This is a genomic window from Photobacterium sp. TY1-4 (assembly GCF_025398175.1).
Classification (GTDB): Bacteria; Pseudomonadota; Gammaproteobacteria; order Enterobacterales; family Vibrionaceae; genus Photobacterium.
The window spans coordinates 916,030-1,031,372 of the sequence record NZ_CP099734.1; the positions used below are offsets into that span (position 1 = coordinate 916,030).

Annotated in this window: 104 protein-coding genes, 1 riboswitch and 1 other annotated feature (2 of these 106 only partly in view); of the genes, 51 read left to right on the forward strand and 53 right to left on the reverse strand. The window is 54.3% G+C overall.

What is annotated here, in order from left to right; translation table 11 throughout:
- Together NH461_RS04540 and NH461_RS04545 are read right to left on the reverse strand one after the other, a co-directional pair.
- A protein-coding gene (locus NH461_RS04540; protein ID WP_261602071.1) for a regulatory protein ToxS crosses the window boundary here: on the reverse strand, window positions 1-140 show its 5' portion. The gene continues 412 nt to the left of window position 1, outside the view; 140 of the gene's 552 nt are visible here — the first part of the coding sequence; the start codon lies at window positions 138-140; the stop codon falls past the left edge of the window.
- Window positions 131-1,060, reverse strand: coding sequence for a transcriptional regulator (locus NH461_RS04545; RefSeq protein ID WP_261602072.1), 930 nt, complete (start codon window positions 1,058-1,060; stop codon window positions 131-133). Before NH461_RS04545 ends, NH461_RS04540 begins: the two co-directional genes overlap by 10 nt.
- A gap of 221 nt (window positions 1,061-1,281) precedes the next feature.
- Between NH461_RS04545 and htpG the strand changes: the two genes are divergently transcribed.
- The 5 genes from htpG (at window position 1,282) to NH461_RS04570 (ending at window position 7,330) form a co-directional block, all read left to right on the forward strand.
- Window positions 1,282-3,180 carry a molecular chaperone HtpG gene (htpG, locus tag NH461_RS04550; RefSeq protein ID WP_261602073.1) on the forward strand — a complete coding sequence of 633 codons (1,899 nt, stop codon included), beginning with the start codon at window positions 1,282-1,284 and terminating at the stop codon, window positions 3,178-3,180.
- Between the two features lie 184 nt (window positions 3,181-3,364).
- Window positions 3,365-4,009, forward strand: coding sequence for an adenylate kinase (adk, locus tag NH461_RS04555; protein ID WP_261602074.1), 645 nt, complete (start codon window positions 3,365-3,367; stop codon window positions 4,007-4,009).
- Between the two features lie 221 nt (window positions 4,010-4,230).
- The gene (gene hemH, locus NH461_RS04560; protein WP_261602075.1) at window positions 4,231-5,217 is read left to right on the forward strand and encodes a ferrochelatase; all 987 of its coding nucleotides are present in this window, start codon (window positions 4,231-4,233) and stop codon (window positions 5,215-5,217) included.
- A gap of 131 nt (window positions 5,218-5,348) precedes the next feature.
- Window positions 5,349-6,653 (forward strand): inosine/guanosine kinase, encoded by a 1,305-nt coding sequence (locus NH461_RS04565; RefSeq protein ID WP_261602076.1) that lies wholly within the window; start codon window positions 5,349-5,351, stop codon window positions 6,651-6,653.
- Window positions 6,654-6,790: 137 nt separating this feature from the next.
- Window positions 6,791-7,330: a porin family protein gene (locus tag NH461_RS04570; protein WP_261602077.1), complete on the forward strand. Its 540-nt coding sequence runs from the start codon at window positions 6,791-6,793 to the stop codon at window positions 7,328-7,330.
- Between the two features lie 70 nt (window positions 7,331-7,400).
- Here NH461_RS04570 and asnB read toward each other — a convergent pair whose 3' ends face one another.
- From asnB to nagB, 5 genes are all read right to left on the reverse strand, one after another.
- Window positions 7,401-9,077: an asparagine synthase B gene (asnB, locus tag NH461_RS04575; RefSeq protein WP_261602078.1), complete on the reverse strand. Its 1,677-nt coding sequence runs from the start codon at window positions 9,075-9,077 to the stop codon at window positions 7,401-7,403.
- Between the two features lie 273 nt (window positions 9,078-9,350).
- Complete coding sequence (locus tag NH461_RS04580; protein ID WP_261602079.1) at window positions 9,351-10,937, reverse strand: cation:proton antiporter family protein; 1,587 nt, start codon at window positions 10,935-10,937, stop codon at window positions 9,351-9,353.
- A gap of 202 nt (window positions 10,938-11,139) precedes the next feature.
- A complete protein-coding gene (locus tag NH461_RS04585) occupies window positions 11,140-12,357 on the reverse strand; it encodes an ROK family transcriptional regulator (protein ID WP_261602080.1) in 1,218 nt (405 codons plus the stop codon).
- A 3-nt stretch (window positions 12,358-12,360) separates the two neighbouring features.
- Window positions 12,361-13,497, reverse strand: coding sequence for an N-acetylglucosamine-6-phosphate deacetylase (gene nagA, locus NH461_RS04590; protein WP_261602081.1), 1,137 nt, complete (start codon window positions 13,495-13,497; stop codon window positions 12,361-12,363).
- 17 nt (window positions 13,498-13,514) lie between these two features.
- Window positions 13,515-14,315, reverse strand: coding sequence for a glucosamine-6-phosphate deaminase (nagB, locus tag NH461_RS04595; protein WP_261602082.1), 801 nt, complete (start codon window positions 14,313-14,315; stop codon window positions 13,515-13,517).
- A gap of 252 nt (window positions 14,316-14,567) precedes the next feature.
- Here nagB and nagE point away from each other — a divergent pair, with 252 nt between their 5' ends.
- Both nagE and glnS read left to right on the forward strand, forming a co-directional pair.
- Window positions 14,568-16,130 (forward strand): N-acetylglucosamine-specific PTS transporter subunit IIBC, encoded by a 1,563-nt coding sequence (gene nagE / locus NH461_RS04600; RefSeq protein WP_261602083.1) that lies wholly within the window; start codon window positions 14,568-14,570, stop codon window positions 16,128-16,130.
- 221 nt (window positions 16,131-16,351) lie between these two features.
- Window positions 16,352-18,016, forward strand: coding sequence for a glutamine--tRNA ligase (gene glnS / locus NH461_RS04605; RefSeq protein ID WP_261602084.1), 1,665 nt, complete (start codon window positions 16,352-16,354; stop codon window positions 18,014-18,016).
- Between the two features lie 102 nt (window positions 18,017-18,118).
- Here glnS and fur read toward each other — a convergent pair whose 3' ends face one another.
- Window positions 18,119-18,565 carry a ferric iron uptake transcriptional regulator gene (gene fur, locus NH461_RS04610; RefSeq protein ID WP_261602085.1) on the reverse strand — a complete coding sequence of 149 codons (447 nt, stop codon included), beginning with the start codon at window positions 18,563-18,565 and terminating at the stop codon, window positions 18,119-18,121.
- Window positions 18,566-18,763: 198 nt separating this feature from the next.
- Between fur and NH461_RS04615 the strand changes: the two genes are divergently transcribed.
- Entirely contained in the window at window positions 18,764-19,270 is a 507-nt protein-coding gene (locus NH461_RS04615) for a DUF4442 domain-containing protein (protein WP_261602086.1), read from the forward strand.
- Between the two features lie 106 nt (window positions 19,271-19,376).
- Here the strand turns inward: NH461_RS04615 and fldA are convergent, their stop codons facing one another.
- From fldA to NH461_RS04630, 3 genes are all read right to left on the reverse strand, one after another.
- On the reverse strand, window positions 19,377-19,904 hold the full coding sequence (gene fldA, locus NH461_RS04620) for a flavodoxin FldA (protein ID WP_261602087.1): 528 nt from the start codon (window positions 19,902-19,904) through the stop codon (window positions 19,377-19,379).
- Window positions 19,905-20,144: 240 nt separating this feature from the next.
- Window positions 20,145-20,366: a DUF2788 domain-containing protein gene (locus NH461_RS04625; RefSeq protein ID WP_261602088.1), complete on the reverse strand. Its 222-nt coding sequence runs from the start codon at window positions 20,364-20,366 to the stop codon at window positions 20,145-20,147.
- Between the two features lie 74 nt (window positions 20,367-20,440).
- Window positions 20,441-21,205 carry an alpha/beta fold hydrolase gene (locus tag NH461_RS04630; protein ID WP_261602089.1) on the reverse strand — a complete coding sequence of 255 codons (765 nt, stop codon included), beginning with the start codon at window positions 21,203-21,205 and terminating at the stop codon, window positions 20,441-20,443.
- A gap of 102 nt (window positions 21,206-21,307) precedes the next feature.
- Between NH461_RS04630 and seqA the strand changes: the two genes are divergently transcribed.
- Both seqA and pgm read left to right on the forward strand, forming a co-directional pair.
- The gene (gene seqA / locus NH461_RS04635; protein WP_261602833.1) at window positions 21,308-21,853 is read left to right on the forward strand and encodes a replication initiation negative regulator SeqA; all 546 of its coding nucleotides are present in this window, start codon (window positions 21,308-21,310) and stop codon (window positions 21,851-21,853) included.
- A gap of 35 nt (window positions 21,854-21,888) precedes the next feature.
- Window positions 21,889-23,535 carry a phosphoglucomutase (alpha-D-glucose-1,6-bisphosphate-dependent) gene (gene pgm, locus NH461_RS04640; RefSeq protein WP_261602090.1) on the forward strand — a complete coding sequence of 549 codons (1,647 nt, stop codon included), beginning with the start codon at window positions 21,889-21,891 and terminating at the stop codon, window positions 23,533-23,535.
- A 100-nt stretch (window positions 23,536-23,635) separates the two neighbouring features.
- On the opposite strand, the gene NH461_RS04645 is transcribed toward pgm, so the two are convergent.
- Window positions 23,636-24,442 (reverse strand): DUF1853 family protein, encoded by an 807-nt coding sequence (locus NH461_RS04645; RefSeq protein ID WP_261602091.1) that lies wholly within the window; start codon window positions 24,440-24,442, stop codon window positions 23,636-23,638.
- Between the two features lie 106 nt (window positions 24,443-24,548).
- Between NH461_RS04645 and NH461_RS04650 the strand changes: the two genes are divergently transcribed.
- Window positions 24,549-24,767, forward strand: coding sequence for a YbfA family protein (locus NH461_RS04650; RefSeq protein ID WP_261602092.1), 219 nt, complete (start codon window positions 24,549-24,551; stop codon window positions 24,765-24,767).
- A 129-nt stretch (window positions 24,768-24,896) separates the two neighbouring features.
- Window positions 24,897-25,652 (forward strand): Nif3-like dinuclear metal center hexameric protein, encoded by a 756-nt coding sequence (locus NH461_RS04655; protein WP_261602093.1) that lies wholly within the window; start codon window positions 24,897-24,899, stop codon window positions 25,650-25,652.
- A 93-nt stretch (window positions 25,653-25,745) separates the two neighbouring features.
- On the opposite strand, the gene NH461_RS04660 is transcribed toward NH461_RS04655, so the two are convergent.
- Entirely contained in the window at window positions 25,746-27,035 is a 1,290-nt protein-coding gene (locus NH461_RS04660; protein ID WP_261602094.1) for a citrate synthase, read from the reverse strand.
- 410 nt (window positions 27,036-27,445) lie between these two features.
- Between NH461_RS04660 and sdhC the strand changes: the two genes are divergently transcribed.
- The 8 genes from sdhC to sucD all read left to right on the forward strand — a co-directional run bounded on the left by sdhC (window position 27,446) and on the right by sucD (window position 37,008).
- On the forward strand, window positions 27,446-27,826 hold the full coding sequence (sdhC, locus tag NH461_RS04665) for a succinate dehydrogenase cytochrome b556 subunit (RefSeq protein ID WP_255389820.1): 381 nt from the start codon (window positions 27,446-27,448) through the stop codon (window positions 27,824-27,826).
- Window positions 27,820-28,167, forward strand: coding sequence for a succinate dehydrogenase, hydrophobic membrane anchor protein (gene sdhD / locus NH461_RS04670; RefSeq protein ID WP_261602095.1), 348 nt, complete (start codon window positions 27,820-27,822; stop codon window positions 28,165-28,167). The genes sdhC and sdhD overlap by 7 nt, the downstream gene beginning before the upstream one ends.
- Window positions 28,168-29,934, forward strand: a complete 1,767-nt coding sequence (gene sdhA, locus NH461_RS04675) for a succinate dehydrogenase flavoprotein subunit (RefSeq protein ID WP_261602096.1) — start codon at window positions 28,168-28,170, stop codon at window positions 29,932-29,934.
- Between the two features lie 14 nt (window positions 29,935-29,948).
- The gene (locus tag NH461_RS04680; protein ID WP_261602097.1) at window positions 29,949-30,662 is read left to right on the forward strand and encodes a succinate dehydrogenase iron-sulfur subunit; all 714 of its coding nucleotides are present in this window, start codon (window positions 29,949-29,951) and stop codon (window positions 30,660-30,662) included.
- 111 nt (window positions 30,663-30,773) lie between these two features.
- Window positions 30,774-33,587 (forward strand): 2-oxoglutarate dehydrogenase E1 component, encoded by a 2,814-nt coding sequence (gene sucA, locus NH461_RS04685; protein WP_261602098.1) that lies wholly within the window; start codon window positions 30,774-30,776, stop codon window positions 33,585-33,587.
- A 27-nt stretch (window positions 33,588-33,614) separates the two neighbouring features.
- Window positions 33,615-34,832, forward strand: coding sequence for a 2-oxoglutarate dehydrogenase complex dihydrolipoyllysine-residue succinyltransferase (gene odhB, locus NH461_RS04690; RefSeq protein ID WP_261602099.1), 1,218 nt, complete (start codon window positions 33,615-33,617; stop codon window positions 34,830-34,832).
- 137 nt (window positions 34,833-34,969) lie between these two features.
- Complete coding sequence (gene sucC / locus NH461_RS04695; protein WP_261602100.1) at window positions 34,970-36,136, forward strand: ADP-forming succinate--CoA ligase subunit beta; 1,167 nt, start codon at window positions 34,970-34,972, stop codon at window positions 36,134-36,136.
- The gene (gene sucD, locus NH461_RS04700) at window positions 36,136-37,008 is read left to right on the forward strand and encodes a succinate--CoA ligase subunit alpha (protein ID WP_261602101.1); all 873 of its coding nucleotides are present in this window, start codon (window positions 36,136-36,138) and stop codon (window positions 37,006-37,008) included. The genes sucC and sucD overlap by 1 nt, the downstream gene beginning before the upstream one ends.
- 139 nt (window positions 37,009-37,147) lie before the next feature.
- Here the strand turns inward: sucD and NH461_RS04705 are convergent, their stop codons facing one another.
- The 4 genes from NH461_RS04705 to NH461_RS04720 form a co-directional block, all read right to left on the reverse strand.
- The gene (locus tag NH461_RS04705) at window positions 37,148-37,819 is read right to left on the reverse strand and encodes a 3-oxoacid CoA-transferase subunit B (protein WP_261602102.1); all 672 of its coding nucleotides are present in this window, start codon (window positions 37,817-37,819) and stop codon (window positions 37,148-37,150) included.
- Between the two features lie 3 nt (window positions 37,820-37,822).
- A complete protein-coding gene (locus tag NH461_RS04710; RefSeq protein WP_261602103.1) occupies window positions 37,823-38,476 on the reverse strand; it encodes a CoA transferase subunit A in 654 nt (217 codons plus the stop codon).
- 205 nt (window positions 38,477-38,681) lie between these two features.
- Entirely contained in the window at window positions 38,682-39,575 is an 894-nt protein-coding gene (locus tag NH461_RS04715) for a LysR family transcriptional regulator (protein ID WP_261602104.1), read from the reverse strand.
- A 309-nt stretch (window positions 39,576-39,884) separates the two neighbouring features.
- Window positions 39,885-41,267 carry a short-chain fatty acid transporter gene (locus tag NH461_RS04720; protein ID WP_261602105.1) on the reverse strand — a complete coding sequence of 461 codons (1,383 nt, stop codon included), beginning with the start codon at window positions 41,265-41,267 and terminating at the stop codon, window positions 39,885-39,887.
- A gap of 185 nt (window positions 41,268-41,452) precedes the next feature.
- Between NH461_RS04720 and NH461_RS04725 the strand changes: the two genes are divergently transcribed.
- Complete coding sequence (locus NH461_RS04725) at window positions 41,453-41,788, forward strand: VF_A0006 family four-cysteine protein (protein ID WP_261602106.1); 336 nt, start codon at window positions 41,453-41,455, stop codon at window positions 41,786-41,788.
- A 37-nt stretch (window positions 41,789-41,825) separates the two neighbouring features.
- Here the strand turns inward: NH461_RS04725 and znuB are convergent, their stop codons facing one another.
- Both znuB and znuC read right to left on the reverse strand, forming a co-directional pair.
- Window positions 41,826-42,608 (reverse strand): zinc ABC transporter permease subunit ZnuB, encoded by a 783-nt coding sequence (gene znuB / locus NH461_RS04730; RefSeq protein WP_261602107.1) that lies wholly within the window; start codon window positions 42,606-42,608, stop codon window positions 41,826-41,828.
- 9 nt (window positions 42,609-42,617) lie between these two features.
- Window positions 42,618-43,379: a zinc ABC transporter ATP-binding protein ZnuC gene (gene znuC / locus NH461_RS04735; protein ID WP_261602108.1), complete on the reverse strand. Its 762-nt coding sequence runs from the start codon at window positions 43,377-43,379 to the stop codon at window positions 42,618-42,620.
- A gap of 92 nt (window positions 43,380-43,471) precedes the next feature.
- Here znuC and znuA point away from each other — a divergent pair, with 92 nt between their 5' ends.
- The 6 genes from znuA to NH461_RS04765 all read left to right on the forward strand — a co-directional run bounded on the left by znuA (window position 43,472) and on the right by NH461_RS04765 (window position 52,338).
- Window positions 43,472-44,365, forward strand: coding sequence for a zinc ABC transporter substrate-binding protein ZnuA (gene znuA, locus NH461_RS04740; RefSeq protein WP_261602109.1), 894 nt, complete (start codon window positions 43,472-43,474; stop codon window positions 44,363-44,365).
- 2 nt (window positions 44,366-44,367) lie between these two features.
- On the forward strand, window positions 44,368-45,768 hold the full coding sequence (gene mepM / locus NH461_RS04745) for a murein DD-endopeptidase MepM (RefSeq protein WP_261602110.1): 1,401 nt from the start codon (window positions 44,368-44,370) through the stop codon (window positions 45,766-45,768).
- Between the two features lie 200 nt (window positions 45,769-45,968).
- The gene (locus NH461_RS04750; protein WP_261602111.1) at window positions 45,969-49,376 is read left to right on the forward strand and encodes an ATP-binding protein; all 3,408 of its coding nucleotides are present in this window, start codon (window positions 45,969-45,971) and stop codon (window positions 49,374-49,376) included.
- Between the two features lie 219 nt (window positions 49,377-49,595).
- Window positions 49,596-49,826 carry a ferrous iron transport protein A gene (locus NH461_RS04755; RefSeq protein ID WP_261602112.1) on the forward strand — a complete coding sequence of 77 codons (231 nt, stop codon included), beginning with the start codon at window positions 49,596-49,598 and terminating at the stop codon, window positions 49,824-49,826.
- Window positions 49,823-52,099, forward strand: coding sequence for a Fe(2+) transporter permease subunit FeoB (feoB, locus tag NH461_RS04760; protein ID WP_261602113.1), 2,277 nt, complete (start codon window positions 49,823-49,825; stop codon window positions 52,097-52,099). Before NH461_RS04755 ends, feoB begins: the two co-directional genes overlap by 4 nt.
- A complete protein-coding gene (locus NH461_RS04765; RefSeq protein ID WP_261602114.1) occupies window positions 52,096-52,338 on the forward strand; it encodes a FeoC-like transcriptional regulator in 243 nt (80 codons plus the stop codon). The genes feoB and NH461_RS04765 overlap by 4 nt, the downstream gene beginning before the upstream one ends.
- A gap of 82 nt (window positions 52,339-52,420) precedes the next feature.
- Here the strand turns inward: NH461_RS04765 and NH461_RS04770 are convergent, their stop codons facing one another.
- Window positions 52,421-52,852: an HIT domain-containing protein gene (locus NH461_RS04770; RefSeq protein ID WP_261602115.1), complete on the reverse strand. Its 432-nt coding sequence runs from the start codon at window positions 52,850-52,852 to the stop codon at window positions 52,421-52,423.
- 193 nt (window positions 52,853-53,045) lie between these two features.
- Between NH461_RS04770 and NH461_RS04775 the strand changes: the two genes are divergently transcribed.
- Window positions 53,046-53,651: a DUF924 family protein gene (locus NH461_RS04775; RefSeq protein WP_261602834.1), complete on the forward strand. Its 606-nt coding sequence runs from the start codon at window positions 53,046-53,048 to the stop codon at window positions 53,649-53,651.
- 62 nt (window positions 53,652-53,713) lie between these two features.
- Here the strand turns inward: NH461_RS04775 and NH461_RS04780 are convergent, their stop codons facing one another.
- Entirely contained in the window at window positions 53,714-54,733 is a 1,020-nt protein-coding gene (locus tag NH461_RS04780; protein ID WP_261602116.1) for a GGDEF domain-containing protein, read from the reverse strand.
- Between the two features lie 287 nt (window positions 54,734-55,020).
- Window positions 55,021-56,751, reverse strand: a complete 1,731-nt coding sequence (gene argS, locus NH461_RS04785) for an arginine--tRNA ligase (RefSeq protein WP_261602117.1) — start codon at window positions 56,749-56,751, stop codon at window positions 55,021-55,023.
- A 433-nt stretch (window positions 56,752-57,184) separates the two neighbouring features.
- On the opposite strand from argS, the gene NH461_RS04790 reads away from it, so the two are divergent.
- Window positions 57,185-57,778: a VOC family protein gene (locus tag NH461_RS04790; protein ID WP_261602835.1), complete on the forward strand. Its 594-nt coding sequence runs from the start codon at window positions 57,185-57,187 to the stop codon at window positions 57,776-57,778.
- Between the two features lie 81 nt (window positions 57,779-57,859).
- Here NH461_RS04790 and purU read toward each other — a convergent pair whose 3' ends face one another.
- Complete coding sequence (gene purU / locus NH461_RS04795) at window positions 57,860-58,693, reverse strand: formyltetrahydrofolate deformylase (protein WP_261602118.1); 834 nt, start codon at window positions 58,691-58,693, stop codon at window positions 57,860-57,862.
- 202 nt (window positions 58,694-58,895) lie between these two features.
- On the opposite strand from purU, the gene NH461_RS04800 reads away from it, so the two are divergent.
- The 8 genes from NH461_RS04800 (at window position 58,896) to NH461_RS04835 (ending at window position 68,164) form a co-directional block, all read left to right on the forward strand.
- Window positions 58,896-59,387, forward strand: a complete 492-nt coding sequence (locus tag NH461_RS04800; protein ID WP_261602119.1) for a group I truncated hemoglobin — start codon at window positions 58,896-58,898, stop codon at window positions 59,385-59,387.
- Window positions 59,388-59,497: 110 nt separating this feature from the next.
- Window positions 59,498-61,456, forward strand: a complete 1,959-nt coding sequence (locus NH461_RS04805; RefSeq protein ID WP_261602120.1) for an ATP-dependent DNA helicase — start codon at window positions 59,498-59,500, stop codon at window positions 61,454-61,456.
- On the forward strand, window positions 61,457-62,158 hold the full coding sequence (gene tsaB / locus NH461_RS04810; RefSeq protein ID WP_261602121.1) for a tRNA (adenosine(37)-N6)-threonylcarbamoyltransferase complex dimerization subunit type 1 TsaB: 702 nt from the start codon (window positions 61,457-61,459) through the stop codon (window positions 62,156-62,158).
- A 153-nt stretch (window positions 62,159-62,311) separates the two neighbouring features.
- Complete coding sequence (locus tag NH461_RS04815; RefSeq protein ID WP_261602122.1) at window positions 62,312-62,602, forward strand: hypothetical protein; 291 nt, start codon at window positions 62,312-62,314, stop codon at window positions 62,600-62,602.
- Between the two features lie 141 nt (window positions 62,603-62,743).
- The gene (locus NH461_RS04820) at window positions 62,744-63,649 is read left to right on the forward strand and encodes an alpha/beta fold hydrolase (RefSeq protein WP_261602123.1); all 906 of its coding nucleotides are present in this window, start codon (window positions 62,744-62,746) and stop codon (window positions 63,647-63,649) included.
- 122 nt (window positions 63,650-63,771) lie between these two features.
- On the forward strand, window positions 63,772-65,457 hold the full coding sequence (gene fadD / locus NH461_RS04825) for a long-chain-fatty-acid--CoA ligase FadD (protein WP_261602124.1): 1,686 nt from the start codon (window positions 63,772-63,774) through the stop codon (window positions 65,455-65,457).
- 87 nt (window positions 65,458-65,544) lie between these two features.
- Entirely contained in the window at window positions 65,545-66,666 is a 1,122-nt protein-coding gene (rnd, locus tag NH461_RS04830; RefSeq protein ID WP_261602125.1) for a ribonuclease D, read from the forward strand.
- 160 nt (window positions 66,667-66,826) lie between these two features.
- The gene (locus tag NH461_RS04835; RefSeq protein WP_261600266.1) at window positions 66,827-68,164 is read left to right on the forward strand and encodes an IS4 family transposase; all 1,338 of its coding nucleotides are present in this window, start codon (window positions 66,827-66,829) and stop codon (window positions 68,162-68,164) included.
- Window positions 68,165-68,193: 29 nt separating this feature from the next.
- On the opposite strand, the gene minE is transcribed toward NH461_RS04835, so the two are convergent.
- The 3 genes from minE to minC are packed head-to-tail and all read right to left on the reverse strand — an operon-like array spanning window position 68,194 to window position 69,960.
- On the reverse strand, window positions 68,194-68,457 hold the full coding sequence (gene minE / locus NH461_RS04840) for a cell division topological specificity factor MinE (protein ID WP_261602126.1): 264 nt from the start codon (window positions 68,455-68,457) through the stop codon (window positions 68,194-68,196).
- A gap of 6 nt (window positions 68,458-68,463) precedes the next feature.
- A complete protein-coding gene (gene minD, locus NH461_RS04845) occupies window positions 68,464-69,276 on the reverse strand; it encodes a septum site-determining protein MinD (protein WP_261602127.1) in 813 nt (270 codons plus the stop codon).
- A gap of 21 nt (window positions 69,277-69,297) precedes the next feature.
- Window positions 69,298-69,960: a septum site-determining protein MinC gene (gene minC, locus NH461_RS04850; protein ID WP_261602128.1), complete on the reverse strand. Its 663-nt coding sequence runs from the start codon at window positions 69,958-69,960 to the stop codon at window positions 69,298-69,300.
- 222 nt (window positions 69,961-70,182) lie between these two features.
- Here minC and NH461_RS04855 point away from each other — a divergent pair, with 222 nt between their 5' ends.
- Both NH461_RS04855 and NH461_RS04860 read left to right on the forward strand, forming a co-directional pair.
- Window positions 70,183-70,464, forward strand: coding sequence for a YcgL domain-containing protein (locus NH461_RS04855; RefSeq protein ID WP_261602129.1), 282 nt, complete (start codon window positions 70,183-70,185; stop codon window positions 70,462-70,464).
- 2 nt (window positions 70,465-70,466) lie between these two features.
- Entirely contained in the window at window positions 70,467-71,444 is a 978-nt protein-coding gene (locus NH461_RS04860; protein ID WP_261602130.1) for a lytic transglycosylase domain-containing protein, read from the forward strand.
- Window positions 71,445-71,666: 222 nt separating this feature from the next.
- On the opposite strand, the gene NH461_RS04865 is transcribed toward NH461_RS04860, so the two are convergent.
- Window positions 71,667-72,062 carry an H-NS family nucleoid-associated regulatory protein gene (locus NH461_RS04865; RefSeq protein WP_261602131.1) on the reverse strand — a complete coding sequence of 132 codons (396 nt, stop codon included), beginning with the start codon at window positions 72,060-72,062 and terminating at the stop codon, window positions 71,667-71,669.
- A gap of 369 nt (window positions 72,063-72,431) precedes the next feature.
- Window positions 72,432-72,615, forward strand: a riboswitch (Lysine riboswitch).
- A gap of 98 nt (window positions 72,616-72,713) precedes the next feature.
- Between NH461_RS04865 and NH461_RS04870 the strand changes: the two genes are divergently transcribed.
- Both NH461_RS04870 and NH461_RS04875 read left to right on the forward strand, forming a co-directional pair.
- Window positions 72,714-74,315 carry a Na+/H+ antiporter NhaC family protein gene (locus NH461_RS04870; RefSeq protein WP_261602132.1) on the forward strand — a complete coding sequence of 534 codons (1,602 nt, stop codon included), beginning with the start codon at window positions 72,714-72,716 and terminating at the stop codon, window positions 74,313-74,315.
- A 136-nt stretch (window positions 74,316-74,451) separates the two neighbouring features.
- On the forward strand, window positions 74,452-75,030 hold the full coding sequence (locus NH461_RS04875) for a thymidine kinase (RefSeq protein WP_261602133.1): 579 nt from the start codon (window positions 74,452-74,454) through the stop codon (window positions 75,028-75,030).
- 133 nt (window positions 75,031-75,163) lie between these two features.
- Here the strand turns inward: NH461_RS04875 and hisIE are convergent, their stop codons facing one another.
- The 13 genes from hisIE to NH461_RS04940 form a co-directional block, all read right to left on the reverse strand.
- Window positions 75,164-75,790 carry a bifunctional phosphoribosyl-AMP cyclohydrolase/phosphoribosyl-ATP diphosphatase HisIE gene (gene hisIE, locus NH461_RS04880; RefSeq protein ID WP_261602134.1) on the reverse strand — a complete coding sequence of 209 codons (627 nt, stop codon included), beginning with the start codon at window positions 75,788-75,790 and terminating at the stop codon, window positions 75,164-75,166.
- Entirely contained in the window at window positions 75,787-76,560 is a 774-nt protein-coding gene (hisF, locus tag NH461_RS04885) for an imidazole glycerol phosphate synthase subunit HisF (protein ID WP_261602135.1), read from the reverse strand. Before hisF ends, hisIE begins: the two co-directional genes overlap by 4 nt.
- 18 nt (window positions 76,561-76,578) lie before the next feature.
- Window positions 76,579-77,313, reverse strand: coding sequence for a 1-(5-phosphoribosyl)-5-[(5-phosphoribosylamino)methylideneamino]imidazole-4-carboxamide isomerase (gene hisA / locus NH461_RS04890; protein WP_261602136.1), 735 nt, complete (start codon window positions 77,311-77,313; stop codon window positions 76,579-76,581).
- Window positions 77,314-77,348: 35 nt separating this feature from the next.
- A complete protein-coding gene (gene hisH, locus NH461_RS04895) occupies window positions 77,349-77,987 on the reverse strand; it encodes an imidazole glycerol phosphate synthase subunit HisH (protein ID WP_261602137.1) in 639 nt (212 codons plus the stop codon).
- Complete coding sequence (gene hisB / locus NH461_RS04900) at window positions 77,987-79,057, reverse strand: bifunctional histidinol-phosphatase/imidazoleglycerol-phosphate dehydratase HisB (protein ID WP_410000093.1); 1,071 nt, start codon at window positions 79,055-79,057, stop codon at window positions 77,987-77,989. The genes hisH and hisB overlap by 1 nt, the downstream gene beginning before the upstream one ends.
- A gap of 27 nt (window positions 79,058-79,084) precedes the next feature.
- Window positions 79,085-80,131, reverse strand: coding sequence for a histidinol-phosphate transaminase (hisC, locus tag NH461_RS04905; protein WP_261602837.1), 1,047 nt, complete (start codon window positions 80,129-80,131; stop codon window positions 79,085-79,087).
- 8 nt (window positions 80,132-80,139) lie between these two features.
- Window positions 80,140-81,465 (reverse strand): histidinol dehydrogenase, encoded by a 1,326-nt coding sequence (gene hisD, locus NH461_RS04910; RefSeq protein WP_261602138.1) that lies wholly within the window; start codon window positions 81,463-81,465, stop codon window positions 80,140-80,142.
- Window positions 81,466-81,469: 4 nt separating this feature from the next.
- Window positions 81,470-82,366, reverse strand: coding sequence for an ATP phosphoribosyltransferase (gene hisG / locus NH461_RS04915; RefSeq protein WP_261602139.1), 897 nt, complete (start codon window positions 82,364-82,366; stop codon window positions 81,470-81,472).
- Window positions 82,367-82,405: 39 nt separating this feature from the next.
- Window positions 82,406-82,544: a sequence feature (His leader region), on the reverse strand.
- A gap of 369 nt (window positions 82,545-82,913) precedes the next feature.
- The gene (locus NH461_RS04920; protein WP_261602140.1) at window positions 82,914-83,096 is read right to left on the reverse strand and encodes a hypothetical protein; all 183 of its coding nucleotides are present in this window, start codon (window positions 83,094-83,096) and stop codon (window positions 82,914-82,916) included.
- A gap of 248 nt (window positions 83,097-83,344) precedes the next feature.
- Complete coding sequence (locus NH461_RS04925; protein ID WP_261602141.1) at window positions 83,345-83,866, reverse strand: YchJ family metal-binding protein; 522 nt, start codon at window positions 83,864-83,866, stop codon at window positions 83,345-83,347.
- A gap of 3 nt (window positions 83,867-83,869) precedes the next feature.
- The gene (locus NH461_RS04930; RefSeq protein ID WP_261602142.1) at window positions 83,870-85,096 is read right to left on the reverse strand and encodes an EAL and HDOD domain-containing protein; all 1,227 of its coding nucleotides are present in this window, start codon (window positions 85,094-85,096) and stop codon (window positions 83,870-83,872) included.
- A gap of 350 nt (window positions 85,097-85,446) precedes the next feature.
- The gene (gene lpxH / locus NH461_RS04935) at window positions 85,447-86,178 is read right to left on the reverse strand and encodes a UDP-2,3-diacylglucosamine diphosphatase (protein ID WP_261602143.1); all 732 of its coding nucleotides are present in this window, start codon (window positions 86,176-86,178) and stop codon (window positions 85,447-85,449) included.
- 42 nt (window positions 86,179-86,220) lie between these two features.
- A complete protein-coding gene (locus NH461_RS04940; RefSeq protein WP_261602144.1) occupies window positions 86,221-86,718 on the reverse strand; it encodes a peptidylprolyl isomerase in 498 nt (165 codons plus the stop codon).
- 420 nt (window positions 86,719-87,138) lie between these two features.
- Between NH461_RS04940 and cysS the strand changes: the two genes are divergently transcribed.
- Both cysS and glpQ read left to right on the forward strand, forming a co-directional pair.
- Window positions 87,139-88,521: a cysteine--tRNA ligase gene (cysS, locus tag NH461_RS04945; protein ID WP_261602145.1), complete on the forward strand. Its 1,383-nt coding sequence runs from the start codon at window positions 87,139-87,141 to the stop codon at window positions 88,519-88,521.
- Between the two features lie 255 nt (window positions 88,522-88,776).
- Window positions 88,777-89,865: a glycerophosphodiester phosphodiesterase gene (glpQ, locus tag NH461_RS04950; protein WP_261602146.1), complete on the forward strand. Its 1,089-nt coding sequence runs from the start codon at window positions 88,777-88,779 to the stop codon at window positions 89,863-89,865.
- A gap of 99 nt (window positions 89,866-89,964) precedes the next feature.
- Here glpQ and NH461_RS04955 read toward each other — a convergent pair whose 3' ends face one another.
- Complete coding sequence (locus NH461_RS04955) at window positions 89,965-90,810, reverse strand: ion transporter (protein WP_261602147.1); 846 nt, start codon at window positions 90,808-90,810, stop codon at window positions 89,965-89,967.
- An 83-nt stretch (window positions 90,811-90,893) separates the two neighbouring features.
- Window positions 90,894-91,535: a YchE family NAAT transporter gene (locus NH461_RS04960; RefSeq protein ID WP_261602148.1), complete on the reverse strand. Its 642-nt coding sequence runs from the start codon at window positions 91,533-91,535 to the stop codon at window positions 90,894-90,896.
- Window positions 91,536-92,134: 599 nt separating this feature from the next.
- Here NH461_RS04960 and adhE point away from each other — a divergent pair.
- The gene (gene adhE / locus NH461_RS04965; RefSeq protein WP_261602149.1) at window positions 92,135-94,834 is read left to right on the forward strand and encodes a bifunctional acetaldehyde-CoA/alcohol dehydrogenase; all 2,700 of its coding nucleotides are present in this window, start codon (window positions 92,135-92,137) and stop codon (window positions 94,832-94,834) included.
- Between the two features lie 163 nt (window positions 94,835-94,997).
- Here adhE and NH461_RS04970 read toward each other — a convergent pair whose 3' ends face one another.
- The 10 genes from NH461_RS04970 to NH461_RS05015 all read right to left on the reverse strand — a co-directional run bounded on the left by NH461_RS04970 (window position 94,998) and on the right by NH461_RS05015 (window position 105,667).
- Entirely contained in the window at window positions 94,998-95,684 is a 687-nt protein-coding gene (locus NH461_RS04970; protein ID WP_261602150.1) for an SDR family oxidoreductase, read from the reverse strand.
- Between the two features lie 333 nt (window positions 95,685-96,017).
- On the reverse strand, window positions 96,018-96,527 hold the full coding sequence (locus NH461_RS04975) for a VC2046/SO_2500 family protein (protein ID WP_261602838.1): 510 nt from the start codon (window positions 96,525-96,527) through the stop codon (window positions 96,018-96,020).
- Between the two features lie 116 nt (window positions 96,528-96,643).
- Window positions 96,644-97,795, reverse strand: a complete 1,152-nt coding sequence (locus tag NH461_RS04980; protein ID WP_261602151.1) for a MalY/PatB family protein — start codon at window positions 97,793-97,795, stop codon at window positions 96,644-96,646.
- 137 nt (window positions 97,796-97,932) lie between these two features.
- Window positions 97,933-99,270, reverse strand: coding sequence for an IS4 family transposase (locus NH461_RS04985; protein ID WP_261600266.1), 1,338 nt, complete (start codon window positions 99,268-99,270; stop codon window positions 97,933-97,935).
- A 117-nt stretch (window positions 99,271-99,387) separates the two neighbouring features.
- Window positions 99,388-100,371: an alpha-L-glutamate ligase-like protein gene (locus NH461_RS04990; RefSeq protein WP_261602152.1), complete on the reverse strand. Its 984-nt coding sequence runs from the start codon at window positions 100,369-100,371 to the stop codon at window positions 99,388-99,390.
- 3 nt (window positions 100,372-100,374) lie between these two features.
- Window positions 100,375-101,883, reverse strand: coding sequence for an inactive transglutaminase family protein (locus NH461_RS04995; protein WP_261602153.1), 1,509 nt, complete (start codon window positions 101,881-101,883; stop codon window positions 100,375-100,377).
- A gap of 9 nt (window positions 101,884-101,892) precedes the next feature.
- Window positions 101,893-102,666 carry an ATP-dependent zinc protease gene (locus tag NH461_RS05000; RefSeq protein WP_261602154.1) on the reverse strand — a complete coding sequence of 258 codons (774 nt, stop codon included), beginning with the start codon at window positions 102,664-102,666 and terminating at the stop codon, window positions 101,893-101,895.
- 246 nt (window positions 102,667-102,912) lie between these two features.
- Window positions 102,913-103,887 carry a tRNA 5-methoxyuridine(34)/uridine 5-oxyacetic acid(34) synthase CmoB gene (gene cmoB, locus NH461_RS05005; protein WP_261602155.1) on the reverse strand — a complete coding sequence of 325 codons (975 nt, stop codon included), beginning with the start codon at window positions 103,885-103,887 and terminating at the stop codon, window positions 102,913-102,915.
- 15 nt (window positions 103,888-103,902) lie between these two features.
- Complete coding sequence (gene cmoA, locus NH461_RS05010; protein ID WP_261602156.1) at window positions 103,903-104,631, reverse strand: carboxy-S-adenosyl-L-methionine synthase CmoA; 729 nt, start codon at window positions 104,629-104,631, stop codon at window positions 103,903-103,905.
- A 151-nt stretch (window positions 104,632-104,782) separates the two neighbouring features.
- Window positions 104,783-105,667, reverse strand: coding sequence for a DUF72 domain-containing protein (locus tag NH461_RS05015; RefSeq protein ID WP_261602157.1), 885 nt, complete (start codon window positions 105,665-105,667; stop codon window positions 104,783-104,785).
- 358 nt (window positions 105,668-106,025) lie between these two features.
- On the opposite strand from NH461_RS05015, the gene aspS reads away from it, so the two are divergent.
- On the forward strand, window positions 106,026-107,807 hold the full coding sequence (aspS, locus tag NH461_RS05020) for an aspartate--tRNA ligase (protein ID WP_261602158.1): 1,782 nt from the start codon (window positions 106,026-106,028) through the stop codon (window positions 107,805-107,807).
- Window positions 107,808-108,004: 197 nt separating this feature from the next.
- Window positions 108,005-108,748 (forward strand): YebC/PmpR family DNA-binding transcriptional regulator, encoded by a 744-nt coding sequence (locus NH461_RS05025; protein WP_261602159.1) that lies wholly within the window; start codon window positions 108,005-108,007, stop codon window positions 108,746-108,748.
- 90 nt (window positions 108,749-108,838) lie between these two features.
- Here the strand turns inward: NH461_RS05025 and NH461_RS05030 are convergent, their stop codons facing one another.
- Entirely contained in the window at window positions 108,839-109,705 is an 867-nt protein-coding gene (locus NH461_RS05030) for a hypothetical protein (RefSeq protein WP_261602160.1), read from the reverse strand.
- A 413-nt stretch (window positions 109,706-110,118) separates the two neighbouring features.
- On the opposite strand from NH461_RS05030, the gene NH461_RS05035 reads away from it, so the two are divergent.
- The 5 genes from NH461_RS05035 to ruvB form a co-directional block, all read left to right on the forward strand.
- Window positions 110,119-111,726: a transcriptional regulator gene (locus NH461_RS05035; RefSeq protein ID WP_261602161.1), complete on the forward strand. Its 1,608-nt coding sequence runs from the start codon at window positions 110,119-110,121 to the stop codon at window positions 111,724-111,726.
- A gap of 238 nt (window positions 111,727-111,964) precedes the next feature.
- Complete coding sequence (ruvC, locus tag NH461_RS05040; protein ID WP_261602162.1) at window positions 111,965-112,486, forward strand: crossover junction endodeoxyribonuclease RuvC; 522 nt, start codon at window positions 111,965-111,967, stop codon at window positions 112,484-112,486.
- Between the two features lie 163 nt (window positions 112,487-112,649).
- Complete coding sequence (locus tag NH461_RS05045; protein WP_261602163.1) at window positions 112,650-114,113, forward strand: methyl-accepting chemotaxis protein; 1,464 nt, start codon at window positions 112,650-112,652, stop codon at window positions 114,111-114,113.
- A 95-nt stretch (window positions 114,114-114,208) separates the two neighbouring features.
- Entirely contained in the window at window positions 114,209-114,829 is a 621-nt protein-coding gene (gene ruvA / locus NH461_RS05050) for a Holliday junction branch migration protein RuvA (RefSeq protein WP_261602164.1), read from the forward strand.
- Window positions 114,830-114,869: 40 nt separating this feature from the next.
- Window positions 114,870-115,343, forward strand: partial view of a Holliday junction branch migration DNA helicase RuvB gene (gene ruvB, locus NH461_RS05055; protein ID WP_261602165.1) — the start only. The gene runs 540 nt beyond the window's last position; 474 of the gene's 1,014 nt are visible here — the first part of the coding sequence; the start codon lies at window positions 114,870-114,872; its stop codon lies beyond the right edge, outside the window.

The window sequence follows — 115,343 nt, forward strand, 5'->3', positions numbered from 1 at the left end:
ATCAGGAGTTGCTGCTGCTTATAGTCACTGGCCAGGTAGAGCCAGGCACTCAGCAGGACCGACAGGGCCAGCAGGAGAAACGCCCAGTAACGTCGCAAGAAGCGAAGCAGCAAGCTGCGGGTTGAATTAGTTACTGGCATAGCTGGGTATTATCCTCTTGGCTGGTGTGTAAGCGAAGCGTCACGTTTTCTTGGGCCATGCTCGGGGGATGAATGTAGTTCAGCCATAACTGGTTGCCCTGACCCCCGGTTGCAATCACTTCGATCGGATGCGCCGCGTCCGGGTGGTAGTCGAGATAAGTTTTTACGCACGCCGTGATCATCGGCTGCCACGACGCCAGATCCGGATGTTGACTTGGGGTCAGGATCTGAATGTTGTTGACCGTAAACCAGGGCGTGAAGGCGTCGGACTTCGGCGGCGCTGCATGATTGACCAGTAGTGGCAGAATGCAGGCGAGCGACAGCAGCGCCAGACTCAGCAGGGCCCACTTGGGCCGGGATGAGGAAGCGAGCGTCTGCGGCGGAGGCTCTGGCAATACGTCTGCCGCAAGACCGGAAGCACTGCGTTCGAAGTGGGCGTTCGCGACCGCATCAGACACTTGGGACACGGCCGATACGCTGTCTGCGGTTTTGGCTCCGGCCTCAGTCGTGTCAGCCGGTGGGGATTCCGGTTGCCCGTCGGCGACGGGCACAGGCTCTGCCTGAGCGGAGGCTTCTTCGAAGTCACGGACGCTGGCGATCATCTGGTAGCCGCGTTTCGGCACCGTCTTAATAAAACCAGGCGATTTGGTGGAATCTTTGAGCGCTTTGCGCAGAGTGGAAATTGCCTGGGTCAGACTGGAGTCATCGACTTCAAACCCCTGTTCCCGCCAGACAAAATCATGGAGTCGGGTACGCGAGATGATGGCGCCCGGCTCTGCAATCAGCAGGCTCAGCGCGCGGCTCTCATTGCTGCCGAGGCGGATCAGCTCGTGATCTTCCCACTGATCGGTGAGGCTGTTGTCACAAGGGTCAAAAAGAAATCGCTGACCAATCAAATGTTTATTTGAGGTGTTATTCATGGGTATTGCCGAAGGGAACAATTCGGCTGTAGGTATACCATGTTCTGACTGAATCTTCTCTGAATATAAAAAGATAAAAATCAGGCTGAAAAAACCTAAAGCCGCGTGATTTGGGGCGGTTTGCGAGAAAAAATACTTGAGACGGTTGAATTGCCGAATTCTGCCCCTATGTATGTAGAGAATTGTATTGATTACGTCATATCAAGAGTTTCGGAGTTGAAATGAGCGAGCAAACTATCCATAAAAATAAGGAGACACGCGGCTTCCAATCAGAAGTGAAGCAGCTGCTCCATCTGATGATCCACTCACTGTATTCGAACAAAGAAATCTTTTTGCGTGAGTTGATTTCCAACGCATCAGATGCCGCCGATAAACTGCGTTTCCGCGCATTGTCGCAACCTGATTTATATGAGAACGATGCCGAGCTGGGCGTGAAGCTGTCTTTCAACGCAGAGGCCGGCACGCTGACGATTCATGATAATGGGATCGGGATGACCCGGGATGACGTGGTCGAGCATCTGGGCACCATTGCCAAGTCCGGTACCAAAGATTTCTTCGCCAAGCTGAGCGAAGAGCAGTCGAAAGACTCGCAGCTGATCGGCCAGTTCGGGGTCGGCTTCTATTCTTCTTTTATTGTTGCTGATCGTGTGACGGTGAACACCCGTGCGGCTGGTGCGGCGGCGGATCAGGCCGTGCGCTGGGAATCGAGCGGTGAAGGGGATTACTCGGTTGAAGATATCGAAAAAGCCAGCCGGGGGACGGAAATCATCCTGCACCTGCGTGATGATGAGAAAGAGTTCCTGAGCGAGTATCGCCTGCGTGACATCATCGGGAAGTACTCCGACCATATCGGTATCCCGGTCTTCATCCAGACCACCGAACATGATGAGGAAGGCAAGGAAACCGGCACCAAGTGGGAGCAGATCAACAAGGCGCAGGCGCTGTGGACCCGGAACAAGTCGGACGTTACCGACGAAGAGTACCAGGAGTTCTACAAGCATGTGTCGCATGATTTTGCCGAGCCGCTGACCTGGAGCCATAACCGTGTTGAAGGCAAGCAAGACTACACCAGCTTGCTGTATATCCCGTCGAAGGCACCGTGGGATATGAATAACCGTGAAAGCAAACACGGCCTGAAACTCTATGTTCAGCGCGTGTTTATCATGGATGATGCCCAGCAGTTTATGCCGACTTACTTGCGTTTCATGCGTGGCCTGATCGACTCGAATGATCTGCCGCTGAATGTATCGCGTGAAATTCTGCAGGATAACAAAATCACCCAGGCGCTGCGCAAAGCGTGTACCAAACGTGCCCTGACCATGATGGAGCGTTTGGCCAACAACGACAGTGAGAAATACCAGACGCTGTGGAATGAGTTTGGCCAGGTCCTGAAAGAAGGCCCGGCGGAAGATTTTGCCAACCGAGAGAAAATTGCCGGCTTGCTGCGTTTTAGCTCAACGCACACCGACAGTGCAGCGCAGACGGTCTCGCTGGCCGATTATGTGTCGCGCATGAAAGAAGGACAGGAGAAGATCTACTTCCTGACCGCAGACAGCTTTAGCGCTGCCAAGAACAGCCCGCATTTGGAGCAATTCCGGACCAAGGGGCTGGAAGTGCTGCTGATGCATGATCGCATCGATGAGTGGCTGATGGGCCACCTGCCGGAGTTTGACGGCAAGTCGTTCCAGGCGATCACCAAGGCGGATCTGGATCTGTCCAAGTTTGAAGACGAAGCAGAGAAAGAGAAGCAGAAAGAGACCGAAGCCGAGTTCAAGTCTGTGGTTGAGCGGACCAAAACCTACCTGGGCGATCGGGTGAAAGATGTACGCACCACGTTTAAGCTGACGGATACCCCGGCGGTGGTGGTGACGGACGAGCACGAGATGGGCACCCAAATGGCCAAGCTGCTGGCTGCAGCCGGTCACGACGCGCCGGAAGTGAAGTATATCTTGGAGCTGAACCCAAATCATGCCCTGGTCAATAAGATGGCGGATGAGGCCGACGAAGAAGTCTTTGGCCGCTGGGTAGAAATGCTGCTGGGCCAGGCGATGCTGGCAGAGCGCGGAGCGATGGACGATCCGTCACAGTTCCTGGCTGCCGTGAACAAGCTGCTGGGCTAAGTCGAAGATCGGCTCGGATCCGCAGGCGACGAAGGTCGAATCGATTCCGATACCGGCTTCAAATAGTATTCTGATAACGTATGTAATCCGGGCCCGGTCTTTGTACCGGGCTTGCGACTGCAGGCTAATCAGTGTATTTTGCTTTTTTTTTCGAAAAACTCCATTTACGTAAAGGGGATTTAAGATGCGCATCATTCTTCTGGGCGCTCCAGGTGCAGGTAAAGGTACTCAGGCACAATTCATCATGGAGAAATTTGGGATTCCGCAAATTTCTACCGGTGACATGCTCCGTGCTGCCATCAAAGCTGGTACTGAGCTAGGCCAAAAAGCCAAATCAGTCATTGATGCTGGACAGCTGGTGTCTGACGATATCATCCTTGGTCTGGTAAAAGAGCGTATTGCTGAAGACGATTGTGCAAAAGGCTTCCTGCTGGACGGTTTCCCACGCACGATCCCTCAGGCTGACGGCCTGAAAGAAGTCGGCGTAGATATCGACTACGTGATTGAGTTTGACGTGGCGGATGACGTGATTGTTGACCGTATGGCGGGTCGTCGTGCGCACCTGCCTTCCGGCCGGACTTACCATGTGGTTTACAACCCGCCAAAGGTTGAAGGTAAAGACGACGTAACCGGTGAAGATCTGGTGGTTCGTGATGACGACAAAGAAGAAACCGTTCGTGCACGTCTGGGCGTTTACCATGACCAAACAGCACCGCTGATTGCTTACTACGGTAAAGAAGCTGAAGCGGGCAAGACGCAGTACATCAAGATTGATGGGACTCAGCCTGTTGCTGAAGTCAGCGCTGAGCTGGAAAAAGCGCTGTCTTAATCTGACAACGCATGCCAAGCTTTGATAAACGGGTTAGCTTTCGGGCTAACCCGTTTTTCGTCATGGGCTGAAAAACATATTTTTCAGTGATCTGGCAGGGATTTAGCCGGGTATAAGATGCATGTTTTCAGAAAGCTGATAGAGTTGTCGCGTCGGCTTTGATCCCGAGCCGGAGGCTGAGGTCTGGCTCGAGGTGGGATTTCAATATCGCGAAGGAAAATATGAGCAATAAAAAGAACCTATCCGAGAACGCATTTGGTGTCTTACTGGTGAATCTGGGGACACCGGACGGAGCATCCCCCGCTGCTGTGAAGCGATTTTTGTCTGAATTTTTGCATGATCCGCGGGTGGTGGATATGAGCCGCTGGTTGTGGTGCCCGATCCTGCACGGGGCGATATTACCCATTCGCTCACCGAAGGTGGCCAAGTTGTACCAGTCCGTCTGGATGGACGAGGGATCGCCGCTATTGGTTTACTCCCGCCGCCAGCAGCAGCAACTGGCAGCGCAGTTGGATGTTCCGGTTGAGCTGGGGATGACTTACGGCAATCCGAGTATCGAGTCCGGATTGGATCGTCTGAAGCAGCAAGGCTGCGAGAAAGTGCTGGTCTTGCCGTTGTATCCGCAATATTCACGCACCACGACGGCTGCGGTTTTTGACAAAGTGGCGAAAGTGCTGAAATCGCAGGCGGCGATTCCGGAGCTGCGGTTTGTGAATCACTATTATGACCACCCGGCCTATATTACAGCGCTGGCGGAGTCTGCCACCACGTACTGGGAAACCCATGGGAAGCCGGATTACCTGCTGTGCTCGTATCATGGGATCCCGAAACGCTATGCTGATCATGGCGATCCTTATCCGGACCATTGCCAGGGCACGACGGCACGCCTGGCAGAGCAGCTTGAGATGCCACGCGAACAGATGAGCATGAGCTACCAGTCGATTTTTGGTCGCGAGGAATGGCTGAAGCCGTACACGGAACAAACGATCAAAGACTTGGCCCTCAAAGGTGTGAAACGGCTGGATGTGATGTGCCCGGCGTTCTCGGTCGATTGTCTGGAAACGCTGGAAGAGATCGCCGAGCAGTGCAAGGAAACCTTCCTTGAAGCTGGCGGCGAAGCGTTCCATTTGATCCCGTGTCTGAATGATAATACGCCACATATCGACATGATGGCGCAACTGGTCGAATTACATACCCAGGGCTGGTAGCCGGTTATTTTCAGCGCGGTTCTGAACCTAAAAAGGTGTTGAAGCTCTCAAAATCGATGAGAGCTTTTTCTTTTCTGAACTATATTCTGTGATAGAATTCGCACAATTTTTTTAACTGACAGCTCACAGACATGAAATTTCCAGGCCAACGCAAATCCAAGCACTATTTTCCCGTCCATGCGCGTGATCCGCTTCTGAGTCAAGCCAAGCAAGAAAAGCGGCTCACACGCACTCACGTTGTGGGAATTGATCAAACGCTGGTGGATATTGAGGCCTGTGTCGATGATGCTTTCCTGGAACGCTATGAGCTGAGCAAAGGCCATTCGTTGGTGATCACCGACGAGAAAGCCGAAGCTTTGTATCAGGAGCTGAAAGATCATGAACTGGTCAGCCATGAGTTTGCCGGCGGAACGATTGGTAATACGCTGCATAACTATTCCGTTTTGGCGGATGATAAGTCGGTACTGCTGGGCGTGATGAGTAAAGATATCGAAATTGGTAGCTATGCCTATCGGTATCTGTGTAATACCTCCAGCCGGATGGACATGAACTACCTGCAGCCGGTCACTGGCCCGATTGGCCGTTGTTTTGCCCTGATCACCGCCGATGGCGAGCGGACCTTTGCGATTAACGAAGGCCGGATGAACCAGCTGAGCCCGGAGAGCATTCCGGAGTCGGTCTTTGAACGCGCATCAGCATTGGTGCTGACGGCGTACCTGGTTCGTTGTAAAGATGGCGATCCGATGCCGGAAGCAACCATGCGGGCGATCGAATACGCCAAGAAGTATGATGTGCCGGTGGTGCTGACGCTGGGCACCAAATTCGTGATCGAAGATGATCCGCAGTGGTGGCGGGACTTCCTGCGCGACCATGTGACCGTGGTGGCGATGAACGAAGATGAAGCGGAAGCGCTGACCGGCGAAACTGATCCGCTGATGGCTTCTGAGAAAACCCTGGAGTGGGTTGATTTAGTACTGTGTACGGCAGGACCGATTGGCTTGTACACGGCCGGATATACCGATGAGTCAGCCAAACGCGAAACTAGCTTGCCGCTGTTGCCGGGAGAAATTCCTGAGTTTAATCGTTACGAATTCAGCCGTCCGATGCTCAAAGTTGACTGTGAAACGCCGCTCAAGGTTTATTCGCATATTGCCCCTTATATGGGCGGGCCGGAGCGGATCAAAAATACCAATGGTGCCGGGGATGGCGCGCTGTCAGCTTTACTGCATGATATGGCTGCCAATCGCTACCATAAAGAAAATGTGCCAAAATCGAGCAAGCACAGACATAACTTCCTGACCTATTCATCATTTTCTCAGGTCTGCCTGTACTCAAACCGAGTGAGTTACGAAGTTCTGGCACAACATTCTCCGCGCCTGTCGCGCGGATTGCCGGAGCGTGAAGACAGCCTGGAAGAGGCATACTGGGAGCGTTAATCGCGAGCAGAGACAACGACAACGGGGCCAATCATTGATTGGCCCCGTTGTTATTTGTGTTTACAAAATAATATTCGCTGAGAGCGCGCCTTACTTCTATGCTTTATTGGCATGCATAAGACAAAAAGGAGATAGAAATGAATAAGAATGCAGTGGTCCTGGCACTCTTTTCTGCTCTGTCGGCTCCGGCTGCCTGGGCGAATAATGTTGACCTGTCACAAGGAACACAGGAATTCGGTTTACAAGGTAGTTTGGATCTCGATTACGTCGATGACTACCTGTTCCTGCTCAATACCTCTTACGGCTATTTTATCCGTGAAGACTGGGAAATTGGTGGGGTGCTGGATGTCAACATGAGTGACAGCACACAGCAGTTCCAGCTTGGTTTTTTTACCGAGTATAACTTTACCAACAGCAGCAATTGGGTGCCTTATTTAGGGGCTGCTTTTCAGCTCGCAAACCTCAGCGGCAGTGACGGGGATTTTGAGTTTGATGTTGAAGATGCCACCGCATTAAACGTGAAACTTGCAGGTGGTCTGAAATACTTTATTAATCCGCATGTGGCGATCAGCGCCGAAGTGAATTACAACATTGCAACGGATGACATTAATGTCACCAAAGACGGGGTTGAAGACAGTTTCACCCGGTTTGTGTTTGGTACGCGGTTCTACTTTTAATCCGGCTGAAATTTCGAATAAAAAAACCGCCATCCGGCGGTTTTTTTGTGGGATATCACTCCCGGAGTGATTAGGCTTGCTTTGAGTATGCGTCGTTGTGCACGGCAGCAACCGCGCGGCCGGATGGATCAGCACTGTTCTTGAAGCTCTCATCCCATTCAATGGCCTTGGCACTGGAGCAGGCAATGGATGGGCCACCCGGAACACATTTGGCCGCATCTTCCAGCGGGAACAGCTCTTCGAAGATCTCGCGGTACATGTAGCCTTCCTTAGTGGTTGGCGTGTTGTACGGGAAGCGGAACTTCGCTGTCTCCAGTTGTTGTTCGGTCACTTTTGCCTCAGCAACTTCCTTTAGCGAGTCAATCCAGCTGTAGCCGACGCCATCCGAGAATTGCTCTTTCTGGCGCCAGGCGACGGATTCCGGCAGGTGATGGCCGAAGCATTCACGAATAATGTGTTTTTCCATCTTGCCGTTGCCGCACATCTTATCCTGAGGGTTCACGCGCATGGCAACTTCCAGGAACTCTTTGTCCAGGAAAGGAACACGTGCTTCAATGCCCCAGGCGGCCATCGACTTGTTGGCACGGGCACAGTCAAACATGTTCAGCGCCAGCAGTTTGCGGACGGTTTCTTCGTGGAACTCTTGTGCATTTGGCGCTTTATGGAAGTACAGGTAGCCCCCGAAGACTTCGTCTGCCCCCTCGCCGGAAAGCACCATTTTGATCCCCATTGCACGGATTTTACGTGACATCAGGTACATCGGCGTTGAGGCACGAATGGTGGTCACATCATAGGTTTCGATGTGGTAAATCACGTCGCGGATCGCATCCAAGCCTTCTTGGACAGTATACGTCAGTTCGTGGTGAACGGTACCGATATGGTCTGCAACTTCCTTGGCCGCCTTGAGATCCGGTGCACCTTGCAGGCCAATGGCAAAGGAGTGCAAGGTTGGCCACCAGGCTTCAGATTGCTCATCATCTTCAATCCGGCGCGCGGCAAATTTCTTGGTGATGGCTGAAATCACAGACGAGTCCAGGCCGCCGGACAGCAGAACACCGTAAGGCACATCGGTCATCAGCTGGCGTTTCACCGCGCTTTCCAGCGCGTTGGTCAGCGCAACTTTGTCAGTTTCGGCATCGGCAACGCTGTCAAAGCTCATCCAGTCACGCTTGTAGTAACGAACCGGCTCACCATGTTTGCTCCACAGGAAGTGGCCCGGAGGAAACTCGCTGATGGTTTTGCAGACCGGAACCAGCGACTTCATTTCAGAGGCAACATAGTAGTTCCCGTGCTCGTCGTAGCCATGATACAGCGGGATAATCCCGATGTGGTCGCGACCGATCAGGTACGCATCTTCCTGCTCATCATACAGAATGAAACCGAAGATCCCGTTGAGGTAGTCCAGCAGCTCCGGGCCTTTCTCCTTGTACAGCGCCAGAATGATTTCACAGTCGGATTCGGTCTGGAACGGGTAATCCGGGGCGAATTCGGCCTGCAACTCTTTGTGGTTGTAGATTTCACCATTCACCGCCAGCGCTTGTGTTCGATCCAGATTGTACAGGGGTTGCTCACCGCTGTTGAGGTCGACAATCGCCAGGCGCTCGTGCACCAGGATGGCTTTGTCTGAAGAATAGATCCCGGACCAGTCCGGGCCGCGGTGGCGCATTTTTTTCGACATTTCCAACGCGGTTTCGCGCAACGCCGCTGCATCACTTTTTATATCGAGGATACCGAATACTGAACACATACTGCTGACTCCGACTTAATTTGCTATCCATAATCTTTCAGGGAAGGGGCGGCAGTCGCACTGCGCATTTCCCTGTTGCTGATTGTTAAAATTGCGTATTCGGTAATAAATTGCAACCGATAATCCGTATTCAATCAAACAAAAGCCTTGTTGGTGAATATTTTCTAAAAATAATTATATTTAGTGAATTTTATCTATATCGGGTCGGTTTTTTGAACGAAAAAACGAACGGCGGCCGAAGCCGCCGTTGAAGGTGGGGGTCGCATCAGCCGATCAGCGACGCGGAATTTGAGGCGAGAGATGCTCGCAGACATGGCGGGCAAATCCGCTGCCGGCTTCGTTGTAAATATTGAAGGCAGCATCGACGCCCAGCTCGTGCAGGGTCTGCTCGTCGTCACTGTATTTGGCGATGGCGGCAATCTTGCCCTGGTATTTCCGCTCCCGGATTTGCTCCAGGGCGAAAGAGTTGGCCTGGCTGTGCGGCATCGAGAGCAGGATCAGCTCGGTGCTGTGACGGGAAATGACCCGAGCCCAGAAATCCGGGTCCGTTGCATCGCCATGGATCACATGACGGCCGGCTTCCTGGTGCAACTTCACCGAGTCTTCCCGGGTTTCAATCCCGACTACCTGCTCGCCGAAGCGGTTGACCAGCTCATCATAGGCGCCGGTGCCGATGCGACCCATCCCCAGGATCATGATTTTCTTATCGCCGAGGTCAATCAGGCGATCGGTCGGATTGAGTTTCTCCGGTTCAAACTCTTTCAGCCATTTGGATGCGTCTTTATACAGGCGATGGCCGGCGCTGTTCAGTGGGGCGGCAATCAGGAAAGATATCGACACGGCAATGGCAATCGCCACCAGGAAGCTGCCCGGCAGCAGTCCCATGTTATAGGCCAGTCCACCGACAATCAGCCCAAACTCACTGTAGTTAAACAGGGTCAGGGTCCCCAGCAGGGAAGTGCGCACCCGGAACCGGAACAGGTTGAAGACGCCGTAGTACAGAAGTCCTTTGAGTGGCAGCAACAGCATCAGCAACATCGCCATCAGGAAGCCGTCCAGGGTCGGCTCTTCCGACAGGCCGATATTGAGGAAAAAGCAGACCAGCAACAACTCTTTGAGGTTGAACAGGGATTTCGACATCTCAGAGGCTTTCGGATGCGCAGCCAGCATCATGCCCATGATCAGTGCACCGAGGTCGGCTTTCATGCCGACTGCATCAAACAGTCCGGCACCGGCCACCAGGGCCAGGAATACGCCGTACAGGACCAGCATTTCGCCGTGGCCGGCGCGGTCGAGCACCTTGAACAGGGAAGGGCGCAGCAGAGGCAGAGCGAACAGGGCCAGGGCGGCAATATCCGGGACCTTGCCGGTCGAGACGGTCAGGAACACCACGGCAAAAATGTCCTGCATGACCAGGATCCCGATGGCCAGGGTTCCGTAAGTGGCGTTGAGCTCGCCTTTTTCCTGGAGGGCTTTGATTGCGAACACGGTACTGGAAAATGACAGAGCAAAAGCCAGCAGCGCCAGTTGCGTGAGATCCAGCTCGCTGAGCATGCCCAGCCCCAGCTGTTTCAGTGCCAGCAGCGCCAGGGTAAACAAGGCTGTTGTCAGCAGGTTGTGCAGGGTTGCACCACCCCAAATTTCTTTCGCCAGCAGGGTTTTGATGTCGAGTTTCAGGCCGATCGAAAACAGTAAGAGCGTGACCCCCAGATCGGCCAGGGTCGAGAGGACTGCGGTTGACTGGTAACCCGTGGTGTTCAGGGCGAAGCCGGCAACCAGAAAACCGACCAGCGGGGGGAGCTTACATCTGAGTGCGAGGTAGCCGGCCAGAAAGGCGGCAATGATGTAGATGAGTTCCATAGAAAGACTGATGATCCTAAGTTATTGTTCTTACGATAACCCATCACGATCCGGTCGGGGTGATGGCGGTGTGCGATGTTATTTTTGCGGCGCAATATAGCATAAGGGGCATGTGCCTGTCCGGAACATGCCCCTGATAAATTGTTACGATTTAATTGCTTATCGAATGAGGAAAGATGCTGTGTTCGGCTGGAAGGGGGGGTTAATCTTCCAGCAACCGCTGCAGCAAGACGCCGTTGAGCATGGCGCGCTTAATCATGGAAAACGCCCCGATGGTCGGCTGGCCATACAGCTCAGAGGCGACGATCGGCAGGTCTTTATGGAAGGTGGACAGCGACTGGGTTTCGATACAGCGGCGGATCGCCGGGAAGATAATATCCTTGGCGCCCGTGATCTGACCGGCAATCACAACCTTTTGCGGGTTGAATAAATTCACCGTCATCGCCAGTGCTTTTCCGAGCTGGTTGCCGACTTTGATCAGCGCCTGGCTGGCCAGCTCATCCCCTTTATTGGCGGCTTCGCAAATCGCCGGCATGGTGACGTCTTCCAGCTCCTGCAAGCTGCTCGGATAACCCTGCTTCAACAGGCTTTGCACATGCGAAATAATGGCCGGATCAGAGGCAACGGTTTCCAGGCAGCCAAAGTTGCCGCATTGGCATTTATCCCCCAAAGGGTCGATCTGAATATGGCCAATTTCGCCGACATTGCGGTTTTGGCCGAGGAAGACCTGGCCATTGACGATGATCCCGGAGCCGGTACCGTGATGGACACTGACTAAGATAGAGTCGCTGCAATCCCGGCTGGCACCGAAATAGTGTTCTGCCAGGGCCAGACCGCGAATATCGTTGCCGACGAAACAGGAGACTCCGAATGTTTCACGAATGAGTGCCGCCAGCGGGAAAGGCTGGGCAACCTCAATATGCGGCATGTATTCAACGACACCGTTTTCCGGGTCAATCAGGCCCGGCAGAGTGATCCCAAAGGCGACCAGTTCACGCATCACGCCCTGGTTGTCGGCGATAAATTGGCGGATGTGGCCAATCAGCCCGTCAGTAAGCGTCTGTTGATCGGGATAAACAAACGGATGGGCTGCACTGGCAATATGCTTACCGCTCAGGTCGAAAATCGTCAGTTCGATGTAGTCCCGACCCAGGCGAATGGCAATGGCGTGAAACGGTGCCGATTCCGTTGTCAGGGAAATGGCACGTCGGCCACCGGTGGAAGCTTGTTGCGCGACCTCTTTGATGAGGCCGCGCTCGAGTAACTGGCGGGTAATTTTTGTCACACTCGCAGGGGCCAACTGACTGACGTCAGCAACCTGAATCCGAGAAATAGGGCCTTGCAAGTCAATGAGTCGGTAAACAGCTGCGCTATTGAGCTGCTTTACCAGATCTACATTACCAATTTGTCCGCCTGTCATAGTTTAGTTCTGCTCGTAATTGCCGTTAACAACAGTCGCCTGAACGTGGAAGTCGCGGTCAAAAACAGCCAGGTTAGCCACCATGCCTTTTTTAACAGCCCCCAGTTGCTTGTCCACACCAATGGCGCGGGCAGGGTACAGAGTGGCCATGCGTACAGCTTCGTCCAGAGCGATTCCTGCATGCTCAACACTGTTTTGAATTGCTTCAATCATGGTCAGTGCCGAGCCGCCAAGTGTGCCATTTTCATCAACGCACTTGCCATCCCGGTAATATACTTTCTTACCGACAAAAATAAAGTGATCAATGTCTGCTCCTGCAGGCGCGGTTGCATCGGTAACCAGAACCAGCTTGTCCCCTTTCAGGCGATGTGCCATGCGGATATTGGCATAATCGACATGGAAGCCATCGGCGATGATCCCGGTATACACCTCCGGTGTATCGTAGATGGCGCCGACCATACCCGGCTCACGGCCGGCAATCGGGCTCATGGCGTTGAACAGGTGGGTGGCAAACGTGATCCCGGCTTCAAATCCCTGGCGGGCCTCAACATAGGTGGCATTAGTATGGCCGGCAGAGACGATGATCCCGGCATCGGCCAGTTGCCGAATATGGTCGTGATCGTTGCGTTCCGGCGCCAGGGTAACCTTGGTGATGATGTCGGCGTTGTCGCACAGAGTCCGGATCATGGCATCGTCGGAGCGGCGAATGTGATCGACACTGTGGATGCCTTTTTTCATCACGTTCAGGTAAGGCCCTTCCAGGTGCAGGCCGAGCGAGTGATTCTGGTACTGGCTGTGATAGTCGCGCGCGGCTTTGATGGCGGCTTTCATATCGTCATCAGACGAGGTGATCAGCGTCGGCAGAAAGCTGGTGCAGCCGGACTTCAGGTTCGCGCGGTGCATGGTGTGGATGGTGTCGGCGTTGATCTCGTCATTAAGCATGACACCGCCACAGCCGTTCAGTTGCAGGTCAATAAAGCCTGGCGCGAGGTTGGCACCCGCTAAATCGCGGACCTCAATCCCGTCAGGCAGTTCGGTTTCCGGGCAAACAGCATGAATGTTCACGCCGTCAATGATAACGGCGTGGTGATTCAGCACATCGCTTCCGGTGAAAATACGGCAGTTGGTAAGCGCGTACATGAACAATTCCTTACGGGTTATAGGTGTTTGATATTGTCAGCTTCCAGTTCCTGGAAGTATTTCACGGTTTTGACTTTCAGTTCCTGCGTGGATGGCTCATCGCAGACAATCAGCGATTTCGGATGCAGTTGCAGGGCGGAAACCGTCCATAGGTGGTTGACTGAGCCTTCAACGGCCGCTTCGAGCGCCTGGGCTTTGGCATGGCCGGTCACCAGGATCATGATTTCAGCAGCGTCGAGCAGGGTGCCGACCCCGATGGTCAGGGCGTATTTCGGAACCTGCTTGATGTCGCCTTCAAAGAAACGGGAGTTGGCGATGCGCGTATCTTCGGTCAGGGTTTTGATCCGAGTCCGTGAAGACAGAGAAGAAGCCGGCTCATTAAAGGCAATATGACCGTCATTCCCAACGCCGCCCATGAACAGGTGAATTTTGCCGTAGGACTTAATTTTCGCCTCGTAACGTTGGCATTCTGCCTCGTGATCTAGGGTGTTGCCGTTCAGCAAATTGATGTTTTCTTCTTGAATATCAATATGGTTAAAGAAGTTATTATACATGAAGCTACGGTATGACTCCGGATGGTCGGCCGGGATCCCGATATACTCATCCATGTTGAAGGTCACCACGTGCTTGAAACTTACTTCTCCGGCTTTATAAAGCTCAATCAAGCGCTTATATGTCGCCAGTGGTGTTCCGCCCGTCGGCAGACCCAGAACAAAGGGACGTTCAGCTGTAGGTTGAAATTTATTAATACGATCAGCGATATAGCGCGCTGACCACAGACCAACATCTTTCGCATCTTGCAGTGGGATTAGTCTCACGGTGACACCTCATTCCAGTAGAAAACACAATAAAATCGTAGCGGATTCATCCTTTGTTTTGAATGATAAAATAAGTTTTATGATCGGGCTAGCAAAATCGCTCTGTCATGGCCTGAGCTGGTGATAGTGATCACAATTGTTGAGGTTTTAATTTGCGGGTCAAAATTAATCTCTTACACTGCTGATAACTTAATCGGGTAGCTAAAATAAGTTATCCCTATCGCATCTGAGAAAACCACAGGGGGAATCAAGGTGAATATTCTTGGATATATGCAAAAACTGGGTAAAGCGTTAATGCTTCCCATTGCTGTACTTCCGGTCGCCGGGCTGTTACTGCGCTTGGGACAAGCGGATGTGTTCGATATTCCATTTATGGCGCAAGCGGGTGGCGCAATCTTCGGTCAGTTGCCGTTACTCTTCGGGATCGGCATCGCGATTGGTTTGTCTAAAGATGGTGCCGGTGCGGCGGGCCTGGCTGGTGCTGTGGCTTACTTCGTCTTGGATGTTACTGCTAAAACGATTGATCCTTCTATTAATATGTCGTTCTTCGGCGGCATTATTGCAGGTATTATTGCCGGCCATTCTTATAATCGTTTCCATATGACCAGCCTGCCACCGTGGTTGGGTTTCTTTGCCGGGAAGCGCTTGGTTCCTATCATGTCCGGTCTGTTTGCCTTGGTGTTCGGTGCTGTTGCCGGTGAAGTTTGGCCGCATATTCAAGCCGGTTTGGACGCGTTGGCACATGCGGTATCCAGCTCTGGTGCGATTGGTCAGTTCGTTTACGGTGTGTTGAACCGTGGCTTGATCCCTGTTGGTCTTCACCATGTTCTGAACTCATACTTCTGGTTTGGTATGGGAAGCTGTCAGGTGATCAATGTCGAGCCGGTTGCCATCTTGAATGGTGCAACTCAGCTGTGTGTTGACCCGGCGCTGGCGAAGCAACTGGTCGTTGGTCAATCACATGTCTTTGAGTTTAAAAACTCAGTGACTCCGGAAGTGACTGCTGTTGTGAAGGGCATTACTGAAACCGTGAACACTGGTGATCTGAACCGCTTCTTCGCAGGCGACAAATCTGCCGGCGTATTTATGAACGGCTTCTTCCCAATCATGATGTGGGGTCTGCCGGGCGCGGCGCTGGCGATGATCCTGGCTGCACCGAAGCAAAAACGCAGCCAAGTGATGGGTGCACTGGGTTCTGTGGCATTCTGCTCTTTCCTGACAGGGATCACTGAGCCGCTGGAGTTCATGTTTGTCTTCCTGGCACCGGCACTGTATGCGCTGCATGCGGTCTTCACCGGTCTGTCTCTGGTGGTCGCCAACATGTTCGGGACGCTGCACGGCTTTACCTTCTCTGCGGGTCTGATCGACTTTGCCCTGAACTGGGGTCTGGCAACGAAGCCGCTGGTGCTACTGATGATCGGCATCGGTTTCTTCTTCCTGTACTTTGTGACCTTCAGTGTGGCTATCCGTGCCTTCAATCTGAAATCACCAGGCCGTGAAGATGACGACAGTGAAGAAACTGAAGCTGTAACGGGATCTCAGGAAACCGGTGAGCTGGCGAAGCAATACCTCAAAGCGCTGGGTGGCCACGGCAACCTGGAAAACATCGATGCCTGTATTACCCGCCTGCGCCTGACGCTGAAAGACAGCAGCCTGGCGGATGAGAAAACGCTGAAGGCGCTGGGTGCGATGGGTGTTGTGAAGCTAGGGACGAATAACCTGCAGGTGATTCTGGGCCCGCTGGCTGAAATTGTGGCAGGGGAGATGAAGAAAATCCCGGCTTCGGAAGACCTTTCTTCTGTGAAATTGCCTTAAGTTTTTGCTTTCCTTCGCGACTGAGGATGACTCATCGCCAGAAGGGAGCCCGGGACTTGGCGGTAACCTAATGGGTTGCCTGGCAATATCCTCCAAGAAACCCCGCAATAGCGGGGTTTTTTTATCCATATCGACAAACAATGCATACTATTTGTTGAGTCGTGACCCATATTTATGGATCATAGAGAATCCAAATCCTGTAAGCACACGAGGTGTCTTTGATGAGTGAGTCTGAAGCTCGTCCAACTAACTTTATCCGCCAGATCATCGATGCGGATCTAGCCAGTGGCAAACATACAAGCGTTCATACCCGATTCCCGCCGGAGCCGAATGGCTACTTGCATATCGGTCATGCGAAATCCATCTGCTTGAACTTCGGCATTGCTCAAGACTATCAGGGTCAATGTAATCTTCGTTTTGATGATACCAACCCTGAAAAAGAAGACATCGAATACGTTGAGTCGATTAAGAACGATGTTCACTGGTTGGGCTTTGAGTGGGACGGTGAGATTTGTTATTCATCGAACTACTTCGACCAGCTACACGGGTATGCGATTGAATTGATTAATAAAGGTTTAGCCTATGTTGATGAGCTGAGCCCTGAACAAATCCGCGAGCTCCGTGGAACACTGACCGAGCCTGGGAAACCAAGCCCGTACCGTGATCGTCCGGTTGAAGAAAGCCTGGCGCTGTTCGAGTCCATGAAAAATGGCGAAGTGGAAGAAGGCAAGATGTGCCTGCGTGCCAAGATCGACATGGCGTCACCATTTATGGTGATGCGCGATCCGGTGTTGTACCGGGTCCGTTTCGCGACACACCACCAAACCGGTGACAAGTGGTGCATCTATCCGATGTACGATTTCACGCATTGTATTTCCGATGCGCTGGAAGGGATCACACACTCGATTTGTACCCTGGAGTTCATGGATAACCGCCGTCTGTATGACTGGGTTCTGGACAATATCACCATTGACTGTCGCCCGCACCAGTATGAGTTCAGCCGCCTGAACCTTGAATATACGGTGATGTCGAAGCGTAAACTGAATCAGCTGGTGACCGAAAAACTGGTTTCCGGTTGGGATGATCCGCGGATGCCGACGATTTCTGGTCTGCGCCGCCGTGGTTTCACATCTGCTTCTATCCGTGAGTTCTGTAAGCGTATTGGTGTGACCAAGCAGGACAACACCATTGAGATGAGCTCGCTGGAGTCCTGTATCCGTGACGACTTGAACGAGAATGCACCACGTGCGATGGCTGTGCTGGACCCGATCAAAGTGGTTATCGAGAACTTTGACGGTGCCACGGAACTGCTGGAAGTTGCCAACCATCCGAACAAACCGGAAATGGGCAGCCGCCAGGTGCCGTTCAGCCGCGAAGTCTACATCGAGCGTGAAGATTTCCGTGAAGAAGGGAATAAAAAGTACAAGCGTCTGGTGCTGGGCAAAGAAGTCCGCCTGCGCGGGGCGTACGTCATCAAAGCTGAGCGTATCGAGAAAGACGAAGACGGCAACATTACCACCATTTTCTGTACATATGATCCAGACACCTTGGGTCAAAACCCGGCTGATGGCCGTAAAGTGAAAGGGGTGATTCACTGGGTTTCTGCCGAGGCAGGTGTTCCTGCGGAGTTCCGTCTGTATGATCGCCTGTTCACCATCCCGAACCCGGGTGCAGCGGAAGACTTCCTGGCGGTGATTAACCCTGAATCACTGACGTTGAAGCAGGGCTTTGTTGAGCCGTCACTGGTGGAAGCTGAAGCTGAGAAAGCATTCCAGTTTGAACGGACCGGTTACTTCTGTGCTGACAGTAAAGATTCGAGCCAAGAGCACCTGGTGTTCAACCGTACGGTCGGTCTGCGCGATACCTGGGCCAAGATTGGCGACTAAGGTGCGCGAAGCTGCTTAAAAAAACCAGCCGGATGGCTGGTTTTTTTATGGTTTCAGAGCCCGGGCAGAGCAGGCAGCTGTTGCCTTTGCCCGGAAGCGAGATTATTTGCGATCGTGCAGCTTCGGATTTTCGTTGCAGTCCCCTTCCATGCAGTGACCGTATAGGTACAGGCTATGGTTGGTGAGTTTGACGTTGAAGCTGGCTGCAATGTCTTTCTGGCGCTCTTCAATGAGATCATCTGAAAACTCAATGACTTTACCGCAATCCAGGCAGACCAGGTGATCATGGTGGTGTTGGGTGGCCAGCTCAAAGACGGATTTACCGCCCTCGAAGTGATGGCGGGTGACAATGCCGGCATCATCAAATTGGTTCAGAACGCGGTAAACTGTTGCCAGGCCAATTTCTTCACCGATATCAATCAGTTTCTTGTATAAATCTTCGGCACTAATGTGCTGGCATTCCGGGCTCTGCAACACTTCCAGAATTTTGAGACGCGGTAGCGTGACTTTTAAGCCTGCTTGCTTAAGTGCAGTATTGTTATCTGACATTCGAGTTTCCTATTGGCTAGCCGCAGCAAAAAACGGTGCGGTAGTCGTTCTCATTTATATTCATTATAAGGGACCATTAGGCAACAATAAACCTTAAAAAAAGAAGGGCTCTTCACAAGCGCGGACTTTTCCTTGGTTGCAAGTGTGTTAAAAAGATGTATATTAATCTCATCCTACCAGTTGGCAGAGGTGACATTCGTGAAAGCACTCTTCTATCACCCCAATATTGTAAAGTTTGCCCTGAATCTGTGGCCGCCTTTCTGGGGTGCCGGGATCAAAATTCTCGAGATTTCTGACGATTACCGTCGCGTGACGGTTCGGCTGAAATTGCGCTGGTGGAATAAAAATGCCAACCGGACCCAATATGGCGGCAGTATTTTCTCGCTGACGGACCCGATTTATGCGCTGATGCTGATGGGGATTCTGGGCAAAGAGTATTACGTTTGGGACAAGCAGGCTGAAATCAATTTTATTAAACCCGGTAATACAGATTTGACGGCTGAGTTTGTGATTTCAGACGAGCGGGTCCAGGAAATTCGCCAGGCGACGCAATCCGGGGAGAAATATTTCCCGGAGTTTGTCGTGAACGTGAATAATGCGCGGGGAGAGATGGTCTCTCAAATTCGTCGCGTGCTCTACATCCGTAAAAAGCCGCAATACCGGGAAGTTTCGGTGGCCTCTACACCTTGCTCGCAGGAGTCCTGAATCTGCCGAACGGCCTGCTTGAGCCATAAAAAACGCGCCGTTCGGCGCGTTTTTAGCAAAGGTTTTTCGCTCAAGTTTTTAGCAAAAGACTTTAGCGGCGGGCGTGTTAGTCAGCCAGCTCAGCCAGGCACATTTCTTCGTAGATCTGATGAACCCATTTCTCAACGCGCTCGTCAGTCAGCTCCGGCTGGCGGTCTTCGTCAATGCACAGGCCGACGAAGTGATTGTCATCCACCAGGGCTTTGGATGCTTCGAACTCAAAACCTTCGGTCGGGAAGTGACCGACAACCGTTGCGCCTTTCGCTTCAACGATGTCGCGAACGGTGCCCATGGCATCACAGAAATACTCGGCGTAATCTTCCTGATCGCCACAACCAAAGATAGCAACCAGCTTGGTCGAGAAGTCAATTTGCTCCAGCTCCGGGAAGAAATCATCCCAGTCACACTGCGCTTCGCCGTAATACCAGGTTGGGATACCCAGTAGCAGCAGGTCAAAATTGTCGATATCTTCTTTACTACTCTTCGCGATATCTTTCACATCAACCAGTTTTTTACCCAGTTGTTTCTGGATCATTTTCGCGACAGCTTCAGTGTTACCTGTGTCGCTACCAAAGAAGAGTCCTACACTCGCCATAGTAGAGATTACCCGTAATTAATAGTTGACCGTTATCGCAATCATAACGGTATACATGAATCGAATCAGGGGAGGCCCCGAATGGCACTGACGGCTGGTGTATTCAGCAGCGGGTGATCTCTCCGCCCTGGTTGCCGTCATTACCCGTGGTGTTCGTGATTCAGGATTTCCTGCACTTGCAGCGGCCGTATTGCCAAACAGTTGGGCCATGCTGCCATTCAAAAATGAGGAAACTGAATGTTAGCCGATGCCGGCCCCTTCCCAGCTTAGCTGGATCAGCCCTTTGGCGACAAAGCCGGCACAACCCAGACAAAGAACCACCCAAACGACTTTGCGTCCGAATGGCGGGACATTTCCTTGCTTAAGCACATCTTTAATCGCCATACCGATAAAGAAGAAAATGGCAGCAAATAGCAAATCCAGACCAATGGATTCCAGCAAATCCATGTGCTCGTATAACATTCATGTCTCCTTACTGCAGCAAAAGCCTGGTCAGGCGCGCACTATACCACAGACAATGGGCTGCTGTTAACGGTCTAAGCTGCTTGTAAAAAGTTCAGAATGACCCGGCTCACAATGTCCGGTTTTTCAGCATGTAACCAATGCCCGGTATTGGCAACCATATGCGCTTTTGCACTCGGGAACTGTCGGGCGATCGCGTCGCGATGCTCGTTTTGAATGTATTCGGAGTTCTGTCCTTTGATGAATAAGGTCTTGCCGTGAAACGGCGGAACTTCCTGCCAGCCCATGATGGTGGCATAGTTGGCAATCAGGCCGTTGACGTTAAATCGCCAGCCATAACCGGTATCGGTCTTGGCAAAGGACTTGAGCAAGAACTGACGCACCCCCGGCTCCTGGACGTGTTGCGCGAGGTAGCGCTCGGCTTCACTGCGGCTGCTGACGGTGTGTTTGGCCACTTCCTGCAAGCCGGCAAAAACATTTTCATGGCGGTGAACCTGGTAATGGACCGGCGCCATATCAAGAACAATCAGATGATTGAGGCGAGAGGCGGCCAGCTCGGTCAGGGCCATGGCCACTTTGCCGCCCATAGAATGACCAATCAGTGAGAAGCGTTCAATGTCGCATTGATCGACCACCCGTAAGACGTCAGCAGCCAGATCCTGGTAGGTAAATGTCTCGGTGTGGGGGGAGCGGCCATGGTTGCGTAGATCGACGCTGATCACTTTATATTGATCTTTCAATGATCTGGCGAGAAGCCCTAAGTTGTCGGCGCTGCCGAACAGCCCGTGGATCAAAATGATCGTTTCACCTTGCCCGTCGATTTGATAATGAAGATTCACTGACGATTTTCTCTTGTTGATAACGCTTTACCGTAGAGTATAACCGCGTATCACGTTATAATCTCTCGGTGATTTTTAAACGGAACGATAATGAACACTACGATGAAGAGTATTGAGGTAGACGAAGAGCTATATCGTTATATCGCGAGCCAAACCCAGCATATTGGTGAGAGCGCATCCGATATTTTGCGCCGATTGCTGATGATGCCTGGGCAGGACGGTGTGTCACGGCCAGAGGTGGTGATGCCGGTACGTCCGAAGGGGATCGTGGTAAGTAAAGACGCAGGCAATGTGTCGACAACCGATCGGGTAAAAGAGATGCGATCGGTCCTGATCTCTGATGAATTTGCCGCTCAGGAGAAAGCGATTGGCCGCTTCATGATGATTCTGTCCTCGCTTTATCGTATCGATCCAAAAGGTTTTGCCGAAGCGGCTGCAATCAAAGGTCGTACCCGGGTTTATTTTGCGGATAGTAAAGAGACGCTGCTGGCCAGTGGTAAAACGACCAAGCCGAAAGCGATCCCGGAAACGCCATTCTGGGTGATTACGAATACCAATACTGATCGCAAACGCCAGATGGTTGAGCAGCTGATGAATAAAATGCAGTTCGGCGGCGATATCATCGATAAAGTTTGCGGTGAAATTTAACTGGCGTAAGCCTCTTTACTTACAAGGATAAGTTCATGGCGATCCATCCTCGAGCCGGTCAGCGCGCCCGGCAAGAAGATATGCATAACATTCCGGCGTTAGTGGCGAACTATTTTCAGATTGAACCGCAAGCCGGTAACCCGCAGCAACAAGTGGCGTTCGGAACCTCCGGCCACCGCGGCACGGCGGATAAAGGTACCTTTAACCAGCATCATATCTGGGCGATTGCCCAGGCGGTGGCAGAAGTACGTGCCGCCAACGGTGTAACCGGCCCGCTGTTTCTCGGCAAAGACACCCATGCGCTGTCTGAGCCGGCATTCGCATCGACGCTGGAAGTGCTGGTGGCCAACGGCGTTCAAATCGTCATTCAGGAAGGGCGTGGCTATACGCCGACGCCGGGCATTTCTCATGCCATCCTGTGCCACAACGTCGCCAATGCTGCCAAAGCGGACGGCATTGTGATCACGCCTTCTCATAACCCACCGCAGGACGGGGGGATTAAATATAACCCGGTTCATGGCGGTCCGGCTGAAGGGGCACTGACGACAGCGATTGAGTCTCGTGCCAACGAGATCATTGCTGCGGGCATGGTGGATGTGAAGCGTGTCTCCATCGAGCGGGCGTTAGCCAGCGATTTGGTTGTCGCGCGCGATCTGGTTGCGCCGTATGTGGACGATCTGGTCAATGTCATCGACATGGCGGCGATCCAGAAAGCCAACCTGAAGATCGGTGTCGATCCGCTCGGTGGCTCCGGCATTGAATACTGGCGCCAGATTGCCAGCCATTACGGCCTGGATCTGACGTTGGTGGACGAATCGATTGATCCGTCATTCCGCTTCATGTCGCTTGATAAAGATGGCGTGGTCCGCATGGACTGCTCGTCGCCGTATGCGATGGCAGGACTGCTGGCGCATAAAGACAACTATGATCTGGCCTTTGGCAATGATCCGGATTATGACCGCCACGGGATTGTTACGCCAGCTGGGCTGATGAACCCGAACCATTTCCTGGCGGTGTGCATTGACTACCTCTACCGTCACCGTCCGGATTGGTCGGCAGACGTTGCGGTCGGCAAAACGCTGGTCTCCAGTGCTTTGATTGACCGAGTGGTTGCGGATCTCGGCCGTGAGCTGTGTGAAGTACCGGTCGGCTTTAAGTGGTTTGTTGACGGACTGTACAGCGGCAAGCTGGGCTTCGGTGGTGAAGAAAGTGCCGGGGCATCCTTCCTGCGCATGGACGGAACGCCTTGGTCAACCGATAAAGACGGCATTTTGCTGTGTCTGCTGGCGGCGGAAATTACCGCGGTTACAGGTCAGAATCCGCAGCAATACTACGAAGCGCTGGCGGCCAAGCATGGCGCGTCGGAGTACAACCGTCTGCAAGCGGTGGCTAATGGCGAGCAAAAAGCAGTGCTGAGCAAGCTGTCTCCGGAGATGGTGGCAGCAGAGACCCTGGCGGGCGATGCCATCACCGCGCGTCTGACGCATGCGCCAGGCAATGGTGCAGCGATTGGTGGCCTGAAGGTGACGACGGCAAATGGCTGGTTTGCCGCGCGTCCGTCCGGCACGGAAGACATCTACAAAATCTACTGTGAAAGCTTCCAGGGCAAGGCACATCTGGCACTGATTGAGCAAGAAGCGCAGGAGATCGTCAGTAAAGTGTTTGCAGACGCCGGTTTGTAAGCTGGTTTTTGGCAAGTGATTTGAAAAACGCCCGGTCAGTCGACCGGGCGTTTTTGTCTTCACGTTTTGTCTCTGTTGTCTCAACGCTTTTGGCCTTGCTTCATTTGGGGTGAATCCCGTCCCGACGCGGCCAGTCTTGTGGCATCACAAACCAAACCTGCTGGTCCGGCGCAATGGCCTGTGTCGGGCTGGTGATGGTATCCACATTAAGTCGGGATTTCAGGGCGTCGTAGCTTGGTGGGTTGATCCATTGTGTTTTGTCGATCGGCTTGAGCCCGAGTGCTGCGGCGTGCTCCGGATAGCACCAGGTCCCGGTTAAGGCGTGGGGATTTACGGTCAGCGAAGATCCGGTATCTTGGCCATGGTGTGGGTAAAATAACCGTCCTTGCATCAGGAGTCGTTTGATGCGTGGCTCGCCATATTGAGGGGCCAACTGTTCGAGGAAGGCCGGGTGGTCGCTAAGCTGGAGCTGGTGTTCGAGCATCCGGTTGGTTTTCTTATCCAGGTTATCCTTGGCATTGGGGCCCGGCCATTGGTGCTGAAAAGCCAGATAGAATTTAATCGCGACTTCCCAGTGCTCGATGATGCCGGTTTGGCAATCTTCGACTAAGAAATCGATCGCCCCCAGCGTTTGATTCTGCCAGGTCAGTTGTACTTCTTCTGCCAGAAGCCGGTAGCGGGGATGGGCATCGATCAGTTGTTGCCAGAGCCACTGATAGTAGAAACCCAGTCGTCGATTCCCCGTATAAGGCGCGACTTCGGGGATCACGGCATGGGTACGGAATTCGGTCAGCCACTGATCATCCATCGCATAGGGCGCACAAATCAGGGACGGGCAATGGAGCAGGGCTTGCATGTCGTTAAGCATGCGTTGCTCATCTGTTTCTTTATTGTAAATTAACTGCATATCGAAACTTTAAGTTACCTTTTAGCGACACTTTTGCCGAAATTAGCAGGATGGAACACTAGTGTCGAAGCGACTTTTGGATTAGCTTAATAACAGGTTAGACCAGATGGGAGGCTATATGTACCAGCCCTATTCTTTGCTTCATATTCTGACGCGCCGGCTCGGTGTGGTTCTGCTCGGGATCGCAGCACTGCCATTGATGTTGCTGTTGCCGAAACCCAAGCGCGCATCTTTCTACAGTCTGATGCACCGATTCTGGACCAAAACCAGCACCAAGCCGGTCTGGTTGAAAGAGTCGGAGCATGGCACGCAACAGCTGTACTGATCACTGTAACATAATCCAAGGCATGGCGCCGGTAACTGGACCGCCGGTCGAGGAATGTTGCATGACACGGAGGCTGCTCCTGACCCGGAGATAGGATAAACTATTCGGGAGTGACAAGAGGGAGCACGAATGAATCATCTAACATTGGAAGCAGTGCTGAACGAGCTGCTCAGCCCGCACCTGATCAAAGACTATTGTCCAAATGGGTTACAGGTCGAAGGGAAAACTGAAGTTAGCAAAGTGATCGCCGGGGTGACGGCCAGCCAGGCTTTGATTGATCGCGCGATCGAAGCGCAGGCGGATGCGTTGCTGGTCCATCACGGGTATTTCTGGAAAGGTGAGCCATCGGAAATTCGCGGGATGAAGTTTCGTCGTATTAAGGCGTTGATTGATCACGGGATTAACCTGTACGCTTATCATTTGCCTCTGGATGTCCATCCGCAATTAGGGAACAACGCCCAATTGGCAAAATTGCTTGAGATTGAGGTGCTGGGTGGTATGGAAGCCGGAAATCCGCAGTCGGTCAGCGTGTATGGTCAGTTTGACCGGCCACTAACCGGTGAGGAACTGGCTTCCCGGCTGGCGATTGCATTGCACCGTGAGCCGCTGCACATTCCAGGTGGGCCTGCTGAAATTAAGACGGTCGGCTGGTGTACTGGCGGGGGACAGGACTTTATTGAGCTGGCTGCACAGCGTGGGCTGGATGCGTTTATCTCGGGTGAGATTTCCGAGCGCACAGTACATAGCGCACGTGAGCTGGGCATTCATTACTATAGCGCCGGTCATCATGCGACGGAGCGGTACGGGGTAAAAGCGTTGGGCGAGTGGTTGACGCAAACCCATGGCCTCGACGTCAGTTTTATCGATATTGATAATCCGGTTTAAGCACCCAACGTACAAAACATACAGGGACAAAAAAAGGTTGAGCGTAATGCTCAACCTTTTTATTTTGAAACACGCTCCGAAGCGTCGGCGATCTTATTCGCGCTCGTGGATCGGTTGAAATTCACGTTGTGGATAGCCGGTGTACAGCTGACGCGGACGGCCGATACGGTTGCCCGGATCGTTGTGCATTTCGTTCCAGTGCGCAATCCAGCCAATGGTCCGGGACATCGCGAAAATCACGGTGAACATGGAAACCGGGATCCCGATGGCTTTCAGGATGATACCTGAGTAGAAGTCCACGTTCGGGTAGAGCTTCTTATCAATGAAGTATTCATCTGATAGCGCGATACGTTCCAGCTCCATGGCGACATCCAGCAGTGGATCGTCGATCTTCAGTTCTTCCAGCACTTCATGGCAGGCTTCACGCATTACAGTTGCGCGTGGATCGTAGTTTTTGTAAACCCGGTGTCCAAAGCCCATCAGGCGGAATGGGTCATCTTTATCTTTGGCGCGCTCAATATACTCAGGGATATTGTCCACGCTGCCAATCTCTTCCAGCATCTTCAGGCAGGCTTCGTTCGCACCGCCATGTGCAGGACCCCATAGCGAGGCAATCCCGGCAGCGATACATGCAAACGGGTTGGCACCGGATGAGCCGGCCAGACGAACAGTAGACGTCGACGCGTTTTGTTCGTGATCAGCATGCAGGGTAAAGATTTTGTCCATCGCACGGGCGACGACCGGGCTCACTTCATATTCTTCACACGGCGTTGCGAACATCATATGCAGGAAGTTCTCCGCATAGTCCAGGTCGTTGCGCGGGAAGATAAACGGTTGGCCAATGGAGTATTTGTAACACATCGCAGCCAGCGTCGGCATTTTCGACAGCAGGCGGAACGCCGTGATTTCACGGTGCATGTCGTTATTAATATCCAGTGAGTCATGGTAGAAGGCTGCCAGGGCACCGACCACACCACACATCACCGCCATTGGGTGTGCATCGCGGCGGAAGCCGTGGAAGAAGCTGGCAATTTGCTCGTGAACCATGGTGTGGCGCGTGACCGTGGTGCGGAATGTTTCGTATTGCGCACGGGACGGTACTTCACCGTATAGCAGGATATAGCACACTTCCAGGTAATCAGCGTTATTGGCTAACTGGTCGATCGGGTAGCCGCGGTGCAGCAGGATCCCTTTATCGCCATCAATATAGGTAATTTGAGATTCACATGACGCTGTGGCCAGAAAACCAGGGTCAAATGTAAAGTAGCCGCTCGCGCCAAGCTTACGGACATCTATGACGTCAGGCCCTTGTGTACCCCCGAGAATCGGCAGTTCGACTGGTGCATTCCCTTCAATATGAAGAGTCGCTTTCTTGTCTGCCATAACAATCTCCTTTGCTTTTTATAATCCTGATCCAGATTCGGATGTGCAGTTGTTGTACCGGGGGATCCCGCATTTGTCAATTTTTGTACTGCTTTGTGTGCGCTTGTTAATAACTTTTGGTAAAAAAGTGCAAAATCTCGAAATCGTGTTAGAGGTCATGTAACCGGGTTTGTAATTGCTTGTTACGAGGCGTATACTCGCCGCAGGTCTCTGGTTCCGCCGCCGCCAGATACAAGTGCTTAAGTACTCAACAATATTAGTCACTTAGGTTGAACTGTGTTTTGGGTTCCCTACATAAACATATTTGCAACCAAAGGTTACGAAAATGTTGCGATCATTTGTCCTGGCTCAGCGAACCGGAGAGTTTAATAAAAATAAGATGCTTCAATGGAGCTGAGTGGGCAAATACCGTGAAAGTAAATAAGCCAAGACCTGTTAACCTCGACCTACAGACGATTCGCTTTCCTCTGACGGCGATTGCGTCCATCCTGCACCGGGTCTCCGGTGTCATCACATTTGTTGCTGTTGCCATTCTTCTGTGGCTTTTAAGCCTTTCCCTGTCATCTCCAGAAGGTTTCGCCAGTGCTGCCAACATTGTTGACAGTTTCTTTGTGAAATTCGTGCTGTGGGGGATCCTGACGGCGCTGTTCTACCACATTGTGTTAGGCGTGCGTCACTTGATGATGGATATGGGATATTTTGAAGAAATGGATACCGGGATTGCAAGCGCCAAAATCAGCTTTGCAATTGTCGCGGTACTGGCTGTCTTTGCAGGAGGCCTGGTATGGTAAACAATGTGTCAACGGTTGGTCGTAATGGTGTACACGACTTTATTCTGATCCGCGCAACGGCGATCATCCTTACGCTTTACACCCTCTACATGGTTGGATTTTTCGCCTTCGGGCCGGATCTGAGCTATGAAACCTGGACTGCGTTTTTCGGTAAGCTGAGCACGAAAGTGTTCACCATGCTAGCGCTGTTCTCCATCATGATCCATGCCTGGATCGGCTTATGGCAAGTCCTGACGGATTACATTAAACCTGCCGCACTTCGTGCAGGGATCCAATTTGGCGTGGTTGCCATTCTTCTCGTCTACCTGTTTTCTGGCTTCTTTATTGTGTGGGGTGTGTAAGTGAGCATTGCAGTTCGTGAATTTGATGCCGTCGTGATCGGTGCTGGTGGTGCAGGTATGCGCGCCGCACTTCAGATTTCAGAACAAGGCCTGAAATGTGCCTTGTTGTCTAAAGTTTTTCCTACTCGCTCTCACACCGTTTCGGCGCAGGGCGGGATCACCGTTGCCCTGGGGAACTCACACCCGGATAACTGGCAATGGCACATGTACGATACCGTCAAAGGTTCAGACTACATTGGCGATCAGAATGCCATTGAGTATATGTGTAAAAATGGCCCGAAATCAGTCATTGAGCTGGAAAAAATGGGCCTGCCGTTCTCTCGTTTTGATAACGGGACCATCTACCAGCGCCCATTCGGCGGCCAGTCGAAAGAGTTTGGCGGCGAGCAGGCTGCGCGAACCGCTGCTGCTGCGGACCGAACCGGCCATGCCCTGCTGCACACCCTGTACCAGCAAAACATTAAGCACAAAACCACAATTTTCTCGGAGTGGTATGCACTGGATCTGGTGAAGAACCAGGACGGCGCCATTCTGGGCTGTACTGCGCTGTGCATGGAAACTGGTGAGATTTGCTACTTCAAAGCCAAGGCAACGGTACTGGCGACAGGTGGTGCGGGCCGCATTTATGCGTCGACAACGAACGCCCACATCAACACCGGTGATGGTGTCGGGATGGCATTGCGTGCCGGAGTGCCGATGCAGGATATGGAAATGTGGCAGTTCCACCCAACCGGGATTGCCGGTGCCGGGGTACTGGTCACCGAAGGCTGTCGTGGTGAAGGCGGCTACCTGCTGAACAAAGACGGCGAGCGCTTTATGGAGCGTTACGCGCCGAATGCCAAAGACCTGGCCGGCCGCGACGTGGTTGCGCGTTCAATGATGGTCGAGATCCGTGAAGGTCGCGGTTGCGATGGCCCATGGGGTCCGCACATTAAACTGAAACTGGATCACCTGGGTAAAGACGTACTGGAATCTCGTCTGCCAGGGATTTGTGAGCTGTCTCGGACCTTTGCTCACGTTGATCCGGTCAAAGAGCCGATTCCGGTGATCCCAACCTGTCACTACATGATGGGTGGGGTACCAACGCAGGTCTCCGGCCAGGCTGTGAAGCAAACGGCAGCCGGTGATGACGTGGAAGTTCAAGGCCTGTTCGCTTGTGGTGAAATTGCCTCGGTTTCTGTTCACGGTGCGAACCGTCTGGGTGGTAACTCTCTGCTTGACCTGGTGGTCTTCGGTCGTGCGACTGGTCTGCACCTGGGTGAAACGCTGGCTGCCCAAGCAGAAGCGCGTCCGGCGACTGACTCTGATATTGAAGCTTCTCTGGCACGTGTGAACCGCTGGAATACCACGCAGAAAGGTGAAGATCCGGTTCAAATCCGTAAAGATCTGCAATCCTGCATGCAAAATAACTTCTCGGTCTTCCGCGAAGGCGAAGCCATGGCGACTGGCCTGGAAGAGCTGAAAGTGATCCGCGAGCGTCTGAAAGATGCGCGCCTGGATGACACCTCGACTGAATTCAACACCCAACGTGTTGAATGTCTGGAGCTGGAAAACCTGATGGAAACGGCTTATGCAACGGCTGTGGCGGCGAACTACCGTACCGAAAGCCGTGGCGCCCATGCCCGTTTCGACTTCCCTGAGCGTGACGATGCAAACTGGCTGTGCCACTCCATTTACAACCCCGAGACAGAGCAAATGTCGAAGCGTGATGTAAACATGACACCAGTTCACCGTGAGGCATTTCCGCCGAAAGCGCGTACTTACTAAGGGAGGTAAGCATTATGAAACTGAATTTCTCAATTTACCGCTACAACCCTGACGTTGATAACGCTCCGCACATGAAAGGATATACCCTGGATGTGCCGGATGGCTCCGATATGATGGTGCTTGATGCGCTGATCCTGCTGAAAGAGCAGGATCCGACGCTGTCTTTCCGTCGTTCGTGCCGTGAAGGGGTTTGTGGCTCAGACGGCATCAACATGAACGGGAAAAATGGGCTGGCTTGTATCACGCCGCTGTCGGCGCTGATGGGCGAGAAAACCATTGTGATCCGTCCGCTGCCAGGCCTGCCGGTGATCCGCGACCTGATCATCGATATGGAGCAGTTCTACACCAACTACGCCAAAGTGAAACCATTCCTGATTGATGATGAGTCGCTGCCGCCGGCACGTGAGCATCTGCAATCTCCGGAAGAGCGTGCCCACTTGGATGGTTTGTACGAGTGTATTATGTGTGCATGTTGCTCAACATCTTGCCCGTCATTCTGGTGGAACCCGGATAAATTTATCGGTCCGGCCGGCTTGCTGGCAGCGTACCGCTGGCTGATTGACAGCCGTGATACGGCCACAGATGAACGTCTGTCTGATCTTGACGACGCATTTAGCGTTTTTCGTTGCCATGGCATCATGAACTGTGTAAATGTCTGTCCGAAGGGATTAAATCCTACCAAAGCGATCGGCCATATTAAGTCAATGTTGCTGAAACGCGCGGTATAAAAAGTCGAATTATCGATATGCTGGCTTTCTGACTCGCTATCGAAAGCCAGCTTTTAAGCCCGGCCTTGAGACCGGAGCAAAATGGCGATAACTAGTGGTTAAGGGAAAACAATGCAGAACGGCGTTATGAAGGCTTGGCTTGAGTCTTCACACCTGGCTGGCGCCAATGCAACTTATGTAGAAGACCTCTACGAGTTGTATCTTAGCGACCCAGAATTAGTTGACGAAGAGTGGCAGCACGTATTCAGCGAGTTGCCTGTGGTGAATGAGGTTGTTGTCGAACAGCCGCACTCCCGCGTTCGTGATTATTTTCGGCGTTTAGCGAAAGAAACAACCCATCTAAGTGCGACCGTCAGCGATCCAGACGTTGATGCCAAGCAGGTTAAGGTATTGCAGTTAATTAACGCATACCGTTTCCGCGGGCATCAGCATGCAAACTTAGACCCGTTAGGCTTATGGCAGCAAGATCGAGTGCCTGATCTCGATCCGGCTTTTCATAACCTGACCCCAGAGGATTTCAATGAAACCTTCAATGTGGGTTCCTTTGCCGTCGGCAAAGACAGCATGAAGCTTTCAGAAATCTTTGATGCACTGAAGAAGACTTATTGCGGGTCGATTGGTGCAGAATATATGCACATCACCAACACAGAAGAAAAACGCTGGATCCAACAGCGACTGGAATCTGTGGTTGGTCAGGGTGCATTTACTGACGTAGAAAAACTCACTTTCCTGGATGAGCTCACTGCAGCGGAAGGTCTGGAACGTTATCTGGGAGCGAAGTTCCCGGGTGCCAAGCGTTTCTCGCTCGAAGGCGGCGATGCGATGATCCCGATGGTGAAAGAACTTATCCGCTACGCTGGGACCAATGGGGCCCGCGAAGTTGTCATCGGTATGGCCCACCGCGGTCGTCTGAATATGCTGGTGAACGTGCTGGGTAAGAAGCCTCAGGATTTGTTTGACGAATTTGCCGGCAAGCATGGTGAGTCCTGGGGGACTGGTGATGTGAAATATCACCAAGGATTCTCGGCAGACTTTGCCACTCCGGGCGGCGACGTGCATTTAGCACTGGCATTCAACCCGTCGCACCTGGAAATTGTCAACCCTGTTGTCGTCGGCTCGGTCCGTGCGCGCCAGGATCGCCTGGGCGATAAAGACGGCTCTCAGGTTCTGCCAATCACAGTTCACGGTGACTCGGCCATTGCTGGCCAGGGGGTCGTGGCTGAAACGTTCAATATGTCCCAATCACGGGGCTATCGTGTCGGCGGTACTATCCGTATCGTGGTCAACAACCAAATCGGCTTTACGACCTCCAACCCGAGCGATACCCGCTCTACGCAATACTGTACCGACATCGCCAAGATGGTCCAGGCGCCAATCTTCCACGTCAATGCTGACGATCCGGAAGCGGTGGCATTTGTCACCCGCATTGCACTGGATTTCCGCAATACCTTCAAGCGTGATGTGGTCATTGATCTGGTGTGTTACCGCCGCCATGGTCACAACGAAGCAGATGAGCCGAATGCGACTCAGCCGCTGATGTACCAGAAGATCAAAAAACACCCGACACCGCGCAAGATCTACGCCGATGCCCTGACGGATAAAGGCACGATCGAGCTGGAAACGGCCACGGCCCTGATCAACGAGTATCGTGATGCACTGGATCGCGGTGAATGCGTGGTCAAGGAGTGGCGTCCGATGAAGCTGCATTCCGTCGACTGGTCTCCGTATCTGGGCCATGACTGGACTGTGGATTGGCCGAATGCGGTCGACGCCGAGCGCCTCAACGAACTTGCCCACCGTATCTGCCAGTTCCCGGAAAGCCACAAGCTGCAGAGCCGGGTACAGAAACTGTACCACGACCGGACGCTGATGGCTGACGGTGAGAAGCCGGTCGACTGGGGGATGGCAGAAACCTTGGCTTATGCCACCTTGGTTGATGAAGGCAACCGTATCCGGATCACCGGTCAGGACTCCGGTCGCGGTACGTTCTTCCACCGCCATGCCGTGCTGCATAACCAAAGTGATGCCAGCACCTATATCCCGCTTGCCAATATTCATGACAAACAAGGTCCGTTCCAGGTGTTCGACTCCGTGTTGTCTGAAGAAGCGGTCCTGGCGTTTGAATATGGTTACGCGACTGCCGAGCCGGGTGGTTTGACGGTTTGGGAAGCTCAGTTTGGTGACTTTGCCAACGGTGCCCAGGTGGTGATTGACCAGTTCATCAGCTCCGGTGAGCAGAAGTGGGGCCGGATGTGCGGTCTGACCATGCTGCTGCCGCACGGGTATGAAGGCCAGGGGCCAGAGCACTCCTCCGCACGTCTAGAGCGTTACCTTCAATTGTGTGCCGAGCAAAACATGCAGGTCATTATTCCGTCGACACCCGCGCAGGTCTATCACATGCTGCGTCGCCAGGTCGTGCGTCCGATGCGTCGCCCGCTGGTGGTCATGTCGCCGAAATCACTGCTGCGTCACCCGCTGTGTATCTCGTCGATGGACGACCTGGCAAGCGGCACGTTCCTACCGGCTATCGGTGAGATCGATGCGCTGGATCCGAAGCAAGTGAAACGTGTGGTGCTGTGTTCCGGTAAGGTGTACTACGACCTGCTGGAACAGCGTCGCAAGAATGAGCAGACTGATGTTGCCATCGTGCGGATTGAGCAGTTGTACCCATTCCCGAAAGAGGATGTGGAAGCAGCGCTGGCCGATTATCAGCACGTGACAGACTTTGTCTGGTGCCAGGAAGAGCCGCAAAACCAGGGTGCTTGGTATTCAAGCCAGCACAACTTCCGCGCGGCGTTGCCAAATGGCGCAGACTTGACCTATGCAGGCCGAGCGGCTTCTGCATCACCGGCAGTAGGCTACATGTCGGTTCACCTGAAACAACAGAAAGCGTTGGTTGAAGACGCTTTGACAATAAATGAATAGAACTGGAACAAAAAGGACAACGCGGATATGACAATCGAAATTCTGGTTCCCGATTTACCTGAATCAGTTGCAGATGCAACAGTGGCGACTTGGCACAAGCAGCCGGGTGATGCCGTGACTCGTGATGAAGTTCTGGTTGATATCGAAACAGATAAAGTCGTGCTGGAAGTACCGGCACCTGAAGATGGTGTTCTGGAAGCAATTCTGGAAGCAGAAGGCACCACCGTCCTGACCAAGCAGCTGATCGGCAAAATTAAAGTCGGTGCCGTTGCGGGCGAGCCAACGAAAGATGTTCCTGCTGAAGCAGAAGCATCGCCGAACAAGCGCAGCACTGCGGCGCTGGCTGAAGAGAGCAGTGAAGCCCTGAGCCCGGCGGTTCGTCGCCTGCTGGCTGAGCACGACATTAACCCGGCTGACGTCAAAGGCACCGGTGTCGGTGGTCGCATTACCCGCGAAGACGTGGAAGCGTTCGTGAAAAGCGGCAAGAAAGCTGCGCCGGCTGTGGCATCTGCCGTTGAAGCGAAAGCTGAAGCGCCACTGGCACTCCGCAGCGAGAAGCGTGTCCCGATGACACGTCTGCGTAAGCGTGTTGCCGAGCGTCTGCTGGAAGCGAAAAACAGCACGGCGATGCTGACGACGTTCAACGAAGTCAACATGCAGCCAATCATGAACCTGCGTCAGCAGTACAAAGACATCTTCGAAGAGCGTCATGGCATTCGTCTGGGCTTTATGTCTTTCTACGTGAAGGCTGTGGTGGAAGCGCTGAAGCGTTATCCGGAAGTGAACGCGTCGATCGACGGTGATGATATCGTCTACCACAACTATTTCGATGTCAGCATTGCGGTTTCAACGCCGCGCGGTCTGGTGACCCCAGTGCTGCGTGACTGTGACAAGCTGAGCTTGGCTGAAATCGAGAAAGGTATCCGTGAGCTGGCGATTAAAGGCCGCGACGGCAAACTGACGGTTGAAGAGCTGACCGGCGGTAACTTTACCATTACCAACGGTGGTGTGTTTGGCTCGCTGATGTCGACGCCAATCATCAACCCGCCACAAGCGGCAATTCTGGGGATGCACAAAATCCAGGATCGTCCGATGGCAGTGAACGGCCAGGTTGAAGTCCTGCCGATGATGTACCTGGCGCTGTCTTACGATCACCGTCTGATCGATGGTAAAGAGTCTGTGGGTTACCTGGTGACCATCAAAGAACTTCTTGAAGACCCAACACGTCTGCTACTGGACGTTTAATACCTGTGCCTGGCCGGGGAAGCTCAACCCCCGGCCTTTTTTCCGGTACCAGGTAGGACAATAGACGAAGAAATACCCAAGAGTATTTCACATGGAAATAACAAGTCCCAAAGGGATATGAAAACGGATAGAACATCATGAATCTGCACGAATATCAGGCAAAACAGCTATTTGCTGAATATGGTCTGCCAGTTCCAGAAGGTTATGCTTGCGATACGCCGCAAGAAGCGGCGGAAGCAGCCGGTAAAATCGGCGGTGACAAGTGGGTTGTTAAATGTCAGGTTCACGCGGGTGGCCGTGGTAAAGCGGGCGGTGTTGAACTGCACGATACCAAAGAAGGCATTAAGGCATTCGCACAAAAGTGGCTGGGTAAAAAACTGGTGACTTATCAGACAGACGCCAACGGTCAGCCGGTTACCAAAATTCTGGTTGAAGAAGCGTCAAACATTGCCAACGAACTGTACCTGGGTGCAGTGGTTGACCGTGGCAGCCGCCGTATTGTTTTCATGGCATCGACTGAAGGTGGTGTGGAAATTGAGAAAGTTGCGGAAGAAACCCCTGAACTGATCCACAAAGCTGCGATTGATCCGCTGGTTGGCCCACAGGCTTACCAGGGTCGTGAACTGGCGTTCAAACTGGGTCTGAAAGGCGATCAAATCAAGCAATTCACCAAGATCTTTATGGGTCTGGGACAGATGTTTGCCGATTACGATCTGGCGCTGCTGGAAATCAACCCGCTGGTGATCACCGGTGATGACAACCTGCTGTGCCTGGATGGCAAGATCAACATCGACTCCAACGCGATGTACCGCCAACCAAAACTGCGTGAAATGCACGATCCGTCTCAAGAAGATGAGCGTGAAGCACATGCGGCGAAGTGGGAACTGAACTATGTTGCGCTGGACGGCAACATCGGTTGCATGGTGAACGGCGCGGGCCTCGCGATGGGGACCATGGACATCGTCAACCTGCACGGCGGTAAGCCTGCGAACTTCCTGGACGTTGGTGGCGGCGCGACCAAAGAGCGTGTCACGGAAGCGTTCAAGATCATTCTGTCTGACAGCAATGTAAAAGCGGTACTGGTGAATATCTTCGGTGGTATCGTTCGTTGTGATCTGATTGCGGAAGGGATCATCGGTGCCGTCGAGGAAGTCGGTGTTGAAGTACCGGTTGTGGTACGCCTGGAAGGTAACAATGCTGAACTTGGCGCAGAAACGCTGGCTAAGAGTGGCCTGAACATTATTGCTGCGACATCCCTAACTGAAGCAGCGGAAAAAGTAGTTGCTGCAGCGGAGGGTAAATAATGTCCATCCTAATTAACAAAGATACTAAAGTCATTTGTCAGGGTTTCACTGGCGGTCAGGGCACATTCCACTCAGAGCAAGCCATTGCGTACGGTACGCAAATGGTTGGCGGTGTGTCTCCGGGTAAAGGCGGTACAACGCATTTGGGTCTGCCGGTATTCAACACAGTTCGCGAAGCGGTTGAAGCAACCGGTGCAACAGCCTCTGTGATCTACGTTCCGGCGCCTTTCTGCAAAGATGCGATCCTGGAAGCGATCGATGCTGGCATCAAGCTGATCGTGACCATTACTGAAGGGATCCCGACGCTGGACATGCTGGACGTGAAAGTACGTCTGGACGAAGCGGGCGTCCGTATGATCGGTCCAAACTGTCCGGGTGTGATCACGCCGGACGAGTGTAAGATCGGTATCATGCCGGGTCATATCCACAAGGCGGGTAAAGTGGGCATCGTGTCTCGCTCAGGTACCCTGACTTACGAAGCCGTGAAGCAAACGACCGACGAAGGTTTCGGCCAGTCCACTTGTGTCGGTATCGGTGGTGACCCAATCCCGGGTTCGAACTTCATCGATATTCTGGCGCTGTTCGAAAAAGATCCGGCGACCGAAGCGATTGTGATGATCGGTGAGATCGGCGGCACAGCGGAAGAAGAAGCGGCGGCTTACATTAAAGAGCACGTCACCAAGCCGGTTGTATCTTACATCGCAGGTGTAACGGCGCCTCCGGGTAAACGTATGGGCCACGCGGGTGCGATCATCTCTGGCGGTAAAGGGACGGCGGACGACAAGTTCCAGGCGCTGGAAGCGGCAGGCGTGAAAACCGTGAAGAGCCTGGCCGACATTGGCAAGGCACTGCGTGAAGTGACGGGCTGGTAAGCCTTTCCGTCACCGACTATGTAGCAAAAACCGTGCCCCGGTTTGACGGGGCGCGGTTTTTTTATGCCTCTTTTCTGTGTTTGATGAGTGGCGGTCTATGCACACCGCGTGTCCGGTTGACCGGGCTGCGCAGTCATGATCAGGCAACCATGGGGTTGAGGGTTGCGCTGACAATGAACGGCGCATCGGTTGCAGCTTCGATGTCTGCGACGGTATAACCCGGTGCGATCTCGGTCAGTACCAGTCCTTCAGGTGAGACGACAAACACGGCCATCTCGGTGATGATGAGATTCACCTGACCCGCAGCCGTGAGGGGTAAGCTGCAATGGGACAGGATTTTGGGTTGTCCCTTCACGGTATGCTCCATCGCCACAATCACTTTCCTGGCACCCACCACCAAGTCCATGGCCCCGCCCATCCCGGGCACCATTTTCCCCGGGATGATCCAACTGGCTAAATTTCCCTGCGTATCGACCTGAAGCGCACCCAGAACGGTGACATCCACGTGTCCGCCGCGAATGATGGCAAATGAGTCTGCGCTGTTGAAATAACAGGCTCCGGGAATCGCTGTGATTGCTTGTCCGCCGGCATTGACCAAATCCGGATCGTGGTTGTCGGCATCGGCGAGGGCCTGGATCCCCAGCAGGCCGTTTTCGGATTGGAACAGTACTTCAATGTCGGCGTCAATTTCATCAGCAACCAAAGAGGGCAGCCCTATTCCGAGGTTGACAATATCGCCATCCCGAAGCTCCCGGGCAACCCGCCGGGCGATAGTCCGGCGAGCGTGTTCTTTATCGGTAATCGTTGACATGATTCAGGCCTCCTGGTGGTAGATGTGATCGACAAACAAGCCGGGGGTGTGGATGCTTTCTGCTTCGATCGCACCGGCCGCAACCAGTTCGTGGGCTTCGACAATCACGGTTTCAGCAGCCATCGCCATCAGCGGATTGAAATTTTGTGTGGTCCGTCGATAAAAGGTGTTGCCTTTGCTGTCGACGACAGAGCCGTGGATCAGCGCCAGATCCGCCCGCAATGGTTTTTCGAGTAAAAACATCTCGCCGTCGACCTCGATCACCGGCTTGCCTTCGGCAATGACGGTGCCAAGGCCGGTCGGGGTCAGCACGCCGCCCAATCCGGCACCGGCTGCCCGGATCCGCTCGGCCAGGGTGCCCTGCGGGATCAGGTCAACTTCAAGCGCTTTAGCTACCATTTGACGCCCGGTTTCCGGGTTGGTACCGATATGGGATGCCAGTAATCGGCGGACGCGCTTGGCGGCAATGAGGCGCCCGGAACCCGAGGTCGGGGTGCCGGTGTCGGTGGTGATCAAGGTTAAATTCTTCACCTGGCTGTCCAGCAGGATGTCAATCAGGTGCTCCGGGGCACCGTTGGCCATAAATCCGCCAATCATCACGGTCATGCCGTCATGGAGCTGGGCCTGGATGTCGTGTTGGTTGATACGCTTATTCATTGCTCTTGCCTCAAACAGTGCGCAGCGCTACAGCCAGATGCAGCCGCGGCTCGCTCAGAATATTTGTCGGGTTTCTCTGAGTGTATGGGGGGCAGGGGCGGAGGTGTTAGCGCCATTGCGGCAAAGCCAATTTGCGAAAATGCAAGCGTCGGTGTTCACTGGATTGATGTCGGCGAAACGCAGAGATGGATCCGCCAACCCAAAACTAGCCTGGGGCTCGCTCCAGCAAGAAGGCCTTAAAACTACTGGCTGCCGCCGACGCGCGTTGTGGCGGGTAATAGTACAGGTTGAGGCTCCAGGTGCTGGTGCCGTAGTCGCTGAATAAAGGGACTAAGTCACCGTGCTGAATGTCGTCCCGGACCACGAATTCGGGCAAATAACCGATCCCCGCCCCGCTTTTCACCCCTTGCAGCAGGAGATCGCTGTCATTGACCTCCAGGGTCTTCGGGATCTTGATCATCTGGGTTTCCGGGCCGCAGGTAAATATCCAGTCGTTGCTGCCGGTCAGCGTGGAGGCAAACAAGCATCGGTGATGGCTCAGTGCCTCGGGAGAGCACGGGGTTCCGAATGATGCCAGATATGCTGGTGAGGCGACGGGCACGAACGGGCATTGCATGAGCTCCCGGCGGACCAGATGAAGATCCTGCTCACGGTAGCCCTGATAGGTGGCATTGGCGCTGATCATCAAGTCCGCTTCACCGGCATGATCTAGCGCCCAGGGGGTGATATTTAATGAGAAGGTGACGTGGGGTTGCTGGGTCAGATAATCGCTGATGTCGCGCATCAGGTAATGGTTGGCATACACGGGGGTGCAGGCAATATTGATGTGTCCCTTGTCGTGCTCCTGATAGTCGAGCAGGGACTGTTGAATATGGTTGGCACTATCAACCAGCGGCGCAAATTCATCAAACAGTTTTTGTCCGGCTGGGGTCGGGGTCAGCAGTTTGTTGGTCCGCCGAAGCAGTGGCATGCCGAACTGCGACTCCAGGCTTTGCAGCCAGCGACTGCCGGCAGAGACGGAAATCTCGAATTTCCGCGAAGCGGCCGAGATTGAACCACAGCGTATAACGTTGACGAAAAAAGCCATCTTATCCAGCATGAGATCCCTTTTGCTTGATAATTATTGGATACAGCGGCCGGTATGAGACTTATCCCCCGTCTCATGCCGGACATGTTTGTCGGTTCTTTTCGGCCAGTGTTCAGCGGAACTGTCCTGTCAGCGAAAGGAACACAGTGGGGTAATGTAACTGATATGTTAAGTGATATCAGTGATATCGGCTGGGATCTGAGGATGGAGCGGGAAGGTGCGTCTGAGAAGGCAGGTCATCCGCGGGCGAGTAAGAGCCAATGCCTGTTTACAGAAGCGGCCTGCCCGGCGATAAGTCCGGCAGGCCGTTGGTGGAGTCGATCAGAGCAGAACGAGTCCCAGACTGATGATCAGGCCGGAAGCCAGCAGTGCAATCAGACAATAGCCCATGATGTCTTTGGCGTTTAACCCGGCAATACTTAAAGCTGGCAGGGCCCAGAACGGCTGGATCATATTGGTCCAGGCATCGCCCCAGGCAATCGCCATCGCGGTTTTTGCCCCCGGGACGCCCAGCGCTTCACCGGCCGGCATCATGATCGGAGCCTGAACCGCCCATTGGCCACCCCCGGAAGGCACGAAGAAGTTGACGATCCCGGCGCTCAGGAAGGTGAACAATGGAAAAGTGTCAGGCGTGGAGATACTGACGAACCAATCAGACACCGCTCCGGCCAGGGAGATCCCTTCCGGGCCTTTGGCCACCATCATCCCCATGATCCCGGCATAAAATGGAAACTGCAGCAAAATTCCGGCGGTGTTTTTGGTGCCTTCCGCGACTGCGGCGATCAAGCGCTTGGGAGAGTCGTGCAGGAGGATCGCGGTGAACAGGAAAATAAAGTTCACGATATTCAGGTTCAGTGCAAATCCGTGCTCGGCAAAATAACTGATGATGTAGCTAAAGCCGAGCAGGGCCAGTAAGCGGTTGACCCAGGGGCTGTGCTCCAGTTTTTCGGCGGGCGTCAGGTCGTGCGATGGCTGTGCTGGCGACGGCTCTGTTAAGAGCACCGGATCGATGGTCACCACCTCGCTGGCACGGCTCGGGTGCATGGCCTTATTGAGCAGCGGGATCACCAACAGCATGACCGCCACGATCAATAGGTTTGATGCCGAAAAGAGGGTTTCACCAGTCGGAATAGCCTGTGAGACCGCCCCGGCGGTGACGACTTCCAGATTACTCCCGCTGGCCAGCGCGAGTGGGATCGAGCCGGACAGGCCGGCATGCCAGAACAGGAAGCCGGTATAGGCCGAGGCAATCAGCAGGCGATAGTCGACCCCTTTGACTTTTGCCGCCAGCTCCCGGGCAAAAATGGCCCCGACCACCAGACCAAATCCCCAGTTGATCCAGCAGGCAATGGCACTGACGATTGTGACGATGAAGATTGCGTGGCCCGGGGTTTTCGCCGTCATCGCCAGATAGGCCAGGCCGCGTTTGAACACCGGTGCAGAGGCCATCGCATGGCCGGTGACGACCACCATCGCCATTTGCATCGCAAACTTGAGCAGGTTCCAGAACCCCCCGGCAAAGGCATCGACCATTTGCATTGGACTTTGTTGGGTGACTGGCATCGCGATGAGAAAGACCACAAGGGTCAGGATGGCGGCAAACAAAAAGGGATCGGGGAGGTAGCGTTGTACCAGGGTCGTGCACAGGAACGAAAAGCGTTGCAACAGTGTGGGCTGTTGATAGCCAACAGTTTCAGTCGACATGGTTGACTCCTTTCCATGGATGGTTCATCACCCGTTCGTTGGGTATGTCGTGATGGTTATCAAAAAGATCTAAAATTGTAACAGATTAGATTCAAGACGATTCTCCGCCGGAATGAAACCGGTATTAATGGGAATATGCTTTGCATATTTTCAAGGCCCATGCCGGACGGAGACGGAGGTTGGCGATGAGACGAATCGTGGCAATGGGGCTGATCGTGGTATTGCTGACTACGGTGTTGTTGATTGGTTTTGTTGTGGTCGGCAGTGTGGCGGCAAAAGAAGACAAAGCTGCCTATCAGCATTGCGTGCTGACCCATGTGTCCGGGGTAGAAGACAGTTTAGCTGCCAATTTAATGACTTACGCCTGCCATCGCCTGTATATCGATAATTTTATGTTGTCGGCGGAAGATGAAGGGTACTTTCAGTGTTTGCTGACTTACTTACCGGAGGCAAAACAACAGCAGGTGACTTTGCTGGTCCGACAAACCTGTCATCAGCAGCATCGCAGCTTGTTTCGTTAAGGGAGCGCCAGCTGACAGCAGCTGGCGCGGCGGGAAATTACTCGGTGCGTTTGAACTGACAAAGCATGAACAGGGCTGCGGCTGCGACCACAACCGACGGACCGGCCGGGGTGTCATAATGCCACGACATCATCAGCCCCAGTACCACGGCTATCGCGCCAAACACTGAGGCCAGAGCTGCCATTTGTTCCGGGCTTTGCGCGAATCGGCGTGCTGTAGCGGCCGGGATCAGCAGCAGTGATGTGATGATCAGGGCGCCGACGAACTTCATCGCGACCGCAATTACCAGCCCGACCATCAGCATCAGTATCAGACGCATCAGATCGACATTGACCCCCTCGACCTGGGCCAGCTCTTCGTTGATGGTCATCGACAGCATCGGGCGCCACAGTGTGAACAGCAAGGCGAAAACCACCAGGCCGCCGCCGTAAATCCACAGTAGATCGTGCGTCGTAACAGCCAGCAAATCCCCGAACAGGTAGGCCATCAGATCAATCCGGACATGGTCCAGAAAGCTGACGGCGACCAGGCCGAGGGACAGGGCGCTATGGGCCAGGATCCCGAGTAGGGTGTCGGTGGCAACCACCTTTTGTTTTTGCAGGCTCACCAGAATCACCGCCAGGGCGAGACAGCAGATCACCAACGCCAGATTGAGGTTGATATTGAGCAAAAAGCCCAGCGCAATGCCGAGTAACGAGGCATGGGACAGGGTGTCGCCGAAATAGGCCATCTTGCGCCAGACGACAAATGAGCCCAGCGGTCCGGCCAGGGCGGCGATACCGAGACCCGCGAACAGGGCCGGCAGAATCAATTCAAGCATGGGTGTTTCTTATGCCTCGTTGTGGTGATGCTGACATGGACCGACCGGGCTCCCGGCAAGGTCATGCTCATGATTATGATGGTGGTGGTAGAGCGCCAGTTGTTCGCTCTGCTGCGTGCCGAACAAGGCGACATACGACGGATGGCTGGTAATGGCATCCGGCGCGCCGGAACAACAGACATGGTGATGCAGGCAGATCACATGGTCCGTTTTGGCCATCACCAGATGTAAGTCGTGCGAGACCATTAAAATAGCGCAGTTGAGTTGATCGCGCAGGGACTGGATCAGGCTGTAGAGCTCCAATTGGCCATTCACATCGACCCCTTGTACCGGCTCATCCAGCACCAGCAAATCCGGATGCTGCAGTAATGCCCGCGCCAGCAGAACGCGTTGGGTTTCCCCCCCGGAGAGCGCATGCATGTTGCTGTGGTGCAGATGCAGGCCACCGACCAAGGTCAGGGCTGCCTGAATTTCATCGGGTCGGTAGCGACCGGCCAAACGCATAAAGCGATCCACCGTCAATGGCAGTGAGGTGTTGAGTTGCAGTTTTTGCGGGACGTACCCGATCCGCAGCCCACGTGCCCGGATCACATGGCCGCTGCTGGGCTTGCACAGTCCGGTGATCACCTTGACCAAAGTCGATTTACCGGCACCATTGGGACCAATCAGGGTGGTGATCTGGCCACGGGCCAGTTGGAAGGAAACTTGGTCAAGGACGTGTCGATCCGCGAAGGTTACGGTAACCGCCTGTAATTCAACTAAGGTTGTCATAAAAAAGTACGTCAGGGAATTGCCAAAACGAGATGTTATAATATAACATCTTTGGTCTGGGTTTGTAATTAATAATCGCTCTGGAAAATATTATGCGCCGATTTTTTGCCTGTTGCAGCATTCTTGCTGTGCTGTTTTCATCTTCCGTCATGGCCCAAGAATTAAAAGTGGTCACGACCGTCAAGCCGCTTGGGCTGATTGTACAAGCATTAACCGATGGCGCTGCCCAGACTGATATTCTGTTGCCGCCGGGGACATCCCCGCATGATTATGCACTGCGCCCGTCTGATATGCAGAAGCTGAATGAAGCCGATCTGGTGATCTGGGTCGGCCCGGAGCTGGAAACCTTTTTGGTGAAGGTTCTGGCTGAAAAAAGCCAGAATCTGGCGCTGACGGCTCAGGCTTCAATTGACCTGCACCATTATGAAGAGCCCGGGGTGGTGGACCACGGGGACCATTCACACAGCCATGATGGGGTCGATCCGCACGTGTGGCTGGGGCCGGTTCAGGCAATTCAAGCGGCAAAGGTCATTTCTGGGCAGCTTGTCAAATTAGATCCATTGAATAAAAAGGCCTATGACGATAACCTTGCGCAGTTCGTCGCAGCAGTGGAGCAAATCACCACCGCCCTGCGCCAGCAACTCAAGCCACTGGGTGATCGCGGCTACTATGTCTTCCACGATGCATATGGTTATTTTGAGCAGACGTTCGCGCTGAACAAATTAGGGCATTTTACCGTGAATCCGGATCGTCGTCCGGGTGCGAAAACGTTGGTATCGATTCGTCGGGCACTGAAAGCGGAAGAAGCGGTCTGCGTATTCAGTGAGCCGCAGTTTTCACCAGCCGTCGTGAAAAGCGTCGTCCGTGGCACAAAGGTTCATATCAGTACCCTGGATCCGATGGCAACGGAGATTGCCGAAGGGAAACAGGGATATGTCCAGTTCTTAACCGAATTAGGGCAGAGTTTTACCAATTGTCTTAAATAATAATGAAAATACTCAGGGCGACAGCCTTTTCGATAAAAAAGTTACCCCGCCAGCACCGGATTGCGCTTTTCTCAACATGTGCCGTAGTCGTGGCACTCACGGTATGGCAACCCACCTCGCCGTTGCCGCAGACGGCACCCGGGCAGCGTACCAGCGTTGATATTCCGCTGGGCGCCCTGGATGTCCTGTCTAACCAGCGTCATCAGGAAGCCTCTGTCGCCCGGGCTCAGCCTGAGCCGCTGATTGAAGAAAACAGTGAGCCACTCGGTGCCGTACTCGACCCGGAAGACCCGGAGTTCCTGGCTCCGAAGGATGAGCTGGAGCAGCAATTGGCGCAGGTGACCGATGTCGCCCATACCCACAAGGTCGAGCCGGGGGAAACCCTGGGCGCAGTGTTTGAGCAATACGGCCTGCCGCAGGCGGATATGTACCGCCTGATTGCCGTCAACCGTTCGATTCAGAACCTGCGGGTCGGCCAGCAGTTGGAGTGGTCGGTTGACGACGATGGCCGGGTGAAAGAGCTCAGCATCAAGCGTAGCGCCAAGCTCACCGACAGTTTTACCCTGACGGCAAAGGGTTATCAGTTCAAACAGCTGGAAGAGAGCGGTGAGCTGAAACCTGTGGTGCTGACGGGCCGAATTTCAGGCAGTTTCTATCAGTCGGCCCGGGCAGCCGGATTAAGTCCCTCGCAAATTCAGACCCTGGTTCAGGCCCTGCAGTGGCGGTTTGATTTCGGTCGCGAAGCCCGAAAAGGCGACCGTTTTGCGGTGACCGTGGAGCGGGAGTTTATCGACGGCAAAGCGGTCTCCCGCGGTGACGTGAAGGCACTGTATTATTTGAGCGGTCGTCGGGAAGTCTTCATCATGCGCCATGATGACGGCGAATTTTATGATGAAGAAGGGCGTAGCCTGAACCGGGCGCTGCGCCGCTATCCGTTGGCTAAGCGCTATCGCATCAGTTCACCGTTCAATCCGCAGCGGCTGCACCCGATCACCAGGCGGACGTCTCCGCATCACGGTACCGATTTTGCCACCCCGATTGGAACGCCGGTTCTGGCGGCCGGAGACGGTGTGGTGGTGAAAGCCAGCAAGCATTCACTGGCCGGTAACTATGTGGTGATCAAGCATGGTCGTGAATATACGACCCGCTACCTTCACCTGCACCGCCTGCTGGTGAAGGTCGGTGACAAAGTCACCATGGGGCAGCGGATTGCGCTGAGCGGAAACACCGGCCGCTCCACCGGGCCGCATCTGCATTATGAGCTGCTCAAGAAGAACCGGGCGGTCAATGCCATGAAAGTCCCGCTGCCTCAGGCTGCACCTGTGCCGAATTCGATGCGTGGTCGATTCGTCCAGAATGCCCAGAATGAACGGCAGAAACTGCTGGCAGTGATGCCGGGTTGATGATAAAGCGCACATGAGTGCGCTTTTTTTTTATGCCTTACCACTCAATTTATAAATCCTGGTGACCAAAAAGTGCGGTGGTCCTGCATAATGGTCGAACGATGTACACGCGTTCGCGGTATTAGTATTTTCTTCGCATGATAAACGCCCTGGTCACCTTATTATTGTTGTTGTCTGTGTGGACCTACAGCGGAGCTGCTGTGGCGCAGCCAGGCACCGAATATGTGTTTTATCCGCTGCCTTATCAAGATGGCGGCAGCTTTGTCACGCCGGTCAAAATGTTCAATAACCCGGCTGGTGGCCTGTGGATCCTGGATGTCCGGGGCGAGCTGCTGTTCTATGATGGCCGTGCGCTGAAAAATGTGACGGATGCGAAAGGCCAGTTAATCACCGGCGTCAAAGATGTTGCGATGGTGGCGCAGACACTGTGGTTAGTGATTGATGGGGCCGGCTATACGTACTCCCCGGCAACGCTGCAATTACGCCGTTTGCCGATCACCCATAGCAATTTACGGTTTGTTGAAGTTCAGGGGGACACGGCCTGGTTTGCCGCTCAGGAAGGCTTGGTGGCTTTTCAGCGACCGGTCGGGCGGGCAACGTTTTATCCCTATCCGAACAATGAAACGGTGACCGGTCTGTTCAGTTCGGGGCAGTCGCTGTTTATTGCCGTGGAGAAAGGGGCATATGAGTTCACCGCGCGTCAGTTCTCAGATGCTGTGCTGTATCCGGAGCAAAAGGTGACAGCAGTGTTCACCGATAGCCGGCAACAGCTGTGGTTCGGCACCCAGCGTGGCCTCTATGCGTCGCGCAATACCCAGCATGAGCAATCCCGCCAACATATCAGGCTCGATAATTTACCGATTTCCGCAATCAGCGAAACTTCGGCCGGGCTGTGGGTCGGGACGCTGGACGGGCTGCGCTTGCTGGATCTTCAGGGGCAGACGCTGAATCATTTCCAGGCCCGGAGCCGTGATTTGATGTCGCTGCACGGTAATCACATTACGGCTTTGCTGGTTAATGACCGGGATGGGTTGTGGGTCGGGACCAATCAAGGGCTGAATTACTCCTCATCCAAAGTCGATATCTTCAAGCTGCGCCCGTACGGGGCCGGGCTGAATGCGCTTCCGGCCAGCCAGATCAATGATATGGTCGAGCTGGCCGATGGGTCGATTTGGCTTGCCAGTGACAACGGGCTGGTGGTGTTGAATGACCAGCTGGAAGAGATCCGCCATCTGCCGCAGCTCGGTCCGATCCAACACATGGCCTACCGTGACGGTACACTGTGGCTGGCTGCCAATGAGAGGTTACTGGTGTATTCCGTGGCGACGCACTCCTGGTCGTCGGTTGCGCTGCCGAGTCGGGTACGGCCCGGTGCGATCACCAATTTGCTGGTGGATCACTTTAATTCGGTTTGGATCGGCAAGCATTCGCGGCTCTATCGCTACTGGCCGGACTCCGGGGAAGTGAATGCATTCGGCCAACACTGGATTCAGGCCCCGCACGGCAGTGAGTTGATCACCACCTTGTTTGAAGATCGCCAGAAGCAAATCTGGGTCGGGACGGATTATGCCCTGTATCGGTTTGATGCCGGCCGCTTGCAAGTGGTGGCGTCTGCCAAGGCCCAGGGCGGGGTGACTGAATTATTTGAAGATAAGCTGGCGCGATTGTGGGTGGTGAATAACCACAGCCTGCAATATCTCGAGAGTCGTCAGCCGGTGTCGCTGCAACCGGCACAGCTGAATGATCAGCATGCCCGCCTGTACTGTATGATCGGCGGCAATGGCGGCAATTGGATTGTGTCGAGCCAGGGGATTTTGTCCGTTGCTTTTTCCGGTGTATTGCAGCAGCATTTACGGCCGCCCGTCGGTCTGATCAGCACCGAGTTCTATGCGCCGACCTGTCAGCGGCTGCGCTCGGGCGCTTTACTGATCGGCGGCCGGAACGGTCTGATGATGGTCGAGCCGGGCAAGCTCTTGGATGCCAGCAAAAAGCTCATTTCGGTGATCATGAGTGAAATCTATATTGATCACCAACTGGTCCGGCAGGGTGGGGCCACAGCTCCGGTCCTTGAACTGCAGCAGGGGGCCTCTCTCAGTATTCGTGTCGGGGTATTGCCTTTTTCCGGGATGCGTCAGTTGCAATATCGTTTGCTGGGCAGCTCGGAAGAGTCCTGGCAGTCGTTTCATGATTCCATGCTTTACTTTGATCAACTGGATGCCGGAACTTACCATCTTCAGGTTCGTTTGGCCGGGACCGGTGCATCCGGTGCCGTGATGGTGGAACTGCCGTTTCGGGTCCAGCCCCCTTGGTTTATCTCGCCGTTGCTGGTGACGTTGGCGATTGCCTGTCCGGTTCTGCTGATCCTGGGGCTGACCCTCTGGCGGATCCGGGTAAAACAGCGGGAGCAACTGGCGGTGCAGCAGTCGGTGTTTCGGAACACCGCTCAGATAGAACTTGAAAAAAAACAGTTGTATGCCAGTAACCTGCATTTAAAGCAGGTCTTGCAGATGCGCCAAAATTTTATGGCGCAGTTACATCAGGAGCTGAGCACGCCATTTACCCTGATCCAGGATTTAATGCCGCAGTTTCAGGCCAGTAAATCCGGGGAAGGGGCACAAACGCTGCAAGTGGCGACGCAGCGGATTGAACACTCGCTTCACTTGGTTGAGGAATTGCTCAAGCGTGATACCAAGGCGTTTATGACGCCGGAACATATCTGTGTTCAGCTGATCACACCGGTGATTAAAGCGTGCTGTATGAGCTGGCAGTACGAGGCTGAGCGTAAGCAAATCGCGCTGTCACTGGAAGATGAAACCCGGGGCGTGAGTGTGAAGATAGCGCCTTTTCACCTGGAGATCATGCTGGGGAACTTGTTGTCGAATGCGCTGAAATATACCTCGCATCAGGGGACGATCAGCGTGGTAGTGAAAACCCGGGGAGAGCGGCTGGTCCTCTCGGTCAGCGACACCGGCAGAGGGATGTCCGAAACCCTTAAAGAGAAAGTCTTCGACAGTTACAGTCAAGCGACGGAACCGGTGCGTCCGGATGCGGCAAAGTTGGCGTCGGGATTCGGCTTAGGGCTCAGCACGGTGAAACAGCTGGCAGAATCCTATGGCGGCGAAGTATCGGTGATTAGTTACCAGGGGATCGGCAGTGAATTCATACTCAGTTTACCCCTGTATCAGCAGACGGCCGCACCATCGCAGGTACCGGTGCCTGTGGCCACTGCTGCATCCAGTGCGCCTCAAATTCTGATTGTGGCGTCCGAACCTGAGGTGCTTGCCTGCCTGACGGCGCTTCTCCAGGCCTATTCTTGTCTGGAGGCCCATGATGGCTATGAGGCTGTGATCCTGGCCAAGCATCATTGTCCGCAACTGGTGATCTGCGATCAGGATATCCCGGGCTTGCGCGGCGACGTGGTCGGGGAGCGCCTGGCTCAGGAGATGCCTGAAGCTGACTACTATTTCATCCTGTTGGTCGATCCCTCCGATCAACGCCGGCAGGCATACCCTGTCGCCTCCCGTTACTGCAAGCTGACCAAGCCGCTGGATCCGGTCGCAGCCCTCGAGCTTGTCGAGCAGCGACTTCCCGCCTCGGTGACGGTTTAACCCGTCACTCACACTGGATGAGCGGTTCAGGTTCGGGATCGGTTAACCCCGTTTTTCCGGACCATTGCGCATCTGCGTGCCATGCAAAATCCATATAATCAATATGGCTATTTATTGATATCGTGATGATTTATTGACGTAAGACAAAGCTCGACATGTTTCAAACTGTAAAATTGCAACTAGTAATGAAAACAATTATCAATAAGGTGTGGCGTAAATATGAAACTGTCAGAGTTGTCATGCGGGAAAAGCGGGAGGGTGACGGCCATGTCCGCCTTGCCGACAGCGACCCGAAAAAAATTGATGGTCATGGGGATGCTGCCGAATACGGAGGTCACGGTCGTGCGACTCGCGCCGCTGGGCGATCCGCTGCAGGTTCGGGTGCGCGGTGTGGATATGGCCCTGCGTAAGCAGATCGCTGCGGCAATTGAAGTGGAGGTGCTCTCATGACTTATCAGATGCTGACGGTGGGTAACCCGAACAGCGGTAAAACCACATTATTTAATGGCCTGACCGGGGCGAAGCAGCAAGTCGGTAACTGGGCCGGGGTCACGGTTGAGAAAAAGAATGGTTACTATACGCATGCCGATCAGTCGTATTCGCTGACGGACATGCCGGGCATTTATAACCTCGACAGCGGCAATGACGCCAACAGTCCGGATGAAGCCATTGCGTGTCGTGCGCTGATGGCGCTGCCGGCCGACCTGGTGATCAACGTGGTCGATGCTGCGTGTCTGGAACGGAGCCTTTATACCACCTTGCAATTGCGGGAACTCGGCCGGCCGATGGTCGTGGTCCTGAATAAAATGGATGTGCTGGCCCGCCAGCGCCAGTGCATTGATCTGAAAGCGCTGGAGAAAGCTTTGGGTTGTCCGGTGTTTGCCCTGTCGGCCAACGACAAGGCGCAGGTGAATACCCTGAAAGCGAACTTGCACCAATTGTTGCAGCAAGGCTTTTCGTTACAGCCTCTTACCTTGCATTACGGCGACGTGATGGAGCAGGCAGTCGGGCAGTTAACGCCGTTGTTTGCTGATGGTGTGGTGAATGCGCGTGCTCAGGCCATCCGCCTGTTGGAGCAGGATACCTTGGTGCTCAAGGGTCTGTCGCCGAGCGATCAGGATCAGGCCTGTAATGTCCGCAATACCTTGCTGGTGGATGTGGATATCGATGTCCAGGTTGCGGATGTCCGGTACAGTTTCTTGCATCAGCTGTGTCAGCGCGTCCGTCGTCAGGAAGGCAAACTCAGCCGCAGTGTCAGCGATCGCATCGATCGGGTATTGCTGCATCGGGCGTTCGGGATCCCATTCTTCTTTGTCGTGATGTACCTGATGTTCATGTTCTCGATCAATATCGGCAGCGCCTTTATCGACTTCTTCGATATCAGTGTCGGTGCGGTTCTGGTCGACGGTGGCCATTACCTGCTGGACGGGCACTTACCGCTCTGGTTGGTGACTGTGATTGCCGATGGTCTCGGCGGTGGTATTCAGACTGTGGCGACCTTCATTCCGGTGATCGCTTGCCTGTACCTGTTTATGGCGCTATTGGAAAGTTCCGGCTATATGGCGCGGGCTGCGTTTGTACTGGATAAAGTGATGCAGCAGGTGGGCCTGCCGGGTAAGGCATTTGTGCCGCTGGTACTGGGTTTTGGTTGTAATGTGCCGGCGATCATGGCGACCCGGACGCTGGAGCAGGAGCGCGAGCGTAAGCTGGCGGCGGCCATGGCACCTTTCATGTCCTGCGGCGCCCGCTTGCCGGTCTATGCCCTGTTTGCTGCCGCTTTCTTCCCGGAAAACGGTCAGAATGTGGTGTTTGGTCTGTATGTGCTCGGGATCCTGGCTGCGGTACTCACGGGATTACTGTTACGGCATACGCTCTACCCGGGCACCAGTACCAGCTTTATTATGGAAATGCCGGACTATGAACTGCCAACGCTGCACAATGTCGGGATCAAAACCTGGCAGAAACTGAAGCGTTTTGTGCTGGGCGCCGGGAAGACGATTGTGGTGGTGGTTGCTTGTTTGAGCTTCCTGAACTCGCTGGGCGTGGACGGGACATTTGGGAACGAAGACAGTGAGAATTCTGTGTTGTCTAAGGCAGCGCAAGTGGTCACACCGGTACTGGCACCGATTGGCATCCAGGAAGATAACTGGCCGGCGACGGTTGGGATTATCACGGGTATTTTTGCCAAAGAAGCTGTGGTCGGGACCCTGAACAGCCTGTACGCGCCTTCGGCGGCGGAAGAAGAGGCAGAATATGATCTGCTGGGCAGTTTGCAAGAAGCGTTGGCCTCGATTCCGGCCAACCTGGCCGACCTCAGCTACAGCGATCCGCTGGGGATTGAAGTCGGTGAGCTGACGGATCTGGATGCCGTGGCAGAAGCGCAGGAAGTGGATGCATCGGTGTTCAGTAATATCCAGGCCCACTTTGTCAGTGGTTCAGCCGCGATGGCGTATTTGGTGTTCATCTTGTTGTACACGCCCTGTGTGGCGGCGATGGGAGCATATGTTCGTGAATTTGGCCAGAAGTTCTCGATGTTGATTGCCAGCTGGACCATGCTGTTGGCTTACACCTGTGCCACCTTGCTGTATCAGGTGGCCCACTTTACCGATCACCCGGTCAGCAGTGCGCTGTGGATTGCGCTGTTTGCTGCCATCAATACCGGGTTAGCGATCGCCTTTAAGGTTCAGGGACGTAAGCAGCCGCGGGAGGTCGTGGTTTTATGATTCTACAACAGCTGCGGCAGTTTCTTGAAAAGCGTGGGAAGACCAGTCGGGCTGTGCTGGCGCAGCATTTCGGGCTCAGTGAAGATGGCGTGGATGCGATGCTGGAGATCTGGGTGAAGAAAGGCAAACTCAGCCGGGAACTGAGCGGCTGTGAAGGGACGCCATGTTGCCGGGAAGCCGCCGGGGTCTGGTATCGCTGGTTGTCGGCCCGGGAGCTCGCGATTACGGTGGTCCATTAACGTTCAGGCATCATCCGAGGGTCTGAGGTCAACAAGCAGCCTGTTCAGGCTGCTTGTTGTGTTTTGGGGCCTTCAAATGCCATCAGGTGCTCGGTGTAAAGCCGGGAATGCTGCTTAACTCATCCCGTAACTCTTCGGCCAGCGCCGTTTGAACGGCCTCATTGCGCTGGGCACCGTCGGTGTTTCCCCAAACCGGTCCGGGCCAGGCCATATCGGTTTTAAATCGGGCGATATGGTGGACATGCAACTGCGGAACCAAATTGCCCAGGGCTCCGACGTTAATCTTATCGGCCTGATAGTCTTGCTCCAGCAGGGCGGCGACCGCACTGGATTCCCGCATCAACTGAAATTGATCGGCCTCGGGCAGGTGGTGAATTTCGGTCAGCGCTTCACGACGCGGAACCAGGATCAGCCAGGGGCCCAGGGCCTCTTTGGACAGGAGAACCTGGCACAGGGGCAGGTCGCCCAGCAGGGTGGTGTCTGCGGCCAGTCTCGGATGAAGTGAAAACTGCATCAGGTGATTCCTTAAATGTATTGTGTGGCTCACATGCTGACACTTTGCTCATCGTGCTCAGCAGGGGCTGCGTTATGCTGTGACACGACTATAGGGGAAACCGTTCGCACAAGCCAGGGGCAAGCCAGTGATGTCGAACTGATTTCTGAGAGATACCCAAAGAGACAGGTAGCGTTGATACAGGGGGGAGATGATGACAGCTGAATATCAGGAAGTGCTGGATTTTTGGTTTGGTGAGCTGGATGAAGAAGTTACGGTCAATAACCAGAATTCACTGTGGTTTCAGGGCGGAGAAGAAACTGATCGCCTGATCTCGGAGAAGTTTCAGCCGTTGATGAGCCAGGCCGGCCTGGGCAAATTGAGCCATTGGGCGCAGGAGCCGAGAGGGGCGCTGGCCTTGATTATTCTGCTCGACCAATTCACGCGCAACATCTATCGTGGTCTGAGTGCGGCGTTCCGGTACGACTCGCTGGCCCTGGCGATTTGTAAGCGGGGGCTGGCCAGCAATCAGGACGAGTCCTTGCGCCCGATTGAGCGGGTGTTTTTCTATTTGCCACTGGAGCACTCGGAAGCGGTCGAAGATCAGGAAGAAGCGGTGTTTCGTTTCGATCGCTTGCGCCAGTCGGTCTCTCCGGCGCATGCGGTAATTTTCGACGGCTTTTATCAATATGCCGTCAGCCACCATGAGGTTGTGAAACGCTTCGGACGCTTTCCCCATCGAAACGCAGTCCACGGCCGACTGTCCACCCAGGAGGAGCTGGACTGGTTGCAGGCGAGTGGGCAGCGTTTCGGGCAGTAGGCGGCTTTTTCGGTGATAGCCGGCGGCATCACCGCAGGTGAATCCCGACGGCGACAGAGGATTCAGTTGAGGGGCAGAACCCGGTTTCTGCCCAGTTGCTTGGCTTTGTTCAGGAAACTGTCGGCCCGCTCAACGACGGCCAGATAAGGTTCGGCGGCGTTTCGGGTTGCCAGGCCGAATGAGGCGGTGACTGAGCTGATCCGCTTGCCGGTTTTCTTGTCCAGCACAGAGATGATCTCGATCATCCGGCGCAGGGATTCGGCTAACTGACGGGCGGCTTCATGGCTGCTGTTGGGGTAAATAATTGCAAACTCCTCTCCCCCGAAGCGGTAACACTGGGCTTGTCCTTCACAGCGCTCGCGGATCCGGTGGGCAACCATCTTCAAGACCTGGTCACCCAGGAGGTGACCGTAGGCATCATTGAAATCCTTGAACTTATCAATATCGAGCAGGATCAGGCTATAAGGGTGCTTGGCCTGGGTGTAGCTCAGCAGATCACGGTCAAATGCGCGGCGGTTGAACAGGCCGGTCAACCCATCTTCATTGGCTTCTTTCTGGCTCTTTGCCAGGGCATGGCGCAGGGTGGAAATTTCTTCCTGGGCCTGGCTGAGTTGCCCCTGGAACGAGCCGGTGGAAGCCTGGATCTGGCGTGACTCTTCCAGCAAGGTGCGGACCAGCTTCATGGTGTCTTCCAGAGACAGACCGTCTCGCTCGGCGCGCTCAAGTTGGTTGAACGTGGCATCCAGTACCCCCTGAAACGACTCGGTCGAAGAGAGGGTATCCGACATGGTATGCGACAGTTCCTGCATCATGGCGGTCAGGCTTTGTCGGAGTTGGACCATATCCCGATCGGTCTTACTGGCCAGATGCTCCTGATACAGGCTTTCGCACAGGCTTGGCGGGCAATGACCTAAGGCTTCGATCCCTAAGTCGAGCGCCAGGTTCAGTTGCGGGTGCTGCTGTGTGGTATAGGTGTACCAAAGGGCATAGTTGGTTGGGGTGGTCGGGACTTTGTGTTTGATCATCAGTGGCACTGTTCTTTTTAAGATGTCCGTTGATTCCACAAAGCTGTCTTTGCTCATACCATCAATTCCGTTTTTCGCAATGCGTTGTCTTCTGAAGACGATCATCCGGCCCCCTGGCGGCGGGTGACCGTCTACACCGTGATCAGAAACTCAAGGATGTGATCTGATCATCCATCAAATTGGCACAGGCAGGTGCGCTGCTCGCGGGTGTGGTCAGATATGCACTTGCTGGCGTAGTATTGTTGTTGTTTTGATAAGCGTATAGAAAAGCCTTCTAAGGATACCTTAGAAGGCTTTGAATTTTTAGAAAATATTCACGCTTTCTTGAACGAGCGTAGCAGATTTTACATGCGTTCCAGAGTCTCGATACCCAGCAGGTCTAAGCCTTGCTTGATGGTATTGGCTGTCAGCATGGCCAGCTTCAGGCGGCTTTGTTTGACGGCTTCTTCCGCGTTCAGGATCGGGCATGCCTCGTAGAAGCTGGAGAACAGGCCAGCCAGCTCAAACAGGTATGCACACATCACGTGCGGGTGGCCTTCGCGCGCGACAGTCTGGACGGCTTCTTCAAATTGCAGCAGTTTCGACAGCAGTGTTTGCTCTTTCTCTTCGTTGAGTGCGATCGGATGGGTCAGATCCGCCAGCGCGATATCGGCACGCTTGAAGATGGATGCCACGCGGGTATAGGCGTACTGCATATAAGGGGCAGTGTTGCCCTCGAAGGCCAGCATGTTGTCCCAGTCGAAAATGTAGTCCGTTGTGCGGTGCTTCGACAGATCGGAATATTTGACCGCAGCCATGGCAACAGTTTGCGCGATCTTGGCTTTCTCGTCGGCATCCAGCTCCGGGTTCTTCTCTTCGATCAGCTTGGTGGCGCGCTCTTCGGCTTCATCCAGCAGATCGGCCAGGCGAACGGTCCCACCGGCACGGGTCTTGAACGGGCGGCCGTCTTTACCCAGCATCATCCCGAATGCGTGATGCTCCAGACTGACCTCTTCCGGCACGTAACCGGCTTTGCGCACGATAGTCCAGGCTTGCATCAGGTGCTGGTGCTGGCGGGAGTCAATGAAGTACAGGACGCGATCCGCACCCAGCTGCTCGTAACGGTACTTGGCACACGCGATGTCCGTGGTGGTGTACAGGAAGCCGCCGTCACGCTTCTGGATGATCACACCCATAGGTTCGCCGTCTTTGTTTTTGTACTCGTCCAGGAAAACCACCTGCGCGCCGTCATCTTCAACCGCCAGACCTTTGTCTTTCAGATCTGCAACGATCCCCGGCAACATGTCGTTGTACATCGACTCACCCATCACGTCGTCACGGGTCAGTGATACGTTCAGGCGATCGTAGTTGCGCTGGTTTTGGATCATGGTGACATCCACCAGCTTCTTCCACATGTCTGCGCAGTAGGCGTCACCGCCTTGCAGTTTCACCACGTAGTTCCGGGCGCGCTCGGCAAACTCAGGATCTTCGTCGTACAGTTTCTTCGAATCACGGTAGAAGGCTTCCAGATCCGCCAGCTCCATGGAAATTTCACCGGATTCCGCCTGAACGCGTTCCAGGTTGGCAATCAGCATCCCGAACTGGGTCCCCCAGTCACCGATGTGGTTGGCGCGGATCACTTTATGGCCCAGGTGCTCCAGGGTACGGACCACCGCATCCCCGATAATGGTGGAGCGCAGGTGGCCAACGTGCATCTCTTTCGCAACGTTCGGTGCGGAGTAGTCAACGACAATCGTTTGTTGTGCTTCTTTGGCCACACCCAGACGCGCATCGGCCAGGGCTTTTTCGCCTTGCTCGGCCAGCCAGGTTTTGCTCAGGAAAATATTGATGAAACCCGGACCCGCGATTTCGACTTTGTCGGCAATCCCGTCAAGATCCAGAACGTCGATCACTTTCTGTGCGAACTCGCGCGGGTTGGTACCGAGCTTCTTGGCAACACCCATCACGCCGTTGGCCTGGTAATCACCAAACTGGGCTTTGGCAGACTGACGAACGGCGGCCGGGCTGCCGGCAGGTGCACCGGCGGCTTCGAGTGCCTGAGAAACTTTATCGTTGATTAGAGCTTGAATGTTCACACGCCTATCCTTTAAATCATTGAGTACGCTAATGGTACGGGCTTATTAGCGAGGCAAAAACGTGACGGTATCCAAGAGTGACAGCAAGCAAAAAACCGTCAAAAATAGTCACGCAACCCGCGAGATGCCAGGAGGCATTCCCCATACAGGCCGGCGGTACGTGAATATTGTTGACGGGATAGCCCTCCGGAAGCAGAGGTGGTCTCTTGAATACGTCAGTTGCAATGCCTTAATAATACCCACAAACTTAGCCCTTTTGGCAACCCGAAAAAGGCATTGGCAGCGATTTTTTTTTCGTTTCGGAGATGCTGGAAAAATTATGCGCAAATCAAGCAGCGGCAAGGCCTGTCGTCATCTCGGTTTGGGTTTCTAACCCCGGGAAATTATGGATAATTATGCGTTCGTTATCCAATGCTGTCAGAACTGGAGAAAAATCATGCAGAAGTTACGCGAAGCCGGTCTTCACCCTGAGCAAATGTTGGCTCAGTTGCCCGAGTTTGTGGCCCGGATTGAAGCGCTGGCCCGGGAGATGAACCTCTCCCTGACGGCGTACCAGGCCGATCACCTGGCATTGCGGGTCAATGACCGGGAGATGGCCGAAGCGTTGCACCTGGCTTGGCTGGCATACGGCGAGGAGTGGTCTTGCACTCAGATTAATGGCCGTCCGATCATTGTGATTGGATTTCATCAGCCGTTGCAGGTCGGCTGCTGGCAGATTGAAGCCCTGGAGCTGCCGTATCCGGGAGAGAAGCAGTATCCGCAGCAGGGATGGGAGCATATTGAATTTGTCATTCCGTCTGAGGCCGACACCACGGATGCGCTGAAGATCGCGCTGGATGAAACTTTCCCGCAGCTGCCGTGGGACGAACTGGCCGCAAAGGGGATCAAAGTCAAAGCCAGCTCGCCGGCAGGGGAGCATGAGCGGTTGCCGAACCCGACTTATGCCTTCAAAAAAGGCGGGGTGTGTATCAAACTTCACCCGTGCTCACTCAAAGCCGTGATTGAAAGCGAGGCGAGCGATTCATAACGCTTCGCAGTGAGGCGGCGGCCGAACCGGTGCTGGAGATCAGCACCGGTTCGGTTTGAACATGAACAGGCGTCGGCCAGATTACAGGATCACGGTGCGATTGCCGTGGACGAAGACCTTGTCTTCAAGTACCAGTCCCAGCGCTTTGCTGAGCACGGATTTCTCGACATCCCGCCCGGAGCGGGCCATGTCCTCAGCACTGAAATTATGATCCACCGGGATCACGTTTTGGGTGATGATCGGCCCTTCATCCAGATCATTGGTGACGAAGTGGGCGGTTGCGCCAATGATTTTCACCCCGCGCTCAAACGCCTGCAGGTAAGGCTTGGCCCCGATAAAAGCCGGCAAGAAACTGTGGTGGATATTAATGATTTTGTTCGGGAAACGGGCGACAAACCCAGCCGTCAGGATCCGCATGTATTTCGCCAGCACCACGTAATCGGGCTGGTATTGTTCCACGGCGGCCAGAAGCTGCGCTTCGTGCGCTTCCCGGCTGAGGCCTTCGTGGCACACATGGTGGAAGGGGATCCCAAATTTTTCGACCAGCGGTGCCAGGGTGTCGTAATTCCCGACCACGGCTGCGATCTCCACATCCAGCGAGCCGTCAAAGGCTTTGACCAGAATATCCCCCAGACAGTGGGCTTCCTTGGTGACCATAATGACGATTTTTTTGCGTGCTGAGCTCACCAGGCGACGGTGGCTGCCCTCTGGCAGCGCCCGGTCGAGGTCGAACAGAAATGTTTCGTCATTGAACACCCCTTCCAACTCCGTGCGCATAAAGAACTGACGATTGGTGTGATCGACAAATTCGTTGTTGTGGATGATGTTCAGCTGGTGTTTGTAACAGATGTTGGTGATTTTCGAGATCAGGCCCATTGCATCCGGGCAGTCCGTGAGTAGTGTTTTCTTTTCCATGGTCTTCCTTGAACTAAAATGTATAACGAGATCAATGTGCCTTTCGGGAGGCTTACAGGTTAAAACGCTGGGTACTCCGAAAGGTCATGGTCTCAACAGCATGATTGATATTTACCTTGGATTGATTTTGGGGTCAAAACATAAATGTTGAGCGAAGGGATTTGGTGTCTGTCGGCGACAGCCGAACCTGCGAGGATCATCTATGTCTGTTCAACGAAAAACAATCCTGAAACCTCTCTGTTTACTAGGGCCTTTGTTGCTGGCCGGTCCGGTTGCGGCCGAAGATGCGAAAGAGCAGAGCCTGTATGAGCGGCTGGGGGGACTGGCTGCAATTGCCGTGGTGGTGGATGATTTCATTAAAGTCATGGTGGTGGACGACACCCTCAACGCCAACCCGGCGATTGATGCCGCCCGCAAGGCGGTCCCGGCCCCCTATTTGAAGTACCATGTGACGTCCATGGTGTGTCAGGCAACCGGGGGACCGTGTGCTTATACCGGGCGCTCCATGGAAGAGGCACACAGCCATCTCAACATCACACTTGAGGAATGGCAGCACATGGTTCAGTTGCTGCGGGGAACTTTCAACAAGTTTGAAGTGCCAGAACAGGAGCAGGAAGCGCTGTTGCAGATCGTCTATTCGACCAAATCAGCGATTGTAAAATCCGCTGAGGAGCCGGCAGCCGAATCAGAATAAGCCGCTGGTTCGTCCGGGGAATTAATGATGGTCGCCTGAGAGGAAAGTTGGCATAATGGGCCGTTCGATCACTGTATAAATAACCAATATTCAGCCGATATTCTGACTCTATGATTGCCAAGTTTTTTGCTGCTGGGGGCGCTTTGGATAAAGCGATCCCGGGATTTCAGGCGCGCCAGCCCCAAATCGAAATGGCTGAAGCGGTGGCGGATGCCATCGAAACCCAGGCCCAACTGGTGGTCGAAGCGGGAACCGGAACGGGGAAGACGTTCGCGTACCTGGTTCCGGCGCTGGTCAGCGGCAAGAAAACCATTATCTCCACTGGTTCGAAAAACCTTCAGGAGCAGTTGTTTCACCGCGATCTGCCCTTAATGGCGAATGCACTGGGCTTTACCGGCCGGGTGGCCCTGCTGAAGGGGCGGGCAAACTATTTGTGCCTGGATCGCCTCAGCCGCCAAATTACCGAAAGCCACGGGACCCATGTCGATCCGACGCTACTGAGTCAGTTGGTGAAGGTACGTACCTGGTCCTCCACCACGCACAGCGGGGATCTGGGAGAGTGTGATACGGTGGCGGAAGACAGTCCGGTATTGCCGATGATCACCTCAACCAACGATAACTGTCTGGGGCGGGAGTGCCCGTCTTACGATGAATGTTTTGTGGTCAAGGCCCGTCGTCGGGCGATGGAAGCAGATGTGGTGGTGGTCAACCATCACCTGTTTCTGGCTGATTTGGCGATCAAGGAAACCGGCTTTGGTGAGCTGATCCCGGAAGCGGAAGTGTTCATTTTCGATGAAGCGCATCAGATCCCGGATATTGCCAGCCAATATTTCGGCCAGAGCCTGACCAGCCGTCAGTTGCAGGAATTGGCCAAGGATGTTGAGATTGGCTATCGTACCGAGGCCAAAGACATGCGCCAGCTGCAAAAAACTGCCGATCGCCTGTCGCAGGCGGCCTCGGAGATGCGATTGGTGCTGGGCGAGCCCGGATTTCGAGGCAACTGGCGTGAAGCCGTGACCAGCCCGACCATCCAGCGCGAGCTGACCCGGCTCAATGATGCCCTGGATTTGACCCATGAAGTGCTGAAGCTGGCACTGGGACGGAGTCAATTGCTGGATGCAGCGTTTGAGCGGGCCACCTTGCTCAAGGCGAAACTGGCCCGGCTGAGTGATACCACGATCACCGGTTATTCCTACTGGTACGAATGCACCCCGCGCCATTTCAGCCTGAATATTACCCCTTTATCAGTGGCCGAAAAATTTCACGAACAGATTGAGCAGCACCCCGGTGCCTGGATTTTCACCTCGGCAACCCTGGCAGTGGATGATGATTTCAGCCATTTCAGTCATCGCCTTGGCCTGACACCCAAACGTCAGTTTGCCCTGGAAAGCCCGTTTGACTATACCCAGCAGGCGTTGCTGTGCGTCCCGCGCTTTTTACCGGAACCCAATAGTTTCGGCATTGCGGATCGCCTGGTCGCGATGCTGGCTCCGGTGATCGAAAGCAACCAGGGCCGCTGTTTTTTCCTGTGTACCTCGCACCAGATGGTACGGGATCTGGCCGAAGGGTTTCGGGCCGTGCTCGATTTGCCGGTGCTGGTGCAGGGGGAAACCACCAAGTCGAAACTGCTGGCTGAGTATCTCGAGCTGGGAAATGCCCTGCTCATTGCCACCGGCGCTTTCTGGGAAGGGGTGGATGTTAGAGGCCAGGCCCTGAGCTGTGTTATGATCGATAAATTGCCTTTTACGGCACCGGACGACCCGCTGCTCAAAGCGCGGATTGAGGATTGTCGCTTGCGTGGCGGTGATCCGTTCGCGCAGGTTCAGGTTCCTGATGCCGTGATCACCCTGAAACAGGGGGTGGGGCGTCTGATCCGCGATCAGCAGGACAAAGGCGTGCTGGTGATTTGCGATAACCGTTTAGTGACGCGCCCTTACGGCGCAGTCTTTTTAAGAAGTCTGCCACCGATCCCACGAACCCGGGATGTTGACGGTGTCGGACAGTTTTTGTCTGTGGTGAATGGTCATGATCATGCCGTTCACTGTGATGACCAGCATTCAGAGGCTTGAATGAGCACCAAAATCCTTGCAGTCGATACTGCAACTGAAAATTGTTCCGTTGCCTTGATGGTAGGTAACGCCGTTATTTCACGCTGCGAGTATGCGCCGCGTGAGCACACCACCAAAATTTTGCCGATGGTCGATGCCGTGCTGGCTGAAGGTGGCGTGAAACTGAATCAGCTGGACGCACTGGCTTTCGGTCGCGGACCGGGCAGCTTTACCGGGGTCCGGATTGGGATTGGCATTGCACAGGGGCTGGCCTTCGGTGCCGACCTTCCGATGCTGGGGATCTCCACGCTGGCGGCGATGGCGCAGGGCACTTACCGGATCCACCAGGCAGAGCAGGTACTGACCGCGATTGATGCCCGGATGGGAGAAGTGTACTGGGGACAATATCGTCGTCAGGCCGATGGTGACTGGCAGGTTGTCGGCAGTGAGTTGGTGATCCAGCCGGCCAGCCTAAGTGAGCAGTTGACCGACACGCAAGGCCTGTGGCTGAGCGCCGGGACCGGCTGGGATGCGTACGCGGAGCAATTGGCGTCACTGCCGTTGGAGCGACAGGCCGGTGACGTGCTGTACCCGGATTCGCAGGACATGGTCCACCTGGCACCGTTTGCCCTGGCGCGCGGCGAAGCTGTCGCAGCTGAGCACGCCAGCCCGATTTACCTGCGCGATACGGTGACCTGGAAGAAACTGCCGGGCCGCGAATAAGCTCTGGTCTGCCGGATGAGGTATCGCTGAAAAAATGCGGTGCCGGAAAATTGCGTTACCGGAAAAATGTGTCGTGGCAGTTGCACAAAGCGCTGCCGCGGCGCACAATCACAGTTAAGGATTGAATTTCAGTTTCCCTGACAGGGCCTGCTTATGGTGTCTATTCAGCGTTTACCGACCGCCATCCCGGCGACCCAGAAAAATCCGGTCCATCAACCGGACCGCGCTGCTACCTCCGCACAACCGGCTGAGCCGACCGGGGGGGCGAAAGCGGCTGCCAAAACGGTCGCAAATCCTGCCTTGTTACAACAAGCCCACGCCAATATTCAATACGATCAGCCGGAAGGCAAACACCGCGAGGCACTCGACTCCTATCTTGGGGTGATGCACCAGAGCCGCAAAGAAGCCTTGTCGGATCTGGTGGGTGTCGATGTCTATGTCTGAACACGCCTGACCAACTTGACTGAATCATAAGCAATGATCCACGCATTTTCCCCCTTAAATTACGAATTATCGGGCCATATCCTTGCTGTTGTGGTAGTCTGCGCGTCAGTCACACCGCATTCTGAGTAAATTCCAACATCCATGTTTGAGACCAACTTCCAGCTGGCTGAACTTTCGCTGGCGGGGCTGAGTTCATTTGCTCACCCTAGTGGCGTGGTGCAACCGGCGTCCCCGGTCGTGTTACCCGATGATGGTCGGCCCCTACTGCTGTTTTTACATGGCTGGCAGGATAATGCCGCCAGTTTTGATGCGTTGTTTTCCCGGTTGGCACCCGCTTGCCACTGGGTTGCGGTCGATTGGCCGGGGCACGGCTGGTCTCCGTCCCGCAGTGCAGATAATTATTATCACTTCTTTGATTATCTGGATGACTTGCACCAGCTGATGGCGTTGCTTCCGTCGCGGGAGATTGTGCTGGTGGGCCATTCCCTGGGCGCGCTGGTCAGCGGTTGCTATGCCGCGGCTTACCCGGCGCAGATCACTGGCTTAGTGCTGATTGAAGGCCTGGCGCCGTTATATGAAGCGCCGGAGCTGGTGGTTGAGCGTCTGCGTCAGGGGCTAAAAGGACGCCAGCGGTATCGGGAGTTCGCCGAGCGCTTTGCCTCCCGGCGGATGGGGTCTTTTGACGAAGCCCTGGCCTTGCGTTGTGCGGTCAATTCTCTGTCAGCGTCCCAGTTGACGCCCCTGGTGAAGCGCGCCCTGTGCCGTGATGAACACGGGTGGTACTGGCGTCATGATAATCGCTTACGCTGTGACTCTCTTTATCGCATTTGCGAAGACCAGGCCAAAGCGCTGATGAGCGCGGTTGGCTGTCCGGTGTTGTCCATTATCGGCGCGCAAGGCTTTACCCGTCTGAAACAGCCCGCAGGCGGGTTTGACTGGTTACCGCAGGCCGAGCAGGTTGAAGTGGCCGGGGGCCATCACTGTCATCTCGAAAGTCCGCAAGCGGTGTGTGATCAAATCATAAAGTTTCTATCCCAGTTCAAATAACTGGTCTAATCAGTTGTTACTTGTTTGTTAATTGTGCTGTAATGGTTCGGTAAACAGTTGTTTAAATTCGTCCATGCAGCCATAGCTGGCGCCAGCGCCATGTCATAAAAGGAGAGTGCAAAGTGGATAAGGTTTGGCTTAACCGCTATCCGGCAGATGTACCGGCAGAGATCAACCCGGACTGTTATCCGTCCCTGGTTGAAATGTTTGAGCAGTCTGTACAGAAATATGCGGATCAGACGGCATTCATTAATATGGGTCAGGTGATGACCTTCCGCAAACTGGAAGAGCGGAGTCGCGCCTTTGCTGCCTATCTGCAAAACGAGCTGAAGTTGCAGAAAGGGGACCGGGTTGCGGTCATGATGCCAAACCTGCTGCAGTACCCAATTGCCTTATTCGGTATTCTCCGTGCCGGTTGTGTGGTGGTGAATGTTAACCCGCTGTATACACCGCGTGAGCTGGAGCACCAGTTGAATGACTCTGGTGCCAAAGCGATTGTGATCGTGTCGAACTTTGCCCATACGCTGGAAACGGTGGTGAAAAACACCGGCGTGAAACATGTGGTACTGACCAGCCTGGGCGATCAGCTGTCCCGTCCGAAAGGCACGCTGGTGAACTTCGTGGTTAAGTACATCAAAAAGATGGTGCCGAAGTATCATTTGCCGCATGCCACTTCGATGCGGATGGCGCTGCGCAAAGGTCGCCGGATGCAGTATGTGAAGCCGTTTATGTCCGGGAATGATACGGCCTTCTTGCAATATACCGGCGGGACGACCGGGGTTGCCAAAGGTGCAATCCTGACGCACCGCAATATGCTGGCCAACGTGATGCAGGCCAAAGGGGCCTACGGACCGGTCCTGACCGAAGGACGCGAGCTGATCGTCACCGCGTTGCCGCTATACCACGTATTTGCGTTGACGGTGAACTGCCTGCTGTTTATTGAAATGGGCGGTCGTAATCTGCTGATCACCAACCCGCGTGATATTCCGACCTTCGTCAAGGAGCTGCAGCGTTATCCGTTTACGGCGATTACGGGCGTGAACACCCTGTTTAATGCGTTGGTGAACAACGAAGATTTCCATGAGCTGGACTTCAGCAATCTGCGCCTGTCTGTGGGCGGCGGGATGGCGGTCCAGCGCGCCGTGGCCGAGAAATGGAAACAGATCACCGGCAACTACCTGCTTGAAGGCTACGGCCTGACCGAGTGTTCACCGCTGGTGGCAGCTTATCCGTATGACTTGGTCGATTATAACGGCTCGATTGGTCTGCCGGTGCCGTCAACGGACGTTCGCATCGTCGATGAAGAAGGCCAGGTGCTGGCCAATGATCAGGTCGGTGAACTGCAAGTCCGTGGTCCGCAGGTCATGCAGGGCTACTGGCAGCGTCCGGAAGCGACCAAAGAAGTCCTGACGGCCGATGGCTGGTTGTCGACCGGCGATATCGTCAAGTTTGACGAAGATGGTTTCCTGCATATTGTTGACCGCAAGAAAGATATGATTCTTGTTTCCGGCTTCAATGTCTATCCGAATGAAATTGAGGATGTGGTGGCGCTGCACAGCAAGGTGCTGGAAGTGGCTGCGATTGGCCAGCCGAGCGGCGCTTCGGGGGAAGTGGTGAAGGTCTGCGTGGTGAAACGCGATCCGAGCCTGACTCGCGATGAACTGCTGATGCATTGCCGCGAGCACCTGACCGGGTACAAAGTACCGAAGGTGGTGGAATTCCGTGATGAACTGCCGAAAACCAATGTCGGTAAAATTTTGCGTCGTGCACTGCGGGAAGAGTCCGATAAGCAGGCGCAGGAAGCATAAGTCCTGATTTCAGGTTACAATAAATGAGCTGTGGAGTGCCGGCATAATGCCGGCACTTTCTTTTGGTTCGCAACGTAAAGGTTTGCTGTGAATTTTGAAATTGTAACAACAACAGAGCGGTTGCAGGTCGTGTGCGAACAGGCCCGTCATCAGTCTACTGTGATGCTTGATACCGAGTTTGTCCGTACCCGCACCTTGTACCCGAAATTGGGGCTGATCCAGCTGTTTGACGGCCACTGCCTGGCGTTGATTGATCCGCTGGTGATCGATGATTTGTCGCCCTTGTGGGCACTGCTGCGGGATCCGGCGGTCACTAAGGTTCTGCACGCCTGCGGTGAAGATCTGGAAGTATTTCAGCATTACGCCGGCTGTTTACCTGAGCCGATGGTCGATACCCAGGTGATGGCTGCTTTTCTCGGCTACGGGGTCTCCACGGGCTTCGGGACACTGGTGAACGATTTCTTAGGGATTCAGCTGGATAAAGGGGAAGCCCGGACCAACTGGCTGGCGCGACCGCTGACACCGAAGCAGCTTGATTACGCCGCTGCGGATGTGTTCTACCTGTTGCCACTGTACGAGAAGCTTCAGGCGCAGGTCGAAGCCAAGGGCTGGCAGGACGCCCTGGTTCAGGAATGCCAAACCCTGATGGCCAAACGAGTGAAGACAGTCGACCCGGATAAAGCGTACCTGGACATCAAAAATGCCTGGCAGTTGGACCCTAAGCAACTGGCCGTCTTGCAACAGCTGGCCAAGTGGCGGGTGCTGGAAGCACGCAAGCGGGATCTGGCGCTGAACTTTATCGTCAAAGAACTCCATCTATGGAAAATGGCCCGGTATAACATTCAGTCCAAAGCGGTGATGGCAAAAGAAGGTTTTGATCCGATGGAGATCCAGCGTCACGGCAACCGACTGGTGAAAATGGTTCAGGACGTGGCGCAGATGTCGCCGCAAGCGTATCCGGAGCCGGTGGTGCGCTTGGTGGATCTGCCGGGCTACAAGCAGCTGGTGAAACTGATCAAAGATCAAGTCAGCCAGGTCGAAGCGCAAACTGGGCTGGCCCCGGAATTTCTGGCATCGAAAAAGCAGGTCAACCAGTTGATCTCCTGGGCCTGGAAGAAGGGAAGACCCCAGGACGCGCTGCCGGAAATGCTGGCCACCTGGCGCAAGCCTTTGTTTGAGGACAAAGTACTGCCGCTGTTGGATCGCTAATCCGTGCTGTTCCGGGGCTCTTCGCCTGTGCAGAATGGTCTGGAACAGATGGATAAAAAAATGCCCCGGTCTGGCCGCAATGCTGATCAGTTAAGGATCGGTTGACTGATCCTTCTGATGCGTCAAAATCGGAAATCATTTACTGGTTTCCGGTTTTTTTATGCCCTTAGCTTCCGCACTCACAGATTTTCTTGAAGAGTCTCCTGTCGATATCTCCCAGCTGACCACTTTCTCTGAACACGTTCCCGACGAGTGGGTTGCCAGAGCTACATCTTTATCGACTCAGGCAACCATCAGACGAAGACGGCTCCCCAGTGATATGGTGCTCTGGCTTATTGTCGGTATGGCCTTTTTCCGCAATGAGCCTATAGCTGAAGTGGCCCGCCGTATGAATGTCTGTGCCGAAGGGTTGGCAAACGAGGAACTCCTGGCCAAGAGTGCTCTGACACAAGCCCGTCAGCGACTGGGAAAGGAAGCGCCTAAATGGCTGTTCAAACAGTGTGCTCAGGTATGGGGTAAAGAAAGGTACCCGGAAGACAGCTGGAATAAACTTCAGGTTTTTGCTGTTGATGGGGCTCTGTTCAGGACCCCGGATACCCCCGGGCTTCGCGAACACTTCGGTTCGGGAAACACATCCGGAAAGCGCCAGACACCTTACCCTGTACTCCGTCTTGTCACCATGATGAACGTGCGTTCCCATATCATCATTGATGCCGATATCAGCCCTTATCGCCGAGGTGAAATACCGCTGGCCCAACCCTTTATCAACTCGCTGCCGGATAACTCGGTGACTTTGCTGGATAAGGGATTTTACGGAGCAAGCCTGTTGCTGGGCATCTCTGCCAGCGGGGCAAACCGACATTGGCTTATTCCTGCTAAAAAAGGCGTGGTATACACACTTCTCGACGAGGAGGAAACCAATGACAACCTTATCGAGATGAAGGTCTCGCCCCAAGCGAGAAAGAAGAATCCGACCCTTCCTGAGAAATGGCAGGTACGGGCAGTCACCTATGAGGTAGACGGGAAAGAGAAAACGGTTTTCACCTCCCTGCCAAGAGAGATGTACAGCGCCGAGCAGGTTGCCACCCTATACCACGAACGCTGGGAGATTGAACTGGGCTACCGCGATATAAAGAGCTCCATGCAGCACAATTCTCTTACCTTGCGGAGCAAAACGGTCGAGCTGGTTTATCAAGAGTTATGGGGGTTGCTTCTCGGCTACAACCTGGTCAGGAGAGAGGCAAGCCAGGCGGCTGTGGCGCATGACAGAGCCCCCACAGAAATAAGCTTCAAGTACGCCTGCCAGTTTATTGCAAGTCAGCTCAGGGTAATGAGTAAGGCACTGTCACCGGGAAACACGCCCAAGAGGCTAAAGGCACTACGGGGGGACCTGTCAGTGCTCTTCAAGGAAAATCGCCCCAGGCCATCTAGGCCCAGGGCAGTTAAGATATCAAAGACCCGCTACCCGGTTAATCGCCATGCAGCTCCCCTTAAGTGAACTGCATTGCGGTCTGGCCGGGGCATTGTTTATTTCTCTTCGTCTGGTAGCGTGACGTTGAGCTCCAGTACCGACAGATCTTCTTCACGCTGATCCAGGTTCACGGTGACCTGGTCCGGCGTAATCTCAACGTATTTGCGGATCACTTCAAGGATGTCCTGCTTTAGCTGCGGCAAGTAGCTAGGCGTCCCCTGAGCGGATGTCCGTCGCTCTGCAACGATAATTTGCAGCCTCTCTTTCGCCACAGTTGCGGTCGTTGTTTTTTTGGGGCGGAAGAATTCAAGCAAAGCCATACTGATTTAGCCTCCGAATAAGCGTTTAAGGAAGCCTTTTTTCTCTTCCTCCAGGAAACGGAACGGGCGGTCTTCACCCAGCAAACGCCCGACGGTATCGCCGTAAGCGATGCCTGCATCGGACTCTTTGTCAAAAATCACCGGTTCGCCTTTGTTCGAGGCGTTCAGCACTGCCTGGCTTTCCGGGATGACGCCCAGAAGCGGAATGTGCAGAATTTCTTCTACATCAGTCACACTGAGCATTTCGCCGAGTGTCACGCGAGCCGGGTTATAGCGTGTCAGCAGCAGGTGGGTTTTCACCGGCTCCAGCCCTTGCTCGGCCCGGCGTGATTTTGAATCCAGGATCCCCAGGATGCGGTCGGAATCACGTACGGAAGAGACTTCCGGGTTGGTGGTGACAATGGCCTCGTCGGCAAAATACAGCGCCATCAGGGCACCGCTTTCGATCCCGGCCGGTGAGTCACAGATAATAAATTCAAACCCCATGTTGTCGAGGTCTTTCAGGATCCGCTCAACCCCTTCCTGGGTCAGGGCGTCTTTGTCTCGGGTCTGAGAAGCCGGCAGGACATACAGGTTCTCAACACGTTTATCTTTGATCAGCGCCTGGTTCAGGTTTGCTTCTTCATTGATGACATTGACAAAATCATAAACGACTCGGCGCTCACAGCCCATGATGAGGTCCAGGTTACGCAAGCCGATATCAAAATCGATTACTGCGGTCTTCTTTCCGCTGAGTGCAAGACCGGATGCGATAGCTGCACTGGAGGTTGTTTTACCAACGCCGCCCTTTCCGGAGGTAACAACGATAATACGTGCCATCTATTAATTCCTTATTAAACCTTATAAAGCCAGGTGCTCAATGTTCAAATTATTTTCAGCAAGTGAGATAACGACACCTTTACCCCAGAACTCAGGATTGATTTTATCACTGAGCCAGTAGTTTCCGGCAATGGAAATCAGCTCGGCTTGTAAATTCTGACAAAAAATGTGTGCTTGCTGCTGTCCACTGGCCCCGGCAATGGCGCGGCCGCGTAATGTTCCAAGGACATGAATGCATCCGTCGGCGATGACCTCAGCGCCAGCACTGACATGATTCATGATGATGAGATCGCTGTTTTTGGCATAAATCTGCTGCCCGGATCGGACCGGGGTCCGAATAATTTTCGTCGGGGTCATTTCCGGCTCTGCCGCTTTCGCCTGGCGGGCGGCATTCATCACCGCAAATCCGGCCTGTTTTGCCTGGGTTTGCAACTGGGCGTTCTTGCAGCCGCTGATCCCGACCGGGATCATCCCGGCATCTTTGACCCCGGCCTGCAGGGCGGCGAAGTCAATGGCGGTGCCGGCCTGGCTGATGTCAATCACAACGGGAGCCGCGGCGAAAAAATTAGGCGCCTGCTCGACCTTCTCTTTGAGGAAGTCGGTTGCCTTCTGAATGTCCCCATCCACCAGGTGCAGGGCTGAGAGTGTAAAGGAACTCCCTTTTAGTTCTGCTGATTTTGTCATACTTGTTCAATGACTGTTACGAAAATAGCCGTGCTGCGCGTTATCACATAGATACTTGCATGTTATATTCCCCGGGGTGTATCAGCAAGCTATCCTTGCTCTAGCGTTGGAATTTCAGACAAGGCTCTCACCGACACCGACAAAAGGAGGCAATTGAAGGGAATGATCCCGGAAGATTGCGGTCTCAGTGAGGTGAGCGCGTAAACAAACAGGCGACTTTTGATGTTGTGTGCAATTTATAAAAGCCCGAAAAAAGAAAATACTTATCTGTATATCAAGACCAAAGATGATTTCAGTGACGTGCCGGATAATCTGATGACCACGTTCGGTACGCCACAGTTTGTGATGGTACTGAAGTTGGACAATGGGCGTAAATTAGCCCTGGCTGATGTTGAGAAAGTGAAAGAGTCCCTCTCAACCGCAGGTTATTATCTGCAAGTCCCGCCACCTGTGACTAATTTACTGGACCAGTATAAGGCGGATAAAGCCGCAAGAAATACCTGAAGGTGACTATGTATAAGCGATTGATATCGGCCCTGGTGGCCTTGGGATTAGGTCTGTCGACGTCAACGTCGGCGGCAGATGTCGGATTTGATGAATATGTGAGTGGGTTGAAAGTCGAAGCCCGGGAAAAAGGAATTTCAGAGTCGATTATCAACTCTGCTTTTGAAGGTATTCAGTTTATTGAGCGGGCCGTCGTGGCGGATAAAAACCAGCCGGAACGTAAACTGACACTGGATGAGTATCTGCCTCGCGCGGTACCGGCCTGGAAAATTGCGCAGGCCAATGAACTTTATCGTCAACATCAAGCGGTGTTGGATCGCGTCGGGCGCCAGTTGGGGGTTCAGCCTCGCTTTATTGTGGCGCTGTGGGGGGTTGAAAGTAATTTTGGCCGGTTGATGGGCAATTATAATGTGATTGAAGCTTTATCAACCTTGGCGTATGAAGGCCGGCGGGAAGCATTTTTTCGCAATCAGGTGATGGCTGCTTTAGAAATATTGGATGCCGGTCATATTACGCCGAAAAAAATGAAAGGTTCCTGGGCCGGTGCGATGGGGCAGCCCCAGTTTATGCCGACGTCCTTTTTATCCTTTGCGGTTGACGGGAATAAAGACGGTCGTATTGATATCTGGGAAACGGAAGCGGATGTTTTCGCCTCTGCAGCGAACTATCTGCATCAGTCGGGATGGGATGATCAATATACCTGGGGCCGGCAAGTGCAACTACCGAGCAGTCTCGATGCTGACTTATTCGGGGTTGAGAAGTCGAAAGGGCGTTCACTGGCAGAATGGCAGCGTCTGGGTGTTCGCCGCTTGAATGGCCAAGCCTTACCCCGTGTTGATATTCAGGCATGGCTTATTCAACCAGATGATAATAAGGGTAGAGCATATTTGGTTTATAACAACTACCAGACCTTGCTGAAGTGGAATCGTTCACACTATTTCGCATTGGCGGTAAGCCATTTGGCGGATCAGATTCGATAAGCCCCGAGAAATAAAAGCTGGATGTCAATGTCTGGCTTTTATTGTGATTGAGAACGACTGAATAAACCGAGTGAAAGTCGGGTTATTTACTTTTAGGCGGATGGCGAGGTGAAGCCATTCGGGTGTTATCTGCCGTCGGCGACCCTTTCCCACTGCTGGAAGAATGAATACAAAAAAGCCTGGTTCACACCAGGCTTTTTTTACGATAGCGATTATGGAAAATTAGATTTCAAAATCTTCCAGAGATTTACCTTCGTCCAGGGCTTTTTTCAGCGCAGAAGGCGTACGACCTTGGCCGGTCCATGTTTTCTCTTCACCGTTTTCGTCGATAAACTTGTATTTGGCCGGGCGCGCAGCACGCTTTGTTTTTGGTGCTTTGCTCAGCGTGGCCAGCAGTTCTTCTGGATCGATACCATCAGCCATCAGCATTTCACGGTATTGGTTCAGTTTATCCTGACGCTCTTTTTCTTTTGCCAGCTCTTCAGCTTCTGATTCTTCACGCTCAGTCACAACTGTTTGCAGCTTTTCCAGTGCTTCTTGAAGTTGCTCCAGTGTATATTCACGAGAAAGTGCACGCAGGCTGCGCAGGTTCAATAGTGCTTTCATTGCATCAGACATTTTAATTTTCCTGTTGGCATCAACTATTTTTAATAATAATAGCAGTCAAAAAACTATAATTGCAATAATAATACTTTTAATCACCTGATGCCAAACAAAATATTGAGCCTTGAATTCAATTTCCTTATTTCGCTTTTCTGATCCTCATTTTTAATAAATCGGGATGAAGATCTTCATCCCATGGTCGGAATATTCAGGTGGCAGTCAGGTTATTTTATTGCCACGTGTTTCATATTCTGTTTCTTGGCCATGATTGATTTTTTGATTAATTATTGCACGATGCGGCAAAATTATTCACTAATGTTGTTAATTTTTTCATTTTAACTTGTTGCAAATACACGCTGAGTGCGTAGAATTGACCATTCCTTGACTAAGGGTAGAGGCGCATTGTCTAAAAGTAGCTGGTTGGAGGGTGATTCCGACGAGAGCCAGCAAAAGGAGCCAATGCCGAAGTAAACCAGGCTTATCAAACCGGTTTGCTGGGGTTGTCACCGAATAGGGGCAACACTGCCATAGTATATAATTACATTAACTATGGAGCGCTACTGTGGGGTCCGGAATAAGGCTCGTCCTTTTCTAATGCTCTTCTCTCACGGCAACGTGCCGTGTTCAGCAGTAGATCTCCAACCAAGTTCGGTTGTCATAGAGATCATGAATATCATCGATTTTTCACATTCCTCTCTTTCGTTGTTGCCGCCATTGGTCGCGTTGGGCCTGGCGATTCTGACACGTCGTGTACTCGTTTCATTAGGTTTTGGTGTGCTGCTGGGCGCTTTGTTGCTGACGGATTTTTCCGTCGCGGCGACTGCGGGCTATATCGGCACCACTGCCAAAGGCCTGTTTATTGATGACGGGGCGATCAATAGCTGGAACATGAGCATTGTCGCTTTCCTGGTGCTGCTGGGGATGATGACGGCATTGCTGACCTTGTCCGGCGGTACCCGTGCCTTCGCTGAATGGGCGCAAACCAAGATCAAGAGCAAACGGGGCGCAAAATTGCTTGCGGCTTTTCTGGGCGTCTTCATTTTTGTCGATGACTACTTTAATAGCCTGGCCGTTGGTTCGATCTCCCGTCCGGTGACCGATCGTTTCTATGTTTCCCGTGCCAAACTGGCGTATATCCTGGATTCCACTGCGGCACCGATGTGTGTCCTGATGCCGGCATCGAGCTGGGGCGCTTATATCATTACGCTGATTGGCGGCATTCTGGTATCGCATGGTGTGACAGCTTATTCGCCGCTGAGTGCATTTGTGCAACTGGCGCCGATGAACTTTTATGCCGTTTTCGCGCTGCTGATGGTGTTTGTAGTGGCCTGGTTCCAGCTGGACATCGGTGCGATGAAAAAGCATGAGTTGCAAGCCTGTCGCGGCCATGGCTTTGACGAAGGTGATGATGACAGCATGGCTCGTGATCTGAATGACGAGCTGGACATTGAAGAGAGCGAACACGGCCGTGTCGGCGATCTGGTGATGCCGATTGTGATGCTGATCCTGGCAACCTTCTTCTTTATGATTTTCACCGGCTACCAGACCCTGTCGGCCGATGGCCAGGCGTTCAATATCCTGGGCGCGTTTGAGAACACCGATGTCGGCACGTCACTGGTGTACGGCGGGATTGTCGGCCTGATGGCCTCGCTGGTGCCGGTATTCCGCCAGCGCCTGGCGGTGGGTGATGTTGCGCAGACAATGTGGATTGGTGCCAAGTCAATGTTCGGGGCGATTCTGATCCTGCTGTTCGCCTGGAGCATCGGTAGCGTGATCAGTGACATGGCGACGGGTAAATACCTGTCGACGCTGGTTCAGGGCAACCTGAATCCAATGCTGTTGCCGGTGATTTTATTCCTGCTGGCCGGACTGATGGCATTCTCGACCGGAACTTCTTGGGGCACCTTCGGCATCATGCTGCCGATCGCCGGTGATCTGGCGGCGGCAACAGAGATTGCGTTGATGTTGCCGATGCTGGGCGCGGTGCTGGCTGGTTCGGTGTTTGGTGACCACTGTTCGCCAATTTCGGATACCACGATTCTGTCCTCGACGGGGGCGCGTTGTCACCACATCGATCATGTCTCGACGCAGCTGCCTTATGCGCTGTCTGTTGCCCTGGTCTCAGCCATCGGCTTCTTGGTGCTGGGCCTGACCAGCTCTGTGGCGGTGGCCTTTATGGCGGCGCTGATCAGCTTTATTCTGGTCTGTTTAGGCCTGTTGTGGCTGGCTCGCCGACCGAGTTCTGCGGCGGTTAAACTGAAAAACTAACCGCTGGCACTGCACATCTCTCATCCGATAAGCCCGCAGCTACTGCGGGCTTTATTGTAACTGGGCTGCGGTACTTTTATTTCGACGCGGTTTTCTGTAGGATTCTGCCAGTTTTTTGCCTGAGACGGGGAGCCGAATGGCCCAGATGTATTTTTATTACTCTGCAATGAATGCGGGTAAATCGACGACATTACTTCAGTCATCCTTTAATTATCGGGAGCGTGGGATGACGCCGGTGATTTTCACTGCGGCCATCGATGATCGCTTCGGGAAAGGCAAAGTGAGTTCCCGGATCGGGCTGGAAGAAGAAGCGGAACTGTTCGGCGATGACGATGATTTATATGCCCGGTTGCAGGACATGGATGCCACCCAGAAAATTGACTGTGTGCTGATTGATGAGTGCCAGTTCCTGACCAAAAAACAGGTCTACCAGCTGACCGAAGTGGTCGATAAACTGAATATTCCGGTGTTGTGTTATGGCCTGCGCAGCGATTTCCGCGGTGAGTTGTTTGAAGGCAGCCAATATCTGTTGGCCTGGGCTGATAAGCTGGTCGAGCTGAAAACCATCTGTCACTGCGGTCGCAAAGCCAATATGGTGATCCGGATGGACGAACACGGCCGCGCGATTGCTGATGGTGATCAGGTGGTAATTGGCGGCAATGATCGCTATGTGTCGGTTTGCCGCACTCACTATAAAGAAGCGCTGGAGCGATAAGCCGCCCCCAGTATTTGTCATAAAAAAGCCTGAGTTGAACTCAGGCTTTTTTGATCCCGCTCGTCCGGACTGCTTATGGATAGTCTCGGGCGTTTATGGGTAATCTCGGGCGCTTATGAATAGCATCGGACGCTTATTGATGGCGCTCCTGGAGCTTGGCCATGACATCGGATAGGGACAGGCCCTGATCCTGCAGCAGCACGATCAGGTGATACAGCAGATCGGCTGATTCACACACTAGCTCCGCCTTGTCACCCGACGTCGCCGCAAGTGCGACTTCAACCCCTTCTTCGCCCACTTTCTGCGAAATACGTTTGGTGCCACGGGCGTAGAGGCTGGCCGTATAGGAAGAATCAGGATCGGCATGCTTACGCTCAGCCAGCACCTGTTCCAGTTGATGAAGAAACACCAGTGCCGGTTGTGTTCCGTTGCCGGTCAAGGGGGCATTGGTGTCAAAACAGGTCGGGGTCCCCAGGTGACAGGTCGGGCCGACCGGGGTGGCCGTCACCAGCAGAGTGTCCTGATCACAATCGACCCGGATACTGTCGAGTTGCAGCACATTGCCCGAACTCTCCCCTTTCGTCCAGAGCCGATTTTTAGAGCGGGACCAGAAGGTCACCTGACGGGTTTCCAGGGTTTTGGCCAGCGCCTCATCATTCATATATCCCAGCATCAGCACCTGTCCGCTGGTCGCATCCTGGATCACAGCCGGGATCAGGCCGCCGACTTTTTCCCAGTTTATGTTTGTTGTCTGGTTCATTGCCGGACCTCCACACCTTGTTGTTTCAAATATGTCTTCAGTGCATCAATATTGATGATTTGTTTATGAAAGACCGACGCTGCCAGCGCGCCGTCCACATTGGCCTGATGGAACGCCTCGGCAAAATGGATCATTTCTCCCGCGCCACCGGAGGCAATCAGCGGCACATGGCAGACTTTGCGGACCATGTTGAGCTGATCAAGATCGTAGCCGTTGCGGACCCCGTCCTGATTCATCATATTGAGCACAATCTCACCGGCGCCGCGACGCTGAACTTCCTCAACCCAGTCTTTGGTCTCCCAGCGGGTAGCTTGAGTGCGTTTCTCATCCCCGGTGAATTGGTAGACCTGATACTTGCTGCTTTCGGCATCAAAGTATGAGTCGATACCGACCACAATGCATTGGACGCCGAATTTATCGGCCAATTGGGTGATCAGGTTCGGATCCGCCAGGGCCGGGGAGTTGATGGACACCTTGTCGGCACCGAACTGTAAGATCCGGCTGGCGTCGTCGGCGGATTTGATCCCGCCGGCAACGCAGAACGGAATATCAATGACTTCAGCAACCCGGGCAACCCAGCTTTTATCGACCACCCGGCCGTCGCTGGACGCGGTGATATCATAAAAGACCAGCTCATCGGCGCCTTCTTCGGCATAGCGTTTGGCCAGCGGGACGATATCGCCGATGATTTCGTGGTTGCGAAACTGGACGCCTTTGACGACCTGGCCGTCCCGGACATCCAGGCAAGGAATAATACGTTTGGCTAACATGTGACTTCTCTCCGTTGGTTAGCTGTTCCAGCGCTGGAATGCCTGCTCGGCACTGAATTTACCATCCAGCAAGGCGCGGCCGACGATCACCCCGGCGACCCCGCTGCCTTTGAGGGCGGCGATGTCGTCCAGGCTGCCGATGCCGCCGGAAGACTGAAAGTCGATTTGCGGGTAGCGGGCACACAGGTCGATATAGAGGTCGACATTGGAGCCGGCCAGCGTGCCGTCGCGGGAAATATCGGTGCACAGGACATGTTTCAGGCCGACGGTCAGAAAATCTTCCAGCAACGCTTCAATGGTGACGCCGGAATCTTCCTGCCAGCCGGAGACCGCGACATGGCGGTTACCCGCATCGTCAATGTTGACATCCAGCGCCAGAACAATGTGCTCCGGGCCGTATTTTTCCATCCAGCTTTTGACCAGTGCCGGTTGTTTGACCGCGGTGGAGCCGATCACCACGCGCTGGGCACCGGCATCCAGCAGATCGGCCACGTCCTGCTCGGTGCGAACGCCACCGCCGATCTGGATGTTGGCCGGGGTGCTTTGCAGCAGGGCTCGGATCAGATCCAACTGGCGGGCCGAGGTATCTTTCGCCCCGGTCAGATCCACCAGGTGCAACCAGTTGGCACCAGCCTGATGGTAGTGCCGGAACTGCTCGGCGGGGTCGACTTTATACTCTGTGACCTGGCCATAGTCGCCCTGAAACAAGCGAACAACCTGGCCATCAATTAAATCAAGTGCGGGAATAATCATCTTCAATCCTTTTGATATCGCGCTGTGTCACTCAGTCACATCGTTAAAAAGTTTTTGATCAACTGGGCGCCGGCCTTACTGGAGCGCTCCGGGTGGAACTGAACGCCGTAATAGTTCCCGCTTTGCACGGCGGCACTGAATGGCTGCCCGTATTCACAGCGCGCAATGGTGTATCCGGCCGGGGCCTCTGCGTCAGATACCGGCATGGCATAGCTGTGAACAAAGTAGAAATAGCTGCCTGCCGGAATATTGTTGAACAAAGGATGTCCGGCGACCGGGGTGATGGTATTCCAGCCCATGTGCGGCAGTGGCAACTCGCCGGTCTGCATTTTTTTCACCGGCGCGTCACACAAACCCAGGCAGGTCACCAGCTCGCTCCCGCTCTGGCCATGTTCTTCTGACAATACTCCGAGCAGTTGCATTCCCAGACAGATCCCGAGCATTGGTTGTTTGATCTGCTTGATCAGTTCAATCAGATCGCGATCGCGCAAATTCTGCATTGCTTCACTGGCGGTGCCGACGCCGGGCAGAAACAGTTTGTCTGCCGCTAGCACCACCTCCGGATCCTTGCTGACCGTCACCTGGTAGCCCAATCGCTCAATGGCGAAGCGCACCGAGGAGACGTTGGCGCAGCCGGTATCGATGATGACAATACGCTGAGAATTGGTATCCATTACAGCACTCCTTTACTGCTCGGTAGCTCGTTGCCTTCAACCCGGATCGCCTGACGCAGGGTGCGGCCAAAGGCTTTGAACAGGCTCTCAACAATGTGGTGATCGTTGTCACCGGTTGATGAAAGGTGCAGGGTGCAGGCCAGCGTATCGGTCAGCGAGCGGAAAAAGTGCGACACCATTTCGGTGGACAGATCGCCGACCTGATCGCGACTGAACTTGGCCTCGAACTTCAGGTACGGGCGGCCGGACAGGTCCAGTGCGCATTGGGCCAGGCATTCGTCCATTGGCAGGCTGAAGCCGAAACGGCCGATACCGCGTTTGTCACCCAGGGCTTCTTTCAGCGCCTGACCCAGGGCCAGCGCCGTGTCTTCGACGCTGTGGTGATCATCGATGTGGAGGTCGCCGTCCACGCTCAGTTCCAGACGGAAACCGCCGTGGGTGGCAATCTGATCCAGCATGTGATCAAAGAAGCCCAGTCCGGTCTGGATCTGATTGCCGCCGGTCTCATCCAGGTTCACTTTCACCCGGATGTTGGTCTCTTTGGTGGTGCGGACTACTTCGGCGATCCGTGGGTTGGTGGTGAGATCTTTGACGATCTGTGGCCAGCCCATGGTTTGCGGGTTGTACTGGATCCCGCGGATCGCCATGTTGTCTGCCAGTTGCAGATCCGTTGGGCGATCGCCGATCACGGCCGAGTGCGCGAAATCAACCCGGCCTTTCTGGAGGTAATCTTTCACCATGCCCAGCTTGGGTTTGCGGCAGCTACAGTTATCTTCCTCGAAGTGCGGGCAGATCAGCACGTCTTCGAATTTGACTCCTTGCGAGGAGAAGATCGCCATCATCATATTGTGCGGCGCATCAAAATCGGGCTGCGGGTAGCTATCGGTTCCCAATCCGTCCTGATTGGTGACCATCACCAGTGTATAACCGGCCTCCTGAAGCTGGAGCAGCGCCGGAATAACGAACGGCTCCAGCTGGAGTTTGTCCAGCCGATCGACTTGAAAGTCGACCGGCGGCTCGACAATCAGGGTGCCGTCACGGTCGATAAAGAGTATTTTTTCCTTGCTCACAATTTCTTCCTTCGATGTTAATCCGGCTTAGCGCTGGCTCAGTTGCTTGCGAATAAAGGCCAGGGTTTTCTCACATTCATCCCGGTTTCCGACACTGATGCGGATGCAGTTTTCGATCGGTGAGCGGCGCAGAATGATGCCGTGCTCCCACAGGGCGTTAAACAGGCTGTCGCCGTCCGGGAATTTCACCAGCAGATAGTTGCCGTAGCCTTCAAAGACGGTCACACCGTCCAGCATGCTGAGCCCGGCCTGGAGGTAAGCGCGGTTGGCGTTCAGATCCAAGACCTGGAATTTGGTTTTTGCCAGTCCGGCCGGAGCAAGTGCTTGCACCGCGATGTCGCTGACCGGAACAGGCACCGGGTAAGGGGCGATGATCTTCAGCATCAGTGCGATAATTTCCGGGCTGGCCAGCGTGAAGCCGCAGCGCAGCCCGGCCAGAGCAAACGCTTTGGACAGGGTGCGCAGGATCACCAGGTTCGGATAGCGCTCGAGCAGATCGACGGTGGACGCTTCCGGGCAGAAATCGATGTAGGCTTCATCCATCACCACAATGGCCTTGTCGGCGGTCATGTCCAGCAGGGCTTCGATATCGCGGCGGTCGATCAGGTTGCCGGTCGGGTTGTTGGGGCTACAGACGAACACCAGCTTGACGCGGTCCAGGTTGTCCCGGATGGCCGGCAGATCGAGCTGCCAATCTTCGGTTAACGGGACCGCTTTGGTTGCAATATCAAATGTCTCAGCGCTGATGGCATACATCCCGTACGTGGGCGGACAATAAAGGATGCTGTCAGTGTTGGGCTCACAGAAAGTCCGGATCAGCAGCTCGATGCCTTCATCGGCACCCCGGGAAGTCAGGACTTGCTCGGCCGAGACCTTGGCATAATCGGCATAGGCCTGGATCAGTTCCTGTGGTTGGCAGGTGCTGTAGCGGTTGAGCCGATCGCATTGCAGCTTGTATTCATTGGCAAACGGCGATTCATTGGCGTTGAGCCAGATATCCCCGCTCCCCCCGAGGCGGCGGGCAGATTGATACGGGGTCAGGTTGCGGACCGTTTTACGGGCAAGTTTTGCAATCGTCATGGTTAGGCTTCCTTGGCCGGCGACAAATCGTCCGGCTGAGCTTGTTGTAATTTTTCAATCCGAATCGTCACGGCCCGTTTGTGGGCATCCAGGCCTTCGGCTTCAGCCATGGTAACGACCGTGGGGGCCAACTGCTGCAAGCCGCTGGCCGATAATTCCTGGACGGTCATACGCTTCGAGAAATCTGCCAGCCCGAGGCTGGAATAGGTGCGAGTATACCCGTAAGTCGGCAACACGTGGTTGGTTCCTGAGGCGTAATCGCCCACGGATTCCGGTGACCAGCTGCCGAGGAAGATGGAGCCGGCATTGTCGAGTTGAGATACCAGTTCACGCGGGTTACGGGTCTGTACAATCAGGTGTTCCGGACCATAGTGGTTGGAAATTGACACGCACTGGGTGAGGGTATCGGCAATGATCAGCAGGCTTGAGCCCAGCGCCTGGCGGGCGATGTCGGCGCGGGGCAGCGCTTTCAGTTGCTGCTGAATGGCATCGGCGACCCGATCGGCCAGGCTCGGATCCGGCGTGACCAGCACCACCTGGGAGTCGGGACCGTGTTCGGCCTGGCTCAGGAGATCGGCGGCAATGAAATCGGGATCCGCGGTGGCGTCGGCGATGACCAGCACTTCGGACGGCCCGGCCGGCATGTCGATCGCCGCACCGCGAAAATCGTTGCTGACCTGGCGTTTGGCTTCGGTGACATAGGCGTTGCCCGGGCCAAAGATCTTATCCACCTTGGTGACGCTCTCTGTTCCATACGCCATGGCAGCGACAGCCTGGGCGCCGCCGACGTTATAGACTTCATCAATCCCGCACAGTTGGGCGACATAAAGGATTTCATCGGCAATCGGGGGCGGCGAGCACAGCACCACTTTGCGGCACCCGGCGATCTGGGCCGGCACGCCGAGCATCAGTACGGTGGACGGTAGCGGCGCACTGCCGCCCGGGATATACAGGCCCACCGAATTGATGGCACGGGTGATCTGTTCGCAGACCACGCCGGGTTGGGTTTCCACTCTGAGTGGCGCTGGCTTTTGTGCCTTGTGAAACGTCTTGATATTCCGGTATGCCTGTTGCAGTGCCTGCTTCATCTCATCGCTGAGGCGTGCTGCGGCGGCTTCGATTTCATCCTGGCCGACGCGAATGTTCGCCGGGCGTACCCGGTCGAATTTTTCAGTCAGATCCAGCAGGGCTTCATCGCCGCGCTGACGGACATCGTCGATGACACCGGTGACGGTGGCTGAGATATCGGCGCCGGCGGCAATGGCCGGGCGCTGCAGGAGTGACTCGCGTTGCGCGTCGCTGAGGGATTGCCAGACTACAGTTTTCATCACATCACTCCATCATCTTCTCAATCGGTAGCACCAGGATTGAGCTGGCGCCGAGCGCTTTGAGTTGCTCCATGGTTTCCCAGAACAGGTTCTCGGCACTGACCAGATGAACGGCAACGCGCTGCTTGTCGGCGGCCAGCGGCAGAACCGTCGGATCTTCTGCACCCGGCAGCAGGGCGATAATTTGCTCCAGGCAGTCGGTCGGCGCGTGTAGCATGATGTATTTGGATTCTTTGGCCTGCAACACGCCCTGCATCCGGGTCAGCAGGCGCTCAATCAGGGCTTGCTTCTCGGCGCTGAATGCCCCGGGGCGCTGGATCAGCACGGCTTTGGAGCGCAGGATCACTTCGACTTCTTTCAGGCCGTTGGCTTCGAGAGTTGCACCGGTCGAGACCAAATCACAGATAGCATCGGCGAGGCCGGCACGTGGCGCAACTTCCACCGAACCGTTGAGTAGACAGTGACTGAACTTCACGCCCTGCTCATCCATGTAGCGCTTGACCAACTGCGGATAGGTGGTGGCAATGCGCTTGCCTTGCAGGTCTTGCGGACCGGTGTATTCGGCGTCTTTGTCGATCGCAATCGACAGGCGGCAGCCGCCGAAATCCAGCCGACGCAGCAGTTCATAGTCGCACGGCTCATTCAGAGCGGCGCGCTCAAGGCCGACTTCCTCGAGTTCGTTTTCGCCAATCACGCCTAAATCAACAACGCCATCCATGATCAGGCCCGGAATATCGTCATCACGGACCAGCAGCAGATCAATCGGCATGTTCTCGGAGTGAACGACCAGACGCTCCCCAATCAGGTTGAACTTCACACCGCAGCGGCGCAGCAGGTCCTGACACTCTTTGCTCAAGCGTCCTTTTTTCTGAATTGCGATTCGTAGTCGTTGTGTCTGCATTGGTATATCCCTGTATTCAATAATTTTTATGGCCTGAAAACGAAAAAGCCCTCGGAAGTAAGTTCTTCCGAGGGCCCTGAATTTGGTGGCTTCGATTGAGCGCTGGAAGAGTGTGTTGTCGTCTTCCAGAGTGAGGCGTATCCTCCCGAAAGACTAGTCAGGATGATGATGGTGATGATGTAGGCTAACCATATTGATACGCATAAATATTTACTCTGATTAAATCGTTATTTACTCGTTGCTTGTTATTCACACTAACCAAGCTGATTTCATTTTGCAACAGGATTTTTGCCGAAAGATAAAATTAAGTGAAATCTCTGTTGCACCGGGGGAACTTCCCGGGGCATGTAATTTTCCGGGGCATGGATTCAAGGAGGGTGGGCGGGCCCAGGTTTCCGGCAATATTGCTGAGCTGCCGGAAACCAGACTACGGGAGCAGGTTACGATGCTGCTAGAGCTAGAGCTAGAGCTAGAGCTAGAGCTAGAGCTAGAGCTAGAGCTAGAGCTAGAGCTAGAGCTAGAGCTAGAGCTAGAGCTAGAGCTAGAGCTAGACATAGATATCGAGCAGCCCTTTGCGGCGACGTTTTTTCGGTGGATCATGCGGATTGTTCTGGGTTTCCTTCTCGGGTTCGGCAACTTTTTGCTTGCGCTCGTCAATCAGGGAGGCTTGCGTCACTTTCTTCAGTTGTTTCTGCGCCGTCAGGGGCAGTCGTTGATTAGGGTGAATCATCTCACAGTCTCTTGTGGTGGGGTTGCTTGTTTTATCGACAATGCGGATGAAGGATTGAGTGAAAAATGACCAGTGGGCAGGGTTGAAAGGGAGAACTCAGAGATGGTCCGTAAAAACGGGTGCAAGTGAATGTAATGTCATATCGCGTTGGCGATGGAAGCATGTGTAGGCTAAGGAAGGGAAATGAAGGGGGATATGGATGGCGCCTGACGGGATCCTGCAGGCACCAGATCGTGTCGAAGGCCGGCTTAGCCGCAGCACTTCTTGAATTTTTTACCGCTGGCACACGGGCATGGATCATTGCGTCCGACCTTGTTGCTCGAGGCTGGCGTTGTAGCGGCCGGGATCTCAGGCTCACCAGCGTTCGGGTAGTCACCGTCGATGTAATACCATTGCTGACGCTCTCCGACGGGTTCGCGGACAAAGCGGGATTTTTCATGGAGGCAATAGGTCTCGTCACCGTCACGATAAGTGGCTTTGAATTCGACAAATCCCTCGCCGTTGTCAGCAATTTCGCTGCTGATCACTGCCAGTTCCAGCCACTCGCTGTGGACGGACTCTGCGATGGCGTCCCGGTGCTGTTCAGCTTCGCAGCTCGGATGATAGGTCGCAACGACAAAGTCAACCAGGCCCAGAACGTGAGCGCTGTATCGGGCGCGCATCAGTTGTTCCGGGTGCTGTGCGTGACACGGGTCGAGATGGACGGGTTGGCAGCAAGCCGATAGCGGTTGTTTGCTGCCACAAGGACAAAGTTGGGTGGATGTGGTCATGTATTATTCGGCGGATGCTTTCTCAATAAAGGAACTCCATTGTAAAGATTCCAGATAGAGTTCTGCAACGACAGATTCAGCAACCGACAGGGTATTACACAGTTCAGTGACCTGCTCCCAGTCGGCTTGATCATAGGCTTGGCTGAGCTTCAGCAGTGCGCCGAGCTGGCCTTGCTGGTGGATGACGGCATCTTTCACTTCTTCGCTCAGCGGCAGTTGGGAAATGAGCTCTTCGATGGGGTGATCGAGCAGGGAATCGAGCAGGGAAAAGAGCCCGGCCAGGAACGCCTGGCTGCCGGAGACGGCTGGCGATAGTTTTTTACTGAGCCGCTCGCAAAACTGGGCCCGCTGAACCGAAAGGCCGTACAGGGAGCGGGGCTTTCTTTCCGTTGCATGCGCCGTGGCGACAAAGCTGATAAAGCGACGCAGCCGCTCTTCGCCGAGGTAAACCAACGCCTGCCGGAAGGAGGTGATCGGTTTGGCCAGCGAAGAGGTCATGTTGTTGACATGACGCAGTAACTTGTAAGAGAGAGAGACATCATTGGCGATGATGGCCTCGACCGTCTTGTAGTCGACGTTATCCTGGCTGATTTCCTGGTACAGTCGCAGTGTCGTCAGCGCGCAGGGCGTGAGTGTTTTTCGCTGGATCATTTCCGGCCGGCTGAAGAAATAGCCCTGGAAAAAGTCGAATCCGGCTTCTCGGGCGGCCTCAAATTCCTCATGGGTCTCGACTTTTTCGGCCAGGAATTTCAGGTGCTCGACCCGCTCCCGCTGGCGACGAATAAAAAATCCGGCTTTGGCAATGGGAGTCGCCTGCACATCAAACTTGACGAAATGAACATACGGCAGGAAGCGGTTCCAGGCTTCACTGGGCACAAAGTCATCCAGTGCCAGCAGGTAGCCTTGCTGATGCAGCTCCATGATGGCTTCTAACAACTCATCCGTCGGCTCGCAGGTTTCCAGAATTTCAATGATGAAACTTTTTTTGGAGAACATCAGCGGGGTGCGTTGGATCAGGCTGCAATAGGGGAAATTGATAAACGCGAGTTTGCCCCCGGTGGCTTTTTTGGCACTGTGGGTGAAGAAATTATCGGCGAGCAACCGATTGGTTGCCAGCTCATCTTCAACATCGGGAAAACAATTGTTGGGACCATCGCGAAACAGCAATTCGTAACCAACGGTTTCTTTGTTTCTGTTCAGAACAGGTTGTCGGGCGAGGTATGAATGCATCTACGTTTTTGAATAATTGTGTTATACCGATGATCGCGGTGATTCTTAGGATAATGGCATTTGCATCAACCATACTACAAAAGTTTTTGCTGCCACGGCGTGATAAAACTAGCAAACTGAGTATACAGGCTAACGCGATTATCAGCCTTTTTCCGCATAAATTATCCCTTACGCTCCCAGTTGTGACAAGGTTTGTGATGTAAAGCGCCATTCTCGCGCAATTGGCTTGCGTCTATGGATTCAGCTGCGTGAGCTGGGTGAGGCATTTACGGCCGTGAACCACAAAGGTACGCGTGCGGTACCCTTGTGAGCACGGGGAAGGTGTGGGGCGCGGCAATCTCTGCGACAGGTTATGCCGGTGCAAACGTGCGGGTTTGCAGCTCGCATGTTTGCGGCGCGCAGACCAACACCGAGCCGTGATCGTACCAATCGCCCAGGACGATTCGCCGGGCTGGCTGGTCTTGCACCGTGAGCTGGTGGATAGCCGGTCGGTGGGTGTGACCGTGGATCATCGTGCTCACCTGATGCGCTGCCATGGCGTCCACGACGGCTGCCGGAGTTACGTCCATGATCGTTTGCTGTTTTTCCTGGTTTGCCGTGCTGCTGCTTTGGCGTAACCGGCTGCCGATACGGCGGCGCAGTGCCAGCGGCAGGCGCAGGAAGAGCCATTGAATCAGCGGATTGTGGACTTTCTTGCGGTATGCCTGATAGCCCTCATCCAGGGTACACAGGGTGTCGCCATGCAGGATCAGGGTTGGCTGACCGTACAGATCAATCACCGTATGCTCTGGCAGCAGCGTCACGCCGGTCTCGCGGCTGAATTGTTTTCCGACCAGAAAATCCCGGTTGCCGTGGATGAAATAGCAAGGGATGCCCGAATCGGTCAGCTGTTTGAAGGCGGTTTTGATTTGTTGATGAAACGGCGAGTGGTCATCGTCACCCACCCACATCTCGAATAAATCGCCCAGCACATACAGCGCATCGATCCCCTGTGTTTCCTCTTTCATAAAGGTCAGGAAGCAGTCGGTAATATCGGTGCGTTCGGCGCTGAGGTGTAGATCAGAAATAAATAATGTCGTCATAAGAAAGGAAGGGCGACCGGAAGGTCGCCCAGAGAGTAGGATTTACTCTTCGATGGTTACGTTGTTGATCACAACTTCTTCAACCGGAACGTCCTGGTGAACGTAACCCCAGTTGCCGGTTGCCACAGCTTTGATTTTGTTGACAACGTCCATGCCTTCAACCACTTCAGCGAAAACACAGTAACCCCAACCGTCCGGAGACTCTGATTTGAAGTCCAGGAATTTGTTGTCGTTGACGTTGATGAAGAACTGAGAGCTGGCTGAATGCGGCTCCATGGTACGAGCCATGGCCAGGGTGCCGACTTTGTTGCTCAGGCCATTGTTCGCTTCGTTCTTGATTGGCGCGCGTGTTTCTTTCTCAACCATGCCGGATGCCATGCCGCCGCCCTGGATCATGAAACCGTCGATCACGCGGTGGAACAGGGTACCGTCATAAAAACCGTCACGGCAGTACTGGAGGAAGTTCGCACATGTTTCAGGCGCTTTCTCTGTATTAAGCTGAATTTTGATATCACCGAAGGTGGTGTGAAGCGTTACCATGAGCTTGTCCTTTATGGAAGTCTACTGTTTTAAACATTGGATTCTAACTGACTAAGGCAAAGCGTCAATATGATCTGCGATCAATCACTTAGTGCAGAGAACCGAAGTGGAGGTTTTCTCGTCAGTTACCGGGTGCCATGAATCATTGTGGTTGAATATCAACCTGATGACGCGTCATCTGGTATAACTATAGGTGACTCGGGGATGAAACGGGAAATTCCGCAATCACGGCACCGTGTGCTGCTTTGCAGGATGGGGTGACGGGAGCCAGCTTGGCAGGGGAATCGCGCCGACGTTCGTTTCCGTGGATTGGCATCGGCGATGAACACCGATTTACCGCATTTTTCCTTGCCTTAACGGGTCATAACAGGTGTAATTACCTGTCTGAATGTAACCCCATAAAATGAGTAATTACGAGACATGTTAAAGATCTATAACTCGCTCACAAGACAGAAAGAGGAATTTCAACCCATCCAGCCTGGTAAAGTAGGCATGTACGTCTGTGGGGTTACCATTTATGATTTGTGTCACATCGGTCACGGCCGGACATTCGTCTCGTTCGATGTCGTTTCACGTTACCTGCGCTACTCAGGTTATGACCTGACGTTTGTACGCAATATTACTGATATTGACGACAAAATCATCAAGCGTGCGGCGGAAAACGGTGAAAGTTGTGACACCCTGACCGAGCGTCTGATCGGCGAAATGTATGCCGACTTTGATGCGCTGGGCATGAAGCGCCCGGATATCGAACCGCGCGCCACCGACTATATCGCTGAAATTATCGCGATGTGTGAGCGCCTGATCGAACGCGGCTTTGCCTACGTGGCTGATAACGGCGATGTGATGTTCGAAGTCAGCAAATACGACGAGTACGGCAAGCTGTCGAAACAAGATCTGGAGCAATTGCAAGCCGGTGCCCGGGTTGATATCGACACGGCCAAGCGCAGCCCGCTGGATTTCGTATTGTGGAAAATGTCTAAGCCGGGTGAGCCGACCTGGGAATCGCCTTGGGGACCAGGCCGTCCGGGCTGGCACATTGAGTGTTCAGCCATGAACTCCGCCATTTTGGGCGATCACTTTGATATTCACGGCGGCGGCTCGGATCTGCAATTCCCGCACCATGAAAATGAAATTGCCCAGTCTTGCTGTGCAAGCGGTGCCCAGTATGTGAATACCTGGATGCACAGCGGCATGGTGATGGTCGATCGCGAGAAGATGTCCAAATCCCTGGGGAACTTCTTTACGATTCGCGATGTGCTGGCGCATTACGATGCCGAAACCGTACGTTATTTCCTGATGTCCGGTCACTACCGCAGCCAACTGAACTACAGCGAAGAGAACCTCAAGCAGGCGCGTGCTTCACTGGAACGCCTGTACACGGCGCTGCGCGGGCTGGATAGCAGCGTGCTCGCACAAGGCGGAGACGCGTTTGTTACACGCTTTAAAGAAGCGATGGACGACGATTTCAACACCCCGGAAGCCTACTCGGTCCTGTTTGATATGGCCCGTGAGATCAACCGCCTGAAAGCGGAAGATATCGCGGCGGCTTCAGCACTGGGCGCGCAAATGCGTGAGCTGGCGGATATCCTGGGTCTGCTGAGCCAGGAGCCGGAAGCCTTTCTGCAAAGTGGCGCGGGCGCCGAAGAGGATGCGGCTGAAATTGAAGCGCTGATCCAGCAACGTCTGGATGCGCGCGCAGCCAAAGACTGGGCGGCTGCCGATGAAGCACGTGATAAACTGACCGCGATGGGGATTATCCTGGAAGACGGCCCGCAGGGCACGACCTGGCGTCGTAAGTAATTCAGCCGGATTTAATTTATCTTCTTGAAAACCGGAGCAAATGCTCCGGTTTTTTTATGCCGGTCCCGGGCCTAGAATAATAAATGTGAGGTCGGTCATTGTTTGAAGCAAACGTTGGCATCGATGTACAGAAAAGATCACATTTATGCCATGTTTCTGTCATGAATTTTTCGTAAATCATTATTATGTTGAGCGTTTGTGAGTGTTTGTTTCGCAATCACTCAAAGTTAATCGCTCTGGTATTTGGTGATAATAATGAAGAAGCACACTATTGCTGCGCTGATTGGCGCCAGCTTGTTGACCCCGACGCTGGCTCAAGCCCAGTCCTCCGTTGCCGGCTCTGCAGATGACAAGATTGTCGTTGCTCACCGCGGCGCATCCGGTTACCTGCCGGAGCACACCCTGCCGGCCAAGGCCCTGGCATATGCCATGAAGCCCGACTACATCGAGCAGGATGTGGTGATGACCAAAGATGATCGCCTAGTGGTGCTCCATGACCATTACCTGGATCGTGTGACCAACGTTGCTGCGGTATTCCCGGATCGTGCCCGTCAGGATGGCCGCTACTACGCAATCGACTTTACCCTGGCTGAGATCAAACAGCTGAGCGTCACCGAAGGGTTCAATATCAAAGACGGCAAGCAGGTTCAGGGATTCCCGGACCGTTACCCGATGTGGCAGTCTGATTTCAAAGTGCCGACACTGGAAGAAGAAATCGAAATGATCCAGGGCCTGAATAAGACGCTGGGTTATGATATTGGCATTTATCCTGAAATTAAGGCGCCTTGGTTCCATCACCATGAAGGCAAAGATATCAGCCGTGCGGTGCTGAAGGTGCTCAAGCAATACGGTTACACCACCAAAGCCAGCAAGGTGTACTTGCAGACTTTTGATTTTGATGAGCTGAAGCGCATTCATGATGAGCTGATGCCGGCGATGGGTATGGATGTGAAGCTGGTTCAGTTGATGGCCTATACCGACTGGAACGAAACCATGGTTTACGACAAGAACGACCAGGCCCAGCCGTATAACTATGACTGGATGTTCGCCAAAGGCGGGATGGAAGTGCTGGCCAAGTACGCCGACGGCATCGGCCCATGGAAACCGATGGTGGTTTCGGATGAGTCGACCAAAGGGAATATTAAGCTGACCGGTTTGGTGAAAGCGGCGCATGCCCAAGGGATGCAGGTTCACCCGTATACCTTCCGCAGCGACACCGGCCGCATTCCGGCGTATGCGAATGATTTCAGCGATATGCTGGATATCTTCTATAACACCGCCGACGTTGACGGCGTGTTTACCGACTTCCCGGATAAAGCAGTCCATTTTCTGGAAGCCAAGTAACCTGTATTGGGTTGACTTGTTGTACTGAAAACAAAGCCAGTCGTTGTCGACTGGCTTTTTGCGTATGGGCCGCAGATAACCGGGTTACAGATAGCTGAGTTACAGCTGCTCCGGTAACTTCGTGCCGCATTTTCGGCAGTAGTGGGCATCGGTTTCATGGCCGCTGGCGGAGCAGTTGGTGCACCGGATTAAACTGCGCTGGGTGCGCATTTCCTGGCTGAGCTCGGCGGTAATGATCCCGGTCGGGACGGCGATAATCGAATAACCCAGCAGCATGGTCAGTGAGGCCAGCGCTTTGCCGAGCTCGGTTTGCGGCACGATGTCGCCATAGCCGACCGTCGTGATGGTGACGATTGCCCAGTAAATACTGAGCGGAATACTGGTAAAGCCGTGTTCAGGACCTTCAATGATGAACAGCAGCGAGCCGAGCACCGTCACCAGAATGGCCAGGGTGCTGAAAAAGACCAGAATTTTTCGCTGAGCCATCAGCAGGGAACGCAGCAGAATGTTGGAGTCCTTGAGAAACTGCGCCAATTTCAGGATCCGGAAAATCCGCATCACCCGGATCAGGCGGATGATCAGCAGGTAGTTTGAGCTCGGGAACAGAAAGGCCAGATAGCTTGGCAAAATAGCGATCAGGTCGATGACGCCATAAAAGCTTCGGGCATAGGCCCAGGGCTTGGGCGAACAGTAGAGGCGCAGGCCATATTCAATGGTAAACAGGACGGTAAAGACCCATTCCAGCGCCAGCAGGCTGTCGCCGTATTGCACTGCGACCGACTGAACTGAGGTGAGGATCAGGATCAGCTCGGAACACAGGATCGTCAGGATCAGGGCAATATCGAAATACTGGCCGGCCTTGGTTTGGGTACCGAAGATAATCTCAAACAGTTTCTGTTTTCGGGTGAGTGTTTCCACCGCGGTGTGCCCTTCAAAGTGCTTCATGGCGATAGCATATAAGGGAACGTGTTGATAAACAATGGAATGAAAAGCCAAGGCGGGCAGACATGCCCGCCGAAGCGTGTGGATTAAGCGGCCAGCCCGGGGAACAGGGCGCGCAGGCCGTTGGCGATGAACTCGATACCGAGTGCTGCCAGGATCAGACCCATGATCCGGGTGATGACGTTAATCCCGGTTTGGCCAAGGAAACGGACAATGATCGGTGCCGCCCGAAACAGTAACCAACATCCCAGGGCAAACAGCGCGATGGTGGTGATGATCCCCAGCGTACTGCCGAGACCCGGATAACGTGAGCCGTAGACAATGGTGGAGCTGATCGCACCTGGTCCGGCCATCAGCGGCATGGCGAGCGGGACCACACCGACTTGCTCACGGCTGATCGATTCTGATTTTTCCTGCTTGTTCTGTTTATCTTCACCCAGCTTACCGCTCATCATCGAGAAGGCGATGCTGAGCAACAGCAGGCCGCCGGCGACCCGGAATGAATCGAGGGAAATACTGAACATATCCAGCAAAAACTGGCCGGCCAGCAGCGAGACGGTCAGGATCACGGCGACGGCAAGATTGGCGGTAATGGCGGTTTTGCTCCGTTCCTCGGCATTCATATGGCCGGTCAGGGAGACAAAGACCGGCATGATACCGATCGGGTTGACGGCGGCGATCAGGCCGACAAAAAACTGTAAAAATATCGCGATATCGATTGTTTGCATGGTGGTTCATTTACCGGATAAGGAAGGGCTGAGTCTGAAAATCGGCGCTACTTTAAGGCAAAGTTCTAACCAGCTCCAATAAAAAAAATTATTTCTCTCCTTACGAATAATTATCAGTGAAGATTGTGTTACTTGGCTGTAAAGCGGTTGCAATATGAATTACGCTAAATGGGTAGTTGATGTGCAAGCAAGGCTGATTTTGTTGCGAACTTGATGGCGGGCTGAGTGAACCACGGCGGGAACATATGAGTAAAAATGTAGATTTATTACGAAATATTATTCTGCGGCTGTCCGTCATGATGATCAGGGAACAAACGTGCTTCAATAGGAAACAGATGAAACCAATTCCTATTTCTTGTAAGTGGTTGTTTTATTTGTATTTGTTGTGACACGTAAATTTTGTCTGCTCCTTTAGAGGGACAACTGATCTAAATCAATTTTTTTCACGCAGTGAAACAATATAATCAGTTTTGAAAGCAATTTACTAAGTATGTGTGTTATCGGATTGTAGAGAAAGCGTGTTGTCTGAACCCGGTAGCCTGAAGGAATGAAGACGTATCCTTATTAAAAAGTTTTCAATATTAAGTTAGGAGTTAACTATGCCTGTCACAAATATGGCTGAATTAGATGCAATGGTTGCGCGTGTCAAAGCTGCTCAGAAAGAGTTTGCGACTTACTCTCAAGAGCAAGTTGACAAAATTTTCCGTGCCGCTTCACTGGCTGCGAACAATGCACGTATTCCTCTGGCCCAACAGGCTGTTGCTGAATCCGGCATGGGTATTGTTGAAGATAAAGTGATTAAAAACCACTTTGCCTCCGAGTTTATCTACAACAAATACAAGGACGAGAAAACCTGCGGGATCCTGGACGAAGACGATAATCTGGGTACCATGACGATTGCAGAGCCGGTCGGCATCATCTGCGGTATCGTGCCGACCACGAACCCAACGTCGACAGCAATCTTCAAGTCTCTGATTTCCCTGAAAACCCGTAACGCGATTATTTTCTCGCCACACCCACGTGCCAAAGAATCAACCAACGCGGCTGCGAAATTGGTCCTCGATGCGGCGGTCGCGGCGGGTGCGCCAAAAGACATTATCGGCTGGATCGATCAGCCTTCGGTTGAACTGTCCAATGCGCTGATGAAGCATGATGACATCAACCTGATCCTGGCCACCGGTGGCCCGGGCATGGTGAAAGCGGCTTACTCTTCCGGTAAACCAGCGATCGGTGTTGGTGCGGGTAACGTGCCGGTTGTGATTGACGAAACTGCCGATATCAAACGTGCGGTGGCGTCTATCCTGATGTCGAAGACCTTCGATAACGGTGTTGTGTGTGCTTCTGAGCAGGCAGCGATTGTGGTTGATTCTGTGTATGACGAAGTGAAAGAGCGCTTTGCATCGCACAAAGGTTATGTCCTGAACAAAGCCGAAGCCGAGAAAGTGCGCAATGTGCTGCTGATTGAAGGCAACCTGAATGCCAACATCGTGGGTCAGCCTGCAACTAAGATCGCCGAAATGGCTGGCGTGAAAGTACCGGCAGATACCAAGGTGCTGATTGGTGAAGGGCTGGGTAAAGTTTCTTACGATGATGCATTTGCGCACGAGAAACTGTCTCCGACACTGGGCCTGTTCCGTGCCACTGACTTTGAAGATGCGGTTGCCCAAGCGGTGACTATGGTCGAGATCGGCGGTATCGGTCACACCTCAGGTCTGTACACCAACCAGGATGTGAACCAGGACCGTATCCGTTACTTCGGTGACAAGCTGAAAACAGCGCGTATTCTGGTCAACATCCCGACGACGCACGGGGGGATCGGTGACCTGTACAACTTCAACGTTGCACCGTCTCTGACACTGGGTTGTGGTTCTTGGGGCGGTAACTCAATTTCTGAGAACGTGGGTCCGAAGCACCTGATCAACAAGAAGACAGTAGCGAAGCGAGCTGAGAATATGCTGTGGCACAAACTACCGAAATCAATTTACTTCCGTCGCGGCAGCCTGCCGATTGCCCTGAGCGACCTGGAAGGTAAGAAACGTGCATTCCTGGTCACAGACCGCTTCTTGTTCAACAACGGTTATGCCGATGAAGTGGTTAGCCTGCTGAAAGCACAAGGCATGGAAGTTCAGACGTTCTTCGATGTTGAAGCGGATCCAACCCTGTCTGTGGTTGAGAAAGGTGCCGAAGCCATGAAAAGCTTCCAGCCTGACGTGATTCTGGCGCTGGGTGGTGGTTCACCAATGGATGCCGCGAAAATCATGTGGGTGATGTACGAGCATCCGGAAACGCACTTCGAAGAGCTGGCGATGCGCTTTATGGATATCCGTAAACGTATCTACAAGTTCCCGAAAATGGGTGAGAAGGCCGAGCTGGTATGTATCACCACCACTTCAGGGACCGGTTCAGAAGTCACGCCGTTTGCGGTCGTCACGGACGACAAAACGGGTGCCAAATACCCGCTGGCAGACTACGAGCTGACACCACAAATGGCGATTGTTGATGCCAACCTGGTGATGAACATGCCGAAGTCACTGACTGCCTTTGGTGGTTACGATGCGGTGACGCACGCGCTGGAAGCCTACGTATCCGTGCTGGCGAACGAGTACTCTGACGGTCAGGCACTGCAAGCGCTGAAGATGCTGAAAGAATATCTGCCTTCAAGCTACGCCAATGGCGCCAACGACCCGATTGCCCGTGAGAAAGTGCACAATGCCGCGACCATTGCCGGTATCGCGTTTGCCAACGCCTTCCTGGGTGTCTGTCACTCCATGGCGCACAAAATCGGTGCTGAGTTCCACCTGCCGCACGGCCTGGCGAATGCCCTGTTGATTTCGAATGTGGTGCGTTACAACGCGAACGATAACCCAACCAAGCAGACGGCGTTCTCTCAGTATGACCGCCCACAGGCTCGCCGCCGTTATGCGGAAGTGGCCGACCATCTGGGTCTGTCTCTGCCGGGTGATCGTACAGCACAGAAAATCGAGCGTCTGCTGGAATGGCTGGACGAGCTGAAGACAAATCTGGAAATTCCGAAGTCGATTCAGGCTGCCGGTGTACCAGAGTCTGACTTCCTGGCCAAGCTGGATGAGCTGTCTGTCGAAGCATTCGATGACCAGTGTACCGGTGCGAACCCTCGCTACCCACTGATCAGCGAACTGAAAGATGTCTTGGTTGCCTCTTACTACGGGAAGGCATACGTGGAAGGTGAAACGTTCGAAGGCACTACGGTGATCAAAAAGAAAGCCGATCAGAAGCCAGCTGAAGCACCGAAAGGGAAAAAAGCAGCTGCCACGGCTTAAGATGTAAAATCAGTTGTTATAGCTAGCGCACTTGCTGTACAACGCACGACGAGCCCGCCGATATGGCGGGCTTTTTTTGTTTTGAAAACAGCGATGGCGGGGTGTGTGGTCGTGAGGTATTCGAGCTGGCGTTCGGTCTCAGTTTTTGGTCTGCGATGTCGGGTTAACCGGCCTCGGCTTCAATCATCCGGCCGTTAAAGTAATCATTAGCCACGATATATTCGGCGCAGCGGACAATTTCATATTGCATCGGCAGGCTGAGGGCACAGTCGGTCTGACAAGGTTGGCGCTCCAGGCACAACGGCACGACGCCACCGACCCGGATATTGAATTCGGCCAGCTCTTTGGCCCAGCTTTGGGTCAGCCCGGAAATCATGGCTTTCGAGCTGCTGTTGGTGGGCTGGTCGGGGGTGAGGTAGCTGGCGGCCAGGTTGATGATCACCCCTTCACTGTGGTGTTCGCGCATGTAGCTGGCGGTGTGTTTTCCGAAAATGAAAAAAGGCGTCGCGCCTTCGATCATTGAGCGGCAAAAGCGGTCGACGGAGGTTGGCTCGAGCAAGGAAGGCAGTTCGGCGTTGTGCCAGTAGTTAATCAACACATCAATGGCCCCGAATCGGTGGTCGATATCCCGGATCAGCTGGGCGATCGACGTTTCGTCCTGAGCCGTGAGTAAAAACGTATCGGAATCTCCACCGGCACACAGACATGCCTGTTGCACTTGCGCCAGTCGCGATGCTTCGATATCGACCAGCGCCAGTTTGGCGCCGAGGGACGCAAAGTGAAGTGAAATCGCTTTACCCATTGGGCAGCCGGCAGCCGTGACGACAATAACTGATTGCGCGATATTCATAACCTGTCTTCCCCTCGTCGTTTCGGGTCATTATCTGAATTTAAAGGACAAAACCGTCGGTTGTTCGGGTGTCCTGTGATTTGTGCCGCTGTTGCTTTGGTCTCGGTTGACGATCATCATGATACGCTGGCCGGCACGGTACCGATCACTGCCACGCTTCAGTTTGCATCGTGACACTGACCCGGGTTGTGAACTGTGAAAAAGTGCCCAGTTCCCTTACGTCCCGTAACAATGTTAGTGAAGTGTGAGCAGGGTGCGTTTCGGGCATCACAAAGCTATGACGCCTATCACGAAAAGAGCGGGCGTCATCGCAGGTTCACGGGGACGTCTTGTTCAGGCGATTCGCTGCATTTCGGCGTAGCGCTTGGCCTGGATCAGGGAGATATACAGATCCTGCGGGGAAGCCTGGATACCGGCTTCTTCTTTGGGCGGCAGCGTCCGGCGTTCATGGCCGGAAAGGTTGTGGTAGACCTCTTCGGGAAATCCTTTGGTCCCTTGCGGCGGAAAGTCGAGGGCAATGGGTTGCAGGCCCTGAAGCAGGCGGACATCACTCAGGCCGCCTTGGTGGAAGGTGGCCGCCTGTGCGGCGCTGTTCTCGTAACAGTGCTCTGAGGCTGTGAGCGGCGGTGGGGGCCGGAGCTCAAAGTAAGCCCGCAGCTCTGCTTCCGTTTTTCCCGGAGCGGGGGCGGCATCCACCGGGACAGTTTCCAGCTGATCCGGCGACAGCATGGCCAGCATCAACGCAAAGTCAGCCCGGCGACCGCCTTCAACCGCATGGTTGAGGTGGCTGCCCAGCTGTCCTTCGTGGACGAGCAGTGCTTTGTCGAGGGTATGGACCTGCATGGACGACACGGTTTCGCTCCGGTAAATCTGGGTTCAACTGGAAATGAGTCTTACCTGATGTATCGGAGCGAGCCGTCAGAACTTTAAGTTTTTTTACCCGGCGTGGTTAAGCGGTGCTAGCCGAGCGCATCGATAGCCGCCTGCATCCGATCCAGGGCTTCATTCAGGGTCTGGCTGGTACAGGCAAAATTGAGCCGGACAAAACCGGGGTTTCCGAAGTCTGCCCCCGGTGACAGCCCGACACCGGCCTGCTCGAAAAATTTGAACGGGCTGGGGACGGGCAGGGCCGAGGCGTCAATCCAGGCCAGGTAGGTGGCCTCAATCGGGTGCAATTTGAGATAGGGCATGGCGTTGATGCGCGTGGTCAGCCGGTCCCGGTGCTGGCGCAGAAACGCCAGTTGCTGCTCCAGCCAGGGCTGGCAGCTTTCATAGGCTGCCTGCGCCGCAGTATACGCCAGCACGTTGACTTCGGGGACGATGCCGGCCTTGGTCTTGAGAAAGCGGCGGCGCAGTGCTGGATCCGGAATAATGGCCATGGACGCGCCCAGTCCGGCAATATTGAAGGTTTTGCTCGGAGCGATCAGGGTGACCGAGCGTTGTGCGGCGCTGTCGCTGAGGCTGGCGAAAGGGATATGCCGGGCGTCAGGATCCAGGATCAAATCACTGTGAATTTCATCGGCGCAGACAAACAGATCATGCTGCTCGGCAAACGCCAGGATGTCCTGAAGCTCTTTTCGGCGGAACACGGTGCCCCCCGGATTGAGCGGATTACACAGCAACATCAGTTTCGAATCCGGTGTAACGTCGGTCTGGTCCAGATCCAGCCCCCAGCGCTGATCCTGCAAGGTGACCGGGGCGATGGTAAGCGGCCGCTCGGCGAGCTTGGCTGCGGAGAGAAACGGCGGGTAAATCGGTTTGGGGCTGATCACCCCTTCCCCCGAGGCTGTGAGCGCCCGGACGGTCAGGTTAATGCCGCACACCAGGCCCGGCAGATAGACGATCCAATCCGGCTCAATACGCCACTGATAGCGTTGCCACATTCGCTCGATCAGCAATTCGGTCAGCCGCTCCGGAGCCCGGCCATAGCCAAACACGCCATGGTCGACGTGGCGGTGAAGCGCATCCGTAATGGCTTGCGGGACTTTGAAATCGCTGTCAGCCACCCACATGGGCAGGACATCCCGATCTTTGTACTTGTGCCATTTTACGCTGTTGCTGTTGCGGCGATCGACCGGTTGGTCGAAAAGCGGTTGTGGTGTCGGTGCCATTCTGAAGATCCCGTCGGTGGCGGTGATGAGGGTCTATCTTATACCAATCCGGCGCGAGATTGACGGATTTAATGCGCCTGGATGCGTATTGGTGGAGAGGGGCGTCGAAAAAGCCCCGGGCGGGACCGCAATGCAGTTCACTTAAGGGGAGCTGCATGGCGATTAACCGGGTAGCGGGTCTTTGATATCTTAACTGCCCTGGGCCTAGATGGCCTGGGGCGATTTTCCTTGAAGAGCACTGACAGGTCCCCCCGTAGTGCCTTTAGCCTCTTGGGCGTGTTTCCCGGTGACAGTGCCTTACTCATTACCCTGAGCTGACTTGCAATAAACTGGCAGGCGTACTTGAAGCTTATTTCTGTGGGGGCTCTGTCATGCGCCACAGCCGCCTGGCTTGCCTCTCTCCTGACCAGGTTGTAGCCGAGAAGCAACCCCCATAACTCTTGATAAACCAGCTCGACCGTTTTGCTCCGCAAGGTAAGAGAATTGTGCTGCATGGAGCTCTTTATATCGCGGTAGCCCAGTTCAATCTCCCAGCGTTCGTGGTATAGGGTGGCAACCTGCTCGGCGCTGTACATCTCTCTTGGCAGGGAGGTGAAAACCGTTTTCTCTTTCCCGTCTACCTCATAGGTGACTGCCCGTACCTGCCATTTCTCAGGAAGGGTCGGATTCTTCTTTCTCGCTTGGGGCGAGACCTTCATCTCGATAAGGTTGTCATTGGTTTCCTCCTCGTCGAGAAGTGTGTATACCACGCCTTTTTTAGCAGGAATAAGCCAATGTCGGTTTGCCCCGCTGGCAGAGATGCCCAGCAACAGGCTTGCTCCGTAAAATCCCTTATCCAGCAAAGTCACCGAGTTATCCGGCAGCGAGTTGATAAAGGGTTGGGCCAGCGGTATTTCACCTCGGCGATAAGGGCTGATATCGGCATCAATGATGATATGGGAACGCACGTTCATCATGGTGACAAGACGGAGTACAGGGTAAGGTGTCTGGCGCTTTCCGGATGTGTTTCCCGAACCGAAGTGTTCGCGAAGCCCGGGGGTATCCGGGGTCCTGAACAGAGCCCCATCAACAGCAAAAACCTGAAGTTTATTCCAGCTGTCTTCCGGGTACCTTTCTTTACCCCATACCTGAGCACACTGTTTGAACAGCCATTTAGGCGCTTCCTTTCCCAGTCGCTGACGGGCTTGTGTCAGAGCACTCTTGGCCAGGAGTTCCTCGTTTGCCAACCCTTCGGCACAGACATTCATACGGCGGGCCACTTCAGCTATAGGCTCATTGCGGAAAAAGGCCATACCGACAATAAGCCAGAGCACCATATCACTGGGGAGCCGTCTTCGTCTGATGGTTGCCTGAGTCGATAAAGATGTAGCTCTGGCAACCCACTCGTCGGGAACGTGTTCAGAGAAAGTGGTCAGCTGGGAGATATCGACAGGAGACTCTTCAAGAAAATCTGTGAGTGCGGAAGCTAAGGGCATAAAAAAACCGGAAACCAGTAAATGATTTCCGATTTTGACGCATCAGAAGGATCAGTCAACCGATCCTTAACTGATCAGCATTGCGGGCGGGACCGGGGCTGAAATGGAAAGAAAAAATCACTCGAACAGAGGATGGCTCCCGAATTGCTCGGCAGCGTAGTCGACCCGTTGCTCCGGGGTCAGCGGCAAATTGGGGGTGCCGAGGTTTTCAATATGGTGCAGCCGGGGCAGCAGGCCGCACCCGTTGGCGGTTTGGATCGCTAGCCCCGGACGGGCGTTGAGCTCGAGTACCATCGGACCTTTGACTTTATCCAGCACCATATCGGTGCCCATGTAGCCCAGCCCGGCCATTTCCCAGGCGCTGGCGGCCAGGGTCAGCAGCCGGTGCCAGTCCGGCACCACCAGCTCGCTCAGTAACCGGCCGGTATCCGGGTGCCGCTCGACCGGATGGTCAAACTGGACCGCCCGGACGGCTTTGCCGGTGGCGATGTCGAGCCCGACCCCTACCGCGCCCTGGTGGAGGTTGGCCTTGCCGTCGGATGCCGCAGTGGAGCAGCGCATCATCGCCATTACCGGATACCCTTTGAACACAATGACCCGGATATCCGGCACCCCTTCAAAGCTGAAGCCGTCGAAGACGTCATCGAACTGGATCAGGTTTTCCACCATGGCCACATCGTTTTTCCCGCCGAGTGAGAACAGGCCGGCCAGGGTATTGGTGATGTGTCGTTCCACATCCTGCTTGTTGATCTCGACCCCGGACGGTTTCACATAAATTCCGTCCTTGTGTTTGACCACCACCAGGATCCCTTTGCCGCCGGAGCCCTGGGCGGGTTTGATCACAAAGCCGGGCCAGTCCTTGACCATCTCATGGATACGTTTGACGTACACCTGGCTGTCGATCACGCCGATCAGCTCGGGCACCGTGGCGCCGGCACGCTGGGCAATCCGTTTGGTTTTCAGCTTGTCATCCACCAGCGGATACAGGCTACGGTCATTGTAGCGGCCGATATAGCTGTGATTGCGCTTGTTCATGCCCATGATGCCGCGCTGGTGCAGCTTGAAGGGTGACGTGAACTGGGAAAACAGGGATGACATCATAGCTTAACTCTCCGCCAGCGGTTTGAAGCGACGCAACTCGCTCAGGCGGTAGCCGGTGTAGTTCCCCAGCATCAGGATCAGCGCCAGCACAATCAGTTGAATCCCGATAAAGTTGAAGGTGAGGTGGCGCACCAGGCCGTTGGTCATGGCCAGGTAGACCAGCACAGCCGTCAAGAGGGAGCCACCGCCCTGGATCAGCACTTCTTTGGCGCCTTCTTCTTCCCACAGAATCGACATCCGTTCGATGGTCCAGGACAGGATGATCATCGGGAAGAAAGTGATCGACAAGCCTTCGACCAGGCCGATCTTAAAGGCGACCACGGCAAAGACGGAGATGATCAGGATCACCGTGATGATCACCGCCGAGATCCGGGCCACCAGCAACAGGTTCAGCCGGGAAAGGTAGCTGCGGATAATGAGGCCGGTGCCGACAATCAGCAGGAACCCGAGGATCCCGGGCAGTAGTTGGGTCTGGACAAAGGCCACTGCGATCAGCACCGGCATAAAGGTCCCGGAGGTCTTCAAGCCGACAATAATGCGCAGGAAGACCACCACCAAGGCCCCGATGGGGACCAGCATAATGGTCTTGAACATGGCTTGTTCTTCAACCGGCAGGCTGTGGATCGAAAAGTTCAGCAAATCTTCGGCCTGAATTTTATCCCGGGTTGCCTGCTGGGGCGTAATGTCCTGGGCGATGATCGAAAAGCTGATGTTGGAATTGCGCCCGCCGATCACATCCAGCAGGGAGTGGCCGTGCTGGTTCCAGACCAGGATGTTCTCCGGTCGGCCTTCGCGGCCGGATTGCGGATCGAACAGGTTCCAGTTTTCACCGTCCCACACCTCCAGCATTGGGTTGATGCTCTGGCGGCGGCGGCCGTCTTCCAGCTGCAGGCCACCGACCATCCGGGTATGGATCCCTTCGAGCGATAGCAGGTTCATGATGGCTTGCTCGCGGCTCATGCTGTTGAGCAGCAGCGACGCATTCTGGTTGGATTTGTCGTTCAGGGCTTTGATCAGCTCCCGGGTCAGGGTGACGTTGTCGGCCGACAGGCTGCGGGCGCGGCTCAGCAGGGCTGCCGCGGCGGTCTGCTGCGGGTTGTCCATGCTGACCGACAACGGAACATCGTTATTCGGGGGCTCGATACTGAAGCTGGCCTGACGGTCTACCAGCATCTGGGTTTTGTAATAAAGGACTTGCTTGCCGGATGCTTCGCGGATGGACCATTCGGCCCGGCGGCCCATATCGGTGTCAATCAGGGCGACACCGTAACCCGGCGAGGAGGTGCTCTCATCAATCAGGGTAAATCCCTGCTGGGTTTCCGGGGCGGCCATTGAGACTTTGACCGGATCGCCGATGGCATCGAATTCGATCCGGGCTTCCAGTTCCCACAGCGCACGTTTTTCACCCGGCGTCCAAGGCACGCCGTACACGTCATGGCGGTACAGGCTCAGCGCCGCGCCCGCAATAACGAGTAACGTGATTAAGAAATAAAACGGGATTCTAGACGACATGACAGCCTCTTAATTTGTTGTTGGTATTCTCTGTTCGTTCATTCCCTGGACAAATTTTTTGCCGACATCCACTAAAGCAATATCTTTGAAGAACTCGCGGCCTAACAGGACCGGATAAGTCATCTGGCTGCGATCCGCGAGGGTAAATTGCGTTTTCTCATGCAACTGTCCCAGTTTCAGCCAGGCTTCGATCACCGGCCGCCGTGTCGGCTCCTCGAGTGCGGACTGGCGGATTTTTACCCAGCGGACAATCGGGGCCTCGATAATTTCCGGTTTGGCATGCGGGTTATCCTCAGCATGGTTTAAATTGAAGCGGACCCACTCTTTTCCGTCCCGTTCAAAGACCTGGATATCAACGGCATTGAGCGATGACGTGGTGGCACCGGTATCGACTCTGGCTTTAAAGAACGATTGTATTGAGTCTAGCCAAACCCATTCTTCTTCGCCCAAAATCACTTTTCCATGAGCTACTTTTGCTTCCCGGGCCGGATCAGTCAGCTTGACGGAGTCCTGTTTTTTGCCTTGATAGACCGGGGCTGGCGCAGCCTGAGGTTGCGGCGGGCGGGAGAGCTCTGTAGAAATCGCTGAAAGTTCTTTTTCCAGGTTCGCAATGTACTCATTTTGCTCGTCAATTTGCTGGATCATGGTTGCAAGCTGATAGTTCACCCGGTTTTCCATCGTGTTGATGGCCTGCATGGTTTTTTCGTGTTGATTGTCGGCTTTCGTGAGTGTGCAGCCGGAAAGCAGGGCGACGGTGAACAAAGGCACATAGCGGCGCAACATGAGAACTCCTGGGCGTTTTATTATTTCTATGAGTAACAGTCGAGTATTGTGTGGTTGAAATATCGCTACCGGCGTGGGCCAATGCGGCCGCAGAGCAGAAAAAATGGTGCAGGGGCGCTGTGGTCCATGACGCGGCATGCGGGTATTTGGATTGCTCTCGGGGGCGCCTGATATTCGATATTTCAACTACATGGCGGGTTATTTTAGCCTACAAAAAGGGATGCGAATAGCATCCCTTGTCAATCCTCAGTCAGGATTTGTGGCAATGAGGATGGCCCGTTTCGGTGCCGGGTAGCCTTCAATGGTTTTGGACGGATCCTGCGGGTCGAGGTATTCAGGGAGTGAATTATTGGTCATCCAGTCGGTCGAGCGCTGCTCGTCGGTGGTGGTGATACATTCGTCAACAATTCGCACGTCCACAAAACCGCATTTCTCCATCCAGACCTTCAGGGCCTTGGCGGACGGGAAGAAGAAGACGTTGTGCATCTGGGCGTAGCGGCCGGTCGGGACCAGCACCGCATTTTCATCGCCGTCGATCACCAGGGTTTCCAGGATCACTTCGCCGCCTTTGCGCAGCTGGTTTTTCAGCTGAACAATATGATCCAGCGGTGAGCGGCGGTGATACAGCACGCCCATGCTGAAGACGGTGTCAAAGGCTTTCAGCTCCGGCAGTTGCTCGATGCCGAGCGGTAGCAGGTAAGCCGGGTGTTGCTGGCCCATCAGGCGCTTGATGGCTTCAAACTGGATCAGGAACAGGTTCGACGGGTCGATCCCGACCGTCAGTGTGGCGCCTTCGCCCAGCATCCGCCACATGTGGTAGCCGTTGCCGCAGCCGACATCCAGCACGGTCCGGCCGTGTAGCGGGCTGATATGCGGCAGCAGGCGATCCCATTTCCAGTCGGAACGCCATTCGGTGTCGATATGGATGCCGTGCATATGGTACGGCCCCTTCCGCCACGGGTGCAGCAGGCGCAACAGGCTATCCAGGCGTTTTTGCTCGCCGTCGGCCACGCCTTCTTCGTAGCTGACGCTGACCTGGGTTTTCAGATCAATGGTGTCCGGTTTGTCGGTCGGGAACTTTTTCAGCGCCCGTAGCCAGCGGCCCATGTCGCCGTGTTCGGCGGTTTCCCAGTCGCTGAGCTGCTTCGGCAGGATGTTAAGCCATGGGCGCAAGGTGTCATGTTGTGCGATGAGTTGGTAAAACTCGGAAAAACTGAACATAGTGAAGCAATAACCTTATTTGATAGCGAACATGGAACCGAAGTTGAAACACTGGAACCAGACTTCTATGCTGCTGAACCCGATCTCGGTCAGGCGCTGTTTGTGGGTGTCGATACTGTCCGGACGCATGACGTTTTCAATCGCGCTGCGCTTCTGGCTGATCTCCAGCTCGCTGTAGCCGTTGGCGCGTTTGAAGTCGTGGTGCAGATCAATCAGCAACTCGTGGGCTGGCTCGTTCTCGAACACGTATTTTTCCGACAGGATTAAAATACCGCCCGGGCGTAATCCTGCGTAGATGTTTTCCAGCAGGGTGCGGCGGTCTTCCGGCGCCAGGAATTGCAGGGTGAAGTTGAGCACCACGACAGAGGCGTCGCTGATCTCGATATCGCGGATATCGGCTTCAATCACCCGGACCGGGGTATCGGAGCGGTAGGCGTCGAGATGCAGACGGCAGCGCTCGACCATGGCGGCGGAGTTGTCGACCGCAATGATTTCACAGCCTTCCTGCTGAATGTGGCGGCGCATCGACAGAGTTGCGGCGCCCAGGGAGCAGCCCAGGTCGTAAATGTTGGAGTGTGGCTTGGCAAAGCGCTCAGCCAGCATCCCGATTGCCGAGATGATGTTGCTGTAGCCCGGCACCGAGCGCTGGATCATATCCGGGAAAACTTCGGCCACCCGTGCATCGAAGGTGAAATCGCCGAGTTTGTCGATGGGCGCAGCAAAAATGTTATCGCGGCCTGCCATTATCACGAACCTCTTAACTATATACGAACCGGATCCCGCACAGGGAACCCTGAAGTGACGCCGTGTGCTCCGTCACTGGCGGAAAGGCCGCGTATTGTAGAGAAAATGCGGCCATTTGTCTTTAGCCAATTGTGCGCTCGGCCTTGCTCGCTCAGAGCAACTGAAATTGTGCGCTGTCGGCGGAAGGCGGCAGGGCGATGTCGGGCAGGGCAATCTGTTGCGCCATTTGTTGCCGGAGTTGGGCGTATAGCCGAACGGCCAGCTCCGGCGCCTGGTTGTTATCCGGGGTATGGATAAACAGGTAAGGTTGTTTGCCCTCACGCAGCCACAGCGGCAACCGGGCCAGCCAGTTGGCAAAGAAGGGATCGTTGCTCAAATCGTCGGGGTGGCCGATAAAGCGGATCACAGGCTGGTCGGCGGTGGCAATGGCATGCACCGGCACCTGCGGCTTTTTCTGGTGGGCGTCGATCACCGCCTCGGAGGTCGGCGGGGCCGCAAATACCGGGCGACTGTCCATGATGATCCGGTTGGCCTGGTGTGCGATGAGCAGGCGGTTGAGGGCTTGTTCGTCCTCTCCCTTGGCGAAAAATGCCGGATGGCGCACTTCGACGCCGCAGGTGAACCGGGCCGGCAAGCGGCGCAGGAATTTCTCCAGTGCCGGCAGGGCGGCCGGTCCGAAGCTGGCCGGAAGCTGTATTTTCCAGATCCCCACTTTGTGCGCCACCGGCTCCATCACCGAGAAGAAATCGGCCAGCAGCTGATCGCAATGGCTCAGCTGGTGCTGGTGGGTGACGGCCGAAGGCAGCTTGAAGGTAAACCGGAAGCCCTCCGGGGTGGCCGCTGCCCATTTGCGTACGGTGGTGATGGCCGGGGTGGCATAAAAGGTGGTGTTGCCTTCGACGGTATCAAAGATCTCGGCATAGCGGGCCAGGCGCTCGCCGCTTTTGCAGCCCGCGCCGTATAGGCTGTGCTGCCAGTGGCTGTGTGACCACATGGCCAGGCCAAGGCGTAAAGGGCGGGCGGAAGCTGCGGGCATGATCGGTGTTCCTGTCTGTGGATGACGCGTACTCAGGCGAAACCCTGATCGTACGCACGGGTCCGTGGCTTGTCGTTACCCGGACGTGAAGGGCTTATTGTGAAGAGTCTGGCCGGGTCAGGTCAAATCCGGCAAGGTGAGCGGTGTCTTTTTGCTTGATTTCCGCCCGGGGTTTTTCCTACAGTGACGTTTTTGCTTTATAATACCTCGTTATTTTCGCCTCCCGGCGGCCTCAAAGCTTTATTTCGGATAAAGATTAACCAAAGCGGCCGGGGATTGAACCAGCCTGTGCCCCCAATCCAATTCGCTGAGCGAAGGCGCGCACAGGAGAGTTAAGTAAACAGATCGGGAAATTCATATGCGCACCCAATATTGTGGTCACCTGAACAAGTCCCTAGCAGGACAAACAGTAGAGTTATGCGGCTGGGTTAACCGTCGCCGTGATTTAGGCGGTCTTATCTTCATTGATATGCGAGATCGTGAAGGTATTGTTCAGGTAGTCGTCGATCCGGATATGAAAGATGTCTTCGACGTGGCAAACCACCTGCGCAACGAGTTCTGTATCCGCCTGATCGGTGAAGTGCGCACACGTCCGGAAAGTCAAATCAACAAAGATATGGCCACCGGTGAAGTTGAAGTACTGGCCACAGGTCTGGAAATTATCAACAGCGCTGATGTCCTGCCGTTGGACTTCAACCAGAAGAACACCGAAGAGCAGCGTCTGAAATACCGCTACCTGGATCTGCGTCGTCCGGAAATGAGCGATCGCATCAAGCTGCGTGCCAAAGCGTCAAGCTTCGTGCGCCGTTTCCTGGATAACCACGACTTCCTGGATATCGAAACGCCGGTTCTGACCAAAGCGACACCGGAAGGTGCCCGTGACTACCTGGTACCGAGCCGCGTGCACAAAGGCAGCTTCTATGCGCTGCCACAGTCACCACAGCTGTTCAAGCAGCTGCTGATGATGTCCGGTTTTGACCGCTACTACCAAATCGTTAAATGTTTCCGTGATGAAGACTTGCGTGCTGACCGTCAGCCTGAATTTACCCAGATCGATATCGAAACCTCGTTCATGAGTGCCGATCAGGTGCGTGACGTGACGGAGCGTATGATCGCGGAAATGTGGAAAGAGCTGCTGGATGTGGATCTGGGTACTTTCCCGGTGATGCCGTACGCTGAAGCGATGCGTCGTTTCGGTTCGGACAAGCCGGATCTGCGCAACCCGCTGGAGCTGGTTGACGTTGCCGACATCCTGAAAGATGTGGACTTCAAAGTGTTCTCCGGCCCGGCCAACGACGAAAAAGGCCGTGTTGCGGTGATCCGTGTCCCAGGTGGCGCTGCGCTGACCCGTAAGCAAATTGACGAATACACCAAGTTCGTTGGCATCTACGGTGCCAAAGGTCTGGCGTGGATGAAGGTCAACGACCGTGACGCCGGATTCGACGGGGTTCAGTCACCGGTTGCGAAATTCCTCAATGAAGAGGTGGTCGCTCAACTGCTGGACCGCACGCAGGCGCAATCTGGCGATATCATCCTGTTCGGTGCAGACAAGAAACGTATCGTGGAAGAAGCGATGGGCGCCCTGCGTCTGAAGCTGGGCAACGATATGGAACTGACCGACACCAACGCCTGGGCACCACTGTGGGTTGTTGACTTCCCGATGTTCGAAGAAGACGACGAAGGCAACCTGCACGCGATGCACCACCCGTTCACTTCACCACTGGGCGTGACGCCGGAAGCGCTGAAAGCGAGCCCGGCCGGAACGAACTCCAATGCTTACGACATGGTGATCAACGGTTACGAAGTGGGTGGCGGTTCGGTCCGTATCCACAACGCTGAGATGCAGTCTGCGGTCTTTGATATCCTGGGCATTGATGCCGATGAGCAACGCCTGAAGTTCGGTTTCCTGCTGGATGCCCTGAAGTTCGGGACACCACCGCACGCCGGTCTGGCCTTCGGCCTGGACCGCCTGGTGATGCTGCTGTGTGGCACTGAGAACATCCGTGACGTCATTGCGTTCCCGAAAACAACGGCGGCGGCATGTCTGCTGACCGACGCGCCAAGCGTGGCGAACCCGGCGGCTCTGGAAGAGCTGGCGATTGCGGTGAAAGAAGCAAAGAAACCACAGGAAAACGTGTAACTTAACACGACACCTTATTCAGACTGGCCGAAAGGCCAGTCTTCGTTTCTAACGTGCATCTGTTTCTAACACGTATTTGTTTCTAACGTGTATACCCAAGCAAACTCATTAAATGCGTCATCTGAGGCGGTTTGGGTATAAACCTTAAAGTTGTAAAACTTGGTCAAGAGATTGCCCAATTTAATCCGGAGAATGACATGGCTGGTCACAGTAAATTTGCCAATATCAAACACCGTAAAGCAGCACAGGATGCCAAACGCGGTAAGATTTTTACCAAGCTGATCCGTGAAATCGTGGTTGCTGCCAAAGAAGGCGGCGGCGAACCTGACAACAACCCACGTTTGCGTGCGGCGATTGATAAAGCGTTGTCCAACAACATGACCCGTGACACGGTTAACCGCGCAGTGAGCCGGGGGGCCGGTGGTGAGGGTGACGAAAACATGGAAACCGTGATCTACGAAGGTTACGGTCCGGGCGGGACGGCGGTGATGGTTGAATGTATGACCGATAACCGTAACCGCACCGTTTCCGGTGTGCGTCACGCGTTCTCCAAAGCCGGTGGCAACTTGGGTACCGACGGCAGCGTCAATTACCTGTTCGACAAGAAAGGGGTGATCTCTTACGCACCGGGCCTGGATGAAGACGCGGTGATGGAAGCGGCGTTGGAAGGCGGTGCAGAAGACGTTGAAACCAATGATGACGGTTCGATGGATGTCTACACCACACCGGCTGATTTCGGTCCGGTGAAAGATGCGCTGGATGCGGCGGGTTTTGAAGCGCAGAACGCAGAAGTGACCCTGGTGCCGTCAACCAAAGCGGATCTGGATGCGGACACCGCACCGAAACTGCTGCGTCTGATTGACGCGCTGGAAGATCTGGATGATGTCCAGGAAGTCTACCACAACGGCGATATCTCTGATGAGGTGGCGGCGCAGCTGTAACCGGCACAATTTGTCTGCGGTTTGTGAGCCGCATCCAAACACCGCCTCTCCCCATTAGCCTTGGGGAGAGGCGGTGTTTTTTTATCGGGCTCAGGATGACTTGAGGCGCTCAGCAATCACCCGGGCTTGCGTGGTGCCGTGTTCAAACAATGCTGCTTTATAGTCCGCTTTGTGGAACATGCCGTTGACGCAACCTTGTTGTGGAATTTCCGGCGTTTCCTCAAACGTTCCTCGGGTGTCGACAATCAGCTCGCCCCGGCGGTTGAACATTGCGACGTGGAACGCCGATTTAGTAAAGCAGTCGCCACCGCGAAACAGGCTCTGTTGGTCGGTCGCGAAGCCGGTGTCATGAACCAGCATCACAGCATCAACCTGGAGCGCCTGGGCGGTTTTCTCGACCCACAGACGAAACTCCGGGTAATCGTAATAATTGATCAGCTCACCATGGCTGTAAGGGAGCCCCAGGTTCAGGTAGCCGTCCGGGACTCCGGCGTCGCGACGGATGTTCTGCTGTAGCTGAATGCTCTGCGATTGCAACAAGCCGGCGCTCAGGCTTTGGTACTCAGGATTTGCCGCAACCTGTTCAGGAGTCAGGAACTGCCATGGTTGCTGTTGATGCAGCTCGGCGATCATAGCGGCGAGGGTCAGATTGGCCGCTTCGTTGCCGTCGATTTCCTGCTGGATGTCCGCCATGTTATCGAAAACATTCAGGACCTTTTGGGTGGTTCCACCCAGCAACTGACCGGCAATGGCTAGCGGGTCGACGGCGATGCCGATGTCTTTGTCGCCATTGATGTCGGTTGGCTTGCGCTCATCCGCAATGATGGTTTGCGGGACTGCGTACATGACGACTGCGACCGAGTTGACCTGATCGAGTTGCGCTTGCTGAATCATGTGCCGGGCGCAGCCTGAGAGAAGCAGGCCGGCCAGCAGGGCCATGGTCATATTTTTCATCATTGTTCGGTTCCGTTCGTGATTATTTGAGAGGGGACACCCAAGGCGGCGTTCGTCGCGCGCTGCGCCGATGCCGGGGGCGTGGTGGCCCGGGGGTGAATATCGGTTCAGGACGGACAGGTTAGCCAGGGCTTGGCGAGAGGTGAAAACACAAACACACATGTTTCCTTAATAAATATTTAATTGATTGAAATATAAGATTTTTGTTTTCTTGTTTTACGCCCGGGTGAAGCGGGTGGATTGGATGCAGTTAGCCAAGGCCGACGGTCCGGTGGTGGGGATACCACCGGGAACAGCCCTTTCGGGGTATGCATCAAAACGGCAGGGTGTCATAATATTGACGCCTTCAAGCCAAGTTGGAAGCGGCAGAGCCGGGCAATCCGGCAGCGATTTTCACCCTAAAGTTAGTTCTCCTCATGCATGACATCATTCACGACGCAAAAACAACCCAGCAGCGGATTTGGATCGCGGGGCTGCAGTACGATCCCGCCTCGCGGCAGTTTTTCTCAGGAGGGACGCCGATTGATTTGGAGCCCCGCACGGCCGAGCTGGTGGAAGTGTTGCTGTCGAGTGTCGGTACGCCGCTGTCTTCCGAAGCCATGATCCAGGCGATTTGGAACAGTCGCTATATTTCGAAAAATGTGCTGACGAACCGGATATCGACCCTGCGGGCGTTACTGCAAAAACACCTGCCGGATGAAGATGCCACCAAGATTTTGGTCACCTATCCCAGAAAGGGTTATTTTTTCAGTCCGACTTATATCCGGCTGGACACCGCGCAATGCGCCACTCCGGCGGAGGTAGTGCTTCATACGCCGCAGGAAATTGAGCGACAGGAAATCGAACCGCAGGCAGATACCCTGTCACGGATGGGCCAGGGCACAAGCGATTCAAGTGCCCCGGTTCGGTCCGGGCGATGGCCCCGGTTTCAACTGAGCCACGGCCTTTGCCTGTTACTGGCTTGCTGCGCGCTCGGCTTTGCCATGCTCTATTGGCATGAAACGCAAAGTCATGCGCAAAAATCACGGCAGCAGCAATGGATTCCCAAAGTCGAGCTGTTGCTCAACCGGATTGACGCGGTGGGGGAGCAGGCCCGGGCGCATCGCCAGAGCATCAAAGCCATTATGCTGGAGCAGCAAATTGAGTATCCGTACACGGATATCGCCAATCAGGATGTGCCGGGTTATTTCGTCGAATTGATTGATGACTCTATGTACTGGCCTGGGGCGAGGCATATCCGGACCAGTGACTACACCCTGGACATGCGGGTGAAAGACATTCCGAACAGCGATTTCCTTCAGGCCAAGGTGCGCCTGTTATTTGCCAGCACCGAGAAGCAGGTGTTTGATGCCACCTATCAAATCAACCCCGCCGATCTCAGCGCCAGCCTGCTCCCCATTCATCAGGATTTGGCCCGTTATTTCAATCTGCCGCTGCCGATTAGCTATGACTGGCAAGCCAGGCAGCGGGAAGAGGTGATACACCTGAACGACGCGCAGGCGGTGTTGTCAGCTCCCGCCCTGGATGAGTTTTCTGCGGTTTATCTGGCCCGTCGGCTGGCGCTGCTGGAGCACGATCCTGAAGTGTTGCAAACCGCTGTGAGCCGGATCCAGACGCAGTTCACGCCGTTACCGGATGAGCTGTCGATGTGGCTGGGGATTTTGTATTACCGGCTCGGGAATCTCGATATGGCGTATGAGCTGTTAACCGTGCCGGTCAGAAGTGCCCGGATCCAGAATACGCTGATTTATATGCTGATCTCCCAAATTGCGTATCAGCAGGGGAAGTTTGAGCAGTTTCGATTGAAATATTTAGAGTCAATGGTCGCCTTACTCCGAGTGGTGCCGTCAGAGTCGCTGTTTATCCGGCTCTCAGAATCCGAATCGAAAGAGACTTGTATGCAACCCTGGCTGAGCTTGCAACAGACGGTTGAAGATGAACAGTTGTTGGCGCCCTGGCGCGAGTTTCTGGATCACTATTGCCATGTGGTTGATCAGCAGATGGGGGCACGGCAAGTGTTCTGATCCCTGGGGCACGGCATGTCTTCAGGGTGACCGGAATCAACGTATCGATTGGAATCTTTGCGGTCTGATGCAAGGTTGCTGCTATTTAAGGCGCTTGGCGGGGGCGCAATGGATTCAATGCTGAAAAAGTGTGAAAATGTTGCCCATTATCGAGCGATTTCCTGCCTTTGTGACAGAAAAAACTGCAGCAGTTTTGGAGGAGGCACAGGGTGGCGATGCAATACAGGAGTGTGACTGAATGTCAGTCATCTTAGGAATTGACCCCGGCTCTCGGATCACCGGGTACGGCGTTATCCGCCAGGCGGGGAGACACCTGGAATATCTGGGCAGCGGCTGCATTCGCACTTCAGTCGACGATATCCCGGGCCGGTTGAAACAGATTTATGCCGGGGTGTCGGAGGTGATCACCCAGTTCCAGCCGGATTATTTTGCCATTGAAGAGGTCTTCATGGGCAAAAATGCCAGCTCGGCACTGAAGCTGGGCCAGGCGCGCGGCAGTGCGATTGTCGCGGCAGTCAATGCTGACTTACCGGTCAGTGAGTACGCGGCGCGGCTGATTAAACAGGCCGTGGTGGGTCAGGGCGGGGCGGATAAAGCCCAGGTTCAGCATATGGTGTGCTCGGTGCTTAATTTACCGGGAAAACCGCAGGCCGATGCGGCGGATGCACTGGCGGTAGCGATTTGTCACGCCCATACCCATAAAACCCTGATTGCGATGGCCGGCCGGGCCAGTGGTGCCCGTCGGGGCCGCTACCGCTGAGGGGCTCTGGACATGTGCTGATGGCATTTTTGTACGTCAGCAGAATGATACCTCGATCATAAAAGCAGCCCCGAGCTGCTTTTTTACTTTGTTAATATAATGTTTCATGACTATATTGGTCAGAGGTCATACAAGTTAATAACTCTCTGGAAAGGATAATAAAATGACCCCATTGGCAATATGGCGGGGCCTGTTTCTGCCTGCGGCCTCCGACTGGCAGGGCGAGCAGGCCCGCTATGTGGACACCTTGCTGTTCTTTACCCTCCTGTCTTTTTTCGTTGGCGCCTACAGCCTGATCAAGTGGTTCAGCCACGATCACCAGTTGTTGGTGATGACGTCGCTGGCGCTGATCGGCTGTGAGTTGTTTGCCGGTGCAATCCTCCGCGTGTTCCGCGCGCCGGAACTGGCGCTCAATATCGGGTTCTTCGGGATGGTGATCCACGCCACCAATATCGTTTATCAGAGTGGCGGGATTGTGGTCTCGACCCAGTCGTTCTGGATGCCGCTGCTGATCGTGGCCTTCTTCCTGGCCGCCCGGCCGCTGATGGCTGCGTTGTGGAGTGTTGCAGTGGTGTGTGTGTCCGCCTGGATGATCACCCATCACCTGTCCGGGCAGTCATTCCCGACGTTGGTGCTGACGGAATCCGCTGCGGCCATGGAAATCTGGTCTGGGGTGCTGCTGCCCTTGGTGGTGATCGGTATCGCGCAGGCGTATACGGTGAAGCAGCGCCAGGATGCGATTCAGGCTTCCGAGCAGGCCATGCAATCGAGTGAGCAGATTGCTACGCAGGCCAGAGAAGGCGAACGCCAGCTCTCCACGGTACTGGAGCAGGCCAGCGACAATGCGGTTCAGCTCGGCCAGGTGGCTGAGCAGTTGGAGCAACAGTCCGGGGAGTTGCACCAACAGGTGACGGATCTGAACGTGAACTGTGAATCTCAAGCCAGTGCGGCAGAGCAGATGAGCCAGCAACTGGCCCAGATGACGGCCGGGGTTGAGGAGTCTGATCGCTTTGTCACCGAGCTGACCAGTCGCAGTGATGCCATTCGTGAGCAGGCTGAGAAAAGCTCAGCGTCGCTGAGCGCCTCGACCGAGGCGATTGCCAAAATCCAGAGCAGTAATGATGAAATTATGTCGGTGGCGGATCTCATCACGTCCGTTGCCGAGCAGACCAATCTGCTGGCCCTGAACGCGGCGATTGAAGCGGCCCGTGCTGGTGAGCAAGGCCGGGGATTTGCCGTGGTTGCCGATCAGGTTCGGGAGTTGTCGGCGAAAAGTAACAGCTCGGCGGTCGAAATCCGTGCCTTGTTGGAAAAAAGCCGCCTGGAAGTGCAGCAGGGGCAGGCGGTGATTGAAGCCAGTGCCTCGGAGCTGACCCGCATTATTGATGAGGTGGGTGGTATTTCCACCGATGTTCGCCGGCTGGCTGATATTATGAACCAACAAGTCAGCGCGCTGCAGGAGCTCAACAGTGCCAGTGGCGCGGTGGCCAGCAGTGTGGTGGAGACCAACCAAGTCTCGGATTCCGTAGCGGTGCAGGGCGCCCAGCTCGCGGAACAGGTCGAAACCCTCAAAGCGCTCGCCGACAGCCTCAATGCCGTCGTGTCTCTGCGATCGACATTCGCCTGAGTTGCTGACAGCCGTCCCCTAAAAAAGAGCTGGATATACATCCAGCTCTTTACTATCCTAAAGCCTATTTTGTGAATCAATAAAGAGATGTTGCTGTGATAGGCCGACTGCGTGGAATCATTATCGAAAAACAACCGCCTGAAGTGTTGCTTGAGGTGGGTGGCATTGGCTATGAAGTTCAGATGCCGATGAGCTGTTTTTATGAGTTGCCGGAAGTCGGTCAGGAAGCGGTGATTTCGACCCACTTTGTGGTGCGCGAAGATGCGCAGCTGCTGTACGGCTTCAACAAGAAAAGCGAGCGCCAGCTGTTCCGTGAAGTGATTAAAGCCAATGGTGTTGGTCCCAAGTTGGGCCTGGCCATCCTGTCGGCGATGACGGCCAGCCAGTTCGTGCTCAGTGTGGAAAATGAAGATATTACCACCCTGGTGAAAATCCCGGGGGTCGGCAAGAAAACCGCCGAGCGCCTGGTGGTTGAAATGAAAGACCGCCTGAAAGGCTGGGGCGAAGGCGATCTGTTTACCCCGGCACTGGATACTGCGGCGTCCAATGCGCCGGTGGTCGATGATTCGGCTGCGCGTGCGGAAGACGAAGCGGTCAGCGCCCTGATTGCGCTGGGCTACAAACCGCAGCAGGCCTCGAAAGTGGTTTCGCAGGTCGCCAAGCCGGACATGAGCAGCGAAGCGGTGATCCGCGAAGCGCTGCGCTCGATGGTTTAAGGGGACGGATTGAAGGTGAATGGGTTAAAGGTAATGGACCATGATTGAAGCCGATCGACTGGTTGCCAGTGATTTTCCGACCACCCGTGAGGAAGAGGTAATTGACCGCGCAATCCGCCCCAAGCTGCTCCAGGATTATCAGGGCCAGGATCATGTCCGGGGTCAGATGGAAATCTTCATTCAGGCGGCCAAGCTGCGGGATGAGGCGCTGGATCATCTGCTGATTTTCGGGCCGCCGGGACTGGGGAAAACGACTCTGGCGAACATTGTTGCCAACGAAATGGGGGTCAGTATCCGCACCACCTCCGGACCGGTGCTGGAAAAAGCCGGGGATTTGGCCGCGTTGCTGACCAACCTGGAAGAAAATGATGTGCTGTTTATCGATGAGATCCACCGCCTGAGCCCGCAGGTGGAAGAAGTGCTGTATCCGGCGATGGAAGATTATCAGCTTGATATCATGATCGGTGAAGGCCCGGCCGCCCGCTCGATTAAAATTGATCTGCCGCCGTTTACC

Excerpts from the sequence above, each read along its gene's own strand:
- cysS (WP_261602145.1), top strand. The coding sequence starts at position 87,139 with ATGTTAAAGATCTATAACTCGCTCACAAGACAGAAAGAGGAATTTCAA.
- NH461_RS04755 (WP_261602112.1), top strand. The coding sequence starts at position 49,596 with ATGAAACTGTCAGAGTTGTCATGCGGGAAAAGCGGGAGGGTGACGGCC.
- NH461_RS05025 (WP_261602159.1), top strand. The coding sequence starts at position 108,005 with ATGGCTGGTCACAGTAAATTTGCCAATATCAAACACCGTAAAGCAGCA.
- NH461_RS04705 (WP_261602102.1), bottom strand. The coding sequence starts at position 37,819 with ATGTCAACGATTACCGATAAAGAACACGCTCGCCGGACTATCGCCCGG.
- NH461_RS04865 (WP_261602131.1), bottom strand. The coding sequence starts at position 72,062 with ATGTCTGATGCAATGAAAGCACTATTGAACCTGCGCAGCCTGCGTGCA.
- hisF (WP_261602135.1), bottom strand. The coding sequence starts at position 76,560 with ATGTTAGCCAAACGTATTATTCCTTGCCTGGATGTCCGGGACGGCCAG.
- sucC (WP_261602100.1), top strand. The coding sequence starts at position 34,970 with ATGAATCTGCACGAATATCAGGCAAAACAGCTATTTGCTGAATATGGT.
- hemH (WP_261602075.1), top strand. The coding sequence starts at position 4,231 with ATGAGCAATAAAAAGAACCTATCCGAGAACGCATTTGGTGTCTTACTG.
- NH461_RS04975 (WP_261602838.1), bottom strand. The coding sequence starts at position 96,527 with ATGCAGGTCCATACCCTCGACAAAGCACTGCTCGTCCACGAAGGACAG.
- aspS (WP_261602158.1), top strand. The coding sequence starts at position 106,026 with ATGCGCACCCAATATTGTGGTCACCTGAACAAGTCCCTAGCAGGACAA.
- hisA (WP_261602136.1), bottom strand. The coding sequence starts at position 77,313 with ATGATTATTCCCGCACTTGATTTAATTGATGGCCAGGTTGTTCGCTTG.
- ruvC (WP_261602162.1), top strand. The coding sequence starts at position 111,965 with ATGTCAGTCATCTTAGGAATTGACCCCGGCTCTCGGATCACCGGGTAC.
- NH461_RS05035 (WP_261602161.1), top strand. The coding sequence starts at position 110,119 with ATGCATGACATCATTCACGACGCAAAAACAACCCAGCAGCGGATTTGG.
- znuA (WP_261602109.1), top strand. The coding sequence starts at position 43,472 with ATGCGCCGATTTTTTGCCTGTTGCAGCATTCTTGCTGTGCTGTTTTCA.
- sdhD (WP_261602095.1), top strand. The coding sequence starts at position 27,820 with ATGGTAAACAATGTGTCAACGGTTGGTCGTAATGGTGTACACGACTTT.
- NH461_RS04805 (WP_261602120.1), top strand. The coding sequence starts at position 59,498 with ATGATTGCCAAGTTTTTTGCTGCTGGGGGCGCTTTGGATAAAGCGATC.
- sucA (WP_261602098.1), top strand. The coding sequence starts at position 30,774 with ATGCAGAACGGCGTTATGAAGGCTTGGCTTGAGTCTTCACACCTGGCT.
- NH461_RS04725 (WP_261602106.1), top strand. The coding sequence starts at position 41,453 with ATGAGACGAATCGTGGCAATGGGGCTGATCGTGGTATTGCTGACTACG.
- seqA (WP_261602833.1), top strand. The coding sequence starts at position 21,308 with ATGAAGAGTATTGAGGTAGACGAAGAGCTATATCGTTATATCGCGAGC.
- NH461_RS04765 (WP_261602114.1), top strand. The coding sequence starts at position 52,096 with ATGATTCTACAACAGCTGCGGCAGTTTCTTGAAAAGCGTGGGAAGACC.
- asnB (WP_261602078.1), bottom strand. The coding sequence starts at position 9,077 with ATGTGTTCAGTATTCGGTATCCTCGATATAAAAAGTGATGCAGCGGCG.
- hisIE (WP_261602134.1), bottom strand. The coding sequence starts at position 75,790 with ATGAACCAGACAACAAACATAAACTGGGAAAAAGTCGGCGGCCTGATC.
- lpxH (WP_261602143.1), bottom strand. The coding sequence starts at position 86,178 with ATGACGACATTATTTATTTCTGATCTACACCTCAGCGCCGAACGCACC.
- NH461_RS04655 (WP_261602093.1), top strand. The coding sequence starts at position 24,897 with ATGAATCATCTAACATTGGAAGCAGTGCTGAACGAGCTGCTCAGCCCG.
- NH461_RS04855 (WP_261602129.1), top strand. The coding sequence starts at position 70,183 with ATGTTGTGTGCAATTTATAAAAGCCCGAAAAAAGAAAATACTTATCTG.
- nagA (WP_261602081.1), bottom strand. The coding sequence starts at position 13,497 with ATGTACGCGCTTACCAACTGCCGTATTTTCACCGGAAGCGATGTGCTG.
- NH461_RS04995 (WP_261602153.1), bottom strand. The coding sequence starts at position 101,883 with ATGTCGTCTAGAATCCCGTTTTATTTCTTAATCACGTTACTCGTTATT.
- tsaB (WP_261602121.1), top strand. The coding sequence starts at position 61,457 with ATGAGCACCAAAATCCTTGCAGTCGATACTGCAACTGAAAATTGTTCC.
- NH461_RS05000 (WP_261602154.1), bottom strand. The coding sequence starts at position 102,666 with ATGTTGCGCCGCTATGTGCCTTTGTTCACCGTCGCCCTGCTTTCCGGC.
- NH461_RS04660 (WP_261602094.1), bottom strand. The coding sequence starts at position 27,035 with ATGGCAGACAAGAAAGCGACTCTTCATATTGAAGGGAATGCACCAGTC.
- NH461_RS04545 (WP_261602072.1), bottom strand. The coding sequence starts at position 1,060 with ATGAATAACACCTCAAATAAACATTTGATTGGTCAGCGATTTCTTTTT.
- NH461_RS04650 (WP_261602092.1), top strand. The coding sequence starts at position 24,549 with ATGGGAGGCTATATGTACCAGCCCTATTCTTTGCTTCATATTCTGACG.
- odhB (WP_261602099.1), top strand. The coding sequence starts at position 33,615 with ATGACAATCGAAATTCTGGTTCCCGATTTACCTGAATCAGTTGCAGAT.
- fldA (WP_261602087.1), bottom strand. The coding sequence starts at position 19,904 with ATGGCGAGTGTAGGACTCTTCTTTGGTAGCGACACAGGTAACACTGAA.
- NH461_RS04770 (WP_261602115.1), bottom strand. The coding sequence starts at position 52,852 with ATGCAGTTTTCACTTCATCCGAGACTGGCCGCAGACACCACCCTGCTG.
- NH461_RS04585 (WP_261602080.1), bottom strand. The coding sequence starts at position 12,357 with ATGACAGGCGGACAAATTGGTAATGTAGATCTGGTAAAGCAGCTCAAT.
- cmoA (WP_261602156.1), bottom strand. The coding sequence starts at position 104,631 with ATGGCAGGCCGCGATAACATTTTTGCTGCGCCCATCGACAAACTCGGC.
- NH461_RS04925 (WP_261602141.1), bottom strand. The coding sequence starts at position 83,866 with ATGACCACATCCACCCAACTTTGTCCTTGTGGCAGCAAACAACCGCTA.
- NH461_RS04920 (WP_261602140.1), bottom strand. The coding sequence starts at position 83,096 with ATGATTCACCCTAATCAACGACTGCCCCTGACGGCGCAGAAACAACTG.
- adk (WP_261602074.1), top strand. The coding sequence starts at position 3,365 with ATGCGCATCATTCTTCTGGGCGCTCCAGGTGCAGGTAAAGGTACTCAG.
- glnS (WP_261602084.1), top strand. The coding sequence starts at position 16,352 with ATGAGTGAGTCTGAAGCTCGTCCAACTAACTTTATCCGCCAGATCATC.
- NH461_RS04930 (WP_261602142.1), bottom strand. The coding sequence starts at position 85,096 with ATGCATTCATACCTCGCCCGACAACCTGTTCTGAACAGAAACAAAGAA.
- htpG (WP_261602073.1), top strand. The coding sequence starts at position 1,282 with ATGAGCGAGCAAACTATCCATAAAAATAAGGAGACACGCGGCTTCCAA.
- adhE (WP_261602149.1), top strand. The coding sequence starts at position 92,135 with ATGCCTGTCACAAATATGGCTGAATTAGATGCAATGGTTGCGCGTGTC.
- pgm (WP_261602090.1), top strand. The coding sequence starts at position 21,889 with ATGGCGATCCATCCTCGAGCCGGTCAGCGCGCCCGGCAAGAAGATATG.
- NH461_RS04720 (WP_261602105.1), bottom strand. The coding sequence starts at position 41,267 with ATGTCGACTGAAACTGTTGGCTATCAACAGCCCACACTGTTGCAACGC.
- NH461_RS04835 (WP_261600266.1), top strand. The coding sequence starts at position 66,827 with ATGCCCTTAGCTTCCGCACTCACAGATTTTCTTGAAGAGTCTCCTGTC.
- fur (WP_261602085.1), bottom strand. The coding sequence starts at position 18,565 with ATGTCAGATAACAATACTGCACTTAAGCAAGCAGGCTTAAAAGTCACG.
- NH461_RS04800 (WP_261602119.1), top strand. The coding sequence starts at position 58,896 with ATGTCTGTTCAACGAAAAACAATCCTGAAACCTCTCTGTTTACTAGGG.
- NH461_RS04940 (WP_261602144.1), bottom strand. The coding sequence starts at position 86,718 with ATGGTAACGCTTCACACCACCTTCGGTGATATCAAAATTCAGCTTAAT.
- NH461_RS04780 (WP_261602116.1), bottom strand. The coding sequence starts at position 54,733 with ATGAGCAAAGACAGCTTTGTGGAATCAACGGACATCTTAAAAAGAACA.
- NH461_RS04875 (WP_261602133.1), top strand. The coding sequence starts at position 74,452 with ATGGCCCAGATGTATTTTTATTACTCTGCAATGAATGCGGGTAAATCG.
- NH461_RS04985 (WP_261600266.1), bottom strand. The coding sequence starts at position 99,270 with ATGCCCTTAGCTTCCGCACTCACAGATTTTCTTGAAGAGTCTCCTGTC.
- minE (WP_261602126.1), bottom strand. The coding sequence starts at position 68,457 with ATGGCTTTGCTTGAATTCTTCCGCCCCAAAAAAACAACGACCGCAACT.
- NH461_RS04775 (WP_261602834.1), top strand. The coding sequence starts at position 53,046 with ATGACAGCTGAATATCAGGAAGTGCTGGATTTTTGGTTTGGTGAGCTG.
- NH461_RS04715 (WP_261602104.1), bottom strand. The coding sequence starts at position 39,575 with ATGCTGGATAAGATGGCTTTTTTCGTCAACGTTATACGCTGTGGTTCA.
- NH461_RS04820 (WP_261602123.1), top strand. The coding sequence starts at position 62,744 with ATGTTTGAGACCAACTTCCAGCTGGCTGAACTTTCGCTGGCGGGGCTG.
- NH461_RS04645 (WP_261602091.1), bottom strand. The coding sequence starts at position 24,442 with ATGCAGTTAATTTACAATAAAGAAACAGATGAGCAACGCATGCTTAAC.
- NH461_RS04815 (WP_261602122.1), top strand. The coding sequence starts at position 62,312 with ATGGTGTCTATTCAGCGTTTACCGACCGCCATCCCGGCGACCCAGAAA.
- znuC (WP_261602108.1), bottom strand. The coding sequence starts at position 43,379 with ATGACAACCTTAGTTGAATTACAGGCGGTTACCGTAACCTTCGCGGAT.
- hisH (WP_261602137.1), bottom strand. The coding sequence starts at position 77,987 with ATGGATACCAATTCTCAGCGTATTGTCATCATCGATACCGGCTGCGCC.
- hisG (WP_261602139.1), bottom strand. The coding sequence starts at position 82,366 with ATGCAGACACAACGACTACGAATCGCAATTCAGAAAAAAGGACGCTTG.
- minC (WP_261602128.1), bottom strand. The coding sequence starts at position 69,960 with ATGACAAAATCAGCAGAACTAAAAGGGAGTTCCTTTACACTCTCAGCC.
- feoB (WP_261602113.1), top strand. The coding sequence starts at position 49,823 with ATGACTTATCAGATGCTGACGGTGGGTAACCCGAACAGCGGTAAAACC.
- mepM (WP_261602110.1), top strand. The coding sequence starts at position 44,368 with ATGAAAATACTCAGGGCGACAGCCTTTTCGATAAAAAAGTTACCCCGC.
- NH461_RS04580 (WP_261602079.1), bottom strand. The coding sequence starts at position 10,937 with ATGGAACTCATCTACATCATTGCCGCCTTTCTGGCCGGCTACCTCGCA.
- purU (WP_261602118.1), bottom strand. The coding sequence starts at position 58,693 with ATGGAAAAGAAAACACTACTCACGGACTGCCCGGATGCAATGGGCCTG.
- NH461_RS04710 (WP_261602103.1), bottom strand. The coding sequence starts at position 38,476 with ATGAATAAGCGTATCAACCAACACGACATCCAGGCCCAGCTCCATGAC.
- znuB (WP_261602107.1), bottom strand. The coding sequence starts at position 42,608 with ATGCTTGAATTGATTCTGCCGGCCCTGTTCGCGGGTCTCGGTATCGCC.
- NH461_RS04680 (WP_261602097.1), top strand. The coding sequence starts at position 29,949 with ATGAAACTGAATTTCTCAATTTACCGCTACAACCCTGACGTTGATAAC.
- NH461_RS04870 (WP_261602132.1), top strand. The coding sequence starts at position 72,714 with ATGAATATCATCGATTTTTCACATTCCTCTCTTTCGTTGTTGCCGCCA.
- NH461_RS05015 (WP_261602157.1), bottom strand. The coding sequence starts at position 105,667 with ATGCCCGCAGCTTCCGCCCGCCCTTTACGCCTTGGCCTGGCCATGTGG.
- NH461_RS04960 (WP_261602148.1), bottom strand. The coding sequence starts at position 91,535 with ATGCAAACAATCGATATCGCGATATTTTTACAGTTTTTTGTCGGCCTG.
- NH461_RS04565 (WP_261602076.1), top strand. The coding sequence starts at position 5,349 with ATGAAATTTCCAGGCCAACGCAAATCCAAGCACTATTTTCCCGTCCAT.
- cmoB (WP_261602155.1), bottom strand. The coding sequence starts at position 103,887 with ATGTTCAGTTTTTCCGAGTTTTACCAACTCATCGCACAACATGACACC.
- NH461_RS04625 (WP_261602088.1), bottom strand. The coding sequence starts at position 20,366 with ATGTTATACGAGCACATGGATTTGCTGGAATCCATTGGTCTGGATTTG.
- NH461_RS04990 (WP_261602152.1), bottom strand. The coding sequence starts at position 100,371 with ATGATGTCATCCCTGTTTTCCCAGTTCACGTCACCCTTCAAGCTGCAC.
- sucD (WP_261602101.1), top strand. The coding sequence starts at position 36,136 with ATGTCCATCCTAATTAACAAAGATACTAAAGTCATTTGTCAGGGTTTC.
- NH461_RS04980 (WP_261602151.1), bottom strand. The coding sequence starts at position 97,795 with ATGGCACCGACACCACAACCGCTTTTCGACCAACCGGTCGATCGCCGC.
- NH461_RS04955 (WP_261602147.1), bottom strand. The coding sequence starts at position 90,810 with ATGAAGCACTTTGAAGGGCACACCGCGGTGGAAACACTCACCCGAAAA.
- glpQ (WP_261602146.1), top strand. The coding sequence starts at position 88,777 with ATGAAGAAGCACACTATTGCTGCGCTGATTGGCGCCAGCTTGTTGACC.
- NH461_RS04970 (WP_261602150.1), bottom strand. The coding sequence starts at position 95,684 with ATGAATATCGCGCAATCAGTTATTGTCGTCACGGCTGCCGGCTGCCCA.
- minD (WP_261602127.1), bottom strand. The coding sequence starts at position 69,276 with ATGGCACGTATTATCGTTGTTACCTCCGGAAAGGGCGGCGTTGGTAAA.
- hisD (WP_261602138.1), bottom strand. The coding sequence starts at position 81,465 with ATGAAAACTGTAGTCTGGCAATCCCTCAGCGACGCGCAACGCGAGTCA.
- NH461_RS05045 (WP_261602163.1), top strand. The coding sequence starts at position 112,650 with ATGACCCCATTGGCAATATGGCGGGGCCTGTTTCTGCCTGCGGCCTCC.
- NH461_RS04570 (WP_261602077.1), top strand. The coding sequence starts at position 6,791 with ATGAATAAGAATGCAGTGGTCCTGGCACTCTTTTCTGCTCTGTCGGCT.
- NH461_RS05030 (WP_261602160.1), bottom strand. The coding sequence starts at position 109,705 with ATGATGAAAAATATGACCATGGCCCTGCTGGCCGGCCTGCTTCTCTCA.